General features: G+C 69.0%; 98 protein-coding genes and 1 tRNA gene (2 of these 99 running past the window's edge). 37 read left to right on the forward strand and 62 right to left on the reverse strand.

The features are described from left to right. The 3 genes in view from recC to recD are tightly spaced (each overlapping or abutting the next) and all read left to right on the forward strand, a layout consistent with a single transcriptional unit that may run on beyond the window. Positions 1–2,096, forward strand: partial view of an exodeoxyribonuclease V subunit gamma gene (gene recC / locus GOY17_RS00270; protein WP_157028824.1) — the 3' portion only. Its footprint begins 1,222 nt before the window's first position; 2,096 of the gene's 3,318 nt are visible here — the last part of the coding sequence; the start codon falls outside the window, past its left edge; its stop codon occupies positions 2,094–2,096. Then, positions 2,093–5,701, forward strand: a complete 3,609-nt coding sequence (recB, locus tag GOY17_RS00275) for an exodeoxyribonuclease V subunit beta (protein WP_157028825.1) — start codon at positions 2,093–2,095, stop codon at positions 5,699–5,701. Before recC ends, recB begins: the two co-directional genes overlap by 4 nt. Further along, positions 5,698–7,515 carry an exodeoxyribonuclease V subunit alpha gene (recD, locus tag GOY17_RS00280; protein WP_157028826.1) on the forward strand — a complete coding sequence of 606 codons (1,818 nt, stop codon included), beginning with the start codon at positions 5,698–5,700 and terminating at the stop codon, positions 7,513–7,515. The genes recB and recD overlap by 4 nt, the downstream gene beginning before the upstream one ends. A gap of 19 nt (positions 7,516–7,534) precedes the next feature. Here the strand turns inward: recD and GOY17_RS00285 are convergent, their stop codons facing one another. Beyond that, on the reverse strand, positions 7,535–8,305 hold the full coding sequence (locus GOY17_RS00285) for a phytochelatin synthase family protein (protein ID WP_157028827.1): 771 nt from the start codon (positions 8,303–8,305) through the stop codon (positions 7,535–7,537). Between the two features lie 201 nt (positions 8,306–8,506). Further along, positions 8,507–9,592, reverse strand: a complete 1,086-nt coding sequence (locus GOY17_RS00290) for a LysR family transcriptional regulator (protein ID WP_115843086.1) — start codon at positions 9,590–9,592, stop codon at positions 8,507–8,509. A 162-nt stretch (positions 9,593–9,754) separates the two neighbouring features. Between GOY17_RS00290 and GOY17_RS18675 the strand changes: the two genes are divergently transcribed. The 8 genes from GOY17_RS18675 (at position 9,755) to GOY17_RS00325 (ending at position 19,414) form a co-directional block, all read left to right on the forward strand. Next, the gene (locus tag GOY17_RS18675) at positions 9,755–10,036 is read left to right on the forward strand and encodes a DUF2798 domain-containing protein (protein ID WP_198173754.1); all 282 of its coding nucleotides are present in this window, start codon (positions 9,755–9,757) and stop codon (positions 10,034–10,036) included. Further along, the gene (locus GOY17_RS00295; RefSeq protein ID WP_198173755.1) at positions 10,033–11,082 is read left to right on the forward strand and encodes an SDR family NAD(P)-dependent oxidoreductase; all 1,050 of its coding nucleotides are present in this window, start codon (positions 10,033–10,035) and stop codon (positions 11,080–11,082) included. The genes GOY17_RS18675 and GOY17_RS00295 overlap by 4 nt, the downstream gene beginning before the upstream one ends. Then, positions 11,079–12,272: an efflux RND transporter periplasmic adaptor subunit gene (locus tag GOY17_RS00300; RefSeq protein WP_157028829.1), complete on the forward strand. Its 1,194-nt coding sequence runs from the start codon at positions 11,079–11,081 to the stop codon at positions 12,270–12,272. The genes GOY17_RS00295 and GOY17_RS00300 overlap by 4 nt, the downstream gene beginning before the upstream one ends. A 211-nt stretch (positions 12,273–12,483) precedes the next feature. Further along, complete coding sequence (locus GOY17_RS00305) at positions 12,484–15,663, forward strand: efflux RND transporter permease subunit (RefSeq protein WP_115843077.1); 3,180 nt, start codon at positions 12,484–12,486, stop codon at positions 15,661–15,663. A gap of 88 nt (positions 15,664–15,751) precedes the next feature. Beyond that, the gene (locus GOY17_RS00310) at positions 15,752–16,501 is read left to right on the forward strand and encodes an SDR family oxidoreductase (RefSeq protein WP_115843075.1); all 750 of its coding nucleotides are present in this window, start codon (positions 15,752–15,754) and stop codon (positions 16,499–16,501) included. Beyond that, on the forward strand, positions 16,495–17,982 hold the full coding sequence (locus GOY17_RS00315) for an efflux transporter outer membrane subunit (RefSeq protein WP_157028830.1): 1,488 nt from the start codon (positions 16,495–16,497) through the stop codon (positions 17,980–17,982). The genes GOY17_RS00310 and GOY17_RS00315 overlap by 7 nt, the downstream gene beginning before the upstream one ends. Positions 17,983–18,183: 201 nt before the next feature. Next, positions 18,184–18,774 (forward strand): GTP cyclohydrolase I FolE, encoded by a 591-nt coding sequence (folE, locus tag GOY17_RS00320; protein ID WP_115843071.1) that lies wholly within the window; start codon positions 18,184–18,186, stop codon positions 18,772–18,774. A 16-nt stretch (positions 18,775–18,790) separates the two neighbouring features. After that, positions 18,791–19,414, forward strand: a complete 624-nt coding sequence (locus GOY17_RS00325) for a DUF938 domain-containing protein (protein WP_157028831.1) — start codon at positions 18,791–18,793, stop codon at positions 19,412–19,414. 3 nt (positions 19,415–19,417) lie between these two features. Here the strand turns inward: GOY17_RS00325 and GOY17_RS00330 are convergent, their stop codons facing one another. Then, positions 19,418–20,011, reverse strand: coding sequence for an HAD family hydrolase (locus tag GOY17_RS00330; RefSeq protein ID WP_157028832.1), 594 nt, complete (start codon positions 20,009–20,011; stop codon positions 19,418–19,420). Between the two features lie 379 nt (positions 20,012–20,390). On the opposite strand from GOY17_RS00330, the gene GOY17_RS00335 reads away from it, so the two are divergent. Beyond that, positions 20,391–21,737, forward strand: a complete 1,347-nt coding sequence (locus tag GOY17_RS00335) for an APC family permease (protein WP_157028833.1) — start codon at positions 20,391–20,393, stop codon at positions 21,735–21,737. Here GOY17_RS00335 and zapE read toward each other — a convergent pair whose 3' ends face one another. The 5 genes from zapE to GOY17_RS00360 all read right to left on the reverse strand — a co-directional run bounded on the left by zapE (position 21,738) and on the right by GOY17_RS00360 (position 26,429). Further along, a complete protein-coding gene (zapE, locus tag GOY17_RS00340; protein ID WP_157028834.1) occupies positions 21,738–22,955 on the reverse strand; it encodes a cell division protein ZapE in 1,218 nt (405 codons plus the stop codon). Beyond that, the gene (locus GOY17_RS00345; protein WP_157028835.1) at positions 22,952–23,644 is read right to left on the reverse strand and encodes an alpha/beta hydrolase; all 693 of its coding nucleotides are present in this window, start codon (positions 23,642–23,644) and stop codon (positions 22,952–22,954) included. The genes zapE and GOY17_RS00345 overlap by 4 nt, the downstream gene beginning before the upstream one ends. Before the next feature lie 48 nt (positions 23,645–23,692). Beyond that, entirely contained in the window at positions 23,693–25,381 is a 1,689-nt protein-coding gene (locus GOY17_RS00350) for an ExeM/NucH family extracellular endonuclease (protein WP_157028836.1), read from the reverse strand. 155 nt (positions 25,382–25,536) lie between these two features. Further along, complete coding sequence (locus GOY17_RS00355; protein ID WP_115843056.1) at positions 25,537–26,052, reverse strand: c-type cytochrome; 516 nt, start codon at positions 26,050–26,052, stop codon at positions 25,537–25,539. Between the two features lie 300 nt (positions 26,053–26,352). After that, a tRNA-Arg gene (locus GOY17_RS00360) sits at positions 26,353–26,429 on the reverse strand. A 156-nt stretch (positions 26,430–26,585) separates the two neighbouring features. Between GOY17_RS00360 and ubiA the strand changes: the two genes are divergently transcribed. Continuing rightward, entirely contained in the window at positions 26,586–27,494 is a 909-nt protein-coding gene (ubiA, locus tag GOY17_RS00365; RefSeq protein WP_157028837.1) for a 4-hydroxybenzoate octaprenyltransferase, read from the forward strand. A gap of 12 nt (positions 27,495–27,506) precedes the next feature. Here the strand turns inward: ubiA and GOY17_RS00370 are convergent, their stop codons facing one another. Then, the gene (locus GOY17_RS00370; RefSeq protein WP_157028838.1) at positions 27,507–28,058 is read right to left on the reverse strand and encodes an HdeD family acid-resistance protein; all 552 of its coding nucleotides are present in this window, start codon (positions 28,056–28,058) and stop codon (positions 27,507–27,509) included. A gap of 233 nt (positions 28,059–28,291) precedes the next feature. Here GOY17_RS00370 and GOY17_RS00375 point away from each other — a divergent pair, with 233 nt between their 5' ends. Then, the gene (locus tag GOY17_RS00375; protein ID WP_157028839.1) at positions 28,292–28,792 is read left to right on the forward strand and encodes a Rid family hydrolase; all 501 of its coding nucleotides are present in this window, start codon (positions 28,292–28,294) and stop codon (positions 28,790–28,792) included. 49 nt (positions 28,793–28,841) lie between these two features. Here GOY17_RS00375 and GOY17_RS00380 read toward each other — a convergent pair whose 3' ends face one another. Continuing rightward, entirely contained in the window at positions 28,842–29,570 is a 729-nt protein-coding gene (locus tag GOY17_RS00380) for a ComF family protein (RefSeq protein WP_157031532.1), read from the reverse strand. Between the two features lie 49 nt (positions 29,571–29,619). Here GOY17_RS00380 and bioB point away from each other — a divergent pair, with 49 nt between their 5' ends. The 7 genes from bioB to GOY17_RS00415 all read left to right on the forward strand — a co-directional run bounded on the left by bioB (position 29,620) and on the right by GOY17_RS00415 (position 35,886). Next, the gene (bioB, locus tag GOY17_RS00385; RefSeq protein ID WP_157028840.1) at positions 29,620–30,672 is read left to right on the forward strand and encodes a biotin synthase BioB; all 1,053 of its coding nucleotides are present in this window, start codon (positions 29,620–29,622) and stop codon (positions 30,670–30,672) included. 18 nt (positions 30,673–30,690) lie between these two features. Beyond that, positions 30,691–31,914 carry an 8-amino-7-oxononanoate synthase gene (gene bioF / locus GOY17_RS00390; RefSeq protein WP_115843044.1) on the forward strand — a complete coding sequence of 408 codons (1,224 nt, stop codon included), beginning with the start codon at positions 30,691–30,693 and terminating at the stop codon, positions 31,912–31,914. Then, entirely contained in the window at positions 31,911–32,315 is a 405-nt protein-coding gene (locus tag GOY17_RS00395; protein WP_157028841.1) for an ACT domain-containing protein, read from the forward strand. Before bioF ends, GOY17_RS00395 begins: the two co-directional genes overlap by 4 nt. 58 nt (positions 32,316–32,373) lie before the next feature. Then, entirely contained in the window at positions 32,374–33,147 is a 774-nt protein-coding gene (gene bioH / locus GOY17_RS00400) for a pimeloyl-ACP methyl ester esterase BioH (protein WP_157028842.1), read from the forward strand. 162 nt (positions 33,148–33,309) lie between these two features. Beyond that, positions 33,310–34,230, forward strand: coding sequence for a malonyl-ACP O-methyltransferase BioC (bioC, locus tag GOY17_RS00405; RefSeq protein WP_157028843.1), 921 nt, complete (start codon positions 33,310–33,312; stop codon positions 34,228–34,230). Further along, positions 34,227–35,219: a multidrug resistance efflux transporter family protein gene (locus GOY17_RS00410; protein WP_157028844.1), complete on the forward strand. Its 993-nt coding sequence runs from the start codon at positions 34,227–34,229 to the stop codon at positions 35,217–35,219. The genes bioC and GOY17_RS00410 overlap by 4 nt, the downstream gene beginning before the upstream one ends. A 70-nt stretch (positions 35,220–35,289) precedes the next feature. Then, complete coding sequence (locus tag GOY17_RS00415; protein WP_157028845.1) at positions 35,290–35,886, forward strand: hypothetical protein; 597 nt, start codon at positions 35,290–35,292, stop codon at positions 35,884–35,886. 9 nt (positions 35,887–35,895) lie between these two features. Here the strand turns inward: GOY17_RS00415 and GOY17_RS00420 are convergent, their stop codons facing one another. From GOY17_RS00420 to GOY17_RS00440, 5 genes are all read right to left on the reverse strand, one after another. Further along, positions 35,896–37,380 carry an ArnT family glycosyltransferase gene (locus GOY17_RS00420; RefSeq protein ID WP_157028846.1) on the reverse strand — a complete coding sequence of 495 codons (1,485 nt, stop codon included), beginning with the start codon at positions 37,378–37,380 and terminating at the stop codon, positions 35,896–35,898. A gap of 83 nt (positions 37,381–37,463) precedes the next feature. Next, positions 37,464–37,889, reverse strand: coding sequence for a ketosteroid isomerase-related protein (locus GOY17_RS00425; protein ID WP_115843310.1), 426 nt, complete (start codon positions 37,887–37,889; stop codon positions 37,464–37,466). 144 nt (positions 37,890–38,033) lie between these two features. Next, a complete protein-coding gene (locus GOY17_RS00430; protein ID WP_198173756.1) occupies positions 38,034–38,765 on the reverse strand; it encodes a V4R domain-containing protein in 732 nt (243 codons plus the stop codon). Positions 38,766–38,952: 187 nt separating this feature from the next. Continuing rightward, positions 38,953–39,927 carry a threonine ammonia-lyase gene (locus GOY17_RS00435; RefSeq protein WP_157028848.1) on the reverse strand — a complete coding sequence of 325 codons (975 nt, stop codon included), beginning with the start codon at positions 39,925–39,927 and terminating at the stop codon, positions 38,953–38,955. Between the two features lie 16 nt (positions 39,928–39,943). Continuing rightward, positions 39,944–40,888, reverse strand: a complete 945-nt coding sequence (locus GOY17_RS00440; RefSeq protein WP_198173757.1) for a DMT family transporter — start codon at positions 40,886–40,888, stop codon at positions 39,944–39,946. A 186-nt stretch (positions 40,889–41,074) separates the two neighbouring features. Between GOY17_RS00440 and GOY17_RS00445 the strand changes: the two genes are divergently transcribed. The 4 genes from GOY17_RS00445 (at position 41,075) to GOY17_RS00460 (ending at position 45,941) form a co-directional block, all read left to right on the forward strand. After that, positions 41,075–41,638, forward strand: coding sequence for a hypothetical protein (locus GOY17_RS00445; protein WP_157028849.1), 564 nt, complete (start codon positions 41,075–41,077; stop codon positions 41,636–41,638). Positions 41,639–42,163: 525 nt separating this feature from the next. Further along, positions 42,164–44,053, forward strand: coding sequence for a tRNA uridine-5-carboxymethylaminomethyl(34) synthesis enzyme MnmG (gene mnmG / locus GOY17_RS00450; protein ID WP_157028850.1), 1,890 nt, complete (start codon positions 42,164–42,166; stop codon positions 44,051–44,053). 257 nt (positions 44,054–44,310) lie between these two features. Next, complete coding sequence (locus GOY17_RS00455; protein ID WP_157028851.1) at positions 44,311–45,516, forward strand: sialidase family protein; 1,206 nt, start codon at positions 44,311–44,313, stop codon at positions 45,514–45,516. Continuing rightward, positions 45,513–45,941: a GFA family protein gene (locus tag GOY17_RS00460; protein ID WP_232338491.1), complete on the forward strand. Its 429-nt coding sequence runs from the start codon at positions 45,513–45,515 to the stop codon at positions 45,939–45,941. Before GOY17_RS00455 ends, GOY17_RS00460 begins: the two co-directional genes overlap by 4 nt. Positions 45,942–46,137: 196 nt before the next feature. On the opposite strand, the gene GOY17_RS00465 is transcribed toward GOY17_RS00460, so the two are convergent. From GOY17_RS00465 to glyQ, 5 genes are all read right to left on the reverse strand, one after another. Then, on the reverse strand, positions 46,138–46,647 hold the full coding sequence (locus tag GOY17_RS00465; RefSeq protein WP_157028852.1) for a GNAT family N-acetyltransferase: 510 nt from the start codon (positions 46,645–46,647) through the stop codon (positions 46,138–46,140). An 85-nt stretch (positions 46,648–46,732) separates the two neighbouring features. Next, positions 46,733–50,677 (reverse strand): translocation/assembly module TamB domain-containing protein, encoded by a 3,945-nt coding sequence (locus GOY17_RS00470; protein WP_157028853.1) that lies wholly within the window; start codon positions 50,675–50,677, stop codon positions 46,733–46,735. A gap of 7 nt (positions 50,678–50,684) precedes the next feature. Then, positions 50,685–52,568, reverse strand: a complete 1,884-nt coding sequence (locus GOY17_RS00475; RefSeq protein ID WP_115844765.1) for an autotransporter assembly complex protein TamA — start codon at positions 52,566–52,568, stop codon at positions 50,685–50,687. 104 nt (positions 52,569–52,672) lie between these two features. Continuing rightward, the gene (gene glyS, locus GOY17_RS00480) at positions 52,673–54,775 is read right to left on the reverse strand and encodes a glycine--tRNA ligase subunit beta (RefSeq protein ID WP_157028854.1); all 2,103 of its coding nucleotides are present in this window, start codon (positions 54,773–54,775) and stop codon (positions 52,673–52,675) included. A gap of 195 nt (positions 54,776–54,970) precedes the next feature. Further along, positions 54,971–55,894 (reverse strand): glycine--tRNA ligase subunit alpha, encoded by a 924-nt coding sequence (glyQ, locus tag GOY17_RS00485; RefSeq protein WP_157028855.1) that lies wholly within the window; start codon positions 55,892–55,894, stop codon positions 54,971–54,973. 130 nt (positions 55,895–56,024) lie between these two features. Here glyQ and GOY17_RS00490 point away from each other — a divergent pair, with 130 nt between their 5' ends. Beyond that, complete coding sequence (locus tag GOY17_RS00490) at positions 56,025–56,762, forward strand: glutamine amidotransferase (RefSeq protein ID WP_269750035.1); 738 nt, start codon at positions 56,025–56,027, stop codon at positions 56,760–56,762. 76 nt (positions 56,763–56,838) lie between these two features. Next, positions 56,839–57,771, forward strand: coding sequence for a hypothetical protein (locus tag GOY17_RS00495; RefSeq protein WP_157028857.1), 933 nt, complete (start codon positions 56,839–56,841; stop codon positions 57,769–57,771). A gap of 60 nt (positions 57,772–57,831) precedes the next feature. Here the strand turns inward: GOY17_RS00495 and GOY17_RS00500 are convergent, their stop codons facing one another. The 5 genes from GOY17_RS00500 to GOY17_RS00520 all read right to left on the reverse strand — a co-directional run bounded on the left by GOY17_RS00500 (position 57,832) and on the right by GOY17_RS00520 (position 61,195). Continuing rightward, a complete protein-coding gene (locus GOY17_RS00500) occupies positions 57,832–58,509 on the reverse strand; it encodes an RDD family protein (protein ID WP_198173758.1) in 678 nt (225 codons plus the stop codon). After that, complete coding sequence (gene tatC, locus GOY17_RS00505) at positions 58,506–59,300, reverse strand: twin-arginine translocase subunit TatC (protein ID WP_115844753.1); 795 nt, start codon at positions 59,298–59,300, stop codon at positions 58,506–58,508. The genes GOY17_RS00500 and tatC overlap by 4 nt, the downstream gene beginning before the upstream one ends. Continuing rightward, positions 59,297–59,899 (reverse strand): Sec-independent protein translocase protein TatB, encoded by a 603-nt coding sequence (tatB, locus tag GOY17_RS00510; protein ID WP_157028859.1) that lies wholly within the window; start codon positions 59,897–59,899, stop codon positions 59,297–59,299. The genes tatC and tatB overlap by 4 nt, the downstream gene beginning before the upstream one ends. A gap of 30 nt (positions 59,900–59,929) precedes the next feature. Further along, positions 59,930–60,169, reverse strand: a complete 240-nt coding sequence (tatA, locus tag GOY17_RS00515; RefSeq protein WP_115844751.1) for a Sec-independent protein translocase subunit TatA — start codon at positions 60,167–60,169, stop codon at positions 59,930–59,932. 108 nt (positions 60,170–60,277) lie between these two features. Next, positions 60,278–61,195, reverse strand: coding sequence for a lipid-binding SYLF domain-containing protein (locus GOY17_RS00520; RefSeq protein WP_157028860.1), 918 nt, complete (start codon positions 61,193–61,195; stop codon positions 60,278–60,280). Between the two features lie 253 nt (positions 61,196–61,448). On the opposite strand from GOY17_RS00520, the gene hemH reads away from it, so the two are divergent. Together hemH and GOY17_RS00530 are read left to right on the forward strand one after the other, a co-directional pair. Continuing rightward, complete coding sequence (hemH, locus tag GOY17_RS00525) at positions 61,449–62,471, forward strand: ferrochelatase (RefSeq protein WP_157028861.1); 1,023 nt, start codon at positions 61,449–61,451, stop codon at positions 62,469–62,471. A 14-nt stretch (positions 62,472–62,485) separates the two neighbouring features. Further along, entirely contained in the window at positions 62,486–63,358 is an 873-nt protein-coding gene (locus GOY17_RS00530; protein WP_157028862.1) for an alpha/beta fold hydrolase, read from the forward strand. 7 nt (positions 63,359–63,365) lie between these two features. Here GOY17_RS00530 and GOY17_RS00535 read toward each other — a convergent pair whose 3' ends face one another. From GOY17_RS00535 to ttcA, 3 genes are all read right to left on the reverse strand, one after another. After that, entirely contained in the window at positions 63,366–64,169 is an 804-nt protein-coding gene (locus tag GOY17_RS00535; RefSeq protein WP_157028863.1) for a M48 family metallopeptidase, read from the reverse strand. Between the two features lie 109 nt (positions 64,170–64,278). Beyond that, the gene (locus GOY17_RS00540; protein ID WP_115844743.1) at positions 64,279–65,184 is read right to left on the reverse strand and encodes a recombination-associated protein RdgC; all 906 of its coding nucleotides are present in this window, start codon (positions 65,182–65,184) and stop codon (positions 64,279–64,281) included. A gap of 125 nt (positions 65,185–65,309) precedes the next feature. Continuing rightward, positions 65,310–66,209 carry a tRNA 2-thiocytidine(32) synthetase TtcA gene (gene ttcA, locus GOY17_RS00545; RefSeq protein ID WP_157028864.1) on the reverse strand — a complete coding sequence of 300 codons (900 nt, stop codon included), beginning with the start codon at positions 66,207–66,209 and terminating at the stop codon, positions 65,310–65,312. Positions 66,210–66,274: 65 nt separating this feature from the next. On the opposite strand from ttcA, the gene GOY17_RS00550 reads away from it, so the two are divergent. Next, positions 66,275–66,484: a YdcH family protein gene (locus tag GOY17_RS00550; protein ID WP_115844739.1), complete on the forward strand. Its 210-nt coding sequence runs from the start codon at positions 66,275–66,277 to the stop codon at positions 66,482–66,484. Positions 66,485–66,508: 24 nt separating this feature from the next. Here the strand turns inward: GOY17_RS00550 and GOY17_RS00555 are convergent, their stop codons facing one another. The 3 genes from GOY17_RS00555 to GOY17_RS18680 form a co-directional block, all read right to left on the reverse strand. Beyond that, a complete protein-coding gene (locus GOY17_RS00555; protein WP_157031535.1) occupies positions 66,509–67,993 on the reverse strand; it encodes a glutamate synthase small subunit GltD family protein in 1,485 nt (494 codons plus the stop codon). Positions 67,994–67,998: 5 nt separating this feature from the next. Beyond that, complete coding sequence (gene gltB, locus GOY17_RS00560; RefSeq protein WP_157028865.1) at positions 67,999–72,465, reverse strand: glutamate synthase large subunit; 4,467 nt, start codon at positions 72,463–72,465, stop codon at positions 67,999–68,001. A gap of 142 nt (positions 72,466–72,607) precedes the next feature. Next, positions 72,608–72,967 carry a hypothetical protein gene (locus tag GOY17_RS18680; RefSeq protein WP_198173759.1) on the reverse strand — a complete coding sequence of 120 codons (360 nt, stop codon included), beginning with the start codon at positions 72,965–72,967 and terminating at the stop codon, positions 72,608–72,610. A gap of 145 nt (positions 72,968–73,112) precedes the next feature. On the opposite strand from GOY17_RS18680, the gene GOY17_RS00565 reads away from it, so the two are divergent. Beyond that, positions 73,113–74,381, forward strand: a complete 1,269-nt coding sequence (locus GOY17_RS00565; RefSeq protein WP_157028866.1) for a TCR/Tet family MFS transporter — start codon at positions 73,113–73,115, stop codon at positions 74,379–74,381. A 351-nt stretch (positions 74,382–74,732) separates the two neighbouring features. After that, a complete protein-coding gene (locus tag GOY17_RS00570; RefSeq protein WP_115844733.1) occupies positions 74,733–74,966 on the forward strand; it encodes a metallothionein in 234 nt (77 codons plus the stop codon). A 21-nt stretch (positions 74,967–74,987) separates the two neighbouring features. Here GOY17_RS00570 and GOY17_RS00575 read toward each other — a convergent pair whose 3' ends face one another. The 7 genes from GOY17_RS00575 to GOY17_RS00605 all read right to left on the reverse strand — a co-directional run bounded on the left by GOY17_RS00575 (position 74,988) and on the right by GOY17_RS00605 (position 80,198). Beyond that, complete coding sequence (locus tag GOY17_RS00575; RefSeq protein ID WP_198173760.1) at positions 74,988–75,425, reverse strand: barstar family protein; 438 nt, start codon at positions 75,423–75,425, stop codon at positions 74,988–74,990. Continuing rightward, positions 75,422–75,850 (reverse strand): guanyl-specific ribonuclease, encoded by a 429-nt coding sequence (locus tag GOY17_RS00580; protein WP_157028868.1) that lies wholly within the window; start codon positions 75,848–75,850, stop codon positions 75,422–75,424. The genes GOY17_RS00575 and GOY17_RS00580 overlap by 4 nt, the downstream gene beginning before the upstream one ends. A 22-nt stretch (positions 75,851–75,872) precedes the next feature. Continuing rightward, the gene (locus GOY17_RS00585) at positions 75,873–76,175 is read right to left on the reverse strand and encodes an I78 family peptidase inhibitor (protein ID WP_115844727.1); all 303 of its coding nucleotides are present in this window, start codon (positions 76,173–76,175) and stop codon (positions 75,873–75,875) included. Positions 76,176–76,446: 271 nt separating this feature from the next. Continuing rightward, complete coding sequence (locus GOY17_RS00590; protein WP_157028869.1) at positions 76,447–76,938, reverse strand: GNAT family N-acetyltransferase; 492 nt, start codon at positions 76,936–76,938, stop codon at positions 76,447–76,449. Between the two features lie 36 nt (positions 76,939–76,974). Then, complete coding sequence (locus GOY17_RS00595) at positions 76,975–77,568, reverse strand: superoxide dismutase family protein (RefSeq protein WP_157028870.1); 594 nt, start codon at positions 77,566–77,568, stop codon at positions 76,975–76,977. A 144-nt stretch (positions 77,569–77,712) separates the two neighbouring features. Then, positions 77,713–79,146 carry a nitrogen regulation protein NR(I) gene (gene ntrC / locus GOY17_RS00600; protein ID WP_157028871.1) on the reverse strand — a complete coding sequence of 478 codons (1,434 nt, stop codon included), beginning with the start codon at positions 79,144–79,146 and terminating at the stop codon, positions 77,713–77,715. Continuing rightward, the gene (locus tag GOY17_RS00605; protein ID WP_157028872.1) at positions 79,146–80,198 is read right to left on the reverse strand and encodes a two-component system sensor histidine kinase NtrB; all 1,053 of its coding nucleotides are present in this window, start codon (positions 80,196–80,198) and stop codon (positions 79,146–79,148) included. The genes ntrC and GOY17_RS00605 overlap by 1 nt, the downstream gene beginning before the upstream one ends. 134 nt (positions 80,199–80,332) lie before the next feature. Between GOY17_RS00605 and GOY17_RS00610 the strand changes: the two genes are divergently transcribed. After that, positions 80,333–82,513 (forward strand): glycoside hydrolase family 3 N-terminal domain-containing protein, encoded by a 2,181-nt coding sequence (locus GOY17_RS00610; protein WP_157028873.1) that lies wholly within the window; start codon positions 80,333–80,335, stop codon positions 82,511–82,513. Positions 82,514–82,531: 18 nt separating this feature from the next. Here the strand turns inward: GOY17_RS00610 and GOY17_RS00615 are convergent, their stop codons facing one another. Together GOY17_RS00615 and GOY17_RS00620 are read right to left on the reverse strand one after the other, a co-directional pair. Next, a complete protein-coding gene (locus GOY17_RS00615; RefSeq protein ID WP_157028874.1) occupies positions 82,532–82,969 on the reverse strand; it encodes a nuclear transport factor 2 family protein in 438 nt (145 codons plus the stop codon). A gap of 94 nt (positions 82,970–83,063) precedes the next feature. Beyond that, positions 83,064–83,519 carry a hypothetical protein gene (locus tag GOY17_RS00620; RefSeq protein WP_157028875.1) on the reverse strand — a complete coding sequence of 152 codons (456 nt, stop codon included), beginning with the start codon at positions 83,517–83,519 and terminating at the stop codon, positions 83,064–83,066. A 176-nt stretch (positions 83,520–83,695) separates the two neighbouring features. Here GOY17_RS00620 and GOY17_RS00625 point away from each other — a divergent pair, with 176 nt between their 5' ends. Further along, positions 83,696–85,045 carry an alpha/beta hydrolase family protein gene (locus tag GOY17_RS00625; RefSeq protein WP_157028876.1) on the forward strand — a complete coding sequence of 450 codons (1,350 nt, stop codon included), beginning with the start codon at positions 83,696–83,698 and terminating at the stop codon, positions 85,043–85,045. A gap of 229 nt (positions 85,046–85,274) precedes the next feature. On the opposite strand, the gene GOY17_RS00630 is transcribed toward GOY17_RS00625, so the two are convergent. From GOY17_RS00630 to GOY17_RS00665, 8 genes are all read right to left on the reverse strand, one after another. Next, on the reverse strand, positions 85,275–85,973 hold the full coding sequence (locus GOY17_RS00630) for a sensor histidine kinase (RefSeq protein ID WP_115844661.1): 699 nt from the start codon (positions 85,971–85,973) through the stop codon (positions 85,275–85,277). Continuing rightward, on the reverse strand, positions 85,970–87,697 hold the full coding sequence (locus GOY17_RS00635) for a response regulator (RefSeq protein ID WP_157028877.1): 1,728 nt from the start codon (positions 87,695–87,697) through the stop codon (positions 85,970–85,972). The genes GOY17_RS00630 and GOY17_RS00635 overlap by 4 nt, the downstream gene beginning before the upstream one ends. Continuing rightward, positions 87,682–93,231 (reverse strand): HAMP domain-containing protein, encoded by a 5,550-nt coding sequence (locus GOY17_RS00640; protein ID WP_198173761.1) that lies wholly within the window; start codon positions 93,229–93,231, stop codon positions 87,682–87,684. The genes GOY17_RS00635 and GOY17_RS00640 overlap by 16 nt, the downstream gene beginning before the upstream one ends. Before the next feature lie 88 nt (positions 93,232–93,319). Next, positions 93,320–94,282, reverse strand: coding sequence for a lysylphosphatidylglycerol synthase domain-containing protein (locus GOY17_RS00645; protein WP_232338493.1), 963 nt, complete (start codon positions 94,280–94,282; stop codon positions 93,320–93,322). After that, positions 94,279–95,496, reverse strand: coding sequence for a cardiolipin synthase ClsB (clsB, locus tag GOY17_RS00650; RefSeq protein ID WP_157028879.1), 1,218 nt, complete (start codon positions 95,494–95,496; stop codon positions 94,279–94,281). The genes GOY17_RS00645 and clsB overlap by 4 nt, the downstream gene beginning before the upstream one ends. Further along, positions 95,493–96,251, reverse strand: a complete 759-nt coding sequence (locus tag GOY17_RS00655) for an endonuclease/exonuclease/phosphatase family protein (RefSeq protein ID WP_157028880.1) — start codon at positions 96,249–96,251, stop codon at positions 95,493–95,495. The genes clsB and GOY17_RS00655 overlap by 4 nt, the downstream gene beginning before the upstream one ends. Before the next feature lie 119 nt (positions 96,252–96,370). Next, positions 96,371–97,411 carry an NAD(P)H-dependent flavin oxidoreductase gene (locus GOY17_RS00660; protein ID WP_157028881.1) on the reverse strand — a complete coding sequence of 347 codons (1,041 nt, stop codon included), beginning with the start codon at positions 97,409–97,411 and terminating at the stop codon, positions 96,371–96,373. Between the two features lie 248 nt (positions 97,412–97,659). Further along, positions 97,660–97,899 carry a hypothetical protein gene (locus GOY17_RS00665; RefSeq protein WP_157028882.1) on the reverse strand — a complete coding sequence of 80 codons (240 nt, stop codon included), beginning with the start codon at positions 97,897–97,899 and terminating at the stop codon, positions 97,660–97,662. A 132-nt stretch (positions 97,900–98,031) separates the two neighbouring features. On the opposite strand from GOY17_RS00665, the gene GOY17_RS00670 reads away from it, so the two are divergent. Further along, positions 98,032–99,414: an amino acid permease gene (locus GOY17_RS00670; protein ID WP_157028883.1), complete on the forward strand. Its 1,383-nt coding sequence runs from the start codon at positions 98,032–98,034 to the stop codon at positions 99,412–99,414. 83 nt (positions 99,415–99,497) lie between these two features. On the opposite strand, the gene GOY17_RS00675 is transcribed toward GOY17_RS00670, so the two are convergent. The 5 genes from GOY17_RS00675 to glnA form a co-directional block, all read right to left on the reverse strand. Beyond that, positions 99,498–100,859, reverse strand: coding sequence for an ammonium transporter (locus tag GOY17_RS00675; protein WP_198173891.1), 1,362 nt, complete (start codon positions 100,857–100,859; stop codon positions 99,498–99,500). 276 nt (positions 100,860–101,135) lie between these two features. Next, on the reverse strand, positions 101,136–101,474 hold the full coding sequence (locus GOY17_RS00680) for a P-II family nitrogen regulator (RefSeq protein WP_115842812.1): 339 nt from the start codon (positions 101,472–101,474) through the stop codon (positions 101,136–101,138). Positions 101,475–101,513: 39 nt separating this feature from the next. Beyond that, complete coding sequence (locus GOY17_RS00685; RefSeq protein WP_157028885.1) at positions 101,514–102,281, reverse strand: TorF family putative porin; 768 nt, start codon at positions 102,279–102,281, stop codon at positions 101,514–101,516. A 170-nt stretch (positions 102,282–102,451) separates the two neighbouring features. Then, the gene (locus GOY17_RS00690) at positions 102,452–102,916 is read right to left on the reverse strand and encodes a GNAT family N-acetyltransferase (protein WP_157028886.1); all 465 of its coding nucleotides are present in this window, start codon (positions 102,914–102,916) and stop codon (positions 102,452–102,454) included. Positions 102,917–103,008: 92 nt separating this feature from the next. Then, entirely contained in the window at positions 103,009–104,418 is a 1,410-nt protein-coding gene (glnA, locus tag GOY17_RS00695; RefSeq protein WP_115842809.1) for a type I glutamate--ammonia ligase, read from the reverse strand. Between the two features lie 306 nt (positions 104,419–104,724). Here glnA and GOY17_RS00700 point away from each other — a divergent pair, with 306 nt between their 5' ends. Next, a complete protein-coding gene (locus tag GOY17_RS00700; protein WP_115842808.1) occupies positions 104,725–105,579 on the forward strand; it encodes an undecaprenyl-diphosphate phosphatase in 855 nt (284 codons plus the stop codon). Between the two features lie 99 nt (positions 105,580–105,678). Next, on the forward strand, positions 105,679–106,506 hold the full coding sequence (locus tag GOY17_RS00705) for an META and DUF4377 domain-containing protein (RefSeq protein WP_157028887.1): 828 nt from the start codon (positions 105,679–105,681) through the stop codon (positions 106,504–106,506). A gap of 63 nt (positions 106,507–106,569) precedes the next feature. Here the strand turns inward: GOY17_RS00705 and GOY17_RS00710 are convergent, their stop codons facing one another. The 9 genes from GOY17_RS00710 to GOY17_RS00750 form a co-directional block, all read right to left on the reverse strand. Beyond that, complete coding sequence (locus GOY17_RS00710; protein WP_157028888.1) at positions 106,570–107,196, reverse strand: YbhB/YbcL family Raf kinase inhibitor-like protein; 627 nt, start codon at positions 107,194–107,196, stop codon at positions 106,570–106,572. 15 nt (positions 107,197–107,211) lie between these two features. Then, on the reverse strand, positions 107,212–109,284 hold the full coding sequence (locus GOY17_RS00715) for a tetratricopeptide repeat protein (RefSeq protein WP_157028889.1): 2,073 nt from the start codon (positions 109,282–109,284) through the stop codon (positions 107,212–107,214). 99 nt (positions 109,285–109,383) lie between these two features. Beyond that, the gene (locus GOY17_RS00720) at positions 109,384–109,866 is read right to left on the reverse strand and encodes a hypothetical protein (protein WP_157028890.1); all 483 of its coding nucleotides are present in this window, start codon (positions 109,864–109,866) and stop codon (positions 109,384–109,386) included. A gap of 142 nt (positions 109,867–110,008) precedes the next feature. After that, entirely contained in the window at positions 110,009–111,004 is a 996-nt protein-coding gene (locus GOY17_RS00725) for a YheT family hydrolase (RefSeq protein WP_198173892.1), read from the reverse strand. Between the two features lie 67 nt (positions 111,005–111,071). Beyond that, a complete protein-coding gene (locus tag GOY17_RS00730) occupies positions 111,072–111,878 on the reverse strand; it encodes a lysophospholipid acyltransferase family protein (RefSeq protein ID WP_115842803.1) in 807 nt (268 codons plus the stop codon). A 127-nt stretch (positions 111,879–112,005) separates the two neighbouring features. Further along, positions 112,006–112,440, reverse strand: a complete 435-nt coding sequence (locus tag GOY17_RS00735) for a hotdog fold thioesterase (RefSeq protein ID WP_157028891.1) — start codon at positions 112,438–112,440, stop codon at positions 112,006–112,008. 225 nt (positions 112,441–112,665) lie between these two features. Beyond that, positions 112,666–112,848 (reverse strand): hypothetical protein, encoded by a 183-nt coding sequence (locus GOY17_RS00740; RefSeq protein ID WP_115842801.1) that lies wholly within the window; start codon positions 112,846–112,848, stop codon positions 112,666–112,668. Between the two features lie 48 nt (positions 112,849–112,896). Next, complete coding sequence (locus GOY17_RS00745; protein ID WP_115842800.1) at positions 112,897–113,085, reverse strand: hypothetical protein; 189 nt, start codon at positions 113,083–113,085, stop codon at positions 112,897–112,899. A gap of 374 nt (positions 113,086–113,459) precedes the next feature. Then, positions 113,460–115,343: the 3' portion of a phospholipase D family protein gene (locus GOY17_RS00750; RefSeq protein ID WP_157028892.1), read on the reverse strand. 162 nt of this gene lie beyond the right edge of the window; only the last 1,884 of its 2,046 coding nucleotides appear in the window; its start codon lies beyond the right edge, outside the window — the gene reads right to left on this strand; it ends in the stop codon at positions 113,460–113,462.

Raw genomic sequence — 115,343 nt, forward strand, 5'->3', positions numbered from 1 at the left:
CCGACCTGAGTCCGCTCGCCGGCGAGCCCCTGGCCGACGTCTTCCTCCGTCTGCTTGCGTTGCCGGACGCGCGTTTCGGCGTGAGCGAAGTGCTGGACCTCATCGCCACGCCGGCGCTGATGGAAGCGGCGCACCTGGACGCGCCCGGGCTCGAACGCCTGCGCCGCTGGCTGCACGAGGCCGGCGCGCGCTGGGGTCTGGATCCCGACCATCGCGCGCGCCACGACGCGCCCGCCGACGATGCGTACACGTGGCGATTCGCGCTCGACCGCCTGCTGCTCGGGCACGCGACGGACGACGACGCGGACCTTGCCGGCGTCGCGCCGTGGACCGAACTGGAAGGCAGCGCGCTCGACGCGCTCGATGCGCTTATCCGCGTGCTGCGCGTCCTCGCGCGCAACGAGCGCGTGCTCGGCCGGTCGATGACGCCGTCGCAGTGGCGCGACGCGCTGTTCGCGCTGCTCGACGCGTTGCTGCCCGAACAACCGCGCGCGGTCGCCGACCAGCGCGCGATCGAACGCCTGCGCCGCCATGTCGACGCGTTCGCGGGCAGCGCGCGCGATGCCGGCTTCGACGAGGCCGTGCCGCCCGACGTCGCCCGCGCATACTTCCGCACTGCATTGTCGGAATCGGATACGCGCGCGCCGCTGCTCACCGGCGGCGTCAGCTTCGCGCGCATGGTGCCGATGCGCCTGATCCCGTTCCGTGCGATCTGCCTGCTCGGCATGAACGACGGCGATTACCCGCGCCGCGATCCCGCCGGCGGCCTCAACAAGATGGCTCAGGAACTGACCACGCCCGCGCGTCGCTTCGGCGACCGTTCGCTGCGCGAGGACGACCGTTTCCTCTTCCTGCAGCTGTTCGCGTCGGCAGGCGAGGTCTTCTACGTCAGCTGGCTTGGTGCAGACCCGCGCGATGGCAGCGCGCGCGAACCTTCGGTGCTGGTGTCGGAACTGCTGGACGCCGCCGCGCATTACCACGTCGACGAACACGCGCGCGATGCGCTCGTGCTGCACCATCCGCTGCAGCCGTTCTCGCCGCGCGCGTTCGGCGAACGCGACGAGCCGCGCCACTACAGCTACCTCGCGCCGTGGCATCCGGCCGCCGATGCCGTGCGCGGTCCACGTGTCGAAGCCGCGCCGTGGTTCATCGACGCGCTGCCTGCCATCGACGCTCCGGCGGAGCTGCCGCTCACCGCGCTGCGGCGCTTCCTCGCCGATCCCGCGGGGCAGTTCCTGCGCCAGCGCATGGGTCTGCGCCTGCCGGACGAAATCGATGCGTTCGACGATCTCGATCCACTGACCGCGCCCACGCGCGGGCTCGATCGCTGGAAGCTGCAGAACGTCGTGTTCGACGCCTGCGTCGCGGACGAGACGGAGGATCTGGCGGCGCGACTGCGCGCACGAGCGCTGCTGCCGTCCGGGCCGCTCGGCGAGCGCCAGCTCGGCGCGCTGAAGGCCCAGGTGCAGCCGTTCGCCACCGCGCTGCGCGAATGGCGCGAAGGCGAGCCGGAAACGCGTGCGTTCGAACTCGAGATCGACGGCACGCGCCTCTACGGCCATCTCGATCGCCTGTACCCGCACGGCGCGCTGCGCACGCGCCTGGACACGCTGCACGGACCGGCGCAGATCGCGCACGGACTCGACTGGCTCGTGCTGTCGGCGCTCGGCGACACGCGTCCGCTGGCGCAGCTCGCCCAGTTCGACGACGGCCCGGGTGTGCGCGAACGTCCGGCGCTCTCCATCGTGCAGGCGCGCGCCGCGTTGCGCGAACTGCTTGCGCTGTATCGCGAAGGCCTGCGCGAACCGCTGCCGATCCAGGCGCGTTCGGCGTGGCGCTGGTATGCGGCGCCGCGCGCGGACGACGTTGCCGAACTGGCCGCGTGGAAACTCGCGCGCGAACAATGGGCCGGCAGCGAACGCACCTGGGGCGATGCGAACAACGCCGCGGTGCAGCTCGCCTTGCGCGGTCGCGATCCGTTCGCGGGCGAGTTCGACGACCCCGATGGCGTGCGTTTCCGCGAACTCGCGACGCGCCTGTTCGACGCGCTTGTCCACGGCCGCAATGTCGATGCGCGTGCCGGAGCGGCCGCATGAGCGCCGTGCACGACGCCTTCCTCGACCTGCCGCTCGACGGCGTGCGCCTGATCGAAGCGAGCGCCGGCACCGGCAAGACCTTCACGCTGGCGACGCTGGTCACGCGACTGGTGATCGAGCGCGGCCTGCGCGTCGGCCAGATCCTTGCCGTCACCTACACCGAAGCGGCGACGCAGGAACTGCGTGAACGCCTTCGTCTGCGCCTGGAACTGGCCGCGCGCCTCGCGAACGAAGTCGCGCTGATGCCGACCACGCTCGACGACGACAGCGAAGCGGCGGTCACGCGCGCGCTGATCGAACGCCAGGCGCGTCGCGAGGACCCGCTCGCGCTCGCGCGACGACTGCGCCAGGCGGCGCGCGAAATGGACCTCGCGGCGGTCTTCACCATCCACGGCTTCTGCGCGCGAGCGCTTGCCGAGCACGCCGTGGAAGCGGGCCAGCCGCTGCTCGCGCCGGAACTCACCGGCAGCGAGCGCGAGCTGATCGACGCCGTCGCCACCGACCTGTGGCGTTCGCTCGGCAGCGACGCGACCGATGCCGAACTGCTGCAGCAGCAATGGCGCACACCCGATGGCCTCGCCGGCGATCTCTACAAGCTGCTTTACGTGCCGCGCCTGCAGCCTGCGCCGTCACCTTCATCGCCCGATCCGCTGCCGGAACTGATCACCGCCGCCGGCGAGTTGCGTGACGCGTTCGCGACACACGGCGACGACGCATGCGCATCGCTGCATGCCGCGATCGAGAACAAGGTCCTCAACGGCACCAGCTACAAGCCGGCGCTGATCGTCGATTTGCGCAACGCGCTCTCGCAATGGTGCGGGCACGGTGACGCGTCCGCGCCGGTGCACGAGAAGCTGGATCGGCTCACGCCGCGCATGCTGGCCGACAAGACCAACAAGCCGAAGAAGGGCGCGCCGCTGCGGGCGCCATCGTCGCCGCTGTTCGACGCCGTCGCGCATTACATCGATGCGGCGAGCTCGCGCGAGCGCTGGCTCGCCTCGCGCCGCATCGCGCTCGTGCATCGCGTGCGCGAAGCGGCGGCGCAGCGGCTTGCGGCGATCAAGCGCCTGCGCCGCGAGCAGACGTTCGACGACCTGATCGCCAATCTCGCCGATGCGCTCGATGGTCCGCACGGCGAGCGCCTCGTCGAACGCCTGCGTGCGCAGTACGCCTTCGCGTTGGTGGACGAATTCCAGGACACCGACCCGCGCCAGTGGGCGATCTTCGAGCGCATCTTCGGCAGCGGCGACGCGCCGGCGCTGTTCCTCATCGGCGATCCGAAGCAGGCGATCTACCGTTTCCGCGGCGGCGACGTGCACACCTATCTGGCCGCGGCCGAGCGCGCGCAACGCGCGCCCGCGCTCGACCGGAACTTCCGCTCGCGCCCGTCGGTGCTGCACGCCATCGCCGCGCTCTACGAACGCGCGGGCGAGGGCGCGTTCGTGGACGAACGCATTCGTTTCCGTAATGTGGAGCCCGGTGGCGCCGTGGCCGACGACGACTTCCGTCGCGGCGGCGTAGCGGCGCCCGCGCTGGATATCTGCATCCTGCCGCCGCCCGATGATGGCCGCCGCACGCCGAAGTGGTACGTCGGCGAAGCGCGGCAGGTCTGCGCGCTGGCATGCGTGACCGCGATCCACGCGCTGCTGTCGGATGCACGCGAGGGTCGCGCCGTGCTGCGCGAGCGTGGCGCAGAACGCGCCCCGCAGTCGGGCGACATCGCCGTGCTCGTGCGCAACCACTTCGAAGCGACCCTGATGCGCGAAGCGCTCTCGCGCGCCGGTATCGCGGCCGTTGCGGCGGGGCGTCGCAGCCTGTTCTCGACCGAGGAAGCGCGCGATGTCCTCGCGCTGCTGGAGGCGCTGTTGCGTCCCGACGACGACGCGCGCCTGCGTGGCGCGCTCGCGACGATGCTGGTGGGCCTTGATGCCGACACGCTTGCGCGCTTCGACGACGACGCGCAGCTGCATCGCCACTGGCAGCTGCGCGCGCTGGCATGGCGCGATCGCTGGCAGCGTCACGGGCCGCTCGCGATGCTCGGCGACGTCGCGGCCGAACACGCGCCGCGGCTGCTCGCGCAATCCGATGGCGAACGCCGCCTCACGAACACGCTGCAGCTGGCCGAAGTGCTGCAGGAAGCCGACATCCAGGCCATTGGCGAACACGGCCTCGTCGACTGGCTGCGCACGCGCATCGCCGAGGCCGACGACAGTGACGAAACGCAGCAGTTGCGGCTCGAATCTGACGCGCGCTGCGTGCAGATCCTGACGCTGCACAAGAGCAAGGGCCTGGAATATCCGTTCGTGTTCCTGCCGTTTGCTGCCATCGGCCGTGATGCGCGCAACGGCAACCTGTGCGAATTCCACGACGGCAGCGGTCGCGTGCTGCAACTTCGCAGCGACGCGACGCCGGAAGACGCGTCCGCATGGAACGACGCACGCACGCGACAGGAAAGCGAGGAGCGTGGCGAGGACGCGCGCTTGCTGTACGTCGGCCTCACCCGCGCGAAGCACGCGTTGTGGCTGGCGACGGGCCCGTTCGCAAATGCCGAGCTGAGTCCGCTGGAGCCGATGCTGCGTGACGTCGACGCGCTCGCCGTGACGCTCGGCGATGCCGTCGCCGTGCATCGCCCGGCTCTGCCGCTGCGCCTGCCCGATGCGCTTTCGCCCGAACGCCGCGATCCCGTTCCGGCCGCGCGGGAGGCGCGCCGCACCGTATCGCGCGACTGGTGGGTGTACAGCTTCACGCAGCTCGCGAACGAGTCGCCGGGCACGATCGAGGCCGCGCCGCGCGCGGTGGCGGAAGAGGGCGGCGCGCAGGACGAGCCGGCCATCGTCGTCTTCGACGGCGATCCGCGCTTCGGCGGCAGCCGGTTCGGCAACGTGCTGCATTCGGTGCTGGAGCGCGTCGATTTCGGCGCGTGGGCGCACTGGCTCGACGACGGAATGCCGGGCGCCGAACGCCGCCATCTGGTCGACGCGCTGCATGGCGAAGGCTATGCGGATGAAGACATCGACGATGGTGTCGGCGTGCTCGCGCCGCTCGTGGGCCACACGTTGACGGTGGCATTGCCTGAAGGCACGCGCCTGTGCGATGTGCCGCCCGACGCGCGGTTGTCGGAAATGGAATTCCATTTCGCGCTCGAATCCACGCCGGTCGCGCGCCTGCTCGCATTGCTGCATGAGCACGACGTGCTGCGCGAACGCCACGCGTTCGGTAACCGCCAGCGGCTGGAAGGCCTGATGACCGGCAAGATCGACCTCGTGTACGCGCACGGCGATCGCTACTTCGTGCTCGACTACAAATCGAACCGGCTGCCGGCGTACGACCGCGCGTCGTTGTCGGCGGCGATGGACGACAGCGAGTACACGCTGCAGGCGTTGCTGTATTCGCTGGCGCTGCACCGCTGGCTGCGTTTCCGCCTCGGTGAGGCGTACGACTACGACGCGCACTTCGGCGGCATCCGGTATCTGTTCTGCCGCGGCCTCGACGCGGCGCGCGAGGATTCGCCGGGCGTGCATGCATGGCGGCCCTCGCGTGCGCTGATCGACGGGCTCGACGCGTTGTTCCGGCACGCGACGCACCGTGAGGAGGCGATGGCATGAGCCTGCTCGATGCACTGCTGCGCCAAGGCGCGCTGCGACCGGTCGATCATGCGCTGGCGCAGAGCCTGCGACGTCTTGGCCGCGAGGTTGACGACGCCGACGATCGCGTGCTCGTTGCTGCGGCGCTCGCGTCGTCGGCGATCGCACACGGACACGCGGGGCTGGATCTGTCGCGACCGCAGCTGGTCTGCGACGCGGAGGTCGAATGGCCCGACGCGGCGCAATGGCGCGACGCGCTGGAGGCCTCTCGCTGGGTCGCATCGCCTTCGCGCGAGGATGCGAGCCCGCAGGCGCCGCTGGTGCTCGAAGGCGACCTGCTGTACCTGCGCCGCTATCGCGAGTACGAACGTCGCCTTGCATTGCACCTGCGACGCATCGCGGCATCGTCGCCGGATGCTGGCGATCTGTCCGCGTTGGCGCCGTTGTTCGCCGCGTTGTTCCCCAATGCCGGCGCGTCGGACCGCCAGGCGCGTGCCGCCGCGCTCGCACTTCTGCGCTCGTTGCTGCTGGTGACCGGCGGTCCCGGCACCGGCAAAACGACGACGATCACGCGCGTGTTGCTGCTTCTCGTCGCGCAGGCGGCGCTCGATGGCCGGCCGGCACCGCGCATCGCGCTCGCCGCGCCGACCGGTCGCGCCGCCGAGCGCATGGCCGAAAGCCTGCGCGCGGCGATCGCCTCGTTGCGCGACGTGGCGGGCATTGACGCGGCATGGTGCGACGCGCTGCCGTCGTCGGCGAGCACGCTGCATCGCCTGCTCGGCACGATTCCCGACAGCCCGCGATTCCGCCACGATGCCGATCATCCGCTGCCTTACGACGCGATCGTGGTCGACGAAGCATCGATGGTCGATCTTCCGTTGATGTGCAAGCTGGTCGAAGCCGTGCCCGATGGCGCGCGGCTGATCCTGCTCGGCGATCGTGACCAGCTGCCGTCGGTGGAAGCCGGCGACGTGCTCGCCGCGATCACCGACGCGGCGGGCGAAGGCGACGCGTTGCCCCCCGATCTCGCGCGCGCGCTGAAGCCGCTGCTCGGCGCATTGCCCGAGCGCGATGATGTCAGCGTGCTCGCCGGCCATCGCGTGCAACTGCAGCGTGGTTATCGGCAGGCGCAATCGCTGGAGCTCGCGCCGCTGGCCGATGCGCTGCGCACGGGCGACGCCGATCGCGCGACGACACTGCTGCGCGATGGCCTCGCGGGTGTGCATTTCCATGAGGACGTGTCGGATCCGCTGTCCGGTGCATCACGCGAACCACTGCTCGCGTCGTGGCGCGCGTCGATGTCGCTGCAGGATCCGGCCGACGCCTTGCGACAGGCGCAGACGGTGCGCCTGCTCACCGCGCTGCGCGAAGGCGCGCAGGGCGCGGCGGCGCTGAACCAGCGCATCGAGGATGCGCTTGCCGGCGTGCAGCGCGATCCATACTTCCATGGTCGATTGTTGCTGATCACCGAGAACAGCTATCGACACGGCCTGTTCAACGGCGACATCGGCGTGGTGCAGCGCGATGCTGCGGGCGTTCCGGTGGCGTGGTTCGCCGGCTCCGATGGCGTGCGCGGCTTTCATCCGGCCTCGCTGCCAGCGCATACCGGTGCGTTCGCGATGACCGTGCACAAGGCGCAGGGATCGGAGTTCGATACCGTCTGGTTGCTGCTGCCGAAGCAGGACGCCCGCACGCTGTCGCGCGAGCTGCTCTATACGGGCGTCACGCGCGCGCGTCGCGAATTGCATGTCTGCGCGAGCGAAGCGGTGCTGCATGCCGCGCTGGCGCGTCATGCGCAGCGCGTGTCGGGGCTGGCGAGTCGCTTGCGGGATTGAGGGCTACAGGCGCGGGCGATCAATCCGCGCTGGCCAGCGTCGCGCCGGCGCTCAGCGCATCGGGGCCGACGCCGTCGCCGTGCATGACCAGATAGCCGCGCGTGGTTTTCGTCTGCGGGTTGAGCGGCGCGCGCATCGCGTTCCACATGGTTTCGGTTTCGATCCACGTCGGCGGATACTTGTGCGCGGCGACGTCGAGCACCAGCACGCGGTCGCTTTGCTCGTCGTACGCGGCGATCGGCGAAATGTGCCCCATCGGCGCCTGGCCGACTTCGCTGCGCTGGTAGTTCACCAGCAGGAAGTCGCCCTCGTTGGCGAGGTTCGCGCGCACGGCGTCGCGGAACTCGTCGATGCTGGACGCCGACGCGTAGACAGCGGTCACCCGTGCGCCGTGTGCGCGCAGGAGTGCGGCGAAATCGCCGAGCGACATCCCGATCACGCTCACCTTCAACGGATGCATGCGCACCGCCGCGTGTTCGAACAGGCGCGACTGATCCAGCGGTGTCGGCGTGGTGCGCGCGGCGTTGAGCGTGGTCAACGCGCTGGCGACGCCGCAGAACGCGCGACGCGTCTGCGGGACGAAGTGCGTCATCAGCGCATCGAAATCCGCCGTCGCTTCGGCACGCGCGAGCAGCTTCTGGCCCGCGGCCGAATCCAGCGCGATGAGGTGCGCGGGCATCGGCTGGAGTTCCACCGAGGGCGTGCGCAGGTATTTGTTCCAGGCGGCGCCACCGCCGATCGCCAGGGCGAGTGCGGCAGTAGCAGCCACTGCAGCAAGGATGCGATTCATGGCGACCCGTTCGTTGGCTTGCGCGGGTTCCCCGCGTGCGATTGCGCGCCAACTCCCTGGCCTGTGAAGCAGAGCGCTGCGGCTATGAAATCGCGGTGAAATCACTGAACGGATCGCATCGCATGTGTCGCAAAAAAGTGAAGCGGCGCGCTTGCGCACGCCGCTTCGTTCCTTCCCATCGTTCCCGATAAACAGGCGAAGTCAGATCGCCGGTTCCTCGCCTTCGTGCGCGGCCGCTGCCACGGGTTCTTCCACCTTCGCCTTGCGCTTGGCCTTGGCTTCCGGCTGCTTGGCGACCTTCGCCAGCTCGGCGCTGATCGCATCGGCGGCGGCCTGCTCGGCGGCCTTGTAGCGCGCGCGCACGTTCGGGCAGAGCACCTGCATGTAGTCGGCGTCGAAGTTCAGGCGTTCGACGAGGAAGTCGACGAATGCGCGCACCTTCGGCGACTGCACGCGGCCACGCGGGAACACCGCGTTGAACTCGTAATCCAGGCCCGTCCAGCCGGCGAGCACGCGCTGCACGTAACCCTGTTCGGCGTACGCCTTCACGGTGACGTCGGCGGCGAGCATCAGCCCTTCGCCGCACAGCAGCGCGCCGCACAGCGGGCCGGGATCGTTTGCGACGAGCACCGGATCGACGCGGAAGTCGACCGTGCGCGTGCCATCGTTGAGCGACCACGAGTACTGCCCGTTGCGGCGATGCTTCGGCATCGCGACGGTGCGGTGATGCACCAGGTCGTCCGGATGCAGCGGTTCGCCGTGGCGCGCGATGTAGCCGGGGCTCGCGTAGACCTGCGTGCGGAAGGTGGCGAGCTTGCGCGCGATGAGGTTGGAATCGGGCAGGCTGCCCACGCGCAGTGCGACGTCGATTTCCTGGTCGATGATGTCCAGCGGTTCGTTGGTCAGCACCATTTCCACGCGCACTTCGGGATGGCGCGCGTGGAACTCGCCCAACAGCGGCGCGATCCACGTGATGCCCACCGAGTACGGCGCGGTGAAGCGCAGCCAGCCGCGCGGGCCGCCCTGCAACTGGCCGACGGCGCTTTCGGCTTCGTCCAGTTCGCGCGAGATGCGCTGGCAATGTTCGAAGTAGATGTTGCCGGCCTCGGTGAGGCCGAGCTTGCGCGTCGTGCGATGCAGCAGCTGCGCGCCGAGGCGGGTTTCGAGTTCCTGCACCTTGCGGCTGACCGTGGTCTTGGGCAGCTGCAGTGCGCGGGCGGCGGAGATGAAACTTCCGTGCTCGACCACCTTGACGAAGATCAGGGTGTCGTTGAGATCGCGGGCCATGTGGGGGGGTTCCTTGGACGCGGCGGGGAAGGGCGGACAGGCCGGGCAGGGCGCCCGACCGCATTTGGACCGATGACGGGACAATTATTCCCTCCAAATCGGACTAATCAAGTGCCGATTGCAGGCCTAACCTTTGCGGCAACTTCCCCCGGTCCCGCCGCCATGTTGACCCCCCGCCAAGCCCGTTACGCCTTCCTGCCGGTGATGCTGGTCGCCATGACGGCGCTGGTCGGCGTCGCGCTGGTCGTGCTCCAGCAAGGTCTGGCAGCGGGTCCGGACGAGTTCTGGATGCTCGCCTGGGTGCTGGCCTTCGTGCTGGCCCTGCCGGGCGCGATGCTGCTCCTCCCGGTGGTCGGTGCGGTCCTGCGTGCGGCCACCCGGCCCGAGACCATCCCGCTGGCGGGAGTAAACATCCCGAATCCGGGACAGTGGGGCCGTCGGTGAACGCCACTGCTCCCAAGGCATCGGCCCAGAACGCCGGCCAGAACCGCCGCATCGCCCGCGCCGCCGTCGTCGTGCTGGGCGCGACCGGCGGCGTCGGCCGGGGCGTGGTGAAGGCCGCGCTGGCCAGCGGCCGGCCGGTGATCGCGGTCGCCCGCGACAAGTCCGGCCTCCAGTGCCTGCGCGGCTCGTTCCCCGATGCCGACCTGACCATCGTCCCCGGTTCGGTCAGCAACGACGGCGACGGCGAACGCCTCGCGCGCACCCTGAGCAAGCTCGGCCGGCCGATCGACGGCGTGGTCGCCGCGGTCTGTGGCAGCGCCGCGCGCGGTCGCCTGCTCGATCATCCCGCCGCGTTCCTGCGCCAGACGCTCGACGAGGACCTGCTTCCGCACCTGGCCGCCGCCCGCCACCTGCTGCCGTTGCTCGCGCAGGGCGGACGTACCGGTACGTATGTATTGATCGGCGGTCCCGGTGCCGACCGCCCGTGGGCCGGTTATGGCCACCGATCGATCGCGACCGCGGCGCTGCGCATGCTCGCGCGCGTGCTGCACGAGGAAGCGCGCACGATCGGCGTCCGCGTGCAGCTGCTCGCGATCGACAGCCCCGTGTGCACGGAGCTCAACCGCGCGAACGCGTGCGAGCAGTGGCCGAGCGCGCTGTCCGTCGGCCAGCGCGCGCTGGCGCTAATCAACGCGCTGACCGAAGCCGGCGACGGCCTGCAGCCGGCCGAAGCCGTCGTCCCGTATTCCAAAGTGGGCTTCTGGCCCTCTTCGGCCGACGACACCGCCGATGACGACTTCGGTGTCACGACGGATGTCGATTCGCCGTCCCCTGCTTCGACGAATCAACAGGAACCCGGAAACGGCGACGCGATCGCGTCGTCGCCCGCGTGCGGCGCCGCGAAGTCGCAGGCCATGCACGACGCGCCCGCTGTCGGACTACTGCCATCACGGTGTCTACAGGACGCGCGCACGCTGCTCCGGAACCTGATCGCCCCGAATCACAACGCAACGCATAACAACAACAACCAGGAAGACTCGCCATGACCCCACGCAAAGCACTCGCCCGGTCCGGAACCGGGATACCCACCGTCGCTCTGGTCACCAGCCTGCTCGTCGCCGCGATCGCGACGGCGTGCAGCAGCCAGGCCGAACCGGGCGCGGGCATGCCGCCGCCGCCGGAAGTCAGCGTCGCGCAGGTGCTCAACAAGGACGTCAGCCGCTGGGATGAATTCACCGGCCGCGTCACCGCCATCGAAACCGTCGAACTGCGCCCGCGCGTGTCCGGCTACGTGCAGCAGGTCGCCTACGAGGAAGGCCAGGAAGTGAAGAAGGGCGACCTGCTCTTCGTCGTCGACCCGCGCCCGTACAAGGCGCGCCTGGCGCAGGCCGAAGCCGACCTGGAACGTGCCCGCGCCGAAGCCCGCCTCGCGCAGATGCAGGACAAGCGCGCGCAGACGCTGGTGGAAGCCAAGGCGATCTCGCGCGAGGAGTTCGAGACGCGCCGCGCCGCCAGCACGCAGGGCGATGCCGCCGTGCGCGCCGCCGAAGCCGCGGTCGAGAACGCCCGCCTGGACCTGCAGTTCACCTCCGTGCGCTCGCCGATCAACGGCCGCGCCGGTCGCGCGATGGTCACCGAGGGCAACCTCGCCAACGCCGACACCACGCTGCTGACCACCGTCGTCTCGCAGGATCCGGTGTTCGTGTACTTCGAATCCGACGAGCAGAGCTTCCTGCGTTACCAGGAACTGGCTCGCAAGGGCGAGCGCGCCGAGACGAAGAACCCGGTGCGCGTTGGCCTGGCGAGCGAGCAGGGTTATCCGCACGAAGGCACGGTGGATTTCGTCGACAACCAGGTCGATCCGAGCACCGGCACCATCCGCGCGCGCGCCGTGCTGAAGAACCCGGACCGCATCTTCACCCCGGGCCTGTACGCACGCGTGCAGTTGCAGGGCAGCGGCCAGTTCAAGGCGATGCTCATCGACGACAAGGCCGTGCTCACCGACCAGGACCGCAAGTACGTCTACGTGCTGGGCGAGAAGAACGCCGCCACGCGCAAGGACGTGAAGCTCGGCCCGGTGATCGACGGGCTGCGCGTGGTGACCTCGGGCCTGGCGCCGTCGGACAAGGTGATCGTGCACGGCGTGCAGAAGGTGTTCTTCCCGGGAATGCCGGTGCAGCCGAAGGTCATCGCGATGGGCGCCCCGGCGCCGCAGCCGCAGGTGGCGATGAAGTAAGGCATGACCGACCCCTCCCCCTGCTTGCAGGGGGAGGTTGGGAGGGGGTCGAGGCGCGCCAGCGCCGAGCTCGCCGCGATGCGGCTTCGCGACCCCTCCCCAACCCTCCCCTGCACGCAGGGGAGGGGGACAAAAACAACGAAACAGGCGATGCGCGAAAACCGCATCGCCCAGGACCGTTGCGGCTCCATGCCGCACAAGGAACCTTTCCATGGACTTTTCAAAGTTCTTCATCGACAGGCCGATCTTCGCCGCCGTGCTGTCGATCGTGATCTTCGCCGCCGGCCTGATCTCGATCCCGCTGCTGCCGATCGGCGAATACCCCGAGGTCGTGCCGCCTTCGGTGGTGGTGCGCACCGTGTACCCGGGCGCCAACCCGAAGGTCATCGCCGAAACCGTCGCCACGCCGCTGGAGGAATCCATCCGCGGCGTCGAAGGCCTGATGTACGTCAAGTCGGTCGCCAGTTCCGACGGCGTGCTGCAGATCACCGTGACCTTCCGTCCCGAAGTGAACGCCGACGAGGCCACCGTGCGCGTGCAGAACCGCGTCAGCCAGGCGCTGGCGCGACTGCCCGAGGACGTGCGGCGCCAGGGCGTGACCACGCAGAAGCAGTCGCCGGTCTTCCTGATGGTCGTGCACCTGACCTCGCCGAATGGCAAGTACGACACGCTGTACCTGCGCAACTATCTCCGCCTGCACATCAAGGACCAGCTCGCGAGCATTCCCGGCGTGGGCGAAGCGCAGCCCTTCGGCGGCGGCGACTACGCGATGCGCCTGTGGCTGGATCCGGACAAGGTCGCCTCGCGCGGCATGACCGCCAGCGACGTCCTGCGCGCCGTGCGCGAGCAGAACATCCAGGTCTCCGCCGGCCAGCTGGGCGCCGAACCGATGCCCAACGGCTCGCAGTTCCTGACGCCGATCAACGCGCGCGGTCGCCTCGAGACGCCGGAAGAGTTCGGCAACATCGTGCTCAAGGGCGGTGACGGCGGCGAAGTGGTTCGCCTGTCCGACGTCGCGCGCATCGAGCTCGCCGCCGGCGACTACACCATGCGTGCACGCCTTGACGGCCAGAACGCCGCGGCGATCGGCATCTTCCAGGCGCCGGGCGCCAACGCGCTGCAGATCCGCGACGAAGTGATCCGCCGCATGGACGAGGCGGCCAAGCGCTTCCCGCCGGGCGTGGAATACAAGTCGATCTACGACACCACGATCTTCGTGCGCGACTCGATCAAGTCGGTCGTCACCACGCTGCTGGAAGCCACGCTGCTCGTGGTGCTGGTGGTGATCCTGTTCCTGCAGACCTGGCGCGCGTCGATCATCCCGCTGATCGCGGTGCCGGTGTCGGTGGTGGGCACGTTCGCCGCGCTCTACCTGCTCGGGTTCTCGATCAACACGCTGACATTGTTCGGGCTGGTGCTCGCCATCGGCATCGTGGTCGACGACGCCATCGTCGTGGTGGAGAACGTCGAACGCCACATCGAGGACGGCCACACGCCGCTGGAAGCGGCGCACATGGCGATGCGCGAAGTGTCCGGGCCGATCATCGCGATCGCACTGGTGCTGTGCGCGGTGTTCGTGCCGATGGCGTTCCTGTCGGGCGTGACGGGCCAGTTCTACAAGCAGTTCGCGGTGACCATCGCCATCTCGACGGTGATCTCGGCGATCAACTCGCTGACGCTGTCGCCGGCGCTGGCCGCGCGCCTGCTCAAGCCGCACGGCGCGCCGAAGGACCTGCTGAGCCGTGGCATCGAACGCGGCTTCGGCTGGATCTTCCGTCCGTTCAACCGCTTCTTCGGCACCGCCGCCGAGCGTTACCAGAACGGCGTGGCGAAGGTGCTCGGCCGTCGCGGCGCGGTGTTCGTCGTGTACGCCGGCCTGCTGCTCGCCACCGGCCTGATGTTCCAGCTGGTGCCGCGCGGCTTCGTGCCGGTGCAGGACAAGAGCTACCTCATCGCCGGCATCAAGATGCCGGAAGGTTCCTCGATCGAGCGCACGGACGCGGCGCTGAAGAAGATCGGCGAGATCGCGATGAGCATCGACGGCGTGCAGAACGACGTCGCGTTCCCGGGCCTGAACCCGCTGCAGTTCAGCAATACGCCGAACTACGGCGTGACCTTCATCAACCTCAAGCCCTTCGGCCAGCGCACGCGCAGCGCCGAGGAGATCAACGCCGAGCTGAGCCAGAAGATCTCCGCGATCCAGGAAGGTTTCGCCTTCTCGCTGCAGCCGCCGCCGATCCAGGGCCTGGGCAACGGTTCGGGTTACTCGCTCTACATCGAGGACCGCGGCAACCTGGGCTACGGCGCGCTGCAGAGCGCGGTGCAGGCCTTCCAGGGCGCCGGTTCGCAGACGCCGGGTCTGGGCTTCCCGAACTCGAGCTACCAGGCCAACGTGCCGCAGCTCGACGCCGAGGTCGACCGCGTGAAGGCCAAGGCGCAGGGCGTGCCGCTGACGGAGCTGTTCGACACGCTGCAGACCTACCTGGGTTCGGCGTACGTCAACGACTTCAACATGTTCGGCCGCACCTGGCAGGTCGTGGCGCAGGCCGACGGCCCGTTCCGCGACAGCGTCGAGGACATCGCCAACCTGCGCACGCGCAACGATCGCGGCGAGATGGTGCCGATCGGCTCGATGGTGAAGGTCACCGAAACCTTCGGCCCCGATCCGGTGATCCGCTACAACGGCTATCCGGCGGCGGACATCCTCGGCGAGGCCGACGTGAACCAGCTCTCGTCCGCGCAGGCGATGGCGAAGCTGGAGGAGCTCGCGCAGAAGGTGCTGCCCAACGGCATGGACATCGAGTGGACGGACCTGAGCTACCAGCAGGCCACGCAGGGCAAGGCCGCGCTGATCGTCTTCCCGCTCGCCGTGCTGCTCGCCTTCCTCGTGCTGGCCGCGCTGTACGAAAGCTGGACGCTGCCGCTGGCGGTGATCCTGATCGTGCCGATGTGCATGCTCTCGGCGCTGCTGGGCGTGTACCTGACCGGCGACAACAACGTCTTCGTGCAGGTGGGCCTGGTGGTGCTGATGGGCCTGGCGTGCAAGAACGCGATCCTGATCGTCGAGTTCGCCCGCGAGCTGGAAATGCAGGGCAAGGGCATCGTCGAAGCCGCGCTGGAAGCCTGCCGCCTGCGTCTGCGTCCGATCGTGATGACGTCCATCGCGTTCATCGCCGGCACGGTGCCGCTGGTGCTCTCGCACGGCGCCGGCGCCGAAGTCCGCCAGGCCACGGGCATCACCGTGTTCTCCGGAATGATCGGCGTGACGCTGTTCGGCCTGTTCCTGACGCCGGTGTTCTACGTCGCGCTGCGCAAGCTGGCGAACAAGCCGCTGGTGAGCCACGGCACGTCGACGGTCGCCACGCACGCTCCGGTGCAGACGCACGCCTGATCCAGACCCGCGCCGGCACGGCACGCACCGTGCCGGCGCACGAATCCGAAAACTCCGCGCATCCCGCGCGACCCCCACAGGAGTTCCCATGTCCACTTCTTCCAACGGTTCCAAGGTCGCCCTCGTCACCGGCGCCACGCGCGGCATCGGCTTCGAGACCGTCCGCCAGCTCGCGCAGGCCGGCGTGCACACGCTGCTGGCCGGGCGCGACCGCGGCCGCGCCGTCGACGCCGCGCTGAAGCTGCAGGGCGAAGGCCTGCCGGTCGAGGCGATCGTGCTTGACGTCACCGACACCGCGAGCATCGCTGCCGCCGTGCAGGAGGTCGACCGCAAGTTCGGCCGACTCGACATCCTGGTGAACAACGCCGGCATCATCGTCGAGGACAAGACGCTGCCGAAGCCCTCGCAGCAGTCCGTGGCCGCGTGGCGCGAAACGTTCGAGACCAACGTCTTCGCCGTGGTGGAAACCACGCAGGCGTTCCTGCCGCTGCTGCACAAGGCGCCGGCCGCGCGCATCGTCAACGTGTCGAGCCTCCTCGGTTCGCTGACGCTGCACACGCAGCCGGGTTCGCCGATCTACGACTTCAAGTCGATCCCCGCCTACAACGCGTCCAAGAGCGCCATCAACTCGTACTCCGTACACCTGGCGTACGAACTGCGCGACACGCCGATCAAGGTCAACGCCGTGCACCCCGGTTACGTGAAGACCGACATGAACGCCGGCGAAGGCGAGATCGACGTGCCGACCGGCGCGAAGACCAGCGTCCAGATGGCGCTCATCGGCGCCGACGGCCCGACCGGCGGCTACGTCTACCTCGGAGAAACGCTGCCATGGTGATCCGCTCCCTCACGCTCGGCGTCGCGGCGGCGTTGCTCGCCGCGTGCGCCGTCGGGCCGAACTACGTTCGACCCAACATCGAGACGCCGTCGAAGTTCGCGCGCGACGAAGCCGCCAGCGATGCGCGCGCGGCCGACATCGCCACCGGCGTCGAACAGAACGCGGCGCCGACACCGTCGCCGCAGGCCGATGCCGAGTTCTGGCGCAGCTTCAACGATCCGCTGCTGACGCGGCTGGTGGAGGATGCGCTCGCCGCGAACCACGATCTGCGCATCGCGCTGGCCAGCTACGACCGCGCCAACGCGCTGCTCCGCAATGCGAAGCTCGACCGTTTCCCGACGGTGACCGCCAGCGCCACCGGCAGCGATTCGCGCGCCAGCGCCGACCAGGCGCCGGGCGTGTCGCGTGCCGATCGCGACGGCGAAAGCTACAGCGTGCAGGCGGACGTCAGCTGGGAACTCGATCTCTACGGTCGCGTGCGTCGCGGCGTGGAATCCTCGCGCGCCGAAGCTTGGGCGGCGGCGTCCGACCTCGACGCGATGCAGGTCGCCATCGTCGGCGAGGTCGCGCGCAGCTACGTCGAACTGCGCGGCTTGCAGGAGCGCCTGCGCGTCGCGCAGGAGAACGCCGAGAACCAGCGCGAAACGCTGCGCCTGGTAAACGCGCGCTTCGATGCCGGTCGCGGCACCGAGTTCGATACCTCGCGTGCGCGTGCACAGCTGGAAGCCACGCTGTCGCGCGTGCCCGCGCTGGAAGCGCAGGTCGCGGTGACGATGCATCGCCTCGCCGTGCTGACCGGCCAGACGCCCGACGCGCTGATCGCCGAACTCACTCCCGTCAAGCCGCTGCCGGCGCTGCCGGCGCGACTGGATCCGGGTTCGCCCGGCGAACTGCTGCGCCATCGTCCCGACGTCATCGCCGCCGAACACCGTCTGCATGCGGCGACGGCGCGCATTGGCGTCGCGACGGCCGACCTGTTCCCGCGCTTCACGCTCGGCGGGCTGATCGGAAGCCAGGCCATCGACACCAGCTCGCTGTTCGAACGCGACAGCGAAACGCGGCTGGCATTCCTCGGCATCGACTGGTCGTTCCTCGACATCGGCCGCGTGCGTGCGCGCATCGCCGCCGCCGATGCGGACGCGGCGGGCGAACTCGCGCGTTACCAGCAATCGGTGCTGCTCGCGCTTGAAGACACCGAGAACGCGCTGGTCCGCTATGCGCGCACCCGTGTGGAAGACCAGCATCTCGAACAGGCTGCCGCCGACAGTGCCACCGCGGCGCGACTGGCTCGCGTGCGGTACGACGCGGGCGCGGCCGACCTGTTCGAAGTGCTCGATGCCGAACGCACGCGCCTGACCGCCGAGGAAGCCTTCGCCGATGCGCGCACGCGCAGCGCCAGTTCCGCCGTCGCGCTGTACAAGGCGCTCGCCGGCGGCTGGCCGACGCGCGTGCCGGTGCGCGAGGACGTCGCTTCGCGCTGATTGTTGTACCGCTCCCCTGGCCGACGGCCGGCGGCGCCACGAGTTCCCCTCCCTCACGTGGCGTCGTCGGTCGATCGGTTTTCCGATCCATGGCGTTACCCCTTCGCGTCGCCGGGTCTCATCCCGTCCGGCGGCGCCTTTTTTCTCCGCTCGCGCCGGGTGGAGTAGCATTCCCGTCCCCCGACACACCGAGTCCGTGCCATGGCGCAAGACGACAAGCCCACCCGCGACCAGGCCGAGGCCGCCGTGCGCACGCTGTTGCGCTGGGCCGGCGACGATCCGGCGCGCGAAGGCCTGCTCGATACGCCCAAGCGCGTGGCCAAGGCGTACCAGGACTGGTTCAGCGGTTACGCCGAGGATCCGGCCGACTACCTGATGCGCACCTTCAAGGAAGTCGAGGGCTACGACGAGATGATCGTGCTGCGCGACATCGAGTTCGAAAGCCATTGCGAACACCACATGGCGCCGATCATCGGCAAGGCGCACGTGGGCTACCTGCCCGACGGCAAGGTGGTGGGCATCAGCAAGCTCGCGCGCGTGGTCGACGCTTATGCACGCCGCCTGCAGGTGCAGGAGAAGATGACGGCGCAGATCGCGCAGGTCATCCAGGACGTGCTGCAGCCGCGCGGTGTCGGCGTGGTGATCGAAGGCGCGCACGAATGCATGACCACGCGCGGCGTGCACAAGCGCGGCGTGAGCATGATCACCTCGAAGATGCTCGGCAGCTTCCGCGAGGACGCGCGCACGCGCGCGGAGTTCCTGCAGTTCATCGACGTCGGCCCTGGACGCTGACGCGCGCCGTCGGCTCGTGAACGCGCTTCCGAACGCGCCATCCTGCGAACGCAACCGCGAGCCGATCCTCGCGGTCCTGCAACGCCATTTCGCCGACCGGCACGCCGTGCTGGAAATCGGCAGCGGCACCGGCCAGCACGCGGTGCATTTCGCCGCGGCGATGCCTTGGCTGCGCTGGCAGTGCAGCGATCGCGCGGAGCATCTTCCCGGCATCGCGTCGTGGCTTGAACACGCATCGCTTCCGAATACGCCGCCGGCGGTGGAACTCGATGTGTCCACCGGCCCGTGGCCGCGATCGAGCGCATCCGACGGCCGCTTCGACGCGATCTTCAGCGCGAACACGCTGCACATCATGGGCTGGTCGCAGGTCGAGGCGTTCTTCGCCGGGCTCGACGACGTGGTGGCCGATGACGCGACGCTCGTCGTCTATGGGCCGTTCAACTACAACGGCGACTACACGAGCGACAGCAACCGCGATTTCGACGGCTGGCTGAAAGCGCGCGACCCGCAATCGGCGATCCGCGATTTCGAAGCCGTGGACGCGCTGGCGCAACGCATCGGGCTGCGGCTGAACGAAGACGTCGCGATGCCCGCGAACAACCGCTGCCTTGTCTGGGGGCGGGGCGCGGCTTCGGCCTGACGCTTACTCCACCTCGCGGCCGCGATACCAGCGGCGATGCGCGAGCGCGAGCAGGTCGCGGTCTTCGTGCGTGTCGCCGTACGCGTAGACGACTGGAAAGCGCGACAGGTCGTAGTGCTCGCGCACGCGCCGCGACTTCTCCGCGCCCACGCACTGCGCGCCCTCGAAGCGCCCGGTCATCACGCCGTTGCGAACTTCCAGCGAGGAGCACAGCAGCTCCAGTCCGTGCTGCGCGCACCAGTGCGACAGATACAGATCGAACGAGCCGGACACGACGACGATCGTGTCGCCCTGATCGCGATGCCATTGCAGGCGCTCCATCGCTTCCGGACGCACGGTCGGCGGAATGACATCGCGCGCGAAATGCTCGCCCGCGGCTTGCAGGTCGCTTTGCGGCAGGCCGCGGAAGGCGAAGTCGGCGATGCGGTCGCGGATCGCATTGCCACTCACCACGCCCGCCTTGTAACCGACGAAGACCGGCGCGAGCACGACGCGCCCGACCATCAACCGCCGCTTCGTCGTCGCCATGCGCACGAACTCGGGCATCAACTCGCGCGTGGTGATGGTGCCGTCGAAGTCGAACAAGGCGAGGTTCATCGTTGCGATACGAACGGTTGGGAGCGGCGAGTGTAAGGGCCGGCGTGTTGCGCGGCATGGTCCGTCGTCTCATCACCCCAATACCGTCATCCCGGCGAAGGCCGGGATCCAGGCCGACACCCGTTCCGGTCCATCTCGTCGTTCGAGCGAAAACCGGATTCATTCGGTCTTCGATCAGCGCGACCATCCGGATCAACATGGATTCCAGCTTTCGCTGGAATGACGGTGCGGTCGGTAACCGGCGATGGAGCGCCATACGTTGCAGGCCTGGGTCCCGGCTTTCGCCGGTATGACGGTGCTGTAGGTGCAACGCCGTGGGCGGGATGACGGGAGGTTGCCGCTATGCCACGCTCGCCCCACCTTCCGACCCGGACTGCCCATGACCGACGCGGCCACGCCTTCCCGGACACCGTTGCAGGGCGATGCCGCACTGGTGCGCGCGCTGGGGCCGTTCCAGCTCGGGGCGTCGATCGTCAACATCATCGTCGGCGCGGGCATCTTCATGCTGCCTACGCTGCTGCTCGCGCGCATGGGGCCGGCGGCGCCGCTGGCATTCATCGCCGGTGCGTTCGCGATCGTTCCCATCGCGCTGTGCTTCGCCGCCGTCGGCAGCCGCGCGTCGGCGACGGGCGGGCCGTATACGTACGTGGGTGCGGGCTTCGGCCCGTTCGCGGGGTTTCTCACCGGCGCACTGATGTGGATCTGCAACGTGACATCGAGCGCCGGCGTCGCCGCGGCGCTCGCGGGACAGGTCGCGCATGCGCTCCCGATGTTCGCCGAACCCGCGGCGCGCGCGACGCTCATCGTCGGCGCGTACGCGCTGCTGTTCGCGCTCAACGCGTTCGGCGTGAAGCTCGGCGCGCGCATGATCGTCGCGCTCGCCACGCTCAAGCTCACGCCGCTGTTCGTTCTCGCGTTGATCGGCCTCGCGTTCGTCGACTGGACGCAGGTGAGCTTCGGCGTTGGTGCGATGCCGACGTGGAGCGCGCTCGGCTCCTCGCTCGTGCTGGTCGTGTTCGCGTACGCGGGCATGGAAACCGCGCTGGTGCCGTCGGGCGAAGTGCGCGATCCCGCGCGCCACGTGCCGCGCGCGACGCTGGGTGCGATCGTCGTCGTCGTGCTGCTCTACATCGGCATCCAGGTCGTATGCCAGGGAACGCTCGGTGCGTCGCTCGTCGGCAGCGCGGCGCCCGTCGCCGATGCGGCGGGCACGATCTGGCCGCCTGCGCGCACGGTGCTGCTGGCGACCGCCTGCGTGTCGATGCTCGGCTTCCTGATGGGCAACCTGTTCTCGTCCTCGCGCCTGCTGTTCGCGCTCGGCCGCGACGGCTTCCTGCCGCGCGGGTTCGGCGTGGTCGATGCGCGCCATCGCGTGCCGGTGCTCGGGCTCACCGCGCATGCCGGCCTTGCCGCGGTGCTTGCGGTCGCCGGCAGTTTCGAAACGATGGCACTGATTTCCGGCGGGGCGATCTGCCTGGTGTTCGCCGCCGTCGCCGCGGCGTCGTGGCGCACGCAGCGCATCGGCCTGCGCGGCGCCGGCGAACCGCTGGTGCTGCCCGGCGGCGCGCTGATCCCGGTCATCGCGATCGCGACGATGGCGGCGATCCTCGCCACGCTCAGCGCGCAGGAATGGCTGGCGATCGCGGTGTCGCTGACGGCGCTGGTGATCGTCTACGCCGTGCTCGCCGCGTTGCGCGGGCGCAGCGGGCGACGCTCGGCGGCGTGATCAGCCGCGGTGCTCCAGCGAAAGGAATTCCGCCGACTGCATTTCGATCAGGCGCGACGTCGTGCGTTCGAACGCGTGCGCGAGCTTCTTGCCCGAATACAGCGCCGGCGGCGCGGCCGCGGCGGTGCATACGAGGTTGACGTGGCGGTCGTACAGCTCGTCGATGAGGTGCACGAAGCGGCGCGCCGGATCGTCGTTGCGGCCGTCGAACAGCGGAATGCCGCCGACCAGCACGGTGTGGTATTCGGTCGCGATCTCGATGTAGTCGCTCGCCGCACGCGGGCCCTCGCATAGCGCGGCGAAGTCGAACCACGCGTGGCCTTCGGCGAGCGCACGCACCGGTATCTCGCGGCCTTCGATCACCAGCGGTCCGGCTTCGTGCGGACAGGTCGCGGTGAGTTCGCGCCAGCGTTCGGCGAGCCACGTGTCCGATGCTTCATCCAGCGGTGCGCGGTACACCGGTGAACGCGTCAGCGCTCGCAGTCGGTAATCCTGCGCGCTGTCGAGGTAGAGCACCTTGCAGTGCTTCTCGATCTGCGCGATCGCCGGCAGGAAACTCGCGCGCTGCAGTCCGTCCTTGTAGAGGTTCTTCGGTTCGGTATTGGACGTGGTGACCAGCGCCACGCCTTCGGCGAACAGCCGCTCCATCAGGCGGCCGAGCAGCATCGCGTCGCCGATGTCATTGACGAAGAACTCGTCGAGCACCAGCACGCGCAGGTCGCGGCCCCATTCGCGCGCGATCGTCGCCAGCGGATCGCTCGTGCCAGCGTGCATGCGCAACTGCGCATGCACTTCGCGCATGAAGCGGTGGAAGTGCGTGCGGCGTTTGCTACCCGCTCCCTCACCCCACCGTTCGCCCTGCGAACGGTCCCCCCCTCTCCCGCCTTGCGGGAGAGGGACGTCGGCGCCGCCTTCGGCCGCCACGTCCCTCAAGGGGAGACTGTCGTAGAACAGGTCGATCAGGAACGTCTTGCCGCGCCCGACGCCGCCCCACAGGTACAGGCCGAGCGGCACTTCGGTCTTCCTGCCGAACAGCCCTCCGAACAGGCCGCGCTTCGGCGGATCCAGCAGCGCGGCGTGGATGCGGTCGAGTTCGCGCAGTGCCGGGCGTTGCGCGGGATCCTCGTTCCAGTCGCCGCGCGAAACGCCGGCCGCATAGAGCGACGACGGCGAAGACACGGAAGCCGCCGCGCCGGCGGCCTGGATCGCTGCGTTCATGCGGACGCCACGCCTTCCGTCTCGGGCGGAAGGTGCGGCCTGATGCCGTTCTTGATCGCGCCGCGCAGGTCCATCAGGCGTCGATGGAAGAAGTGGCTGGTCTCGGGCATTTTCACCAGCTCCGGCGGCGGATCGAGCTTGAGGCTGTCGATCCACGCGTACACGGCCTGCGGATCGACGATCTCGTCTTCCTCGCCCTGGATCACCAGCCACGGGCACTGCGGCGGCGTGAGCGTGCTGAAGTCCCAGTTGCGGCCCGCGGCCGGTGGCGCGATCGAGATCACCATGCCCGGATGCAGTTCGTTCGCGCACTTGAGCGTGACGTACGAACCGAAGCTGAAACCCGCAAGCCACAGTCGTGCGCCGGGACGCTGCTCGCGCACCCACGCCGCGACGGCGCGAAGGTCGTCGGCTTCGCCGCGACCCTGGTCGAAACTGCCTTCCGACGCGCCCGTGCCGCGAAAGTTGAAGCGCACCGTCGCGATGCCCGACTCGCGCAGCGCGCGCGCGGCCATCGTCACGACTTTGTTGTGCATCGTCCCGCCGTCGGTCGGCAGCGGATGGCAGACGATGGCGACCGCGTCGCGCTCCGGCGCTTCGGCGGCCTCGACGATCATCTCCAGTGCGCCGGCCGGGCCCTGCAGCGTCAGCGTGGCGGTGGCGTCGGTCGGGAAGGCAGGCGGGTTCATGCGTTCAATGATACGGGCTGGTGTATTCAGGCTCCGTCGGCGCGCCGCTTACGGATCGAAACCCAGCACCAGCGGGTCGTGGTCGGAGCTGCGCCACGGGCCCGCGCCGCCGGCGCGATAACCGGCCGATTCGGGTTCGTCCGCGTTGACGTGCCATTCGGCGGCGCCGCGAAGGCGCTTGGCGAACTCCGGGCTCAGCAGCGCGTGGTCGAGCCGGCCGAGCTGGCCGTCGTAGACGTAGCTGTACGGCGCCTCGTTCCCCGCGACGACGAAGGCGTCCTGCCAGCCCGCCTCGCGCAGCGTGCGCACGGGCTCTTCCTGCGCGTAGGCGTTGAGGTCGCCGACGATGAGCGTGCGCGCGCCGTGGCCGGTGGGATCCGTGGCGAGCCAGGCGTGCAGGCGCCGCGCCGATTCGGTACGCATCGCGTTGTAGCAGGAGGCGCCGTCGCGCTGGTCGCGGTCCAGGCCGTCGGCGTCCTTGCAGCCCTTCGACTTGAAGTGGTTCGCGACGACGACGAACGCCTGCCTGTTCGCATCGCCCTTGAGCGGCGCGAACGCCTGCGCCATCGGCACCCGACTGTGCTCGCCGAACGGGCCGCCCTGCAGCGTCGCAGGTTTGCCGAGCGTGCGAATGCGGTCGGCGCGATAGATCAGGCCGACGCGGATCGGGTTGTCGCCCGGGCCCTGCTTCGCGTCGACGAAGCGCCAGCGGCCGCCATCGGCGTTGAGCGCATCCACCAGCGTGGCGATGCTCGATTCCTTGCCGTAGCCGTCGTTCTCCAGCTCCATCAGCGCGACGACGTCGGCGTTCAGGCCCTCGATGATCGCCACGTGCTTGGCGAGCTGCGCGGTGAGTTCCTGCGGCGTGCGCGCGCCGCGCAGGGTGGGGAATCCGCCGCCATGGCCGTCCCCGTTGAACAGGTTTTCGAGGTTGAGCGCGGCTACGCGCAGCGTGCCGGGAACGCGGGGCGCCTGCGGACGCGGGGCTGCGTCGAGCGTGGGCGCGGCATCGAGATGGAGCGCGATGCCGGCTTTCGTTTCGTCGATCACGCCCGTCGCGCCGTCGATGCGGCTGCCGGCGCGCGCCTGCGCCAGGCCGGCCGGCCATGCGGCATTCGCGGTATCGAGCCAGACCGTGCGGCGCGCATTGCCTTCGACTTCCGCGCGATAGCCATCGCTGCCGGGAACGTGGCGTTCAGTCGGCTGCCACGGGCGTTCGCCGAGGCTGACCTGCACGCGGCCGTGCCTGGCCAGATCGCCGCTGTCGGCGAGGTAGACCGGTCCGTCGAGGCGAATGCGCATGCCTTCCAGGCGTTCCCAGTCGGCCGGCGCAGCGGGGAGCGCCAGCGCGGCGACGTCACCGCGGCCGGTACGTTCGACCTGCGCATCCACCAGCGACGTGCGCGTGCCGCGGCCCGCGTCGAGTTCGGCCACGGTGCCGCGCGCTCGTACCGCGTCGCCCGCTTGTACGGTCGGTGCGGCCTGCTGGACGAAGATCGCGTCGGACGTGGCGTCGTCGCCGTCGCCCCCGTCCTGCAGGAACCATCCGCCCTCGGCGATCGCGCTGACGGTGCCGCGCACGGTGACGGTCTGGCCGACGAGCGCGCTGCGTTCGGCGTGGCCCTGCACCGCGCCGATGGCGGTGGCATCGCCCGCGCCCGGGACGGACGCGCAGCCGATCAGCAGGCAGGGCGACAGGAGCAGGGCCGGTCGAAGCAGGGAAATGGAACGGGTCATGGCGCGCTCGCCGCGGAAGAGGCGCGCATTATCGCGAGCGCGCGTGCCGGGCGGATGTCGGCGGGTTGGCGCGCCGAGGCGGATTGGCGGATCCAGTACCCGGAAACGACAACGCCGCCCGGAGGCGGCGTCGTGCGGCGCGGCGAAGGTCCCGATTACTTCAGGTTCGCCAGCATCCAGTCGACCGCGGCGATGACCTGTTCGTCGGTCAGGGCCGGGTTGCCGCCCTTCGGCGGCATCACGCCGGCGGTGCCGGTGAAGCCTTCGATGGCGTGCTTGTGCAGCGTGTCCTTGCCCTTCGGCAGGCGGGCGGCCCAGTGGGCCTGGTCCAGCGTCGGCGCGCCGCCGGCACCGGAGGTGTGGCAGCCGGTGCAGAGGTTGTTGAAGATCACCGAACCGTCGGTGGTGCCGCCGTAGGCGACCTGCGAGGCGGCCTTCGCGGCGGCGGCGGCCGAGGCGGCCTGCTGCGCGGCGGCGCCCGTGCTGCCGGCATACACCGCGCCGACCGGCTGGATGCGCTGCTCGGTGCGCTTGGCGACGTCCGGGTTGATCTCCGCCGGAATCTGGCTGTGCACGAACATGGCCGCGACGATCAGGCCCAGCGTGACCAGCATCAGGAAGCCGATCACCATCGAGAATTTCTTCAGGAATTCGAGGTCGTAATTGCGCACAAACCCACCTATGGCGCGCCCTTGCGGGTCACGCGAAGCCATCGACGATCGACCGCCCCAAGCGGCCGCGCGCCAGTATACGGCCCGCTAGGCTGCTCCACTAGGTTCAGGTTTGGGCGGTCCGGGCGCGCGATCACATCGGCCTGTGCCGCGTGTGGCGCGCATAACCGCCTGCGCTCGACCGCCCAAAACAAAAACGGCAACCGCGAGGCTGCCGTTCTAAATCGAGTGCTGCTGGCCGCGATGTCGCCAAGTCGACTGCCGCGTCGCGACCGGGCCACGACGGCACGGTGCGTAAGATGGCGCGCCCGGAGGGATTCGAACCCCCGACCAATGGCTTCGGAAGCCACTACTCTATCCGGCTGAGCTACGGGCGCCTGGATGTCCCGCGATACGGCCTGATCGCGAGATCACGTCGCAGCAAGCGGGGCTGGCATTCTAGCGGCAAAGCGCGCCGGCGTGCGGTGGCGGAGGCCCGGCTCCCGCGGCGACGTCGCCGAACGCGCTTCCCCATTCCGCGAAATTCCCCCGTCATGAGCTACGAACGCTTCCAAACCCCCGCGGATTCCCCGTGGAAAACGCGACTGGCGCTGTACTGGCAGCTCGTGCGCGGCGACCGTCCCATCGGCTGGCTGCTGTTGCTGTGGCCGACGTGGTGGGGCCTGTGGATCGCCGCGCGCGGCGTGCCGCCGCTGTGGACGCTGTTCGTGTTCAGCGCCGGCGTGTGGCTGACGCGCTCGGCCGGGTGCGTGATCAACGACTACGCCGACCGCTGGCTCGACCCGCACGTCGAGCGGACGAAGAACCGCCCGCTCGCGACCGGCGCGGTGCGCGGCCGCGAAGCGCTGGCGTTGTTCGCGGTGCTGATGCTGGTGGCGTTCGGGCTCGTGCTCACGTTGAACCGGCTGACGGTGCTGATGAGCTTCGTCGGCGTGGCGCTTGCCGCGAGCTATCCGTACCTCAAGCGGTATACGCACCTGCCGCAGGTGTACCTCGGCCTCTCGTTCGGCTGGGGCATCCCGATGGCGTTCGCCGCCGTGCAGGGCGAAGTGCCGCCCGTGGCGTGGCTGCTCTACGCGGCCAACATCGTGTGGTCCACCGCGTACGACACCTGGTACGCGATGGTCGATCGCGAGGACGACCTGCGCATGGGCAGCAAGTCCACGGCGATCCTGTTCGGCGAGATGGACCTGATCGCACAGGGCGTTCTGTACGCGCTGTTCTTCGTGGCGCTGGTCTTCGTCGGCCAGCGCGCGTCGATGGGCGCGTACTACTGGATCGGCCTCGCCATCGCCGCCGCGCTGGTGGTGTACGAATTCGTCATCGCCCGGACGCGCGACCGCGCGGCGTGCTTCCGCGCGTTCCTGCACAACCATTGGGTCGGATTGGCGATCTTCGCCGGCATCGCCGCCGACTTCGCGTTGCGCGGGCCGGCGGCGTAAGTCGTCCGGTCGTCAGAGCGCCTCGGCGAGCTTGCGCATCCGCAGCCCGGCCACGATCTGCAGCACCCCGTAGATCAGCGCGGCCACGCCGATCCACAGCGCCACCGTTACCAGCCCCGCGGCCGGCCGCATCACGAACAGCACCGCCAGCACGATGGCGAGCACGCCGCTGAGCGCGATCATCCATTCGCCGGTGATCGCCTTGCGGATGCGGATCGCCAGCACGATGCGGTAGATGCCGGCGACGAGCAGCCACGCGGCGAGGAACAGCAGCAGCACGCCGGCGGTGGCGACGGGGTTGGACACCGCCAGCACGCCGAAGACGAGCGAGGCGAGCGCATACAGCACCAGCCATCCCTTCGATACCGACACGTTGCGGTCGAACAGCGCGAGCAGGCTGAGCACGCCTTCCGCGATGGCCATCACGCCGAAGGCCCATGCGATCGCGACGGCCGTCTTCGCCGGCCAGAGGAGCGCGGCGATGCCGAACAGCACGCCGATCACGCCGTACAGCACCAGCACCCACCAACTGCGACCCACCATCCTCAACAGACCTGCGTTCATGACGCGCTCCTCGACCCTGAGGTCACCGTGGTCCGGGTTCCGGCGGAGCGTGACCGCGCAAGGGTCGCCGCCGGGTGAAGATCGGGTGACGGGATGGACCCTGCCGTGTGTCGCGACGAGCGGCGTAACGGGGGCGTCGACATTGGGCGCGCTCGAACGTTCCGCCGAACGGCACTGCCGGCGGCCGTTCCCGGGTGCTGCAATCGCGGCGTCCAACCCGCCTGGAGTTCGCCATGCGTCGTACGTGCCTGCCGTTGTTCCTCTGCCTTGTCGCGACGAATGCTGCTGCGCAGACAGCGCCCGCGCGCGAGCACTTCGCGCCGCCGGGCTGGGAGGGCTCGTACCACGGGCTGCACTACACGCCCGTGCTCCGCGTCGGCGATCGCGTGATCGTGTCGGGCATTCCAGCGTCGGAAGGCGAGACCGACGAGGCGAAGATCCGCTGGGCGTTCCAGCAGTTGAAGGCGCATCTGGAAAAGGCGGGCGCGACGATGGAGGACGTCGTCGAGCTGCAGAGCTTCCATGTCTCGCGCGATCACGACGATTTCCGCAAGCGCGTCGAGCCCGTGCTGAAAGTGCACCGCGAGTTCTTCAAGGATCACTACCCCGCATGGACGGCCGTGGGCACGACGGCGCTGTTCTCGAAGGACGCGCCGATGGAGATCCGGGCCGAGGCGATCATTGGATCCGGCGCGAAGGCGAAGGCTTCGATCCCGGTGCCGGCGGCGAAGTAGCGCCAGCACCGGCATCTCGATGCCAGCGCGATCCGGCGATCCGCAGCGATCACGGCACACGCGCACACACCCACACGTCGACGCGCTGCACGCCGGCACGGCGCAGCGCGAGCGCCGCCGACCGCGCCGTCGCGCCGGTCGTCATCACGTCATCGACCAACGCGACGTGCGCCGGCAGCGATGCGCTCGCCCGGACCTCGAACGCCCCGCGCAGGTTGCGGCGACGCGCGCCCGCGGCGAGGCGTGACTGCGCTGCCGTCGCCCGCACGCGCCGAAGCAGGTCGTCGCGGAGCGGCACGCCGAGCCGTCGCGCGAGCGGTCGCGCCAGTTCCAGCGCCTGGTCGTAGCCGCGCCGTCGCAGGCGGTCTAGGTGCAGCGGGATGGGCGCCAGCGCCTCCGGCCGTTCCGCGTCTCGGAGGCTGTCGCGCATCAGCGTCGAAAGCAGCCGCAACCCCGCGAGGTCGCCATGGAACTTGGCGCGCGGCAGGAGGCGATCCAGCGGCGTGCGATACACGAAGGCCGCCCGCGTGACGGTTTGCGGGGGCGGCCGGCACAGGCAGTCGCCGCAGAGCTCGGCGTCGATCCCGAGCGGCAGGGCGCATCGGGCGCAGGACGTCGTCAGCCACGGCAGGCCTTCGCAGCACGTAGGACACAGATCGCGACCGATCGATCCGCGTTCGCTGCAGACCAGACACCGCGACGGCAGCAGACGATCGAACACCCGCGACGTCCAGCCGTAAACTCCGTGCGCAGCAGTTTGGTTGACAGGGTCGGGCATGGTTTCCAGACTGCCGGGCCTGTCTCGCCGAAAACATCGGAATTCCGCCATGCCTGCTGTCAGCCAGATTCCTGTCGTCGAGTCCTCCCCCGCCGGCGACCTCCGCCACGACTGGTCCCGCGCCGAAGTCCGCGCGCTGTTCGACCTGCCATTCCCGGAGCTGCTGCACCGTGCGGCCTCCGTGCACCGCGCCAACTTCGATCCGGCCGAGGTGCAGGTCAGCACGCTGCTGTCGATCAAGACCGGCGGCTGCCCGGAGGACTGCGGCTACTGCCCGCAGGCTGCGCGCTACCACACGGGCGTGGAGGCGACCAAGCTGATGAGCACCGAGGCGGTGTTGGAGAAGGCCCGCCAGGCCAAGGCCGCCGGCGCCAGCCGCTTCTGCATGGGCGCGGCGTGGCGCTCGCCCAAGGATCGGGATATTCCGAAGGTCGCCGCGATGATTTCCGAGGTGAAATCGCTAGGCCTGGAGACCTGCGCCACGCTCGGCATGCTCTCGGCCGACCAGGCGCGTGCGCTCAAGGACGCCGGGCTCGACTACTACAACCACAACCTGGACACCGCGCCCGAGTACTACAACGCCATCATCCACACGCGCGAGATGCAGGACCGCCTGGACACGCTCTCGCACGTGCGCGACGCCGGCATGAAGACCTGCTGCGGCGGCATCGTCGGCATGGGCGAGCGCCGCGACCAGCGCGCCGGCCTGCTGCAGACGCTGGCGAACCTGCCGGCGCACCCGGATTCGGTGCCGATCAACCGCCTGGTGCAGGTGGAAGGCACGCCGCTGGCCGGCACCGAGCTGCTGGACCCCTTCGAATTTGTGCGCACCGTCGCAGTTGCGCGGATCCTGATGCCGCGCTCGATGGTGCGCCTGTCGGCCGGGCGCGAATCGATGAGCGACGAGCTGCAGGCGCTGTGCTTCCTCGCCGGCGCGAATTCCATCTTCTACGGCGAGAAATTGCTGACGACCGGTAATCCCGACACCGAGCGCGATATGGCATTGTTCGACCGACTGGGCTTGCGTCCGATGCCCGTGGTCGAACAAGGGGAGACCGTCCATGCCGACATCGTCGAAGCGGCGCACCACTGCGCCGCGTGATGGCCTGCCGGTGCAGCCATGAGCCGCCCGGGCTGGCGTGACCGCATCGAGGCCGCCCGCGCGCAGCGCGAAGCGAGCTCGAGGGTGCGCGTGCGTCGCACCGTCACCCTGCGCGACGGCGCGCGCTGCCTCGTCGACGGCCGCTCCCTGCTGAATTTCTGCGGCAACGATTACCTCGGCCTGTCGCAGCATTTCGCCGTGGTCGGCGCGCTGCAGGATGCGGCCTCGCGCGAGGGCGCCGGCGGCGTCGGCTCGCACCTGGTCTGCGGCCATCACCAGCTTCACGACGCGCTGGAGCGCGAAGTCGCCGACTGGCTTGGCACGCCGCGCGCGCTGCTGTTCGGCAGCGGGTACCTGGCGAACCTCGCCGTCGTGCAGGCGCTGCTCGGCGACGAGGACGTCTGCGTGCAGGACCGCCTCAACCACGCCAGCCTGATCGACGCCGCGCGCCTGGCCGGTTGCCGCCTGCGCCGCTATCCGCACGCCGACGCCGAAGGCGCGATCCGCCAGCTGCGCAGCATGCCGGAGGGTGCGGCGATGCTCGCCACCGACGGCGTGTTCAGCATGGACGGCGACATCGCCCCGCTGCGCGAACTCGCGCTCGTGGCGCGCGTGCAGAAGGCGCTGCTGTACGTCGACGACGCCCACGGCATCGGCGTGGTCGGCCCGGACGGGCGCGGCAGCGTCGCGGCAAGCAAGCTCGGCGCGAACGACGTCCCGCTGCAGCTGGCGACGCTGGGCAAGGCGCTGGGCGGCTACGGCGCGGTCGTCGCCGGCGATGCCGACCTCATCCAACATCTTTCCGAAACCGCGCGTTCCTACATCTACACCACCGCGCTGCCGCCGGCGCAGGCCGCTGCATCGCTCGCGGCGGTGAAGCTGGCGCGCGCCGAACATTGGCGCCGCACCAAGCTCGACGAGCTGATCGGCCGCTTCCGCGAGCGCGCGCAGCGCGCCGGCCTGGAGCTGATGGATTCGCAGACGGCGATCCAGCCGGTGATCTGCGGCGACGACGACACGGCGCTGGCGATGGCCGCCGGGCTGGAACAGGCGGGCTACTGGGTCGCCGCGATCCGTCCGCCGACGGTGCCTGAAGGTCGCGCGCGCCTGCGCGTGACGCTCTCGGCGCTGCACGGCGTGGCCGACGTCGACGGTCTCGTCGAAGCGATGGCGAAATCGCGCGAACGCATCCGCCTGGGCCTGGTCGAGACCGCCCGGCGCGAGGCCGTGCTGGCGCGATGAGCGGCGAGCGCGACCTTGCGCGCCTGCTCGCCACGCTGAACGTCACGGCGCGGGCGGGCCAGTTCGCCTTCGTCGCGCGCCCCGCACCCGATCCGACCCTGGCCTCGCTCGCGCTCGCCATGGTCACCGAGGACGAGGGCGTCACCTACGTCCTGCCCTGCGAGGTCGCCGACGCGCGCGGCCTGCCTTACGATTTCCGGGCCGCCTGGCTGACGCTGGGCGTGCATTCGGCGCTGGACGCGGTTGGACTGACCGCCGCCTTCGCCTCCGCGCTGGCGCGGCGCGGCATCGCCTGCAACGTGCTCGCCGGCTTCCATCACGACCACCTGCTGGTCCCGGCCGATCGCCGCGACGACGCACTGGCGGTGCTGGCCGACCTCGCCCGGGACGGCGCCGAATAGCACTGCAGGCAACACGCTCCACTCCATCCCCATCGGCCATCCCCCAACGGCTTGCTCCATGTACATCGAAACGCGCGGGCAGGGTCCCGCGCTGGCACTGATCCACGGCTGGGCCATGCACGGCGGGTTGTTCGCGCCGCTGGTTGAACGCCTCCAGGATCGCTACACGCTCCACCTGATCGACCTGCCCGGCCACGGCCGCGCGCGCGACGATGCCACGCCGCTGTCGCCCGAAGCGCTCGCGCCGCAGCTCATCGCGCGCGTCCCGGACGCCGTATGGCTCGGCTGGTCGCTGGGCGGGCAGTTCGCGTTGCGCGCCGCGCTGGATTTCCCGGAAGACGTGCGCGGGCTGGTGATGATCGCCTCCTCGCCGCGCTTCGTGATCGACGAAGGCTGGCCGCATGGCGTCAAGCAGAGCCTGTTCCGCGATTTCGGCGAGGCGCTGGGCCGCGATTTCCGCGGCACGCTGGAAGGCTTCCTCGCGCTGGAGGCGCTGGGTTCGAGCTACGCGCAGGAGGAACTCCGCAGCCTGAAGGCGCAGGCCTTCGAGCGCGGCGAACCGGCTCCGCGCGCGCTGCAGGAAGGCCTGGTGTTGCTCGATCGCCTCGACCTTCGCGACGAATTGCCGCAGTTGCGCGTGCCGAGTCTGTGGATCTCCGGCCGCCGCGACCGCCTGATTCCCGCCGGCGCGATGCCCGCCGCCGCGACGATGACGCCGGGCGCACGCAGCATCGTCATCGGAAATGCGGGACACGCGCCGTTCCTGGGCGCCGCCGATGAGGTCGCCGCGCAGATCGATGCGTTCATGCGCGCGGTGACCGCGCCGGCGTGACAGCAGGAGCCCTCCCCTTCAAGGGGAGGGTTGGGTGGGGATGGTCCCCGCCCGTGACGTGTCGCCTGGAAAGCGACACCATCCCCACCCCGGCCCTCCCCTTGAAGGGGAGGGAGGAAAAGCAGACGACCCGCCGCGTACCACACGGGTCAAATCAGAAAAATGACCGACACCTTCGACCACCGCCAGGTCCGCCGCGCCTTCTCGCGCGCCGCGCACCACTACGACGACGCGTCCGCGCTGCAGCGCGAAGTGGCCTCGCGCCTGATGGAACAGCTCGACTACCTCGACGATCCGGCGCTGAACCGTGCGCCGCCGCAGCTGGTCGTCGACGTGGGCTGCGGGCCCGGCCACGCGGCCGCCGCGATGCAGAAGCGCTGGCAGAAGGCGCACGTCGTCGGCATCGACCTCGCCCAGCCCATGCTGCGCGAAGCGCGCGGCCACGCGGGCGGCTGGCTGCCATCGTTCCTGCCCGGCGTCGCGCGCCGTCCCGACTGGCTGTGCGCCGACGCGCGCGCGTTGCCGCTGCGCGACGCGAGCGTCGACATCCTGTTCTCCAACCTGTGCCTGCAATGGGTCGAGGACCTGCCGGCGGTCTTCGCCGGTTTCCGTCGCGTGCTCAAGCCCGACGGCCTGCTGCTGGTGTCGACCTTCGGCCCGGACACGCTGCACGAACTGCGCGATGCGTTCGCGCAGGCCGACAACGCGCCGCACGTGAGCCCGTTCGCGTCGATCGCGCAGTTCGGCGATGCGCTGATCGCGGCGGGCTTCAAGAATCCCGTGCTCGATCGCGACGAGTTCGTGCTCGGCCACGACGATCTCGCCGGCCTGATGCGCGAACTACGCACGCTGGGCGCGACGAACGCCATGCACGACCGTCGCCGCAGCCTCACCGGCCGCTCGCGTTTCGCGCGCGCCGCGCAGGCCTACGAACCGTGGCGCCGCGATGGCCGGCTGCCGGCGACGTGGGAAGTGATCTACGCGCACGCGTGGGGCCCGCAGCCGGGCACGCCGATCCGCGTCGGCGGCGTCGACGAAGTGCGCGTGCCGGCGCACGGCATCCCGGTGCGGAAGCGTTCGTGAAGGCGCGCAGCACGGCGCTGGCGGCGGTCGCCATCGCGCTCGCGTCTGCGTTCTTCTTCACCTGCACGTACGTGCTCAACCGCGCCGCCGCGACCGAGGGAGGCTACTGGGCATGGACGGCGTGCCTGCGCTACCTCATCACCTTGCCGCTGCTGCTGCCCGTGATGCCGTGGCAAGGTGGGGTTGCGCCGGTGTGGCGGGCGATCCGCGCGCATCCCGGGCCGTGGCTGCTGTGGAGCGGCATCGGCTTCGTGCTGTTCTACCTGTGCCTGAGCTACGCCGCGTCGAGCGGGCCGTCCTGGCTGATCGCCGGCACGTTCCAGCTCACCGTCATCGCGGGAATGCTGTGCGCGCCGTTCCTCTATCGCGACAAACGCGCGCGCGTGCCGATGCCCGCACTCGCGACGGGACTGCTCGTCGTCGCCGGCGTGCTGCTGCTGCAGTTCGGTCACGGCGGCGGTTCGCTCGATCGCGACGGCTGGATCGCGCTGGTGCTGGTTGCGATCTCGGCCTTTGCCTATCCGCTCGGCAATCGCGGCCTGCTGCTCCACCTGGAGCGCAGCGGCGTCGAGCTCAACGCCACGCAGCGCGTGTTCGGCATGACGCTGGCGAGCCAGCCGATGTGGTGGGCGGTCGCGGCGATCACGCTGGCGAAGGTCGGCCCGCCGCCGCTGGGGCAGGTGTCGTTCGCCGCGGGCGTCGCGCTCGGCGCGGGCGTGATCGCGACGGTGCTGTTCTTCCAGGCGACCGGCATGGTGCGAAGCAACCCGACCGCGCTCGCCGCCGCCGAAGCGATGCAGGCGGCGGAAATCCTGTTCGCCACGCTGATCGGCGTGCTGTGGCTCGGCGAGGCCTGGCCGCAGGGCCGCGCGTTGGCGGGTGCGGTGCTCGTCGTGATCGGCATCGTGGTGTTCAGCATCGTCGCCGCCCGCTCGAGCGCCGGCGATGCGCGCGCCGTGGACGAGGCGTCGGGCGATCGCGGGGCATAGTCCGCGACGGCAACGTCGTTCAGCCGCCACGTCCTACGATCGGCCCATCCTCCGACGGCATCGCGACGACATGGCCAGACCCCCGCTCACCCTTGCCGCAGGCTTGCTGCTGGCGGTCGCGACCGTTCCCGCGTTGGCGCAGGACTTCAGCAGCTGGGGCTTCGATCCCGGCGCGTTGATGGCCGACAGCCGCGAACTGCTGATGCGCGCGCCCGATTCGAGCGTCGACGGGCTCTTCCAGGCCGTGCACGCCAGTGCGCAGACGCCGCAGGATGCGCGCACGCTGTGTGCGCTGTTCGATCCCGATGCGCAGCGCAGTCTCGACGGTTACAACCAGATCGCCTCGCAGCTGAGCGAGCAGAGCCGCAGACGCTTCGCCGATGCGGCGACGAATTTCTTCCTCACCGCCGCGCAGAGCCCGCGCCAGCCGTACGACGCGAATGTCGCGACGCAGGCGCTGAAGGCCGCCGGCGTACGCGCGGCGCTGCTCAACGACGGATTCCTTGCCGGGCTCAACGGCGGCGACCATGACGCACGTTGTCGTTCGGTCGGCTTGCTGATCGATGCGATGGCCTCGCGCCCGGTCGGCGAACGCGCATCGGTGATGCGCCTGCTGTTGAGCCAGGGCATCGACTACCTGTCGCTCGGCGCCGGCGCGCAGCGCTGAGGCGATGTTTCAGCGCTGCGGTTCGACGCGGAACATCACGCGCCGCTCGAACGGCGTGCCCAGCAGGATCGCGCGATAACCGTAGCCTTCGATGCGTTCGCGCACGACGGGCCAGTCGCTCTGCTTGGTCACCCACACCACGCCGTGCTCGTGTTCGCCCAGTTCGACGGCGAGGGGCTCGTCGTACTGCGGGTTGAATCGCGGCTCGTGCAGCGTGTCGAGCGAGATCTTCTCGATCTCCGTGCCGCGACCGAGTTCCAGGTGCAGCCCGTAACGCGCCATGTCCTCGACGAAAACGATCTCGTGGATCGGACCGGGCGCGCGTTCGACGATCGCATGCGCCCAAGCCTCGGCATTCTTGTGCGTGGGCCAGTACGAGGCGGCGACCTTCGCTGCCAGCAGCACGGCGGCCCACGCGATCAGCTTCGGCCATGAGGGCAGGGCGCGTCCTTCGCTTGTCCGTTGCAACGCGATGATGACCGCGATCGGCACAAACAGCGGCAGCAGGTACAGCGGCATGCGCGAACGCGCGAACACGCACACCGCCAGCGGCAGCAGCAGCCACAGCGCGAGCAGCAACCAGTGCGCGTCGCGCTGGCGTCGCTGCGGATCGCGCCACCACGGACGCACCATCGCCGGCAGTCGGCGCGTCCAGCGCCACAGCGTTGGCGTCCACGGCAGCGTGCCGACGATGAGCGTAGGGACGTAGATCTCGATCCAGCCGTACCACTCGCCGTGGCGCCCGAACTCGTTCGTCGTCACGCGATTGACGAGTTCGTCGCCGACGAAATACTCGAACAGCCCCGGATTGCCATGGAATACCGCGACGTACCACGGCAGCGCGAGCACCGCGAACAGCACCAATCCGGACCATTGCAGGACGCGGTGATCGCGTCGCCCGGGCATGAGGAAATCGAACAGCAGCACGACCGGCAGTGGTAGCAGCCCCGCCGGGCCCTTCGTCACGAATGCCAGCGCGAGCGCGATCCACATCAGCGCGATCCAGCGCCTCGGATGCGGTGTGGCCGAGAAGCGCGCTTCGACGAACGCCCACATCGCCAGCGCGATGCAGGCGCTGAGCAGGTAGTCGGTGGTGATCATCTGCGATGCGCCGAACGGCAGCAGCATCGTCGCGTAGACGATGGCGGCCGACTGCTGCGAACCCGGCGCGAGCCGCGCCGCGATGCGCCACGCGAGCCACGTGCACAGCAGGTACGACAACGCTGCCGGCAGCCGCGCCGCCCAGGTGTTGGTGCCGAAGACCATGATGCTGGACGCGATGGCCCAGTACGTGAGCGGCGGCTTGGTCCAGTGGCCGATCTCGTCGTTGCGGCGCGGATTGAGCCAGTCGCCGCTGTCGAGCATGTTGAGCGCGACGTTGGTGTAGCGGCCCTCGTCGGGATCCCAGATGCCGCGCGAGCCCAGGAACATCAGCGCCAGCACCGTCGCCAGTGCGGCGGTCCACAGCGCAGGCGATCGCAGGATCCGGTGCATGGGCCCGCCCGAAGGTAAACCGGATTCAGGCTAGCGGCGGTTTTGTCGGCGGCGCGTCGGAAAGCGGTGCCACCGACGGCGCGTCAGCGCACCTGCGCGATCCAGTCTTCGAGGTTGTAGTAATTGCTGATGCGGTGGATGCGGCCGTCGCGCAGTTCGAAGAACGCGCCGCCCGGCAGCACGTACTTCTGTCCGCGCGCCGGCGGCAGGCCGCTGTCGTCGGCGAGGTATTCGCCGTGCACGATGTACTCGGCCGCGGCGCGCGCGCCATCGGGCGAGACCATCACCACGATGTCGTGGAGCTGCTCGCGATAGCTGCGGTGCATGCGCTGCAGGAACGCCGAGAACGCCTCGCGGCCGGTTTCGCGCGGGCCCTGGTTGAGATCGTGCACCACGTTTTCGCCCAGCAGCGCGACCATGCCGTCCCAGTCGGCGCGATTGAACGCGGCGTAGTAGGCCAGGATCAGTTCCGTGGCGCGGTCGTTGGTGCGGGTGCCGTCGATCTTCATCGCGAGTCCTTGCGGGACCACAGGCGCCGGCGAGCGCGGCGGGAGCGCCATGATAGCCGGCGCCCACGCGGGCCCGACCGTGACGTTCGCCATAAAGCGCGCGTGCGGCGACGTCTTCACGCCGCCTGCACGCCGCGCCTCGAGTCACGCAGTGCGGAACGCGAACGCGCAGATGTCGGCGCCGTCATTGCGGCAACGCGTCTCGACCACAAGCATCGGCTGCGCGCTGCCGGCGAGCAGCCCGCCGAGCATGCCGCGCAGGAAATGGCAGCACGGGCCGTGTTCGCCGCGCCGGCAGAAGGGGCTGTCGCTCACGTGCAGCGCCTCGCCCTGCAGTTGTGCCTGCACGATCTGGCGCATCGCCGGCAACGCGATGCGGCGGATGGCATCGCAGGTGGAGGTCGTCTCCACGCCCGCGAAATCGCGCGCCTGCACCCACGCGCCGATGCGGTGGCCGAGTTCGCTCAGCGCGAGTTCGCGATGCGCCTCGGGAAGTTCGCGTTCCAGTTCGAGCAGCGCGACGAAGATGTTCGGGTAGTCGTGCGTGAGCTGCGGCACGAGCGCCTCGATGCGACGCGAATCGGCCGCGCAGGGCGGCGTCGCCGCACAGCGGTGGTGGGTGATCGATGGCGGCCTTTCGACGGGAGCCGCGTCGGGTCGCGTGGCTTCGAAGGACGTGACCAGCGGATGCGTGGCCACGCATTCCTCGAGCGTGGCGAGGTTCTGCTGCGGGCCGCGCACCAGCATCGTCAGCACGACACCGTCCTCACCGCCGGCCATGCGCTGGCGCAGCAGCGTGAAGCCATGGGCGATTACCGCCTGGCCGAGCGTCAACAGCAGGCCCTCCCGGCGGTCGGAGACCACGCGGAATTCCACGTCCACCATCCGCCACCCCCATGGCCCGATGTCTGCGTTCGTGCGCCCGCGGGTCATGGGTGCCGGATCCCCATCCGGCACCGCGCTCGGCGACACGGTCGTCGCCGGCTTACGCCAGAAACGGCAAAGTGATTCTGGTCAATCCATCACAAAAAGCAAGGCGCCGGGGCGGCGCCCAGTGCCCGCATCAGGCGCGTCCGAACAGCGCCGGCAGGGCATCCGGATCGACGTTGCCGCCCGACAGCACGACGCCGACGCGCTGGCCGGCGAACAGCGGGGCGTGCTTCAGGATGGCGGCCAGGGTCACGGCGGACGACGGCTCTACGATCTGCTTGGTCCGCTGCCAGAACAGGCGCATCGCCGCGACGGTGTCGGCGTCTTCGACCGTCAGCACCTGCGCGCCGTGGTCGCGGAGCATGCGGAAATTGATCTCGCCCAGCGTGCCGCGCAGGCCGTCGCAGACGGTCTCGGGGGTGAAGTGGGTGACGCGCTGGCCCTTCGCCAGCGACGCGAAGGTTTCTGCCGCGCCGGCCGGTTCGGCCAGGTAGAGCCGCGTGCCGGGCGAACGCGCTGCGACGCTCAGCGCGGTGCCCGAAGCGAGGCCGCCGCCGCCCACCGGCACGACGATCGCGTCGAAGCGCTCCGGCGTGCACAGCAGTTCCAGTGCGGCCGTGCCCTGGCCGGCGATCACGCGCGGATCGGTGTACGGGTGCACGAGTTCGGCGCCGAGCTGCGCCTGCAGTTCGGTGGTGCGGGCTTCGCGGGCGGCGATGGTCGCCGCGCACCGGTGCAGCGTCGCGCCGTAGGCCTCGATGGCGGCGAGCTTCGCCGCGACCGCGCCTTCCGGCACGGCGACGTGGCAGGCGACGCCGCGCGTGCGTGCCGCCAGCGCCAGCGCCGCGCCGTGGTTGCCCGACGAATGCGTGACCACGCCGCGCGTGGCGGTGGCCTCGTCGAGCGACCAGATCGCATTGCACGCGCCGCGGAACTTGAAGGCGCCCGCGCGCTGGAGGTGTTCGGCCTTGAGGTGCAGCTCGCAGCCGGCCAGCGCGTCGAGCGTGCGCGAACGCAGCACGGGCGTCGCGTGCGCGTGCGGCGCGATGCGCGCGGCGGCGGCGAGGACGTCTTCGAAGGTGGGCGTCACGTGGGCGATGTCGTTCATGGGGCGATGGTAGGACTTATGGGGTTTTCGCAGGCGAAGGCGCGCGTGCGTTGAGCAGGCTCACCGCGGCCGAGCCGGCGACGACCAGCCCCGCGCCGAGCCAGCCCAGCGGCGTGATGCGTTCGGGCGCCAGCCACTGCGGCCACAGTGCGTGTACGGCCGTCGCCGCGGCGATGCACAGCAGCGGCGTGGTCGCGAGGATCGCCGACACGCGCGAGGCTTCCCAGTGCGCGAGCGCTTCGGCGAAGGCGCCGTACGCACCGATCGTGTTGAAGGCGCAGTAGGCGAGCAGCGCCCAGTGCAGCCCGTCGAGCCGCAGCAGCTGCGCCGGATGCGCGAACGGCAGCAGCGCCAGGCTCGCGAAGACGTAGATGAACCACAGGATCTGCATCGACCCCAGCCGCACCAGCAGCTGCTTCTGCAGCAGCGCGTAGATCGCCCACACGACGGCGCCGACGATCACCAGCGCCGAACCGAGCACGTAACCGGGCGCCTTCGCGCTCGCGGCGAGCTGGTCGGCGAAGAACAGCGCCATGCCCGCAACCAGCAGCGCCAGGCCCAGCCATTGCGCGGCGCGGAACCGCTCGCCGAACACCCAGATCCCGCCCAGCGCCATCAGCAGCGGCGCGAGCTGGATCAGCAGCTGCGCGTTCGCCGGCGTGGTGTGCTGCACGCCCAGCAGGTAGAAGACGTAGTTGCCCACCAGCATCAGCGCGGCGACGAACAACATCGTCCAGCCTCGGCCATGCAGCGCGCGATAGCCGCCCAGTCGGCCACGCATCCCGAGCCACGCGCCGGTGACCAGCGCCGCGACTAGGAAGCGGAACCAGGTCAGCGTGATCGGATCGAGCACCTGCAGCACCAGCTTCAACGCGATCGGCAGCGTGGCCCAGCATGCGGCGGTGATCAGGGTGAGCGTCAGCCCCAGCCGCCACTGGCCGGAGGCGCGATGCAGGTTCATTGGCGCGTCCGTCGCGAAGGGCGTGACATGCTGTCATCGCGCGAAACGCCCGGCAATGCACGCCTTGCGCGATCGCGCGCCACTACGCTGAACGCCGTCGTCGCCTTCATCCCGGCGCCGGAAAAATTAAGGCCGAGTTCAAAGCCCCGGCCGGAAGCTGGCGGCACACCCCGGGGGGTTCCGAACATGATCCGCAAACTCATCCTGCCTGCGCTGGCCGCCACGATGCTGGCCGGCTGCGTCACCGGCTACACCTACCGCGGCGCGGCCGGCGGTGGCGACTACTACCACGGCCAGCCTTCGGTCGAATACCGCTACTACGGCGGTTACGGCGGCTATTACGGCTATCCCTACGGTTACGGCGGCTACGGCTATTACGGCTATCCGTACCGTTACGGGTACTACGGTTATCCGTACGCGTACCCGCGCTATCCGGTGTACCGCTACCCGTATCGCTACGACCGCCACCCGGGCCAGCACTGGAATGGCAACCGTCCTCCGGGCCAGCACTGGAACGGCAATCGGCCGCCGGGCCAGGGCTGGTCGGGCAACGGTCCGCGCCCGGGCGTGGGCGGTCCGCGGCCGGATGGCCAGGGTCCGGGCAACAGCGGTCCGCGCCCGGGTCGCCCGGGCAACGTCGGCCCGCGTCCGACGCAGCCCCGTGCCGATGCCGAGCCCCGGCGCTACTCGCCGCCTCCTCGCCAGCGGCCCACGAACGCCAACCGCGGGGTCCAGCAGCACGAGCCGTGACCGCGTTGCCAAGGTCTCGCGCGCAGTCACATTTTTTCGCTTGCGCTCGGGGCCGACTGACGGCAATCTGCGGTCATTGACCGATTACGTCACTCTTGGACGTAATGAGTGAAAGTCGGCCCCAGGCCGAATGCTCCATGTCGGCGCTCGATGAGGAACCACGGATCCCCCCTGTTCCGTCCCCATCGAGCGTCGGCGCCCATCCCGGCGGGCGTCACGGCCCGCCAGAAACGCAAAAGGCGCCCTCGCGGCGCCTTTTGTGTGTCCGGGGTCTCCCGGCGAGCAAATAAAAAGGGGGCCGAACGTCCCCCGACATTCGGCCCCCGTGCTTCCCCTGCGAGCGCTTGACCAGCCCCTGTTCCAATTCCGGCCGGCGCCTAGCGCCTGCCCCGCTGGGTGCAGAGACTATGTCGCAGGAACCGTGCCAAGTTTCACCTGCCGTTCATTCTCGACGGCGGACGAGGCCGGGCTGACCTAGAATTCGCACCCCGGGCGCTCGTCCGGATCCCGATCGACCCAAGCCCGATGAGCCAGAACTTCTACCAATACGACGTGATCGTGGTCGGCGGCGGCCATGCCGGCACCGAAGCCGCGCTCGCCTCGGCGCGTGCCGGCGCACGCACGCTGCTGCTCACGCATTCGGTGGAAACCGTGGGCGCGATGAGCTGCAACCCGGCCATCGGCGGCATCGGCAAGGGGCATCTGGTCAAGGAAATCGACGCCCTCGGCGGCGTGATGGCGAAGGCCGCCGATGCCGCGGGCATCCAGTGGCGCCGACTCAACGCGAGCAAGGGCCCCGCCGTGCGCGCGACGCGCTGCCAGGCCGACCGCGCGCTGTACCGCGCCTTCATCCGCCGCGCCGTGGAAGCCCAGCCGAACCTGACGATGTTCCAGGCAGCGGTGGACGACATCGCCTTCGAGCAGGGCAAGGTCACCGGCGTCGTCACCCAGACCGGCCTGCGTTTCGACGCGCCCGCCGTGGTGCTGACCGCCGGAACGTTCCTCGCCGGCAAGGTGCACGTCGGCCAGACGACCTACGCCGCCGGCCGCGCCGGCGATCCCCCTGCCGTCGCGCTGGCGCACAAGCTGCGCGAAGGCCCGTTCGTGGTCGACCGCCTGAAGACCGGCACGCCGCCGCGTATCGACGGCCGCACGCTCGACTACTCGGTGATGGAGGAACAGCCCGGCGACGATCCGCGACCGGTGATGTCCTTCATGGGCACCACGGCCGACCACCCGCGCCAGGTGTCGTGCTGGATCACGCACACCAGCGAGCGCACGCACGAGATCATCCGCGGCGCGCTCGACCGTTCGCCGCTGTACACCGGGCAGATTGAAGGCATCGGCCCGCGCTACTGCCCGTCGATCGAGGACAAGGTCGTGCGCTTCGCCGAGAAGGCGAGTCACCAGATCTTCGTCGAGCCCGAAGGCCTCCAGGTCATCGAGATCTACCCCAACGGGATTTCGACCTCGCTGCCGTTCGACGTGCAGCTGGATCTGGTGCGCTCGATCCGCGGTTTCGAGAACGCGCACATCACGCGCCCGGGCTACGCGATCGAATACGACTTCTTCGATCCGCGCGGTCTGAAGACCACGCTGGAAACCAAGTCCGTCGGTGGCCTGTTCTTCGCCGGCCAGATCAACGGCACCACCGGCTACGAAGAGGCCGCCGCGCAGGGCCTGCTCGCCGGCGTCAATGCGGCGCGTTTCGTGCGCGGGCTGGACGGCTGGAGTCCGCGTCGCGACGAGGCCTACCTCGGCGTGCTGGTCGACGACCTGACCACGCACGGCACCAGCGAGCCGTACCGCATGTTCACCTCGCGCGCCGAGTACCGCCTGCAGCTGCGCGAGGACAACGCCGACCTGCGCCTGACGCCGGTGGGACGCGAACTCGGGCTGGTCGACGACGCGCGCTGGTCGCGCTTCGACGCCAAGCGCGAGGCGATCGCACGCGAGAACGCGCGCCTTTCCGCCATCTGGACCGCGCCGAACAATGCGCTCGGTCGCGAGGCGATGGACGTGCTGGGCATCGAGATCAGCCGCGAAACAAGCGCGCTCGACCTGCTGAAGCGACCGGAACTCGACTACGCGAAGCTGATGGCCGTGCCGTCGCTGGGCCCGTCAGTCGACGACGGCGCAGTCGCCGAACAGGTCGAGATCGGCGTGAAGTACGCCGGCTACCTCGATCGCCAGCGCGAGGAGATTGCGCGCCAGCAGCGGCATGAGGCCACGGCCATCCCCGACGGTTTCGATTACGCCGCAGTGCGCGGGTTGTCGGCCGAAGTGCAGCAGAAGCTCGAACGCGTCCGCCCGCAGACCGTCGGCCAGGCGCAGCGCATCCCCGGCATGACGCCGGCGGCGATCTCGCTGCTGCTGGTGCATCTCACGCGCTCGCGCCGGAGCCGGGTGGCGTAGGCGCTGCTTCCGGCGCGGCAGCGCTGACCACGGCCTACGCTGTGCGCCCGACCCACCTCCGTCATCCCGGCTTTCGCTGGGATGACGGGGTAGATCGGCGCGCATCGGCGTACCCTTCGCGCATGAGCCCCTCTCCACTGATTTCACTCGTGGCGCTGTCATTGGCGCTTTCCGTCACCGCATGCGATCGCGGTGCATCTGAATCATCGGCGCCATCGACAAGCGCCGCCCAGGCCGCAACAACCGCATCGGTCGCGGTGAAGCCTGTACGACAGGAAGCCTGGCCGCTGCCTCGCATCGAAGCCCCCGCCGCCCAGCCCGACCTGGTCCGTGGACCCGATGGCAGCCTGCTGCTGTCGTGGATCGAACACGGCGATGCGGCGCGTGGCGAAGTCGCACACACGCTGAAGTTCGCGCGGTTCTCGAACGGCGCATGGAGCGAGCCGCGCGAAATCGCGCGCGGTGGTGACTGGTTCGTCAACTGGGCCGACACGCCGCACATCGCGGCCACGCCGGACGGCGCGCTCTGGGCGCACTGGCTGCGCAAGTCGGCCAACGCAAAGTACGCCTACGACGTCGTGCTGGCGCGATCGGGCGACGGCGGCGCGACGTGGTCCAGGCCTGCGCCCGTGAACACCGACGGCACGCCGACCGAACACGGCTTCGTATCGCTGTGGCCGGTCGGCGAGAACCGCATCGGCGTGGCGTGGCTGGATGGACGCAACACCGGCGGCGGCGATCATTCGGCGCACGGCGGCCATGCATCCGCCGGCGCGAAGCACGAACCCGGCGCGATGACGCTGCGCACGGCGGTGTTCGACGCATCGCTCGCGCGCGCCGACGAACGGGAACTCGACGCGATGACCTGCGATTGCTGCCAGACCGATGCCGCGCTCACCGCGCGCGGTCCGCTGCTGGTGTATCGCGGCCGCACGCCGACGGAAGTGCGCGACATCCACGCGGTGCGAAGCGATGGTGCGCAGTGGCAGGCGACCGCGCGCGTGCACGCCGACGACTGGACGATGCCGGCATGCCCGGTCAATGGTCCCGCCGTCGCGACGCACGACGCGAACGCCACCATCGCCTGGTACACCGCGGCCGGCGACACGCCAACGGTGAAACTCGCGCGCAGCGTCGATGCGGGCGCGTCGTTTGCCGCGCCCGTCGTGCTCGAACGCGGGATGGCGGTGCAGGGACGCGTCGACACGGCGCTCGATCAACACGCCGCGTGGGCGCTGTGGATGGACGAGGATGCGAACGGCCAGACGCTGCGGTTCGCCCGCTTCGCGCCGGACCTGTCGCGCGAACTGCAGCGCGGCGATGTCGCGAAGTTGCAGGGCAAAGGCCGCGGCACCGGCATGCCGAAGATCGCGCTGGCCGAAGGCACGGCGTTAGTCGTCTGGACCGATGTCGTCGACGGCAAGCCGTCGCTGCACGGCGCGCGTTACGCGGCGGCGCCGTGAACGCGCCGCTGCACGGCGGTTGTCATTGCGGGCGCATCGCGTTCGACATGACGCTGTCGAAACCGGCGTCGGACTACGCGCCGCGCGCCTGCGATTGCAGTTTCTGCCGCAAGCACGGCGCGGCGTGGTTGTCGGACGCGCACGGCGCGCTGCGCGTGCGACTGCGCGGCGAGCCGACGGTCTATCGGCAGGGCTCGGCGCAGGCGGAGTTCATCGCGTGCGCGCACTGCGCGGTGCTGGTGTTCGTGCGTCACGAGCACGAAGGTTGCGTGCATGCGGCGGTGAACGTGCGCGCGCTGGATGCCGCGGCGTCGTTCGCCGGTGAGCAGTCGGCCTCGCCACAGAAGCTGGCGCCGGAAGAGAAACGCGAGCGGTGGACGACGCTGTGGTTCTCGGATGTGCGGATTGTCGATGCGGATGACTGACCAACCGTCATTGCCGAACCGTTGTCGTTCAAGAGAAGACAGGACGCGAGTCTGTCGCGGCATCAAACCGGTGCCGTCATCCCGGCGAAGGCCGGGATCCAGGCAGTCACCCTGTGACCCCCAGCCTCGTCATTCCAGCGAAAGCTGGAACCCACCTTGCTCCACGCGGTTTCGGTAGATCCGAAAGCGACGAAACCTACCCAGCCGCCTCCACCGCAAACAACTGCAGATCCTGCGAACCCATCCGGACCGTATCGCGAAAGGTGAGGCCGATGCGTTCAAGCACCTTCACCGACGCTGCATTCCCCGGCGAGACGATCGCCAGCAAACGCGGCAGCGCCAGCGTGCGCATCGCGTGGTCGCGCACGGCGGTGCACGCTTCCACGGCATAGCCCTTCGACCAATGGCGCGGCAGGAACGCGTAACCGATGTCCGCGTCGGGCAGCGTGTCGCGGCGGACGATGCCGGCCATGCCGAGCGGCTCGCCGGTTTCCTTCGACACCACCAGCCACAGGCCGTAGCCGTTGCGGGCGTAGCTCGCACGCGGGTTGGTCTCGATGTAGTTCACGGCGGACGGCAGGTCGTGCACGCCGCGATCGCCGATGTTGGCGAGGAACGACGGATCGGTGTGCAGTTCCAGGATGAACGGCGCGTCCGCCGCTTCGATCTCGCGCAGTACGAGGCGTTGCGTTTCCAGCACCTGCATCGGTGTTTCCCTTCGGGACGTTTCGTCGAACGGTGACGATCCCGCATCCGCGCTCCCAAGTCGAGAGCACGGCGCGCCGCCGCGCTTACTTTTCCTTGCGCCAGTTGAGCGAGGCGCGGCTTTCGATCGTGCTCGATTCCACCTGCACGTCGAAGCCCTTGCGCAGCAGGTACTTCAGCATCAGCACCTGGCCGGTGCCGAGCAGCGAAACGCCGTACCCGACGTACAAACGCGGCGAGATGTGCTTGCCGAAACCGAGCACGCTGCCGCCGAGGGTGCGGCTGTCGCTGACGCCCGCGTCGTCGAGGCCGAGCTTCGCACCCAGCTGCGACGCGATGAGGCTGCCGCCGGCCGACAGCGCGGCGCTGGCGGCGTTCACCTGGCGGCTTTCGTCGCTGCTGGCGCTGGCGAGCGGGCGGCCGAGCGTGAGGTAGGCCAGCGCTTCGGACTGCGACGTCGCGGGATCTGTCCACGCCGTCGCGGTCGGCGCACTCGCGCGGCCGCGGATGTCGACGCCGGCAGTGATGTCGCCGATCACGCGTTCGGCGCGGACGTTGAGGATCGGATCGGACACCGGGCCGCCCGACCACGACAGCTCGCCGCGCGTGATGTCCAGCTTCTGCCCGTACGCCTTGTAGCGGCCGCGCACCTGCAGCTGGCCGCTGGCGGTCATCTCGCGTCCCGGGTGCGAGCGCACGCGCATGCGCCCGCCCAGGCCGCCTTCGAGGCCGAAGCCGTTGAGCTGCACGTCGTCGCCGAGCACCAGCGTCAGGTCGAGGTCCAGCGGCGAGGCGGCGCTGGCTTCCGGATTCACCGGATCGAGCACCACGACGTCCGGCGATGCGGACACGCCCTGGTCCAGGCGTTCCAGGTCGATGCTCGCCGACGGGATGGTGACGGTGCCGGTCACGGTGATCGGCTGGCCGGCGGCGTAGCGCACCTGCACGTCGGGACTCGCGACGGCGTGCAGGTCGCGCGTGTCGGAGACGAGCACGTTCTGCCCCGTCGCCGTTAGCAGCAGCGGCGCGCTCGTGTTCTGCCAGTTGAGCGTGCCGTCCACGCGCAGGGTGCCTTCGCCGGAACGGATCTGACCGGCGATGCGCGCCGTGCCGTCGGGCAGGGCATCCAGGCGCACGTCGCCGTCTTCCAGCACGATGGCCAATGACGGGATTTCGGTACTGAACTTCGTCAGCCGAGCCTGTCCGCCGAGCTGCGGGCGCGCGCGCGTGCCGCCGAGCGTAATCCGCGCATCGAGCGTGCCCTTCGGATCCATGATGTCGGGCGAGAACAGCTCCAGCCAGACGAGCTCGGACGTGTTGGCCGATATCTGGCCCGAAAGCGGCGCGTAATCGTCCCAGCCCGTCGCGATGCGCGCGTCGATGCGGCCGCCGCTGTTGAAGGCGGTGCCGAGTTCGGCGCTGATGCGACGCGGATCGAACGTCGCCTTGAGCACGAGGTTCTCGTAGCTGAGCACTTCGCGGCGCGAGCGCTCGCTGTTCTTCATGCCGCCGCCGCTCGAACGCACGTTGAGCTGGCCGCTCCACGCGTTGCCGACCGGGCGCAGTGTGCCGTCGAGTGCGATCTCGCCGCGCAGCAGCCACGGACGGCCGTCCTCGCGCTCGGGCAGGTACGGCACGGCGAGGCTGAGCGGCAATCCGTCGCCTTTCACCGCAAGTCCGCGACGCGGCCAGTCGGCGTTCGCGCACAGCGAGCCACCGCCGCTGGAAACGAAACAGCTGTTGCTCAGCGACCCGTTGCGACCGTCCCAGCTGAAGCGCGCCGCTTCGTTCAAGCGCCACGACGCGCCGCGCACGGGCACGAACTGGAAGGCCGACAGCGCGCCCTGCCATGCGTTGCCGCGCTTGGCGACGTTGCCGGCCAGCGTCAGCGCGCCGATGTCGCCCTTCGCGTCGCCCTGCACCTGCAATGCTTCCACGGCGCCGCGCGCGTTCAACGAGACCGACGAGAGCGGCAGACCAACGTCGAGCCCCGTCGCGCGCACGGCAATGTCGCCGCTGCCGCGCTGCCACGGCAGGCGACCCCTCGCGGTGAGCGTCTGCGCCTGGTAGTCGCCGTACTTCAATCCGCTGCCGGTGAGGTCGACCGTGATGTCCGGCGCCGTGCGCGGCCCGCGGATCTGCGCCGTGCCGCGCAGCGTGCCTGCGCCGCCGGGCAACAGATCCGACAGCACCAGCGGCGTCAGCTTCGCGTCGATGTCGAGGGCGTTGCCGACGGTGCCCTTCGCATCGATGCGACTGCCGCCGAGCGTGAGCGCGACATCGCCCTGGTACGTCGTTTCGCCGCCGGCCGTCCCCGCGCCGCGCATCGCGAAGTTCGCGTTGCCACCGAGCGGGCGGTTGCGCAGGCGGCCGCCGAGGTTGCTCGCGGTCGCGCTGATATCGAGCCCGCCGTCAGCGCGCGTGCTGCCCTGCGTGACGAGCTTGCCGTTGATCGAGCCCTTGAAGTCCGGCGCGAAATAACCCGGGTCGAAACCCGCGAGCGTCGCGTCGATGTTCCAGCCCAGCGACGGCGCCCATGCGACTTCGCCGTGGCCGTCGAGCGTGCCGGTCGGCATGCGCGCCTGCAGCGTCTTGAGCGTCATGCGCTCGTCGTTGCCGCGGCCGTCGAAGGTGACCGTTGCTTCGGTCCCATCGCGACGCAGCGTCGCGTTGCCGATCGCCGCCCATGCCTTCATCGTGCCCGCGAAGCCGAGGTCCGCATCGACGCCGATGGCGACCGCTTCGGTCTGCGCGGCCGGCGCGGGCGCGGTGACCTTCTGCAGCTTGCGCGCGCTGACGCTGGCGGGTGGATTCGTCGAGGCGGGAGCCGATGCCGGCGTGGTCGTCGTTTCGCCGCCGAAGGTGAGGCCGCGCACGTTCGCGGCGAAACGGAACTTCGCGTTCTCCGCGTCGGTGAAGTCGGCCGTGCCGCGCAGCGTGGCGTTGCCATCGAAGATGCGCAGCGCGAGCGGCTGCACGTCGAGCACCTGGTTCTCCAGGCGCACCTTCGAGGGCAGCACCGTGGCGACGAGGTCGCCCTGGCGGAACTCGCCGCGCAGGTCGGCCGCGCCGCCCATGCCGTCGGCGCTGAAGCTGAAGACCAGCGGGCGATCGTCCTCGCTCGCTTCCGCGCCGGTGAGCAGGCCGATGTCGAGGCCTTCGGCATCCGCGTCGAGGCGCCACTTCGGTTCGTCGCGACCGTGCAGCGTCAGGCTCGCGCGCAGCGGTTGCGGCACGTGGCCGGCGATCGCGACGTTCATGCGCGACAGATCGCCGCGCGCGACCAGCCCGACGCGCGCCGGCGTGCGGCCGTCGGCGGCGGGCAGCACGGCGCTCGCGGTGAGGTCGGTGCGGTAGTCGTCATGCGGCACGTAGTCGCCGTGCACGTTGAAGCGGCCGCGATCGCTGTCGACGAACAGGTGTTCGACGTGCAGCTCGCCCTGGCGCGCATCCAGACCGCCGCGCAGTGTGCGCACGTCGATCAGCTTCTCGCCCGCCTGCGTGAGCAGGAATCCGTCGACGCGCACGTCGTCGGCCTGCAGTTCCAGCGGCGGCGCGATCTCCGGCAACACCTCGGGCCAGCGCGGCAGTTCGAACGGTTCGTCGGACTTGGGGATCTCGAGCTTCGCGTTCGCGATCTGCAACGCATCCAGCCGCAGCCGCTTGCGGAACAGCGGGCGCAGCGCCGGGTCCAGGTGCACGCGATCGGCGGTGAACACCATGCGGTCGTAGGTGAAGCGCACGCCGTTCATCGTCAGCGGGCCCGACAGCGGGCCTTCGACGCTGCGCCAGGAGAGCGTCGCGTTTTCCGGCAGGCGCGAGACGATCTGCGCCAGCAGCAGGTCGCGGCCGCCGATGCTGGTGAGCAGCCAGTACAGGAAGACGCCGGCGACCAGCGCGATCGCGACCGACAGGATGCCCGCGCGTATCGCCAGCCAGCGCATGCGGGCGAAGCGGCGCGCGCGAAGTTCGGCGATGCGCGTCTCGCGCGGATCCTTCGGGGTTTCGCTGACGGGAGTGGGCTGGCTCATGGGCGCCTCACCAGGTCGCACCGATGTTCAGGTAGATCTCGTAATCCGAGTCCGGATCGTTCAGGCCGCGCGCGATGTCCACGCGCACCGGGCCCACGGGCGAACGCCAGCGTGCACCGATGCCGACGCCGGTGTGCAGGTCGAAATTCTGGTCGCGATCGTTCGGGTCGGACACTTCGCCGCCGAACTTGTTGAACGCATCGCCCGCATCGACGAAGACCGCCGCGCCCCACGGGCCATCGTTGAAGTAGTGCTCGAATTCGGCAGAACCCGTGATGACGTACTTGCCGCCGATCGCGTACTTCTTGCCGTCCATGCCGATGGTGTTCGGGCCGACTTCGCGGAAGCCGTAGCCGCGGATGCTGTTGTCGCCGCCGGCGAAGAAGCGCAGCGAGGGCGGCATGTTGACCAGCGCGTTGGTGAACGTGCCGCCGGCTTCGGCGCGCAGGATCAGGCGATTGCCCGCGCCGATGCCCTGGTACCAGCGGGCCTGGCCCCAGGCCTGCGCGAAGTTCGCATCGGAGCCGACGTTCTCCAGGCCGCCTCGCACTTCCAGCGTCACGCCGATGCCGTGTCGCGGGAAGATGCGGTCGTCGGTATCGATGTACTCGGCGCGCAGCGACGGATACAGGAACGTCGCGTAGTTGTAGGCAGTGGTGACGAGTTCGTCGTCCTCGTTCGCGTTGTTGGCTTCGTCGGTGCCGGGATCCGGACCGTCCGCGCCGCCTTCGAAGGCCGCATACGCCCAGCGTTCGCGCAACGCGTGCAGCGCGGCGATCAGCGTCAGGCGACGGCTGACCTGACCGCTGCGGCTGGCGACGAGTTCGACCTTGCGCGTGTCCATGTAGTCGGTCTGTTCGTCGTAATACTGCGCGCTGAAGGTGTACCAGCCATCCAGCCACGCGAACGCGGGAATGCGGTATTGCGCGGTCGCGGTCTTGCGCTTGGACGCCCAGTCGATCTGGCCCAACGCCTTGTGGCCGCGATCGTTGACGTAGCGGCGCTCCATGCCCAGGCGCACGCCGGGGCCGCTGTCGGTGCCGTAGCTCAGACCGGCGGTGTAGATCGTGCGCTTGGCCGGCGTCAGCGTGACGGTCACCGGCACCTGGTTGTCGACGGCGTCGTCCGGGCGCGGTTCGATCTCGATGCTGGAGAAATAATCCAGCCGCGCGAGCGATTCGCGGAAGCGGTCGAGCTTGCCCTGGTGGTAGTAGCTGCCCTGTTCCCAGTAGATGAGCTTGTCGAGCAGGCTGTCGCGGATGATCGCGTTGGGCGTCTGCTCGATCTCGATCGGGCCCATGTCGTAGCGCCCGCCGCTGCTCCACACCAGGTCGATGTCGGCGGCGCGCTCGGCGCGCGTGATCTCGACGCGACGCGAGCTGAAATCCGCATCGAAGTAACCGCGTTCGGCGAGGCGGCGCGTGATGCGCGTCTTGCTCGCCTCGTACAGCTGGTGATCGAAGACGTCGCCGGTCTGCGGGCGGAACGCGGCCAGATCCTGCGACAGGTAACGATCGTCGCTGCCGTCGCCGATGATCGCGATGTCGGCGCGACGCACGCGCACGGGTTCGTCGAGCGTCACGTTGACGGTGACGGTCACGCCGGTATCGCTGTTGCCTTCGCGCGTGATCTCGATCTTCGGCGAGTAGAAACCGAACGGTTCGAGCGCCTCGCGCGTTTCGTCCTCGGCTTCGCGTACCAGGTACGCCAGACGTCGGCCGGGCAGCTCCTCGCCGATCGCGTCGACCACCGACAGCGCGCCGCGCACGTTCGCCGTCTTGGTTTCGTCCAGGCCGCGGATGTCCACGGCCTTCACCTTGGCTGCATGCGCCGCGCCGGCGGTGGCAAGCAGCAGCGCGGCGATGGCCAGGACGCGGGGGAAGGTCGGCATGCGGGGAGGATAACCGGGGCGTACGGCGAGGCTGGTTAACGGTCGGTGTAGGCGCGCACGAACGCGCGCCGCGATGCCGGGCCGCGCGGGCCCGGCGCGCGACGTCAGATCGACAGGTGTTCGATCGCCGCGACGCTGCCCAGGCGGTCGGACAGGCGCGCAAGCAAGGCCAAGCGGTTGTTACGCACGGCCGCATCCTCAACATTCACCATCACGCTGTCGAAGAACGCATCGACCTGGGGACGGAGGCGTGCGAGGCGTCCCAGTACGGCAACGTAGTCGCGTGACTTCAAAAGCGGGTCGGTGTCGGCAATGGCGCTATTCACGGCGTCGGCGAGTTCGCGCTCCGCATTCTCGGTGAAGAGGTTGCCGTCAATACTCAAAGGAACGTCGCCCTCGACCTTCCGCAGAATATTCCGGATACGCTTGTTAGCGGCCGCCAATGCCTCGGCTTCCGGCAGCTTGGCAAACTCCGTGATAGCAATAAGACGGCGATCGAAGTTGGCTAGCGACTCGTCCTGACGTGAATGAGAACTTTGTCGGACAGACAAGAACTGCTGAGCGGGAATGCCACGGTCGGCGTAATAGCCCTCTAGGCGGTCCAGCACGAACTCGCAGAGTTCATACATGCCAAGGTCATGAGCTTGGCCACTCTTAGGGCCAACCGGCTGCAGCGCAAGCGCCGTCGAAACAGTGTGAGCAAAGGGAAGGTCCAGCTCACTCTCGATCTGCGTGCGCGCCAGGCCGAGCGCATTGCGACGCAGCGCGAACGGATCCTTGTTGCCGGTGGGCTTCAGGCCCGCGGCGAAACCGCCGGCGAGCGTGTCCAGGCGTTCGGCGATGGCGAGCACCTGGCCGAGCTTCGACGGCGCGATCGCGTCGCCGGCGAAACGCGGCATGTAGGCCTCGTCGATCGCATGCGCGATGTCGAGCGGTTCGTTCTCCACCGCGGCGTAGTAGCGGCCGGCGATGCCCTGCAGTTCCGGGAACTCGCCGACCAGTCGCGACTGCAGATCGGCCTTCGACAGTTCCGCCGCGCGGCGCGCGGTCGCCGGATCCACGCCGACCTGCGCGGCCACGGCTTCGGCCAGCGCGGCCACGCGCGCGACCTTGTCGGCGATGGAGCCGAGCTTGTCCTGGTACTTCACCGTCGCGAGGCCGTCGTTCATCGACGCCAGCCCCTGCTTCATGTCCTCGACGAAGAAGAACTTCGCGTCGGCGAAGCGCGGGCGGATCACGCGCTCATAGCCCTTGCGGACCTCGGCTTCGTCCTTCGACTCGATGTTGGCGATGCCGATGAAGTGCTCGCTCAACTTGCCTTCGGCGTCGAGCACCGGGAAGAACTTCTGGTTCGCCTCCATCGTGGCGATCAGCGCTTCCTGCGGCACGGCGAGGAACTCGCGCTCGAAGCTGCACGCGACGGCCTTCGGCCATTCGGTCAGGCCGTTGACCTCTTCGAGGATGCCGTCGTCGATGCGCGCGACACCGCCGGCGGCGCGCGCGGTGTCGGTCACTTCCAGCACGATGCGCTCGCGGCGCTCGTCCGGATCGACCAGCACCTTCGCGCCGCGCAGGGATTCCACATAATCGTCCGGCGTGGAGAACCACACCGGCTTGTCGTGCATGAAGCGATGGCCGCGGCTCATGCGGTCGGCGCGCGTACCGAACAGTTCGGCGTCCACCACGTCCTTGCCGAGCAGCATCACCAGCCAGTGCACCGGGCGCGCAAAGCCGTAGTCGTGGTCGCCCCAGCGCATCGGCTTGGGAATCGGCATCGCGGCGATGGCGTCGCGCAGGATGTCCGGCAGCAGCGCGGCGGTGCTCGCGCCCGGCTTCACCGAACGGTGCACGAAGCGCTCGCCCTTGTTGTCGGTGGTCTTTTCCAGCGTCGTCCAGTCGATGCCGGCCTTCGCGGCGAAACCCTGCAGCGCCTTGGTCGGGTGGCCGTCGGCGTCGAGCGCGATGTTGAGGTACGGCCCGAGCACTTCGGACTTCTGCTCCGGCTGTTCCAGCGCGACGGCCGGCAGGCGCACGGCGAGGCGGCGCGGCGTGTACAGCGGCTTGGCGCCTTCGCGGTCGAAGGCGACGCCGCGCTTGGCCAGGCCATCGAGGATGCCGTCGAAAAACGCCTGCGCCAGCGCGGGCAGCGCCTTGACGGGAAGCTCTTCGGTGCCGAGTTCGATCAGGAGGGGGGGCGTGGTGCTCATGCGGTTGCCTTGTTTATTTCTCTTCCCTTCTCCCCGGGAGAAGGTGCCCGAAGGGCGGATGAGGGGCGGCGAAGTGTCGGCGGTGGAAAGAGGATCGCAAAACAGCGCTCGGCGTTTCATTGAAGCGTCGCCACCACCGACAACACTTCGCCGACCCTCACCCCAACCCCACTCCCGGCGGGAGAGGGGCTTACGTCAAGCCGCCTTCGCGGCCTTCTTCAACACCGGGAAACCCAGCTTCTCGCGCTGCGCGTAATACGCCTCGGCGACGCCCTGGGCGATGCGGCGCACGCGCAGGATGTAGCGCTGGCGTTCGGTCACGCTGATCGCGCGGCGCGCGTCGAGCAGGTTGAAGCTGTGGCTGGCCTTGCAGACCTGGTCGTACGCCGGCAGCGGCAGGCCGAGTTCGATCAGCTTCAGCGCTTCGGCCTCGCACGCGTCGAAACGGTGGAAGAGTTCGGCGACGTCGGCGTGCTCGAAGTTGTACGCGCTCTGTTCGACTTCGTTCTGGTGATAGACGTCGCCGTAAGTCACCGGCGTGCCATCCGGGCCGTACGTCCAGATCAGGTCGTACACGTTGTCGACGTTCTGCAGGTACATGCACAGGCGTTCGAGACCGTAGGTGATCTCGCCCAGCACCGGGCGGCACTCCAGGCCGCCGGCCTGCTGGAAGTAGGTGAACTGCGTGACTTCCATGCCGTTGAGCCAGACTTCCCAGCCCAGGCCCCAGGCGCCGAGCGTCGGCGATTCCCAGTTGTCCTCCACCAGGCGCAGGTCGTGCACCAGCGGATCCACGCCGAGCGCCTTGAGCGAATCGAAGTACAGCTCGACGATGTTGTCCGGGCTGGGCTTCATCGCCACCTGGTACTGGTAGTAGCGCTGCAGGCGGTTGGGGTTCTCGCCGTAACGGCCGTCTGTGGGGCGGCGGCAGGGTTGGACGTAGGCGGCATTCCACGGCTCCGGACCGAGCGCCCGCAGGAACGTGGCCGGATGGAAGGTGCCGGCACCGACCTCCAGGTCGAGCGGCTGGATCAGCGTGCAGCCCTGGTCGGCCCAGTAGGCGTTCAGGCGCTGGATCAGTTCCTGGAAAGTCGGTCCCTGGAAGGTAGGTGCGGCCATGGTCTCGGTAGGGGTTCCGCAAAGCGGGTTAGTATAGCCGCGGGCCTTGATGCCGCTGGTTTTTTCGCACTTCCGCGGGGTCGGTGGCGCGGCCCGCACCATCTTCCGAAACGCCAGTGTCCGTATCGCCGTGAACACCCGACATACCCGGCCCTTCCTCATCCTCGAGACCGGACAACCGGTCGCTTCGATGCGTCGCCATCGAGGTTTTCCGCACTGGATCCGCGTGGCCGCCGGGCTCGATGCCGATGAGGCGGTGGTTGTGAACGTCGAAGCCGGAGAAGCACTTCCCGCACGCGAAGGTTTCGCCGGCACGATCATCACCGGCAGCGCCGCGATGGTCACCGAGCGACGCGAGTGGAGCGAACGCAGCGCGCACTGGCTGCGCGACGCCGCGCAAGAAGGCATGCCGCTGTTCGGCATCTGCTACGGCCACCAGCTGCTGGCGCACGCGCTCGGTGGCGAGGTCGGCGTCAATCCGACCGGCCGCGAGATGGGCACCATCGATTTGCAGCTGCATCCGCACGCCGACGAAGACCCGCTGTTCAAGGGCCTGCCCGCGCAGTTCGCGGCACAGGCCACGCACCTGCAGACCGTGCTGCGCGCGCCACACGGCGCGACGGTGCTGGCGAAGTCGAGTCAGGACGACTGCCACGCGTTCCGCTGGGGTGAACGCGCCTGGGGCGTGCAGTTCCATCCCGAATTCAGCGCCACGCACATGCGCGGCTACGTCCACGCGCGACGCGATGCGCTGCACGGCGAAGGCCGCTGCGCAAAGTCGCTGGCGCGCGCGGTCAGCGCCACGCCGCACGCGCGGCGCGTGTTGCGGCGCTTCGTGCGCCACGCACGCGGCCTGCACGGGCACTGAGGTTTCCGGCATCTCGTTCATGCGCGCGACGCGATCGCGCGCATTCCCCCACGCGTCCCCATCGAAACCCCTCCCCATGACGACTCACGCAACCGGCCCGCTGTCCGGGCTGACCTGGCTCAAGCGCGGCATCAACCTCGGTCGCCACAACGCGCGCGCGGTGTTCGGCGCGGCGGCGATCCTGATGTTCCTCTGGCTCGTGCCGAGTGTCGTGCAGCTGATGCTGATGGCTGCGTTGCGTCCCGGCCCGATGGGTGCATCGATCATCGGCGTCCTGACGACGCTGCTGGCCATCGGCCTCCTGCCCCCGCTCGTGGGCGGATACCTGCGCCTAATCGACGCATCGGAGAGCGGGCAGCCGGCGACGGCAAGCGACATCTTCGCCCCCTTCCGCCACGGTGGAGACGCGCGTCGCCTCATCAGCTTCGGCGCGATCATGCTCGTCAGCTCGCTGGTCCTGTTCGCGGTGCTGCTGGAGTTCTTCGGCGAAGGCATCGCCGAGTGGGTCACCCAGATCATGACCCTGTCCCAGCAGAGCAACGGGCAACTGGATCCGTCGCAGGTTCCTGCAGCCCCCGAGGGGCTTGGACGCCTGATCGGGCTGGGCTCGATCGCCTTCCTCCTGTTCGGCAGCGTGTGGGCGATCGGCTTCGGGCAGGTCGCGCTCGGCGGGCAACGCGTGCGCACGGCGATCGCGGATGGAGTCATGGGCACGCTCAAGAACCTGCTGCCGCTTCTGTTCGTCGCGATCGTGGTCGCGCTCGCGTTCCTGCCCCTCGGCCTCATCCTGGGGCTGGTGTTCAAGGTGCTGGAAGTGGGCGGCTCGCTGATTCATCCGGTACTGGGTTCGGCATTGCTGCTCGTCGCCAATCTCGCGTTCATGGTGGCGATGTACGTGGTGATGTTTGGCGTCATGTACTACTTGTGGCGCGACGTCTGCGCTCCGGCGGACACGCAGGGCAACGGCCCGCCGCCGTCGTCGTCGATCAATCACCAGATCGAGCTGTAAGCGACGCGCTTCCGCAGCCCGGGGGCGCGAAACGCACCCGGGTTCGCGATTAACCGCGCATCAACCCAGCGCCCGCTCCACCGCCGCCTGCGCCAGCGACGCCAGGTGGCCGGTCATCGCGATCGTCAGCGCCGCCGCGACGCTGGCCTGCAGCAGGATCCATCCACGCACCCACGCCGGAAGCGGCGCGTCCTCGCGGACAACGCGCGTGCCGCTGACGCGGTCGTGCAGCGCCAGGTACGTCGGCGGAACCGCGGCCATGACGTGGCCGATGTTGAGCGTCAGCCACGACAGCAGCCCCGCTAACTCACGCCCGATCGAGCGGAGCAGGCCCGGCGCCGCACCGTCGCGGTCCACCACGCGCAGCCGCAGCGCACGTTTGCCCGGGCTGCCCTGCCAGCGCGACTGCTCGCCGGCCACCTGCCACACGAGCATCGCGAGCGCGAAGGCGATGGTCGGCACACACAGCGCGCGCAGCAGCGCCATTTCCAGCGCGGCGATGGCGGGTCGGATCGACGTATCCGATGCCAGCGCGAACACGTCCGGCACGCCGCCGGCGTCGAGCTGCCTCGCGACCGCGCCGTAGAAGGTGTCGAGCACCGCGACGAAGGATTGTTCGAGCGCGTGGAGGTCGCGCGCCACGCGGTCCCACAGGAACGGCGCGAGCAATGCGGCGATCAGCGCCGCATCGAGCGACCACGCCGCGTAGCGCGGCAACAGGCGCGCCGGCGCACTCACGCGGTGGGCGTCTGCCCGGAGGTATCCGCGTCCTCGCGCGGCTTGAGCCAGCGCGATGCCACGATGCCCAGCTCGTAGAGGATGCACATCGGGATCGCGAGCATCAGCTGCGAGACGACGTCCGGCGGCGTGATCACCGCGGCGACGACGAACACGCCGACGATGGCGTACCCGCGCGATTCCCTCAGCTGCTGCGGCGTCACCCAGCCCAGCAGCACCAGGATCACCAGCGCGACCGGCAGTTCGAAGCTCGCGCCGAACGCGAGGAAGATCACCAGCACGAAGTCGAGGTACTTGCCGATGTCGGGCGTCATCGCGACCACTTCCGGCGTGAACCGCGCCAGGAAGCCGAACACCGACGGCAGTACCAGGAAGAAGGCGAACGCGCAGCCGGTGTAGAACAGCGCCACCGCCGAAACCAGCAGCGGCATCGCCAGGCGCTTTTCGCGGTGGTAGAGGCCCGGCGCCACGAAGGCCCACGCCTGGTAGAGCAGCCACGGCATCGTCACCAGCAAGGCGGCGAAGAACGCGAGCTTCACCGGCACGAAGAAGCCGCCGGCCGGATCGACCGCCACCAGCCGGCCGCTCTCGGGCAGCGAGCTCAGCAGCGGCTGTGCGAGGATCGCGTAGATGTCGGCCGCGAAGGGCAAAAGCACGACGAAGATGAGCATCAACCCGGCGACCGCCCGCAGCAGGCGCGCGCGCAGCTCGATCAGGTGGTCGATCAGGCGCGGCTCGGCGCCGTCGACGCCGGCCTCGTCACCGGAGTAGGTGTCGTGGTCGCGGCTCATCGACGCGGCGCCCCGTCATCGGAAGTGGACGGGACGGGGCGCGCGAGCGGCACGGGTTCGGCTTCCGAATCGGTTTCCACCGGAAGGCCGTGGGCGTAGACATCGTCGCCGCTTACGCCCGGTTCGATGGACTCGTCCGGGGGCAATACGTCCGGATCGGTCGCCGAGGCGAGCGAGCGTTCCTCGATTCCCGTGGACTCCGGCGTTTCGCGGGTCGAGAGTTCGCCCGCGGGGTCCGGCGTCGCATCGGTCAACGTTTCCGACTGCGCCGCTGCACCGCGCACGTCGCGGTCGAGCGCGTCGAGCTCACGCTGCAGGGATTCCTGCTCGCGCTTGATGCGGTTGCGCGCCTCGTCGAGGCCTTCATTGAAGCCCTGCTGGGCTTCGCGGAGCGATTCCTGCGTCTCGCGCAGGCTGCGCTTGAGTTCCTCGGCGGCCAGCTCGTTCTCGAGCTCGGACTTCACCGAATGCCACTGCGCGCGGGCGCGCCGGACCCACAGGCCGGCGAAACGCGCCGCCTTCGGCAGGCGTTCGGGCCCCAACACCAGCAGGGCCACGATCGCGATGACGAAGATCTCGGAGAACCCGATGTCGAACATGGCCGCCGACCGCCAGGACGCCGCGCCGCGTCAGCGCGGGGTGCGGTCGTCGTGCTTGGTGCTTTCGCCGGACTTGGTCTCGTCGCGACGCTCGTCGCGCAGCTGCGCCGAGGGCTTGTCCGCATCCTCATCGCCGTCGCGCATGCCCTTCTTGAAGCCCTTCACCGCTTCGCCGAGGTCCTTGCCGACGTTGCCCAGGCGCTTGGTGCCGAACACCAGCACCACGATCACCAGCACGATCAGCCAGTGCCAAAGACTCAAACCGCCCATGAGGAATGTCCGCGGGAAAAAGTGGAGGGTCAGGATACCGCAGCACCATGACGGCCGCTGTCGTCTCCGCGCGTGCGGAGGGTTAAGAACGTGACGACTGCACGGCGGTCAGGGCAGCGGTTCGGCCTGAACCGGGCTTTCCACCGTCTCGAAGGCCGAAGGCTGCTGCGCCTGCTGCGGGGCGTGCAGGGGCGCGGTCGTGGCCGAGCCCGTCGCCGGGGCGGCCGAAACCGCGCCGCTCGAATGCACCGCCGCCGAGCCCGCCGCCGGCCGCGGCGCGGAGGCGCGGGCGTTCGCATCGGCGCTCGCGTTCGAACGGGCGGTGCGCGCGATGTTGCTGGCTTCCTCCAGGCGGTCGCGGAAATCCACCACCGCGGTCGACGGCTGTCCGTTCGCGCGGCCTTCGAAGATCATCCGCGGCGTGGTGTCGCGGCCGTAGACCGATTCGTTGGCCTCGTCGTCGATGGACAGCACCGCGCCGTCGAGGGCGATGCCGGCGAACAGGCCGCGCGCGCGCGACCACGACCAGATCTCGGCCTTGAGCTGGCCGTCCGTCGCGGTGCCCGCGTTGCGGCCGACCGGGCCCGCCGCGACGCCGGCATCGGCGCCCAGGGTGACCTTGCCGTTGACGATGTTGTCCAGGCCGCGGTCGCTGCGGAACACCAGGACGATGTCGGCCGACTGCACGCCGGCCTGGAAGCCGATGCTGCCGCCGGTGAGCTTCACGAAGCTGGGGTTCGACCACGTGCCGTCGGGGTTCTTCACCGACAGCAGGCCGTGGCCGCGACGGCCACCGACGACCAGGCCCACCTTGAGCGCGTCGGGCACGACCACGATCCCGCGCGCTTCGTCGAGCAGCTTGTCGGGAATGCCGGATTCGGGGATCTGCTGGATGTCGGTGAGCACGCGCACGGCCTGGCGCGCGCGATCGTCCTCCTGCTGGCCGGCGACCGCCGAGGTGGCGATGCCAAGGGCGAGGGAAAGGACGGCGATACGCAGCAGGGCAGGGCGCGGCAGACGGGACATGGCGGACTCCAGTGAAAACTCGACGATGCGCAGCTGGGGGAAATTCGAGCGTTCGACCGCCGGCGCGGCAGTCGGTTCAGGCTAGTGATTCGGCAATGAATCCTTACCGAATCGGCGCGCACGTCAAGCGCCGAAAGTGCGACGGCCTCGCCTATCCTGAGCAATCCGGCGTGCGGATCGTGTCGCTGCCGGATCGCCGGCGCGCATTAGCGATGTGATTCGCGCCGGCCGGCGCAGCTGTCATCCTATGCGCATGCCCGCCTCCGCCAGCACCGACGCCGCGCTCGACGGCGCCCCGACTTCACCTTCTTCGGCCCCGCCGGACACCGCCCTTGTCCTGGTGAACCTCGGCACGCCGGACGCGCCGACGCCCGCCGGCGTGCGTCGTTACCTCGCCGAATTCCTGGGCGATCGCCGCGTCGTCGGCCTGCCGCGCTGGTTCTGGCTGCCGCTGCTGCATCTGGTCGTGCTGCCGCTGCGATCGAAGCCCGTCGCGAAGAAGTACGCGAGCATCTGGATGGGCGGCGAGGACGGCGGTTCCCCGCTGGCGGTGTACACGCGCCGGCTCGCGTGGGCGGTGCAGAACGAGTTGCCGCAGCTGCGGGTGATCGACGCGATGCGCTACGGCTCGCCGTCGCTGGCGGCTCGCCTTCGCCAGCTGCGCGAAGCCGGCGTGCGCCGCGCGCTGGTGCTGCCGCTGTATCCGCAGTATTCGACGACGACCACCGCGTCGGTCGACGACGTGCTCGCGCGCGAACACGCGCTGCCCACGCGGCTGGTGGAGAACTACCACCTCGACGACGGCTGGCTCGATGCGGTGGCCGATTCGATCCGCGCGCATCGCGCGCAGCACGCCGCCGGCGAACACCTGCTGTTCTCCTTCCACGGCTTGCCGCAGCGGCTGATCGACGAAGGCGATCCGTACCAGCGTCATTGCGAAGCGGGTGCACGCGCCATCGCGAAGCGGCTGGAGCTCGCCGATGACCAGTGGAGCCTGAGCTACCAGTCGCGCTTCGGTCGCGACAAATGGCTGGAGCCGAGCACGCAGCAGACGCTGCACGCGCTCGCCGCGCGCGGCGTGCGCAACGTCGACGTGGTTGCGCCGGGGTTCGCGGTGGACTGCATCGAGACGCTGGAAGAAGTGGCGATGATGCTCGCCGAGGATTTCGCCGAGCACGGCGGCACGTTGCGCTACATCCCGTGCCTCAACGATTCGCTTCCGCACGCACGCGCCCTGGCCGGCATCGCCCGCCAGGAACTGCACAACTGGATCTGAGGCACCTGCACCCGATGCCCGCACGCGGCCTGCACAACTTCACGCTCGATACCCCGACCGGCCGCATCGCCGGGCTGCGTAGCGAGCCCGGCGGTGCGCGCGTCATCGCGCTGCACGGCTGGCTCGACAACGCCGCCAGCTTCGTGCCGCTGGCCGAACACCTCCACGGCATCGAACTCGTCGCGCCCGATCTGCCGGGACACGGCGCCAGCGCGCATCTCGCGCCGGGCGCGGATTACTCGTTCGCCGCCGCGGTGAATGCGGTGCTCGACGTCGCCGACGCGCTGGGCTGGGAGCGGTTCTCGCTGCTCGGCCATTCGATGGGCGCGGGGATTTCCAGCCTCGTCGCTGCCGCGTGCCCGCAGCGCGTGGAGCGCCTGGTCGCGATCGAGGCGCTCGGCGCGCTCGCCGAAGTGCCCGAGCGGACCGTGTCGCGCCTGCGCGAAGCCATCGCGGCCTATCGCGCGCTGCGCGGCAAATCGCTGCGCGTGTTTCCCGACATCGCCATCGCGATCCGCGCACGCATGGCTGCCGGCGCGAACGTCGGCAGTCGTCTGGAAGAACGCGCGGCGCGGTTGCTCGTCGAGCGCGGCGTCGTGCCGGTCGAAGGCGGGTTTACCTGGTCGAGCGATCCGCGCCTGACGCTGCCGACGATGCAGCGCATGACCGAACCGCAGATCCGCGATCTCGTCGCCGGCATCGAATGCCCGACGCGCGTGATCTTCGCCGATCCCGCGCAACCCTATCTGCCCGATGCGTTGCGTCGCGAACGCGCGGCGTTGCTGCCTGCAGGCGAGCTCATCGTCATCGACGGCGGCCATCACCTGCACATGGAACAGCCCGGGCGCATCGCCGAGGTGATCGGCGATTTCTTCGTGCGCGGATGACGCGCCGCTAGACCTTCCCGCACAACGCGCGCAGCGTCGCCTTCAGGCGCCGTCCTTCGGCGTGGAAGTAATCGCGCTCCTCGCGCCACTGCGGGCAGCGCGCTTCCACTTCGCGCCAGAAGCTGCGCGAGTGGTCGGCGTGGATGAGATGGCAGAGTTCGTGCACGAGCACGTATTCGAACGCGCCCGGTCGCGCGAGCACGAGCGAGAGGTCCAGCGCCATCGAGCCATCGGGCGCGAGCGAACCCCACTGCGACGACATGATCTTGAACGTCACCCGGCGCGGCGCGCGCGGCAGCGCCGGCAGGTAGCGCGGCATCCAGCGGCCGACGTCGGCGCGCCCCTGCGCTTCGAGGAAATCGCGAACCGCGCGCCGCACGGCCGTGTCGCCGGCGCGCGCGGGATGCGTGAACACCAGGTCGCCAGTGCCATCGTTCGCATGATCCAGCCGCGTGAATCGGCCGGCCTGCCAGCGCACGTCATGCAGTGCGCCGCGCAACGGCAACTGCACGTCGACGCCCGGCTCCAGCGAGGGCACGCCGTCGACGGCGAAGCGTTCGAGCTGCGCGGCAAGCCAGTCGCGATGCTGCGTGACGAAGCGGTCGGCCGTAGCCAGGCTCGCGCGCATCGGGATCGTGAGGCGCGCGCCGCGTTCGTCGACCGACAGCTTCATCCGCCGCGCGCGCGGATCACGCACGCGTTGCAGCGGGACGGTGCGGCCGTCGGACAGTTCGATGTCGAGCGTTTCGCGCTCGACCGTGCGCGGCGTGGGCGCGAACAGGCGGGCGAGGGGGCGCGGCGGAGACGGCATGGCAGCATCTTAGCGATGCTGCGTGACGATGTGCGCCGTCACGGCGCACACATTGCGCGACCCGCGAAATCCGCAACCCTTCACGCGACGGCGAAGGGCGCGGCGTGATTCAGGCTTCGGCCTTCGACAGCTTCAGCGCGCCTTCCAGCACCGTGAACAGGCGGCGGAACTCGCCGGCCATCAACACGAAGCGGGCGTCGAGTTCGGCGCGAAGGTCGTCGCGTTCGGTCGATTCCAGCTCGTCCACCGCGCCGTCGAGCAGCTTGAACTTGCGCACGACGAGGTCTTCGCCGAGGACGAACGAAACGTGATCGTCCAGCGTCAGCGCCAGGCGCGTGACCTGCTTGCCCGATTCCAGGTGCTTGGTGATCTCGTCGCTCTGCAGCTCCATGCGCTGCACCTTCACCACCGCGCCCTGGTCGATCGGATCGCGCAGTTCGCACTCATCGCCCAGCGAGAGCCCTTCGGGCAGCGGCTCGCCGGCGACCCAGCCGGTCAGCACCGAGCGCGGCGCCACTTCGGCGTTCAGCGGGAGCGCCGGGAAACTGCCGAGCGCGCGGCGGATCTCGCTCACGACGTTCTCGCCGGACTTGCGGCTGGAGGTGTCCACGGCGACCACGCCGAGGCCAGTGTCGATGAGGGCGTCGGTGCGGCTGGGCTTCACGAACGCGCGCGGCAGCAGGTCGGTGATGAGTTCGTCCTTGATGCGCTTGCGCGTCTTGCCGCCGGGCTTGCGGCCTTCCTTCGCCTCGATCTCCGACAGCTTCTTGTTGAGCATGTCGTTGACGACCGAGCCCGGCAGGATCTTGTCCTCGCCGCCGACGGCGAGCCACGTCGCGTCGCTGCGCTTGTGCGACATCTCGTCGGAGTCGCGCCCGAACGGCGAGATGAAGCCGCGGCTGGACAGTTCCAGCGGGCCGACCGCGCGAAGCTGGCATTCGGTCAGGCCGCTGTCGAGGTCGTCGAACTTGGTGGTGGTGGGGAAGCGGAACAGCGTCAGGTTGCGGAAGAACATTTAGGGTCCCGTGAAGTTTCAGCTCCGTCATTCCCGCGAAAGCGGGAATCCAGTGCCTTGATCGCGTACGGCGTGAAGTCGCTGGATCCCCGCTTTCGCGGGGATGACGACATCAATCGGATGGGTTATGGAGCGTCCTGCGCGTGCGGCTCGCCCGCCAGCCACGCATGCGCGTCCGGCATCGGCGCATCGCCACTGCGACCGAGCGCGAGGAAATCGAACAGCTTCGGATCGCCGAGCTGCGATGGACGGATGTCGCCGAGCGCGCGCGCGATGGTCTCGATGCGGCCGGGCGTGTCGCGCTCCCACGCGTCCATCATCTTCTTGACCTGCTTGCGCTGCAGGTTTTCCTGCGAGCCGCACAGGTTGCACGGGATGATGGGAAAACCCTTCGCATCGGCATAGGCGGCGATGTCGTCCTCGCGCACGTACGCGAGCGGGCGGATCACCACGTGCTTGCCGTCGTCGCTGAGCAGCTTGGGCGGCATGCCGGCGAGCTTGGCGTGGAAGAACAGGTTCAGGAAGAACGTCGCGACCAGATCATCGCGATGGTGGCCGAGCGCGATCTTCGTGAAGCCGTTCTCTTCGGCGTAGGTGTACAGCGCGCCGCGGCGCAGCCGCGAACACAGCGAGCACATCGTCTTGCCTTCCGGCACCACGCGCGTGACGACCGAATAGGTGTCCTGCTCGATGATGTGGTACGGCACGCCGATCGACTTGAGGTATTCCGGCAGCACGTGCTCGGGGAAGTCCGGCTGCTTCTGGTCGAGGTTCACCGCCACCAGCTCGAACTTCACCGGCGCCTTCTGCTGCAGCTGCAGGAGGATGTCGAGCATCGTGTAGCTGTCCTTGCCGCCGGACAGGCACACCATCACCTTGTCGCCGTCCTCGATCATGCCGAAGTCGGCGATCGCGCGGCCCACCTGGTGGCGCAGGCGCTTGGCGAGCTTGTTGTTCTCGTGCGCGCGACGTTGCGCGCGGTGGGCGAGCGGCTGGGGTTCCAGCAAGGGCAGGACGGTACTCATGGACCGTCCATTCTACCGGCGCGGCCGCGGTGACGCTGGTCGCGCGGGCGCGTTAAGCTTCGGGGATGACCGAAAGCGACGATCCCGCCGTGCTCGCGCACCAGCTGGCCGAACTCCGGCTCGAACACCGCGACCTCGACGCGGCGATCGAACGCCTTTCGCGGCTGCCCGACGCGGACGAGCTGACGGTCAAGCGCCTGAAGAAGCGCAAGCTGTGGCTGAAGGACTGCATCGCGCGGCTGGAAAGCGCGCTGATCCCCGACGAGCCGGCCTGAGCGCGGCTCGTCGACCGCGCCGGTCTATCCGAGCAGCATCCGCACGATCCCCGCCGCCGCCTCGCGGCCTTCGTACGCCGCCGTCACCACCAGGTCCGCACCGCGCACGCCGTCGCCGCCGGCGAAAACGCGCGTGTTCGTCGTCTGGAACGGCAGCGCCGCCGTCGCCGCGCGACGCGATCCGCAACCCGACGGCGGCTGCGTCACGCGGATGCGGCCGTTGCTTTCCAGTTCGATGCCGTGCGCCGATAGCCACTGCGGCGGATCGGGCTGGAAGCCGAACGCGATGATCACCACGTCGGCCGCGAGCACCGATTCGCTTCCCGGCACGAGTTCCGCGTTGCGTCGGCCCAGCGCGTCGGGTTCGCCCAGGCGCGTTTCGGCGACGCGCACGCCGGTGACCTCGCCGTCGTCGCCCAGCAGCGCAAGCGGCTGGCGGTTGAAGAGGAACTGCACGCCTTCCTCGCGCGCGTTGGCGACTTCGCGTGCGGAACCGGGCATGTTCGCCTCGTCGCGACGGTACGCGCAGGTCACGCGCGCCGCGCCCAGTCGCACCGCGCTGCGCACGCAGTCCATGCCGGTGTCGCCGCCGCCGAGCACCACCACGCGCTTGCCGTGCAGGTCCGGCAGGGCGACGCGATCTTCCCAGCCGGCGATCGGCTTGCCCTGCGCTTCGTCGTCGCCATGCACCAGCCGTCCGTTGTGCACCAGGAACGGCAGCGCCGGCAGCACGCCCTTCAGGTCCTGTCCCGGCAGGCCGCCGTCGGTGTAGCGATAGCTGCCCAGCCCGAGGAACACGGCGTCGAACTCCGCGAGGAGGTCGTCGAGCCCCACGTCGCGGCCGATCTCCACGCCGAGGCGGAACTGCACGCCCATGCCTTCGAGCACGTCGCGACGCGTCTGCAGCACCGACTTCTCCAGCTTGAAGCTCGGAATGCCGAAGTGGAGCAGGCCGCCGATCTGTTCATAGCGGTCGAACACGACCGCTTCGATGCCCGCACGCGCGAGGCGGTCCGCGCACGACAGGCCGGCCGGGCCGGCGCCGATCACCGCCACGCGCTTGCCGGTGGCGGCGACCTTCGACAGGTCCGGTCGCCAGCCGTCGGCGAGCGCGCGATCGCTGATGTACTTCTCGACCGCGCCGATGGTGACCGCGCCGAAGCCGTCGTTGAGCGTGCAGCTGCCTTCGCACAGGCGATCCTGCGGGCACACGCGGCCGCAGATTTCCGGCAGCGGATTGGTTTCGTGCGCGAGCGCGGCGGCTTCGAAGATGCGGCCTTCGCGCGCGAGTTCCAGCCAGTTTGGAATGTAGTTGTGCAGCGGGCATTTCCAGCTGCAGTACGGGTTGCCGCAATCCAGGCAGCGGCTGGCCTGATGCTTCGCCTCGGCCTCGCCGAAGCGGCCGTAGAGTTCGCTCCAGTCGCCGCTGCGGCGCAACTCCAGCGGAATGCGCGACGGCATCTGCCGGGGCGTCTCGCGGAAGGCGAACACGGGCTTCTTGCTGTCCATCTTGCTCACGCCGCTCTCCGCAGGTTTTCGGCCAGCGATTCCAGGCTCGCCGCCTTCGGCTTGACCAGCCAGAACTTGCCGAGGAAGTCGCGCATCTCGTCGAGGATCTTCCGCGCCCACACGCTGCCGGTGAGCTGCACGTGCGCCTCCAGCAGTTCGCGCAGGTGCGAGCGGTGGTTCTCGAAACCGTCGGACGCGATGCGCAGGATGTCGATGAGTTCGTGGTTGTAGCGATCGACGAAATCGCGCTCGGTATCGAGCACGTACGCCATGCCGCCGGTGAAGCCCGCGCCGAAGTTCAGACCCGTGCGGCCGAGCACCGCGACCACGCCGCCGGTCATGTATTCGCAGCAGTGATCGCCCGCGCCTTCCACCACCGCCGTCGCGCCGGAATTGCGCACGCCGAAGCGCTCGCCCGCGCGGCCGGCCGCGTAGAGTTCGCCGCCTGTGGCGCCGTACAGGCAGGTGTTGCCGATGATCGGCGTCTCGTGTGCGGTGTAGCGTGCGCCCATCGGCGGACGGATCACGATGCGTCCGCCCGCCATGCCCTTGCCGACGTAATCGTTCGCTTCGCCATGCAGTTCGAACTGCAGGCCACCGGCGTTGAACGCGCCGAAGCTCTGGCCGGCGGTGCCGTCGAAGCGAAGCGAAATCGGCGCATCGACCATGCCGCGATCGCCATGCAGCCGCGCGATGCGGCCCGAGAGGCGCGCGCCGATGCTGCGATCGGTGTTGCGGATCGTGTACGCGTACGCGCCGCCGCGCTTGCTCGCGATGGGCTCGGCCAGGTCGATGTCGAGCTGCGCCGCCAGGCCCGTCGCATCGGCCGATGGCTGCGGCACGCCGCAATGGCCGCCGTGCGCGAGGCCGCTGCCGGCAAGCAGCGGCGCGAGGTCGAGCTTGTGCTGCCGCTCGCCGTCGCCTTCGAGCTGCTTCAGAAGATCCGTGCGGCCGACCAGTTCGCCGAGCGTGCGCACGCCCAGCTGCGTGAGCCAGAAGCGCACTTCCTCGGCGAGCAGGCGGAAGAAGTTCTCCACGCGGTCGGGCAGGCCGGTGAAATGCTCGCGACGCAGCGCGTCGTCCTGCGTCGCCACGCCCGTCGCGCAGTTGTTGAGATGGCAGATGCGCAGGTACTTGCAGCCCAGCGCGATCATCGGCGCGGTGCCGAAGCCGAAACTTTCCGCGCCCAGCAACGCGGCCTTCACCACGTCCAGGCCGCTCTTCAGGCCGCCGTCGGTCTGCAGGATCACGCGATCGCGCAGGTCGTTCGACACCAGCGCCTGGCGTGCTTCGGACAAACCGAGTTCCCACGGCGTGCCGGCGTAGCGGATGGACGAGATCGGACTCGCGCCCGTACCGCCGTCGTGGCCGGAGATGGTGATCAGGTCCGCGCCGGCCTTCGCGACGCCGGTGGCAATCGTGCCCACGCCCGCATGCGACACGAGCTTCACCGACACCAGCGCCTGCGGATTGACCTGCTTGAGGTCGAAGATCAGCTGCGCGAGATCCTCGATGGAATAGATGTCGTGATGCGGCGGCGGCGAGATCAGGCCGATGCCCGGCATCGCGTAACGCAGGCGCGCGATCAGCTCGTTGACCTTGTGGCCCGGCAGCTGGCCGCCTTCGCCGGGCTTGGCGCCCTGCGCGACCTTGATCTGCAGCACTTCGGCGTTGACCAGGTATTCCGGCGTCACGCCGAAACGGCCCGACGCGATCTGCTTGATCTTCGACACCTTGTCGGTGCCGTAACGCGCCGGATCCTCGCCGCCTTCGCCGGAATTGCTGCGCCCGCCCAGGCGGTTCATCGCGATCGCCAGCGCCTCGTGCGCTTCGGGCGACAACGCGCCCAGGCTCATCGCGGCCGAATCGAAGCGGCGCACGATGGCGGAAACGGGTTCGACGTCTTCCAGCGGAATAGCGATGGCGTCAGACGTATCGACGTCGAGCAGGTCGCGCAGCGCGGCGGTGGGGCGTTCATTGACCGCGGCGGCGTAACGCTGCCAGTCGTTCCAGTCGCCGGTGGATACGGCGCGCTGCAGGTTCATCACCACGTCGGGATTGAACAGGTGGTATTCGCCGCCGGGCGTGTACTTGAGCAGGCCGCCGATGTTCGGCAGCGCGTTCGCGTTCCATGCGTGTTCGGCGAGCGTGGCCGCGTCCTCGTGCAGTTCGGCGAAGCCGGCGCCGCCAATGCGCGAGGGCGTGCCGGCGAAGCACAGGTCCACGACTTCGCGATCCAGGCCGACGATCTCGAACAGCCGGGCGCCGCGATAGCTGCCGATGGTGCTGATGCCCATCTTCGAGATGATCTTCAGCAGGCCCTTCTTGATGCCGCGCCGGTAGCTGCGGCCGATTTCGGCGACCTGCCCGTGCTTGGTCTTGAGGATGCCGCGCACGCCGAGGTCGTGCAGCGTCTGGTACGCGAGGTACGGATACACCGCGGTCGCACCGACGCCGATCAGGCAGGCGAAATGATGCGGATCGCGCGCGGTGCCGGTTTCTACGATGAGGTTGGATTCGCAACGAAGCCCCGCGCGCACCAGGTGCTGGTGCACCGCGCCGGTGGCGAGCAGCGCGTGCGCCATGAGCCGGCCCTCGACCGGATAGCGGTCGCTCAGCACCAGCAGCACCTTGCCGTCGCGCGTTGCGGTTTCGGCCTCGGCGCAGATGCGTTCGAGCGCGGCCTTCAGGCCTTCCTCCGGTGCGTAATGCAGGTGGATCAGCGCGTGCGCGTTCTCGTACTGCTCCATCGCAAGCATCTGCCGCAGCTTGCGCTGCGAGAGCACGGGCGAATTGAGATGGATGTGGTCGACGTTGCCGGGGCCGTCGACGAACACGTTGCCCTCGCGACCGAGCTGCGTCGCCAGCGACATCACGCAGTCCTCGCGCAGCGGGTCGATCGGCGGGTTGGTCACCTGCGCGAACGCCTGGCGGAACTGGTCGTACAGCGGGCGCACCTGCTGGCTCAGCACGGCCATCGGCACGTCGTCGCCCATCGAGCCGACCGCTTCCTGCTCGGTTTCAGCCAGCGGACGCAGCACCTGCTCGCGCTCCTCGCGCGTGAGCTGGAACAGCTTCTGGAAGCGCGTCAGCGTCTCGCTGTCGAAGGGTTCGGCCGCGAGCGCGGGATCGATCAGCTCGGTCTGCAGGTAAGTGACGCCCTGCTTGAGCCAGCGCTTGTACGGGGCGCGCGCGCGGTTGATGCGGTCGATCGCCTCGCTGTCGAGCACTTCGCCCAGGTAAAGATCCACCGCGATCATCTCGCCCGGGCCGAGCTTGCCCTTGGCCTCGATCTCCTCCGCCGGGCGCTCCCACACGCCGGCTTCGGACGCGATGAGGAAATGGCGATCGCGCGTGCGCATCCAGCGCGCCGGGCGCAGGCCGTTGCGATCGAGCGTGCACGCGGCGTAGCGGCCATCGACGGTGACGATACCGGCCGGGCCGTCCCACGGCTCGGTGTTGAGCGCGTAGTACTCGTAGAACGCGGCGAGGTCGGCGTCCTTGTATTCCAGCGATTGCGTCGCCGGCGGGATCAGGATGCGCATCGCCTTCAGCAGGTCCATGCCGCCGGCCTGCAGCAGCTCGAGCATGTTGTCGAGCGATTGCGAATCCGAGCCGTCCATCGTGATGACCGGATCGAACTCGGTCAGCTCGAGGTTCGGCGTGCGCCACACGTGTGCACGCGCCTGCGCCCACGCGCGGTTGCCGGAAATGGTGTTGATCTCGCCGTTGTGCGCGAGCAGGCGGAACGGCTGCGCGAGCGGCCAGCGCGGCGTGGTGTTGGTCGAAAAGCGTTGGTGGAACACGACGACGCTGGCGGCCAGGTCACTGCGCTGCAGGTCCGGATACAGCTGCGAAAGCCGGTTCGGCAGCACCATGCCCTTGTAGCCGATGCTCGCGGTGGACAGGCTGACGACGTAGAAGTCGGGAAGCTCGCGCAGGCGCTGTTCGGCGCGACGGCGCGCGAGGAACAGCGAGCGCTGGAAGCTCGCCGCATCGAAGGCGCCGGCGGGTTTCACGAAGATCTGCTCGATGCGCGGCATCGTGCGCTTGGCCAGTTCGCCGCACGCGGCCAGATCGACCGGCACGACGCGCCAGCCGGCGACGTCGACGCGTTCGCGCTGCAGCTGCGCGGCGAACTCGTCCTTCGCGCGCGCCGCTTCGGTTTCATCGTGCGGAAGGAACACGAGGCCGGAGGCGTAATGCGCGCCGAGCGCGATGCCCGACTCGCGCGCGAGCGCGCGCAGGAAGGCGTCCGGTTGGCGGATCAGCAGGCCGCAGCCGTCGCCGCTGAGTCCGTCGGCCGCGATGCCGCCGCGATGCGTCATGCGCACCAGTGCCTCGATCGCGCGATCGACGATGGCGCGGCTGGGCGCGTCGTCGAGCTGCGCGATCAGGCCGAAGCCGCACGCATCGCGCTCATCGCGCGGGTCGTAGAGACCGACAGGGCCGGGACGGTACTGCTGCTGCATCGTCGCTCCATCGCGGATTCACCGCTGGGTTGCTGTGCGAAACACGACAACGAACCTGGCAAACGCACACTCGAAACCGGGGAATTGCGGCGACGACGAAGGCGGTCCGCTCGCGCGGTCCGGCCTGCCTCACCACCCTGGTTCAACCGAATAAATCACACTTTGTGCGATGCGGCAAATGTCCGGCGGCGCGCACGCGGCACGACGCATTCGGCGTTTCAAGTCGTTGATCGCGCGAGGGAAACTGCGCGACATGCGCCGGCGTTTGGTAACGATTGAAACCATTGGCGCGGCGGGTGCGCGCGGGCGCCGCGCGGTAGTGCTTTGTGTCGACTGCCGAGCTCGCCTTTGCTGACATTCCCGCGAAGGCGGGAATCCACGTGCCCGGGATGTCACGGCTTCCGAAGCGGTCATGGCTTCCAAAAGCTGTCATTCCCGCGCAGGCGGGAATCCATCTGTCCGACGTGCCATGTCTGACGAAGGTCTTGATGTCCCGAGGCATGGATCCCGCCTTCGCGGGAATGACAGCAAGGAGCGCGACCCGGTACTCACCCGCGTGAGCGGGCACCACTCCCCGCGGCTGCTTTTGGGGCGCAAAGAAGCGAAGCGCTAAACTTCCGGCTTCTTTCGACCCATCCCCGGCCAACGTGACCGACACCGCTCCCGCGACGGGCGCGCGCCGCCGCGCCGCGCTCGTCTTCATCTTCATCACGATCCTGATCGACGTGCTGTCGTTCGGCCTGATCATCCCGGTGCTGCCGCACCTGATCGAGCAGTTCGCCGGCGGCGACACCGCGCATGCGGCGTACTGGGTGGCGGCGTTCGGCTTCCTGTTCGCGGGCATCCAGTTCGTGACCTCGCCGGTCCAGGGCGCGTTGTCGGACCGGTTCGGCCGCAGGCCGGTGATCCTGCTCTCGTGCCTGGGCCTCGGGCTCGATTTCGTGTTCATGGCGCTGGCGCCGTCGCTGGCGTGGCTGCTGGTCGGACGCATCATTTCCGGCATCACGTCGGCCAGCTTCACCACGGCCAACGCCTACGTCGCCGACGTAACGCCGCCGGAAAAGCGCGCGAAGAGCTACGGCCTGCTCGGCGCCGCGTTCGGCGTGGGCTTCATCGTCGGCCCACTGATCGGCGGTGCGCTGGGCGAAGTCGACCTGCGCCTGCCGTTCTGGTTCGCCGCGGGACTGGCGCTGCTCAACTTCTGCTACGGCCTGTTCGTGCTGCCCGAATCGCTGCCGCCGGAGCGCCGCAGCCCGCGTTTCGACTGGTCGCATGCGAACCCGATCGGCTCGCTCGGACTGCTCAAGCGCTACCCGCAGGTGTTCGGATTGGCCGCAGTGGTGTTCATCGCGAACCTCGCGCACTACGTGTACCCGAGCGTGTTCGTGCTGTTCGCCGACTACCAGTACCAGTGGGGCCCGCGCGAGGTGAGCTACGTGCTCGCGATCGTCGGCGTGCTCAACGTGATCGTGCAGGCGGGGCTGGTCGGCAAGGCGGTGCACGCGCTGGGCGAACGACGCGCGCTGATGCTTGGCCTCGCATGCGGCGCGATCGGCTTCGGCATCTACGGCTTCGCGCACATGGGCTGGATGTTCCTCGTCGGCCTGCCGATCTCGGCGATCTGGGGACTGGCCGCGCCGTCGACGCAGGCATTGATCACGCGACAGGTCGGACCGGAAGTGCAGGGTCGCATCCAGGGCGCGCTGATGAGCCTGGTGAGCCTGGCCGGCATCATCGGCCCGGTCGTGTTCGCCGGCAGCTTCGGTTACTTCATCGACGACCGTGCGCCGGTGCATCTGCCGGGCGCGCCGTTCCTGATCGCCGGCATCCTGCTGGCGGTGGCGGTGGGCATCGCGTGGCGGTACGCGCGCGTGCCGGCTGCCGCACCGGCAGCGAGTGTGGTGGAGCCGGGTTGATGTGTTGAGGGTTTGAAGCTTTTGAGCTTTGAAGCTTGAAGCTTTGAAGCCCCTCTCCCCACGGGAGAGGGGTTGGGGTGAGGGGTAACGAAGGCTCACAGGTGAACAGCAGGTGCCTTGATGGGCTGCGGTTTGCTTCAGTCGCACCGTGCCCCAACGAACGCGGCTTCATGCGATGTGGTCGCCCATCACTCCGCCGACCCTCACCCCAACCCCTCTCCCGGAGGGAGAGGGGCTCGAGTCCGATGTCGGGACGCGAGACGCCTTAACAGCCCATTGCCGCGAACTTCACTGCCTCGCGTGCGCCGCAACGCCACACTCGGGATCCACGCGACGACCAGGATTCCCGCCATGCCCAAGTGCGATACCTGCGGCAACGATTACGACAAGGCGTTCACCGTCACCATGCCGCACGGCAGTGGGACGTTCGATTCGTTCGAATGCGCCATCCACAAGCTCGCGCCCACGTGCGAACACTGCGGCTGCCGCATCATCGGGCATGGCGTCGAACACGATGGCAAGTTCTGGTGCTGCGCGAGTTGCGCCAAGCATTCGGGCATCACGGGCATCGACGACCGCATCTGATGCGCGCGATCGGCGCGCCGGTCAGTCTTCCAGCGCGGTGAGCTGGTCGCCGGGGAAGGGCAGCAACGCCCAGAACGCGACGTCCTCATGCGCCCACTCGAAGGCCGCTTCGTTGAGGATTTCCAGGAACGTGTCGAAGTCTTCCGGATACGTCTCGCGCCATGCGCCGGCGTGTTCGATCAGCCAGACATAACCGGGCGCGGTGCGCCACGACATGTCGCGCAACACGTCCGACAGCGCATCCCAGTTCGCGCCGAACCCTGCGGGAAAACCGCCGGCCTTCGCCAGGCGCGCCATCAGGTCGGCCTTGTCGACGCAGTCGGACAGGTCGACGCGCATCACCGCGAAATCGAGCCCGGCCGCCGTCTGCGCCATCGCCTCGCCGTCGCGGTCGTCGATGAAGTACGCGCCACCGTGTTCGGGGTCGGCGAGGATCGTGCGCAGGTCGACGGCGCTCATCGCGTCTCCTTCGATGCCCATTCGAAGCGGCGGAAGCTCTGGTAGTGATCGGCCGTGTACCAGTATTCGGCCGGCGGATCGCCGCCGGCGATGATCCGTCGCGCGCCGCGCGTGTCGGCACCGGGCGTGGGCACGGTGTATTCGCGGTAATAGCCGCGCGGCTGCTGCGGCAGGCGGCCTTCGCGATTCTGGAACACGCTGCCGTCCTGCCGGTACGGATGCGCCGCGCCGCTGGCAATGCGCTCGAGCACCGCATGTGCTTCCACCGGCAGGAACGCCGGATAGCCGACCTGCGCCGCACGCTGCGCGGTGATCGGCGGCGCGTCGACCGGGCGCAGTTCGCCGTCGCCGGCGCGCCTGGTCCACGCCCACAGGGCGACCAGCGCGATGAGCGCGACGAGCCAGATCGAATGCGAACGGCGCACGTGCGATCAGCCGGGTGACGCGTCAGCCGCAGCGGATGCCGGTGATCGCGCCGCGGTCGTTGACGTCGACGTTCACTCGATCCTCGCGGAAATCCATCGTCGCCATCTGGCCCGGACGCAGCACGCGCGCGTCGCGGCTGCCGGTGCCCTGCAGGATGCGGTTGACGACGTCGTCGTTGACGGCCGAGCCGATCGCCCAGCGCGCGCCTTCGGCATTGCACTTGCCGGTCGGCGCGGTCGGCCCGCCGGCGACCGGCGTCGTGGATGCACAGCCGGCCAGCGATGCGGCAGCCAGGACGGTCAGGCACAGGATGATGCGGGTCATGGGGTTCTCCTTGTCGTGGTCGGGCGCACCGTGCGCCCGGACGCGTGTTCAGGGTGTAAAGGATAGCGGCGCTTCTGCTTCCTCCCCTGCGAATGCAGGGGAGGGTTGGGGAGGGGTTAAGTGCCGAGTGGGCGCTCACGCAACGAGTGCGGCGCCCGTGATCTGCAATTGCATCGTTGCATCGCATGCCCCGACCCTCACCCCAACCCCTCTCAGCTCTGCACTCCCTTCGGTCGCCGGTGGGAGAGGGGCTCGACGCACTGAGAGGGGCTTATTGACGCGGGAACTCCGCCTCGAGAATCGAATACCCCGCATCGCGCATGCCCAGCGCTTCGTAGGTTTTCTGCGCGTTCGTGTTCTCGCGTTCGACGTACAGGCGCAGGCCGACCACGCCGGGCGTGTCGCGCGCGAGTTGTTCGACGTGGCGGTACAGCGCGGTGAACACGCCCATGCGGCGGAACTGCGGCGGCACGTAGACGCTCTGGATCCACCACCAGTCGCCGTTGCGCCAGTCGCTCCATTCGCGCGTGAGCATCAGCGTGCCGGCCGGCGCGGCGATGGTTTCGCGACCGGCGACGGCCGATTCGTGCATCGCGACGAAGTAGCGCGCCTTCGCCGGATCGGCGATGCCCGCTTCGACGCCTGCGCGCACGGTCTTTTCGTCGAGCTGCTTGTGCTCGGTTTCCAGCGCCATGGCGACGGCCCATTGCGCGAGCAGGTCGCGGTCGTGGACGTGCGCGGCGCGGATGCGGAGTTGGGACATGGCGTCGGGGTGATGAAGGCAAGAAAACGACGGCTGTCAGCGCGTCACGGTAATGACGCCGCACGCGACGCGACCGCCCGCATTGCCGGTCGGCTGCGTGCGGTAGTCGTCGGCCGCGGCATGCACGATCACCGCCTTCCCGGCGACGTCGTTCGCGGCGCCGCCGCCGAGCGTCACGCCTTCGGCATGGGCATTCACCTGCGCGACGCCCTCGGCGTTGGCGACGAGGTTGTCCATGTCGCCGCCGTGGTGCGCCCCGCTGCCGACCTTGCCGTGCGGCTGCGCGGCCGGGTTGAAGTGGCCGCCGGCGCTGCTCGCGTCCGCCGCGCTGCAGTCGCCCTTCTCGTGGATGTGGATCGCGTGCGTGCTGCCCGGCGACAGGCCGCCGACTTCGCCCGTCAGGTGCACGCCGTTGCCCATCGGCACGACGGTCAGCTTGCCGCTCACCAGGCTGCCCGACGCCGAAGCGAGGTTCACCGTGGCGGACTTCGCGGTCGATTGCGCGGCGGGCGCGGCCGGCGTCGGCGCGCTTGCGGCGGGCGCGGTCGACTTGGTCGGCGCGGACGAGCTGCAGGCCGACAGCGCGAGCACGGACGCGGCGAGCAGGACGGGGGTGAGGGCGGTCTTCATCGGCTTCTCCTTGCGAAACGGACAACGGTGTCTGGTTCTTGCCCCTCCCGCGTGCGGAAGGAGCGCCCCGATGGGGCGAAGCGGGCGACGGTGCGGCAGGCTACCGTCGCGACGGTAGGCCGCCGGTGAACGGCGCGGCGGCCTTCACGACGGACGACGCCGTCCGGGCCCGAGCTTGCGCGTGAGCGTATTGCGCCCGAGCCCGAGCCGCGCCGCCGCTTCGGTGCGACGCCCGCCGGTGTGTTCCAGCGCCGCATCGAACAACGCACGTTCGAACCGTTCGCGCGCCTGCGCGTGGATGTCGTCGCGCCCCAGTTCAAGCTGCGCCCGCGCCCACGCGGCAAGTCGGCGATCCCAGTCATCATCGCCCGCGGCCTGCGCGTCGTCCTTGCCCGGCGTGGCCGCAAGCGCTTCATCGAGGTCCTCGCGCGTGATGGTGTCGCCCGGTGCGAGCGCGGCCAGTCGCCAGCAGAGGTTCTCCAGCTGGCGCACGTTGCCGGGCCAGTCGTAGGCGACCAGCCGTTCGACCGCGGCGGGTGCCAGGCGCTTGGCCGGCGCGTCGAAACGCGTCGCGGCCGCCCGCAGGAACCGTTCGGCAAGACGCGGCACGTCCTCGCGGCGTTCGCGCAGCGCGGGCAGCCGCAGGCGCACGACGTCGAGCCGGTGCAGCAGGTCGGCGCGGAAACGGCCCGCCTCGACCAGCGCTTCCAGATCCTGGTGCGTCGCGGCGATCACGCGCACGTCCACGCGGATCAGCTCGCGCCCGCCGACGCGGAAGAACTCGCCTTCGGCCAGCACGCGCAGCAAACGCGTCTGCAGCGGCAGCGGCATGTCGCCGATCTCGTCGAGGAACAGCGTGCCGCCGTGCGCCTGTTCGAAGCGGCCGACGTGGCGCCGCTGCGCACCGGTGAACGCGCCCGCCTCGTGGCCGAACAGCTCGCTTTCCAGCAGCTCGGCCGGAATCGCCGCGGTGTTGAGCGCGACGAACGGCGCCTGCGCACGCGGCGATTCGCGATGCAGCGCGCGCGCGACCAGCTCCTTGCCGGTGCCGGTTTCGCCGGTGATCAGCACCGACAAAGGCGCCTGCGCGAGGCGGCCGATCGCGCGGAACAGCGTGCGCATCGCCGGCGCCTCGCCGATCAGTGCGTCGTCCTGCGTCGCGGCCGTATCGCGCTGCGGCGGCTCGGCGGCTTCGCGCGTGGCGAGCGTGCGCGCGGCCAGCTCGACGGCTTCGTCCAGATCGAACGGCTTCGACAGGAACTCGTGCGCGCCGCCGCGGAAGGCGCCGGCGGTGCTGGCGACGTCGGTGTAGGCGCTCATCACGATGACCGGCAACTTCGGCGCCTGCGCCTTCAGCTTGTCGAGCAGGACCAGGCCGTCGTCGCCCGGCATGCGCACGTCGGTGAACAGCAGGTCGGGCGCGCCACGTTCGGCGAGCGCATCGAGCGCGTCGCGCGCGTTCTCGAAACCGTCGACGCGATAGCCGGCCTCGCGCAGCGCGGTGGCGAGCACGAACCGCACGCTGCGGTCGTCGTCGACCACCCAGACGCGGGCATCGCTCGTGTCATGTGGCTTCATCAGGGTGCGTCCTCGACGTGCATCGGCAGCAGCAGGGTGAACACGGTGTGGCCCGGGCGCGAGCGGTAGGCGAGCGAGCCGCGGTGTTCGCGCGCGACCTGCTGCGCGAGCGCGAGCCCGAGGCCGCTGCCTTCTGCGCGTCCCGACACGAGCGGCAGGAACAGGCGTTCGGTGAGTTCGTCCGGCACGCCGCGGCCGTCGTCGACGATCTCCAGCCGAAGCGCGATCGGATGCACCGCATCGGCGATGCGCACGGCGTGTTCAGCGCGCGTGCGCAGCGTGACGTTCGCCGCGCCGGCCTCGATCGCGTTGCGCACCAGGTTCCACACCGCCTGCATCAGGCGGTCGGAATCGCCGGCGAACTCGGGCAGGCTCGGATCGTAGTCGCGCACCAGCCGCACGGCCCAGCCGGCGTCGCTTTCGGCCAGGCGCAGCACGCGTTCGAGCACGGCATGGATGTTGAGCGGCGCGTGGGGCCGCGGCGGCGCCGGCGTGAGTAGGCGATCGACCAGCGCGGTGAGGCGTTCGACCTCGGAGCCGATCATCGCCACCAGTTCGCGCGAATCGCCCTGCGTCTCGGCATCGAGGCGGCGCGACAGCAACTGCGCGGCGCCCTTCAGGCCGGCGAGCGGATTACGCAATTCGTGCGCGAGTCCCTTGAGCGACGCCGACAACGCGGACGGCAGCAGCAGCGCCGGATCGTCGCCGGGGAATTCGTCGACCGGATGCGCCTCCAGCAGCCAGCCGCCGTCGTCGCGCCGGCTCAGCCAGACGTCGGCGAAGCATTCCTCGCCATCGGCGTAGCGCAGGCGGCTGCGGCGCACGCGCAGCGGCGCGTCGGCGGCGTCGAGGCGGCCCATCGCATCGGCGAGCCGTCCCTCTCCGCCCTCGAGCCCGGCGAGCGGCCAGCCGATCAGCCGGCGCGCGCCAACCCCGAGCCAGCGCGAGAACGCCGCGTTGCAGCCGACGATTGCCCCTTCCTCGTCGCTCCACGCGACGGGTGTGGTCAGCGTGTCGAGCTCGGGGCGGAGGGTGTCGGGCGGGGTGGGCATTGCACCATCCTAGTGCAAGGGCAGCCGCGCGGTCGCCGTCGCCGTGCTTGCCGCGGCTGTCCTGCCTTGCGACAAAATGACTTCAGCCACCGGCTGCCCTAGACTCCTGTAAACGTTTTCACGGACCCTGCTGCATGTCATCTGCCCGCGTCGAAGCCCTGTTGGCCGCCATGACCCTGGAGGAAAAGGTCGGCCAGCTGGGCGTGTTCGCCGACATGGTCCGGCCCTTCAATCCCGACGTGAACCCTGAGACCAACGTCCGCAACGCCGACCAGGTGCTGGACGAGATCCGGGCCGGCGCCGTCGGGTCGCTGTTCAACGGCTACGGCGTCGAAGCGGGCCGACGTCTGCAGAAAGTCGCTGTCGAGGAAAGCCGCCTGGGCATCCCGGTGATCCTCGCCGCGGACGTGATCCACGGCATGAAGACCGTCTTCCCGATTCCGCTCGGCGAAGCGGCCAGCTTCGAGCCCGACCTCGCGCAGCGCACCGCGCGTGCCACCGCGATCGAAGCCACGGCCAGCGGCGTGCACTGGACCTACGCGCCGTCGGTCGACATCGCGCGCGACCAGCGCTGGGGCCGCGGCGCGGAGAGCGCGGGCGAAGACACCTTCCTCTCCTGCGCGTTCGCCGCCGCGCGCGTGCGCGGCTTCCAGGGCGACGACCTGCGTTCGCCCGACGCGCTGCTCGCCACGCCCAAGCACTTCGCCGCGTACGGCGCGGTCGCCGCCGGCATGGAATACGCGACGGTCGACATCTCGCCGCAGACGCTGCGCGACGTGCACCTGCCGCCGTTCAAGGCGGCCATCGACGCCGGCGCGTTGGCGATCATGTCCTCGTTCAACGACATCAACGGCGTGCCGGCGTCCGCCAATGCGTGGTTGCTGACGGACCTGCTGCGCGGCGAATGGAAATTCCGTGGCGTTGTCGTGTCGGACTACACCTCCGACATGGAACTGATCGCGCACGGCTACGCCGAGGACGAACGCGATGCCACGCGCCGCTCGATCCTCGCCGGGCTCGACCTGAGCATGCAGAGCGGCTTCTTCGCGAACCACCTTCCCGCGCTGGTCGAAAGCGGCGAGGTGCCGATCGAGCGCGTCGACGAAGCGGTGCGCCGCATGCTGACGCTGAAGGAAACCATCGGCCTGCTCGACGATCCGTATCGTTCGCTCGATCCGGCGCGTGAAGCGGATCGTTCGTGGATCGATGCGCACGACGCACTCGCCCGCGAGGCCGCGCGCCGTTCCATCGTGCTGGCGAAGAACGATGGCGACGTGCTGCCGCTGCGCAGCGCCGGCCAGCGCATCGCGCTGATCGGCCCGTTCGCGAGCGATCGCGACAACATCGAAGGCTGCTGGACGCTGTTTGGTGACAAGTCGCGTTACGTCAGCTGGGAAGACGGCTTCCGTGCCGCGATGGACGACGCGGCGTTGCTAGACGTCGTCGCCGGCTGCGCGCCGGAAGGCCCGCTCGACGGCGGCATCGAAGCGGCCGTCGAAGCCGCCGCGCGCGCCGACGTCGTCGTGCTCGCGCTGGGCGAACCGCAGAACTACAGCGGCGAAGCGCAATCGCGCGTGCAGATCACGATTCCGCCCGCACAGCAGGCGTTGGCCGACGCGGTCACCGCCGTCGGCAAGCCCGTCGTCGTGCTCCTGCGCAACGGCCGCGCGCTGGCGCTGGAAGGCGCGGTGCGCGACGCCGACGCGGTGCTCGTCACGTGGTTCCTCGGCACGCAGTCGGGCCATGCGGTCGCCGACGTGGTGTTCGGGCATTACGGTCCGTCGGCGCGTTTGCCGGTGAGCTTTCCGCTCGCGTCGGGCCAGCAGCCGTACTTCTACAACCACACGCGCACCGGCCGGCCCGAAACGCCGGACATGTCGGAGTTCAAGGCGCGCTGGCGCGAGATCCCGAACGAGCCGTTGTATCCGTTCGGTCACGGCCTGACCTACAGCCGTTTCGAATACGGCGATGTCGAGCTGTCGACGAGCGAACTTGCATGGGGCGACACGCTCGAGGTGCGCGCGACGTTGACGAACACCGGCACGCGCGCGGCGGAGGAAGTCGCGCAGCTGTACATCCACGATCGCGTCGCCAGCCGCGTGCGTCCGGTGCGCGAGCTGCGCGGTTTCGCGAAGGTGCGGCTCGAACCGGGCGAACGCACGACAGTGCGCTTCACGCTCGATCTCGAGGCGCTGGCGTTCTCCGGTGCGGACGGCGTGCGACGCGCGGAGCCCGGCACGTTCGACGTGTGGATCGCGCCGAACTGCAAGGCAGGCAAGCCGGCGTCGTTCAGGCTGGGAACGGCGCGCGGGTAAGGTCCGCGCGAAGCGGCGTCAGCGCGGTTTCGAATACCACAGCGCGTTGACGATCACCCAGCGGTCGCCGAACTTGCCCATGTGGAAGAAGTCGACGAACCACGGCGTTTCCGCGCGCACCGCCGCGGCATTGCCGGCGACGTCGAGCACGGTGCACGAGCGGTTCCATTGATCCTTCGGCGTCTTCAGCGCGCCCTGCTTCGTCAGTTCCACCAGTTCTTCCTTGCTCATGCGGCGCAGGCCCAGACGTTCATCGGGCGTATCGCCGAGCACGCGCCGCTTCGCGAGGTCCGGATGCAGCGAGCGCGCGACGCGCTCGGGATCGCCTTCGAGCTGGCCGTCGACGTAATCGAAACAGGTCGCTTCGAGCGCCGCGCGCGCGGCGGGATCGATGGCGGCTTGCGGCGCGGCGCCGGTGGCCGAGGCGGCGATGAACAACAGACCCATCATGGACATGGCGCGGCTCCTGTATTGCAAGAAGGTCGGGGTGGGATTGTTGTCGAGTGGATGTCCGCTACCGGCTACGAGCGGACATCCGAAACGTGAAGGCTTACCACCAGAACCAGAGTGCAAGCCCACCGTTGCGATTACCGATCGAGTGATCTCCGCTGCCAGACTGCGTGCCTGCCACGCCGGCCCTCAGTGCAGCAAGCCAGTTCGTACCGAGCGTCAGCACGGCAGGTTGCGTGTCTGGAGGAAAATTCCAGGCAGCGGGATCGGGTGCGAGCGAGACGTTCCATTTCTCCGGAGAGAGCCAAGCGGCAGCGCCGCCTCGATTGTTGGGCACTCGAAGCTGCTCGGACGTGGGTGGACTCACGGTGATCGTACGGCCGCCAGCCCCAGTGACCGTCAATGCGTCGAGCAACTCCAGCAGCGATCTGCAACCGGCCGCATCGGCGTTGAGGTTCCAGCCAGGATAGTTGCGCTCATTCTCGGTGTATCGCCACAGAGAAACGCGTCCTGACTGCCTCCAGGTATTCACCGGCGATAGTCCTTGCAAGGCCATCAATCTATTCCTACGCCCATGTCCGCCATGTGTCGAACGCGGACATTAGCACCCCACGCTCGCGGCCCGTTGCGACGTCCGGCCGAGCCATCCAAACCCCAACGCCCCCACGCGCATCCGAAGGCATGTGGCATCGCCCGATGCCGTAAAGTCGGCCCGGCCGAAGGAGGACGCTCATGCGCAAGGTGTTGGTGACGGTGCTGGTGCTGATCGCGGTGGGAGCCGCGGCGGTGTTCTGGTGGACGCGGCCGGAGCGCGACAAGCCCATCGATCCGCGCATGGCGTGCCATGTCGGGCTGTATCGCCTCGATGACGGTCGTCTCGTCGATATCGCGCCGATGTCCGAACCCGGCCTGCGCTGGCGCGCGATGGACGGACGCACGGGCAAGCTGGTGCAGGACGAGGCCGGCACGTGGAGCGGCACCGTTGGCTGGAGCGACCACGCCGACACCACGCCGGTATCGCTGGGCACCTGCGAGAAGCCGGCGATGACATTCGAAGGCCATCGCGGCACGAAGCTGCAGTTCGAAGCGGTGGAGACGCGCTTCGAAGGCAACGGCGAAACGCTGGCCGGCCGCCTCGTGATGCCGCCGGGCGACGGCCCGGTGCCGATCGCGGTGATGGTGCACGGCTCGGAAGGCTATTCGGCGCGCACGTTCAATGCATTCCAGCGCATCTTCCCCGCCAACGGCATCGGCGTGTTCGTGTACGACAAGCGCGGCACGGGCGACAGCACCGGCCGTTACAGTCAGGATTTCCACCTGCTCGCCGACGACGCTGCGGCCGCGCTGAAGGAAGCGCGTCGCCTGGCGGGCAAGCGCGCCGGCCGCGTCGGTTACAGCGGCGGCAGCCAGGCCGGCTGGATCGAACCGCTTGCCGCGCAGCGCAGCGATCCGGATTTCGTCGCGGTGAGTTTCGGCCTGGCCGACAGCCCGCTCGCCGAAGATCGCGACCAGGTGCAGCTGGACCTGATCCGCGCCGGCTTCAAGGGCGACGCGTTGGTGAAGGCGCGCGAAGTGACCGACGCGACGGGCGAGGTGATGGCGTCGGGCTTCAAGGATGGCTACGACCGCCTCGAAGCGCTGAAGGCGAAGTACGGCAAGGAGCCGTGGTGGAATGCCATGCAGGGCGAGTTCACCGGCGACATCGTCAAGCATTCGCCGACGATGTTGCGGCTGGTTGGGCCGTTCCATGACGAAGGCACGACGTGGCGCCACGACCCGATGCCGCCGCTGCGCGCAGTGAAGGTGCCGTTGCTGTGGATCATCGCCGGCGCCGACAAGGAAGCGCCGCCGGAGGAAACGCGTCGTCGCCTGCTGTCGGTGGCGAAGACGAATCCGAACGTGGAAGTCGTCGAATTCCCCGGCACCGACCACGGCATCATCGAATTCGAGACCGGCGCCGATGGCGAGCGCACGGCGCTGCGCTACGCGGACGGCTATTACGCGATGCTCGTGGACTGGATCCGCGACGGCGCGTTGAAGCCGGCGGCGTATGGGAATTCGGAGCGGTTGGCGCCGCGGTAACGCGTGTCGCTCCGCCGCCGGTGCTGGCCGATTTCAGGAATCTGCTGTCATCCCCGCGAAGGCGGGGATCCAACGTTCCGATGCGTCACGCCCTTCGTAGGACGTCATACGCATGACGCATGGGTTCCCGCCTTCGCGGGAACGACAGCGCGGACCAGCCTCTGAAGCGTCGCCACAGAAGCCCCGGGTGCGCGTCGCTTCCCCGGGCGACAAAAGCCGATGCGCGGGATCAGCCCGCGCTGACCGGCAACTGCAACACCACCTCCACTGCGTCATCGCCGCTGGAGCGCGTGCCGAGTTCGCCGCCATGGCCTTTCGCGATGGCGCTGGCGATCAGCATCCGCAAACCAAGGCCGTCGCCTGCGGCGCCGACCTGCGGTTGGGTGAACAGGGTCTCGACGTCGCTGCCTGCGCGGATCGCCGGACTCAGCGGACCGGTGAGGCGCACGCGCCCGTCCTGCACGGCGATGTCCACCACCGCGCGCGCGCCGTTGCCGTGGCCGTTGTCGCGCGGCGTGGAAACCAGCCAGAAGAAGGTCGACAGCAGGTTCGCCAGGCGCGATGCATCGCCTTCCAGGCACGCGGTCTCCGCATCGCCTTCGTAACGCACCTCGACCGCTTCACTGCCAAGACCGCGGCTGGCTTCGACGATCAGCCCCAGGTCGATCGGCCCGCTGCGCGTGAGCAGCCGGCCCTGGTCGGCCCGGACCCAGTCGCCGATCTCGTCGATCATGCCGGTGAGGCGGCGGATCTGGCGCTCGATGAGTTCGAACAGCTCGTCGCGTTCGTTCGCATCGCTGCCGCTGTGGCGCAGCAGGAACAGCGCCGACTGGATCGGCGCGAGCGGGCCTCGCAGGTCGTGCGCCCACTTGCTCATCCAGGCGGGGCTGGAGCCGGTGTGATGGCCGGAACGGGAATCGACGGTCATTGCGGCGTGCCCTCCGCGAGCGGGCGCAATCCCTTGCTGCAGATGTCGGTGATGGCCTGGATGTCCGGCGGCTTCACCAGGTGGTGGTCGAAGCCCGCCTGCAGCGTGCGCTGGCGGTCTTCGGGCTGGCCCCAGCCGGTGACGGCGACGATCACCAGCGCGCTGCCGTGCATGTCGCGCAGGGCGCGTGCGACGTCGTAGCCGCTGCGGCCGGGCATGCCGACGTCGAGGAACACGATTTCCGGGCCGAACGCCGACACCTCGCCCTCGACCGTCTGCGGGTCGTACACGGCGCGCGTCTCGTGACCGAGCAGACGCACCATCATCGCCAGCGTGTCGGCGGCGTCGTGGTTGTCGTCGACGATCAGGACGCGGCGCTGCGCGCTGGCGGAATCGCGAGTCGGCGCGGGCGTCGGCGGAGATGCTTCGGTCGTCGCCGATCGCGGCAGGCGCACGCGGAAGGTCGAACCGCGATTCGGGCCTTCGCTATGCACCTCGACGCGGCCACCGTGCATTTCGGTCAGTCGCTGCACCAGCGTGAGGCCGATGCCGAGGCCGCCGCGCGAACGCTCCACGGTGGTGTCGACCTGATGGAACATCTCGAACACCGTCTCCATCTGCTCGGCGGTGAGGCCGATGCCGGAGTCGCGGATCCACACCTGCACTTCCTCGCCTTCCAGCGCCGCGCCCAGTTCGATGCGGCCCTTCGCGTCGGAATACTTCGCCGCGTTGTTGAGCAGGTTCGCGAACACCTGCGCCAGGCGCGCGTGATCGGCGTCCAGCGGCACGGGCGATTCGGGCAGCTGCAACTCCAGCGTGTGGCCGCCTTCCTCGATCAGCGGTCGCGCGGTATCGACCGCGGCGGCGATGACGTCCTGCAGGATCGTGGAGGCGCGGCGCAGCGTGAGCTTGCCGCGCGTGATGCGCGCGATGTCGAGCAGGTCCTCGATCATGCGCACCAGCAACGACAGCTGGCGCTCCATCATCGACAGCAGCGGATCGTGGTCGTCAGGCGCGCGCAGGCGTCGCACGGCGAGCGCGTTCTGCAGCGGCGCGAGCGGATTGCGCAGCTCGTGCGCGAGCGTGGCGAGGAATTCGTCCTTGCGCTGGTCGGCTTCGCGCAGGCGACGTTCGGCGCGCGTGCGCTCCTTGTTCTCGGCCAGCAGCTCGCGGTTGCGCAGTTCGAGTTCGGCGTTCGCCGCGCGCAGGGAGGCGTTGAGGCGTTCGAGTTCCTGCGCCTTCTCCGCCTGCAGCTCGCGATGCGCCGTCGCCAGGCTCTCGTTGAGCACCTGCAGTTCGCGACGCTTGCGATACAGCTCGGCGAGCACCGACACCTTCGTGCGCATGATCTCCGGGATCACCGGCACCATCACGTAATCGACCGCACCGAGCTTGTAGCCGCGCAGGCGGTCCAGGTCGGAGAGGTTCACCGCGGTGACGAAGATGATCGGCGTGTTCTCGAAGCGCGGATGCTGGTGGATCAGCGTCGCGGTCTCGAAGCCGTCCATCACCGGCATGTTCACGTCGAGCAGGATGACGGCGTACTCGTCCTCCATCAGCAGCTTGAGCGCTTCCATGCCCGAGCGCGCATCGACCAGTTCCTCGCCCAGCGGCTCCAGGATGGTGCGATACGTCAAAAGACGCCCGGGCTGGTCGTCGACCAGCAGGATCTTGACCGGCGCGGTCGTGGTCACCGCGCCGGTTTCGTTCAGCGTTGCAGCCATTGGCGCAGGACTCCGAGCAGCTGGTCGGTGACGACCGGCTTGGCCAGGTAGTCGGAGGCTCCAGCCTCCAGGCACTTCTCGCGATCGCCCTTCATCGCCTTCGCGGTGAGCGCGACGATCGGAAGCGTGCGGCGGTCGCCCAGTGCGCGGATCTCGCGCATCGTGTCGTAGCCGTCCATGCCGGGCATCATGATGTCCATCAGCACCAGGTCGAGCTCGGGCATATCGCTGACCTTGGTGACGGCGTCGCGCCCGTTGCCGGCGGTGTGCACATGCATGCCGTGGCGTTCGAGCACGCTCGACAGCGCGAAGATGTTGCGTACGTCGTCGTCCACCACCAGCACGTTCTTGCCGCGCAGGCCGTCGTCGGACTCGTGCAGGCTGCGCACCATGCGCTGCTTGGCCGGCGGCAGGTTGCCGATGACGCGATGCAGGAACAGCGCGGTCTCATCGAGCAGGCGCTCGGGCGATTCCACGCCCTTGAGCACCACGCTGCGCGCGACGCGCCGCAAACGTTCGCTTTCCTCGGCACTGAGTTCCTTGCCGGTGAACACCACGATCGGCACGTTCTTCAGCGACTCGTCGGCGTGGATGCGCTCGATCAGGTCGAAGCCGGTCATGTCCGGCAGGCGCAGGTCGAGCACGGCGCAGTCGAACTTGCCTTCGCGCAGCGCGGTGAGCGCCTCGGCGCCGGAGCCGACGGTGTCGATGGCGATGTCGTCGTGCCGCAGCAGTTCGACGATGCTCATCTGCTCGTTCGCGTCGTCTTCCACCACCAGCAGGCGCTTCACGCGCGGGGTCGCGTATTCCTTGATGCGCTCCAGCGCCTCGCCGATCGTTTCCGACGTGGACGGTTTGGCCAGGTACGAGAAGGCGCCGCGCTCGATGCTGTGGTGGCGGCTTTCCTCCACGGTGACGATCTGCACCGGGATGTGGCGCGTGGACGCGTCCTGCTTCAGGCGCGCGAGCACCGTCCAGCCGAGCATGTCGGGCAGGAAGATGTCGAGCGTGATCGCCGTCGGCTTGTACTCGCGCACCAGGCGCAGCGCTTCGTCGCCGCGATTGGCGTGCAGCACCTGGAAGCCACGCGAACGCGCGAGGTCGCGCAGCACCGACGCGTAGTGCGCGTCGTCCTCGACGATGAGCAGCGTCGGCACGTCGGAGACGAGCGCGTGGCGGTCGTCCTCGATCTTCTCCGCGATGCCGGCATCGGCGCCGCTGACGTGCTCGGCGGGCATCGGCACTTCCACGCGCACGCGGTTCGCGCTGGTGCCCGGCTCGGGCAGGTTGCGGTCCTGGTTGCTGCCCTGGTAGTTCAGCGGCAGGTACAGCGTGAACGTGCTGCCTTCGCCTTCCACGCTGTGCAGCTTCAGCTCGCCGCCGAGCAGGCCGGCGATTTCGCGGCTGATCGCAAGGCCCAGGCCGGTGCCGCCGTACTTGCGCGAGGTGCCCGCGTCCGCCTGCTGGAACGCCTCGAACACGATGCGCTGCTTGTCGGGCGAGATGCCGATGCCGGTGTCGGTGACTTCGATGGCGACCACGACCGGCGCACGCGCGAGCACCGGATGGTCGTCGCTCCAGCCACGCGTGGCCGGACGCGCGGCGAGCCGCACGCTGCCCTGGTCGGTGAACTTGAACGCGTTCGACAGCAGGTTCTTGAGGATCTGCTGCAGGCGCTTGGGATCCGAGCGCAGCGTCGGGCCGAGATCGCGCGAGAAATCCACGGCGAAATCGAGCTTGCGGCGTTCGGCCTCGTGGCGGAAACCGCGTTCCAGGTTCTCGCGCAGGTGCGCGAAGCTGATCGTCTCGATGTCGATGGTGACCGTGCCGGACTCGATCTTCGACAGGTCCAGGATGTCGCTGATCAGGTGCAGCAGGTCGGTGCCGGCGGCGTGGATCGTGCGGCCGAATTCGACCTGGCGCTCGCTCAGGTTGTCTTCCGGATTCTCCGCCAGCTGCTGGCTGAGGATCAGGATGCTGTTGAGCGGGGTGCGCAGCTCGTGCGACATGTTGGCCAGGAACTCGGACTTGTAGCGCGAGGTCTGCGCCAGCTCGGCCGCCTTTTCCTCGAGCGCGCGTCGTGCGTGTTCGATCTGCAGGTTCTTCTGCTCCACCTCGGCCTTCTGCGCTGCAAGCAGCGAGGCCTTGAGCGCGATTTCCTCGTTGGTCTGCTGCAGTTCGTCCTGCTGCGTCTGCAGCTCGCCGGCCAGCTGCTGCGACTGCGACAGCAGCCGCTCGGTGCGCATCGTCGCCTCGATCGTGTTGAGCACGATGCCGATGCTGCCCGACAGCTGTTCCAGGAACGCGCGCTGCGACGGCGTGAACTCGTGCAGCGTCGCCAGTTCGATCACCGCCTTGACCTGGTCCTCGAACAGCACCGGCAGCACGATCACGCTGCTCGGCGCGGCTTCGATCAGGCCCGACTGGATGCGCACGCCGGCGTTGGCCTTGCCGGTGCGGCCGATGTTCTCCAGCAGGATCAGGCGCGCTTCGGCGGCGCACTGGCCCACCAGGCCTTCGCCGAAGTCGAGCGTGCGGCTCGCCGAGGGCGCGCTGTCGGCGTAGCCGGCCAGCTGGCGCAGGCGCGGCGGCTCGCCGTCGTCGCCTTCCTCGACGATGTACATCACGGCCTGCTGCGCATCCACCAGCGGCGCCAGTTCCGACAGCAGCATCTGGCCGAGCGTGAGCAGGTCGCGCTGGCCCTGCATCATCGAGGAGAACTTGGCGAGGTTGGTCTTCAGCCAGTCCTGCTCGCGGTTCGACTCGGTCGTCGCGCGCAGGTTGGCGATCATCGCGTTGATGTTGTCCTTCAGGTCGGACACTTCGCCGCGCACGTCCACCTGGATCGAACGCGTGAGGTCGCCCTGCGTCACCGCGGTGGCCACTTCGGCGATCGCGCGCACCTGGTTGGTCAGGTTCGCCGCGAGCTGGTTCACGTTGGCGGTGAGGTCCTTCCAGATGCCGGCCGTACCCGGCACCTTCGCCTGGCCGCCCAGGCGTCCTTCCACGCCCACTTCGCGCGCCACGGTCGTCACCTGGTCGGCGAAGATCGCGAGCGTGTTGGTCATGTTGTTGATGGTGTCGGCCAGCTCGGCGACTTCGCCCTTGGCTTCCACGGTGAGCTTGCGGTGCAGGTCGCCGTTGGCCACCGCCGTCACCACCGCCGCGATGCCGCGCACCTGGGTGGTGAGGTTGGACGCCATCGAGTTGACGTTGTCGGTGAGGTCCTTCCACGTACCGGCCACGCCGGGCACGCGCGCCTGGCCGCCGAGCTTGCCCTCGGTGCCGACTTCGCGCGCCACGCGCGTCACTTCCGCGGCGAAGCCGTTGAGCTGGTCCACCATCGTGTTGATGGTTTCCTTCAGCTGGAGGATTTCGCCTTCCGCGCCCACCGCGATCTTGCGCGAGAGGTCGCCCTTCGCCACCGACGTCGCCACTTCGGCGATGTTTCGCACCTGCGTGGTGAGGTTGGACGCCATCGAGTTGACGTTGTCGGTGAGGTCCTTCCAGGCGCCGGTCACGCCGGGCACCTGCGCCTGGCCGCCGAGCTTGCCTTCGGTACCCACTTCGCGCGCCACGCGCGTCACTTCCGCGGCGAAGCCGTTGAGCTGGTCCACCATCGTGTTGATGGTTTCCTTCAGCTGGAGGATTTCGCCCTTCACGTCCACGGCGATCTTGCGCGACAGGTCGCCCTTGGCCACCGCGGTGGTGACTTCGGCGATGTTTCGCACCTGCGCGGTGAGGTTGGACGCCATCGAGTTGACGTTGTCGGTGAGGTCCTTCCACGTACCCGCGACGCCGGGCACCTGCGCCTGGCCGCCGAGCTTGCCTTCGGTACCGACCTCGCGCGCCACGCGCGTCACTTCCGCGGCGAAACCGTTGAGCTGGTCCACCATCGTGTTGATGGTTTCCTTCAGCTGCAGGATTTCGCCCTTCACGTCCACGGTGATCTTGCGCGAGAGGTCGCCCTTCGCCACCGCGGTGGTCACCTCGGCGATGTTTCGCACCTGCGAGGTGAGGTTGGACGCCATCGCGTTGACCGAGTCGGTGAGGTCCTTCCACGTACCGGCGACGCCCGGCACGACGGCCTGGCCGCCCAGGCGCCCTTCGGTACCCACTTCGCGCGCCACGCGCGTCACTTCGGAGGAGAAGCCGTTGAGCTGGTCCACCATCGTGTTGATGGTGTCCTTCAGCTCCAGGATTTCGCCGCGCACGTCCACGGTGATCTTGCGCGAGAGGTCGCCCTTGGCCACCGCGGTGGTCACCTCGGCGATGTTGCGCACCTGCAGCGTCAGGTTGGACGCCATCGAGTTCACGTGGTCGGTGAGGTCCTTCCACGTGCCGGCGACGTCGGGCACCTGCGCCTGGCCGCCGAGCTTGCCTTCGGTACCCACTTCGCGCGCCACGCGCGTCACTTCGGAGGAGAAGCCGTTGAGCTGGTCCACCATCGTGTTGATGGTGTTCTTCAGTTCGAGGATCTCGCCGCGCACGTCCACGGTGATCTTGCGCGAGAGGTCGCCCTTCGCCACCGCCGTGGTCACTTCGGCGATGTTTCGCACCTGCGACGTCAGGTTCGACGCCATCGCGTTGACCGAGTCGGTCAGGTCCTTCCACGTGCCGGCGACGCCGGGCACGACGGCCTGGCCGCCCAGGCGGCCTTCGGTACCGACCTCGCGCGCCACGCGCGTCACCTCCGAGGCGAAACCGCGCAGCTGGTCCACCATCGTGTTGATGGCTTCCTTCAGCTGGAGGATCTCGCCGCGCACGTCCACGGTGATCTTTCGCGAGAGGTCGCCGTTGGCCACGGCGATGGTCACGTCGGCGATGTTTCGCACCTGCGCGGTGAGGTTGGACGCCATCTGGTTGACCGAGTCGGTCAGGTCCTTCCACACGCCCGAGACGCCCTTGACCTTCGCCTGGCCGCCCAGGCGGCCGGCGGTGCCGACCTCCAGCGCCACGCGCGTCACTTCCGAGCTGAACTCGCCCATCTGCTCGATCATGCGGTTGACGATGTTCGCCGAACGCAGGAACTCGCCCTTGAGCGGGCGGCCATCGGCTTCCAGCGGCACCGTGCGGGTCAGGTCGCCCTTCGCCACGCCGGCCATCGCCTCGCTCATCGCCTCGACGGGACGCACGAGGTCGTCGATCAGCGCGTTGACCGAATCCTCCATGCCCAGCCACTGGCCTTCGCGGTTGGCGGGCACCACGCGCTGGCGGGTCTGGCCTTCGCGGCCGACGGCTTCGCCCACGCGCGACAGTTCGGCGGCGAGGCGGCGGTTATGGCTGACGATCTCGTTGAGGATCTGCGCGAGCTGGCCTTCCTGGCCGTGCCAGTTCAGCGGCAGGCGCACGGAGAAATCGCCGCCGCGAACGGCGTCCATCGCTTCGATGATCACTTCCATCGGGTCGCGCGGCGCCTGGCGCACCGGCTCGGCCTGCGCGCGTTTCTTCGGCGCCGTCGCGACGGCTTTCGCTGGCGATGGCGTCGCCTTGCGCGCCGCGTTCGACCGGCGCGTCTTGGTTTCCGTGGTCACCCTACATCCCCCATGCACTGCGGCTTACGGAAAATCAGGCGAGCTTATCCCAGCGGCGATGACGGAATGTTCACGCCGCTTGGCGCGTTCAGTCAGGGCGAACCGGACTCGACCGTGGGGTGCGGGCGTTGCGGCGCCGGGTTTCGAACAGCGCGTAGCCGGCGACGGCCACCATCAGCGGTCCCAGGTAATAGCAGGCGCGATACGCCAGCAGCGCGGCGAGCATCTGCGGTTGCGGAACCTGATGGCCGAGCAGCGCGATGAACACGGCTTCCTGGACGCCGATGCCGGCCGGGATATGCGCGATGGCCGACGCGACCGCCGCCACGAGCAGCGCCCCGAGCACGTCGGCATACGCGACGCCGTCCGGCATCAGCATGAACACCAGCGCGGCCATCAGCGCCCAGTTGGTCGCAGCCAGCGCGAGCTGCAGCAGCGCCAGCGGCAGCGACGGCAGGCGGAAGTGGTGGCCGCGCACGTGATAGACGCGCCCGTGCGTGACGTGCGAGGCCACCAGGTACACGACCACCGCGACGAGCATCGCCGCGCCCAGCCACGGCAGGCGCTCGCCGGTGACCGGCCAGCCCGGCGGCGGACGCACGCGGCCGGAGGCGAACAGCGCGCCGGCCAGCAGCAGGTAGCCCATCCAGTTCGTGCCGATGGCGAAGGCGACGATGCGGCTGATCGTCCCGAGGCCCAGTCCGGCCTGCGAATAGATGCGGTAGCGGAAGCCCGCGCCGCCGAACAGCGCGCCGACGTTCAGGCTGAACGCGTACGCGAGCATCGCGATGCCCATCACCTTCGGCGTCGGCAGATCGTGCCGCGCGTAGCGTCGCCCGGCGAGGTCGTACGCCGAATAGAGCAGGTAGCTGGCGACTGTCAGGCCGATCGCGATCGCCAGCGTGCCCGGCCCGTAGCCGGCGAGCGTCGCACCCACCTGCGCCCAGTCGACCGACCGCGCGTACCGAACCAGCAGCACCGCAACCAGCGCGAGGAAGACGTAGAAGGCGACGCGCCGGATCTTCCGCCAGCGCTGGCGCGAAACGGTCACGACGGGGCGTCCGCGTCGTCCGGCGGCCGCACCAGCGTGGTGGCCGGCTTGTGCGCGGGCAGCCAGCCGGCCCATTGCGGGAAGTTGCGCAGCACGTGGAACAGCACCGGCCGCGTCAGCGGTTGCCAGAAGCGTCCGCGCGGCACGCTGTCGGGTTCGATCGCCTTGCAGTGGTCGTCGATGAGCTTCCCCAGCCGGCCGCGCAGGTCGCGCGCGAAGTCCGCGTCGCGGATGAAGACGTTCGCTTCGAGGTTGAGCGACAGGCTCAGCGGGTCGAGGTTGCTCGAACCCACGGTGCTCCATTCCCCGTCGATCACCGCGACCTTGCCGTGGAAGGGCCGCTCGCAGTACTCGAAGATGTGCACGCCGGCATCGACCAGGTACCGGTACAGCCAGCGGGCGGCGATGAGCGCCATCGGCGTGTCCGGTTCGCCCTGGAAGATCAGCTGCACCTTCACCCCGCGCCGCGCCGCCGCGCGCAGGTCGCGCAGGAAACCGTAGCCGGGGAAGAAGTACGCGTTGGCGATCACGATCTCGCGCTTCGCGTCGCGGAACGCCTGCCGGTACGCATGCTCGATGGCGCGCGAACGCCGGCCGTTGTCGCGCGGCAGGAAGCACACGTCGGCCGGGCCTTCGGCCTTGCGCGAGGCCGCTTCGTTGCCGGGCTCCCAGCGCTCGCCGGTGCCGCGCGTCACCATCGCCCGTCGCAGGAACGACACGATGTCGGCCACTACCGGCCCTTGCACTTCCACCGCGTAGTCCTGCTTCGCGGTTGGGCCGAAATCGGCGAGATGGTCCGCCGAATAGTTGATGCCGCCGACGAAGGCGAGCGTCTCGTCGATCGCCACCAGCTTGCGGTGCATGCGACGGAATACGTTCAGGCGGATGCCCATCAGCGTCGGCTGGCGGTCGTACATGCGCAGCTGCACGCCGGCGGTGGTCAGTTCCTGGAGGAAGTCGTCGGACAGGTCGGGCGATCCGAAGGCGTCCACGAGGAAATGCACGCGCACGCCGCGCTGCGCGGCCGCGACGAGGCGCTCCTTCAGCGCGAGGCCGACCTTGTCCTCGAACCAGATGAAGGTTTCCAGCAGCACCTCGCGCTGCGCGGCGTCGATGGCCTCGAACACGCGCGCGAAGTAGTCCTCGCCGTTCTCCAGCAGCCGCACGCGGTGGCCATGCCGCCAGCAGGTGTCGATGGCGCGCGTGAGCCTCACAGTGAGATCCTCGCCAGCAGCGGGACGTGGTCGGACAGGTGCGACCACGGGCGCGAGGACAGCACGCGTGCTTCGTTCACGCGTGCATGCCGCAGGTAGATGCGGTCCACCGGCAGCGTCGGCCAGCGCGACGGGAACGTGCGCGCGACGCGGCCGTGCGCGTGCTCGAAGGCTTCGACCAGCCCGCAGCGGCGTAGCAGGCGATGGCCACGCGCGCGCCAGTCGTTGAAATCGCCGGCGACGATGAGCGGCGCCTCGTGCGGGATCTGCGTGGAAATCACGTCGCACAGCAAGCCGATCTGTTTCTGGCGGTGCGATTCGCGCAGGCCGAGGTGCACGCAGATCGTGTGCACGTCGACCTCGTGCCCGTCGCCGCGCGTGTCCGGCACGCGCACGACGGCGTGCAGCAGGCCGCGCTGCTCGTGGCCGCGCACGGACACATCGCGGTTCTCGTGCGAGGCGATCGGAAACTTCGACAGCAGGGCATTGCCGTGATGGCCATGCGGATACACGGCGTTGCGGCCGTAGGCGAACTGTGTCCAGAGCGAATCGGCGAGGAACTCGTACTGCGGACCGGCCGGCCAGTCCGCGTGGCGCCGCGCGTGCTGTGCGTGTTCGCCGAGCACTTCCTGCAGGAACACCATGTCGGCCGACACGCCGCGGATCGCTTCACGCAATTCGGGCAGCACGAACCTGCGATTGAGCAGGCTGAAGCCCATGTGCATGTTGACGGTCAGGACGTTGATCGAGGTCATGCAGCGACGTGTCGTCGGAGTGGCCTGCATTCTGCCGACGGCTCGTGCGATGGGGCGTGAGGGTGGCGCGTGGCGGGTGTGGACGGAATGTGTGCGCGCACCGTCGCGAACGTCGCGCGTCACCAGCCGCGTGCGAGATCGCGCGTGATCTCCGCCGCCGGCACCGCACGGCAGCCGGTGGTGTTCTGTCCGGCCCACAAGGGCGAGAAGTCGCCGCGTCCCATCGCCTCGGCCTTGCCGCGCAACGGAGCCAGCGCGCCGGCCGCAAGCGGGAAGGCGGGGACGTCATCGCGCATCGCGCCCAGCTCGCGCATCAACCGGTTGTGGATGCCGCGCGCGGGGCGACCGGTGAAGAGGTTGGTCAGTGCCGTGTCGCCGCCCGCGTCAGCGGTGAGTGCCTGGCGGTGCACCGCGCTGGTGGTCGCCTCCGGGCACAGCAGGTACGCCGTGCCGACCTGCACGCCCGCCGCGCCGAGCGCGCGTGCCGCCGCGACGCCGGCCGCGTCCGCGATGCCGCCCGCGGCGATGACCGGCACGCGCACCGCGCGCACGATCTGCGGCAGCAACGCGAACGTGCCCGCCTGCGCGTCGAGGTCGTCGGACAGGAAATGCCCGCGATGCCCGCCGGCCTCGAGTCCCTGCGCGATGATCGCGTCCACGCCCTGCGCATCGAGCCAGCGCGCTTCGTCCAGCGTCGTCGCCGACGACAACACCTTCGCGCCGGTCGCGCGCACGCGTTCGAGCAGGTCGGGCGCCGGCAGGCCGAAGTGGAAGCTGACGATCGCCGGCGGCAGTTCGGCGAGCACGTCGGCGAGTTCGTGGTTGAACGGCGTCCGCGCCGGGCCGGCGACCACCGCGGCCGGATCGAGGCCGAACTCCGCGTAGTACGGCGCGAGCAACGCGCGCCATGCGGCTTCGCGTTCGGCGTCGGGTTCGGGCGGCGCGTGGCAGAAGAAGTTGACGTTGATCGGGCCGGCGCTGCGTTCGCGGATCGCGGCGAGGTCGCGCCGCAAGGCGTCGGGCGTAAGCGTGGCGGCCGGCAGCGAGCCGAGTCCTCCGGCCTGCGCCACCGCCAGCGCGAGCGATGCGCCCTGCACGCCGGCCATCGGCGCCTGCACGACGGGGAGGGAAAGGCCGAACAGGTCGGTGATCGAGGTCATGGCATCACTCTAGAAGGGAGCCGTGGCTGGCGATATCGGCCGCTGGCGACGAGTGGGCTCCGCCCGCCGCCCATGTCGGGTTTCCTCCGACTTGCGCTTCCGGTTTCCCTGACTGCGGCTCAGGGCGGGTCGCGGCAAACTGAACAGGCCCCGGCGCCGAGGCCGATCCTCTTCCCCTCGGATCTTCCCCTCCGAACTTTTCGGTCGGCTGCCCAAACCGGCGCCGGGGTCAAACCGCTCCACGGCGGTCATGTCGACAGCAGCGGGGGCGGGTTCTCGTCCTGTTCGCGGTAGCTCTCGCCGGTCAGCGCCATCGCCGCGGCCAGCTGTTTCACCGCCTCGCATTGCGCCGCGCCGTCCTCGACCTGCCAGAGCGCTTCGAGCCCGTCGACGTGGGTCAGGCGAAGCACGCAGGCGCGGCTTCCCGGGAATGGACCGGTGGCTTCGATCCGCCAGCCCGGCGGCAGGGTCTGGGTTCGTGTATCCATGCGGCGGACGCTACCGCTCCGGACGATAGGCGCGCGTGAGGCGGGCCGGCGCGGCATACAGGACCGCTCCGGCACGGGGAGGCGGCGACGCGACGCGGTATGGTGGCGGCCCTCGAAGCTGCCCACGCCCCGATGTCCACCACCGACGTTTCCCCGGCCGCCGCGCCGCAACTGGGCCATGCCCTCAAGCCGCGCCAGCTGATCATGATGGGCCTGGGCAGCGCGATCGGCGCCGGCCTGTTCCTCGGTTCGGGTGTCGGCGTGCAGGCGGCGGGACCGGCGGTGCTGATCTCGTACCTGGTCGCCGGCGCGCTGGTGATCATCGTGATGAACGCGCTCGGCGAAATGGCGGCCGCGAAACCCGCGAGCGGCGCGTTCTCGGTGTACGCCGCCGACGCGATGGGCGCGACCGCCGGCGCCACCGTCGGCTGGTTGTGGTGGGCGCAGCTGGTGATCGTCATCGCCGCCGAGTCCGTCGGCGCCGCCGGGCTGCTCGCAACGGTCTGGCCGCAGATCCCGGTGCCGCTGTCGTCGCTGACCTTCATGCTCGTGTTCACCGCCATCAACCTGATGGGCGTGCGCAACTTCGGCGAGTTCGAGTTCTGGTTCGCCATCCTGAAGGTCGTCGCGATCCTGCTCTTCATCGTCATCGGCGCGGCGTTGCTGCTCGGCCTGCTGCCGGGCGTGGCCTCGCCCGGCTTGTCGAACGTCACCGGCCACGGCGGGTTCGCGCCGAAGGGCTGGGCGGGCATCGGGGCGGCGTTGCTGGTGGTGGTGTTCGCGTTCGGCGGCACGGAGATCGTCGCCGTCGCCGCGGCGGAAACCTCGGACCCGTCGCGCAGCCTCGCGCGTGCGATCCGTACCGTCGCGTGGCGCATCCTGGTGTTCTACATCGGTTCGATCAGCGTGATCATCGCGGTCGTGCCGTGGACCAGCGAATCGCTACGCTCGCCGTTCGCGGCGGTGCTGGAAGTCGCGCGCATTCCGTATGCGTCCACGACGATCACGCTCATCGCCGTGATCGCGCTGCTCTCGGCGCTCAACGCGAACCTCTACGGCGCCTCGCGCATGATCTTCTCGCTCGCGCAGCGCGAAGAGGCGCCGCGCTGGCTGGCGCGCGTCAACCGCCGCCAGGTGCCGGTGATCGCGGTGCTGTCGTGCGTGGTGTTCGGTTTCGTCGCGACGGTGTTCGAGCTGTGGTATCCGAACCGCGTGCTGCCGGTCCTGCTCAACATCGTCGGTTCGACCTGCCTGCTGGTGTGGACGATCTCGCTGGTGTCGCAGCTGATCCTGCGCCGGCGCGCCGACCGCGCGGGGACGCCGCTGCCGTTCCGCATGCGCGGCTTCCCGTGGCTGACGGTGTCGGCGTTGGCCATCCTCGCGTTGATCTTCGCGCTGCTGGTGTCGTCAGCCGAAACGCGCGGTCAGTTCCTGTCGATGGCGGCGCTCACCGTCGGCATTGCGCTGGCGAGCGAACTGGCGCGCCGCTATCGCAACAGCAAGCGGGCGCAATAAAAAAGCGCGCGACGGGGTGAACCGTCGCGCGCTGCCGCGGCGTGCACGGGAGGGGTTGTACACGCCTTTGCCCGACTACTCCGTCAGTTCTCGTACGCCGATTCGCCGTGCGAGGTGATGTCCAGGCCCTCGCGTTCGGACTCCTCGCTCACGCGCAGGCCCACCGTGTACTTCACGATGAGGAAGGAGATCAGCGCGACCACGCCCGATACCACCACCGTCACCAGCACGCCCTGCAGCTGGATCCACACCTGAGAGGCGATGCTGTATTCCGGTAGCGCGGTCTCGGTGACGTAATCCCAGATGCCCGCGCCGCCGAGCGACGGCGAGGCGAACACGCCGGTAAGCAGCGCGCCGAGGATGCCGCCGACGCCGTGCACGCCGAACACGTCGAGCGCGTCGTCCGCGCCGAGCAGGCGCTTGAGACCGTTGACGCCCCACAGGCAGACCGCGCCGGCGAGCGCGCCGATGATGATCGCGCCGCACAGGCCCACGAAGCCGGCCGCCGGCGTGATCGCCACCAGTCCGGCGACCGCGCCCGACGCCGCACCGAGCATCGACGGCTTGCCCTTGCTGAGCCATTCGACCGCCGTCCATCCCAGCACCGCCGCCGCCGTGGCGAGGAAGGTGTTGACGAAGGCCTGCGCGGCCACGGCATTGGCTTCCAGCGCGGAGCCGGCGTTGAAGCCGAACCAGCCGACCCACAGGATCGACGCGCCGACCATCGTCTGCGTCAGGTTGTGCGGCTTGATCGCTTCACGACCGTAGCCCACGCGCTTGCCGATCACGTACGAGCCGACCAGGCCGGCGATCGCGGCGTTGATGTGCACTACCGTGCCGCCGGCGAAATCCAGCGCGCCGCGTGCGAACAGAAAGCCCGACTGCGTGAGCACACCCGGCACCGCATCGTTGCTGGTGAACGCATCCGGGCCGGGGAAGAACCACACCATGTGCGCCATCGGCGTGTAGGCGAAGGTGAACCACAGCACGGTGAACACCAGCACGCCGGCGAACTTCACGCGTTCGGCGAACGCACCGATGATCAGCGCGCAGGTGATGCATGCGAACGCGCCCTGGAACACGAAGAACACCAGTTCGGGAATGTAGACGCCCTTGGTGAACGTCGCGCCCATCGCGGTGGCGTCAAGTCCCTTCGCGAAAACGCGATCGAAGCCGCCGATGAACGCGTTGCCCGGCGTGAACGCGAGCGAATAGCCGTACAGCGCCCACAGGATCGCGACGAGCGAGAACACGATCAGCGTCTGGATCAGCACCGACAGCACGTTCTTGCTTCGCACCAGGCCGCCGTAGAACAGCGCGAGGCCGGGCAGCGTCATGAAAATCACCAGCGCGGCGCAGACCAGCAGCCATGCGATGTCGCCCTTGTTCGCGACGGGCGCGGCCGCGGCGGCGTCCTGTGCGAAGGCGAGGGCGGGCGTGCACATCGCGAGCAATGCGGTCAGGCCGACGAGTCGCGGTTTGCGGAACGTTTCGACGGCATCGCGACGTGCCGACGTCGCTACAGCACTGCTTGCGCCGCGCTCTTTGCCGTCATCCCCGCGAAGGCGGGGATCCATCTGTGAATGCATCACGGTCGGGTTTCCTTCTTTCGTCGAGGTTGCGGCGATCGGGTCGATGGATTCCCGCCTTCGCGGGAACGACGGCTGCGAAGCGGATGCGGTTCGCGTGGCGGGATCGAGGACGGTCGTCATGGCGTCACCTCACAACGCATCGTCGTCGAGCTCGCCGGTGCGGATGCGCACCGTGCGCTCGAGCGATTGCACGAAGATCTTTCCGTCGCCGACCTTGCCGGTGCGCGCGGCGTTGGCGAGCGCTTCCAGTGCGGCCTCCAGCGAGCTTTCCGCGACGGCGCATTCCACCTTGAGCTTGGGCAGGAAATCGACGACGTATTCGGCGCCGCGGTACAGCTCGGTGTGGCCCTTCTGCCGCCCGAAGCCCTTGACTTCGGTGACGGTGATGCCGGACACGCCGACTTCGGTGAGCGCTTCGCGCACCTCGTCGAGCTTGAACGGCCGGATGATCGCGGTGATCAGTTTCATCTCGCAGCTCCGTGGTGGATAGGCTTCAGTTGCGTCGAATCAGAACGTCTTGGTCAGCGTGAGCACCACCGTGTCCTCGCCCAGGAAGTTGCCGTGGACGTTGGTGTAGAGCGCTTCTTCCGCGTCGGTGTCGGTGTAGGCGAGCGCGATGGCGAAGCCGCCATCGAAGGACTTGGTGACGCCGAGCTTCCAGTCGACGTACTCGAAGTCCTCGTTGTTCTCGATCCACTGCTTGCCGGCGTGCGCGTTGAGCGTCCACGTCGGCACGAATTCCCAGTTCACGGCGGCATCGAGATAGCCGGAACCATCCGAATCGGCATAGCCGAACAGATCGGTGAGGGCGTAGGAGTATTTGGCCGCGAACACGCCGGCGCTGATGCCGAAATAGAGTTCGGCCGTGTCCGGGCTGTTGAAGCCGGAGGGATAGTCGCCGGGATACCAGTAGTACAGCGCGCCGACGTCGAAACCGACGGTGTCGTTGAACTTGCCGCGATAGCCGCCGTAGAAGTCGAGTTCGACGCTGTTGGAGATGTCGTTGTCGGGCACGGGCGTGTCCGACAGCCAGCTCACGTTGCTGCCCCAGCTGCCGACATAGAAGCCGCTGTCGTCGGCGTATTCGACGCCGGCCTGCAATGCGGGTTCCTGGTTGTTCTGCGAAATGCCGCGGAAGATGTAGTCGCTGGTCAGCGCGACCGAACCGGACACGCCGGCGATCGCGTCAGCGGGCAGGGCGAGCGTAAGCGCGCCGGCCAGCACGACGGTGGCGAACGTTGAAGCGTTCTTGCTTGCATGGATGCGAGACGACATGACGCAGGCTCCTCATAAGCGGTGGCCCCTCCCCGGTCATTGCGATTCGTGCTCTGCAACGTCGGGCGATTCGTCGGTGCCCGGGTTGTCGTTGGAACGCACTCGCCTTGCGGCGGGCACGTGCCCGTCGTTTTTTCACCTCGTCGGTTGTGGTGCGTGGTGGAGCGGAGTTACGGCCGTTGAACGGCCCGCGTCATGAAGACGCTGTTCGGATCACTCGTGTAGTCCGCGAACGGACCGCAGGATTCGAATCCGTAGCGCGCATACAGCGCGCGCGCCGGTTCGAAGCCCTGCATCGAGCCCGTTTCCAGGCTCAGCTGCGTGTACGCGCGACGCTGCGCTTCGTCGAGGATGTGCTCCAGCATCGCGGCCGCGACCCCCTTGCGGCGGTGCCGCGATGCGGTGCGCATCGACTTGATCTCGCCATGCGCGGCATCGAGCTGTTTCAGCGCGCCGCAGCCCATCAGTTCATCGTCCTGCCACGCCGACCAGAACGTGATCTGCGGCTTGCGCAGCGCATCGAGGTCGAGCGCGTGGATGCTTTCCGGCGGAGACAGCTGCGCCATCGACTGCAGGTGTTCCTGCAGCAGCGAGGCGACAGCGGGATGGTCGAGACCGCCGGTGCGGATCTCCATCGCGAACCTCCGTGGGAGAGGGACTTCGAACTGCGTGCTGCGAACTGCGGAACGAACACGGCCCGGAGCGTGAGCCCCGGGCCGTTGGAACATCAGATCGTGTAGTACATCTGGTATTCGAGCGGATGGGTCGCCGCGCGGAAGCGCGTGACTTCCTGCATCTTCAGCGCGATGTAGCTGTCGATGAAGTCGTCGGTGAACACGCCGCCGGCCTTGAGGAAGTCGCGATCCTTGTCGAGCGCTTCCAGCGCCTGGTCCAGGCTGTGGCAGACGGTCGGGATGTTCTTCTCTTCTTCCGGCGGCAGGTCGTACAGGTCCTTATCAGACGGCGCGCCCGGATCGATCTGGTTCTTGATGCCGTCGAGGCCGGCCATCATCAGCGCTGCGAAGGTCAGGTAGCCGGAGTTCATCGGATCCGGGAAGCGGATCTCGATGCGGCGCGCCTTCGGGTTGGCGACGTACGGAATGCGGCACGAGGCCGAACGGTTGCGCGCCGAGTAGGCGAGCATCACCGGGGCTTCGAAGCCCGGCACCAGGCGCTTGTAGCTGTTGGTGGTCGAGTTGGCGAACGCGTTGATCGCGCGGGCGTGCTTGAAGATGCCGCCGATGTACCACAGCGCGGTCTGCGACAGGCCGCCGTAGCCGTCGCCGGAGAACAGGTTCACGCCGCCCTTGGCCAGCGACTGGTGCACGTGCATGCCGCTGCCGTTGTCGCCGACGATCGGCTTGGGCATGAAGGTGACGGTCTTGCCGTTGCGGTGCGCGACGTTCTTGATGACGTACTTCATCGTCATCAGCTCGTCGGCCTTCTTCACCAGCGAGTTGAACTTGGTGCCGATCTCGCACTGGCCGGCGTTGGCGACTTCGTGGTGGTGCACTTCCACTTCCTGGCCGACCAGTTCCAGCGTCTTGCACATCTCGGCGCGCAGGTCGTGCAGCGAATCCAGCGGCGCGACGGGGAAGTAGCCGCCCTTCACCATCGGACGGTAGCCGGTGTTGCCGCCGTCGTATTCACGGCCCGAGTTCCAGTGGGCTTCTTCCGAATCCACGTGGAAGAAGGTGTGGCCCATGTCGTTGGCGAAGCGGACCGAGTCGAAGATGAAGAATTCCGGCTCCGGACCGAAGAAGGCCTGGTCGGCGATGCCGCTGGCCTTGAGGAAGGCTTCGGCGCGCTTGGCTACGCCGCGCGGGTCGCGCGTGTAGGCCTGCATGGTCGCCGGATCGAGGATGTCGCAGGTCAGCACCAGCGTCGGGTCGGCGGTGAACGGGTCCAGGAACGCCGTGCTCGCGTCGGGCAGCAGCACCATGTCGGACTCGTTGATGCCCTTCCAGCCGGAGATCGACGAGCCGTCGAACATCTTGCCGTCCTCGAACAGGCTCGGCTCGATGATCGACTTGGGGAAGGTGACGTGGTGCTGCACGCCGCGCATGTCGACGAAGCGCAGGTCGATGAACTCGACCTTGTGGTCCTTGATGAGCTTTTCGATGTGGTCGATCGACATGGGTGGTGCTCCGGGATTCGTGATTCAGGATTCGGGATTGGAAAAAGCCGGCCGCAGGGCGGTGACGGAATACTCAAAGCACAGGCCGTGCCAACTTTTTCACGCGCGTAACGCTTTGATTGGATTGAAGCTGGCGGAGGGGCAATTCGTGAATTGCACCAGAACGGTGCGGTCCGCGTGACGATTGCGTCAACGTGGTGCGTCCACCCCCGTCCGGTATGCTGCCCCGCTTCGAGCCGACATGCCATGACGCCCGTGGCGGTTGCGCATCACGAATCCCGACTCACGAATCCGGCTTTCCAAGACATGACCGAACTGCTCGCCGCCCTGCTCCTCGGCATCATCGAAGGCATTACCGAGTTCCTCCCGATCTCCAGCACCGGCCACCTGCTCATCGCCGAACGCTGGCTCGGCCACCGCAGCGATCTGTTCAACATTTCCATCCAGGCCGGCGCGATCCTCGCGGTGGTGCTGATCTACCGCCAGCGCCTGTGGGACCTGGCGATGGGCTTCCTGGGCAAGCGCGCGATGGCCGAGCACAGCCCGGCCGGCATGCCGATGGATGCGGCCGAAGCGCGCGATTACGCCTTCAAGCTCGCCGCGGCCTTCGGCATCACGGCGGTGCTGGGCGTGATCGTGAAGAAGCTCGGCTTCGAACTGCCGGATGAAGTCACGCCGATCGCGTGGGCGCTGGTCATCGGCGGCGTGTGGATGATCGCGGCGGAGCATTTCGCGGCCAAGCGTGCGGCGGTCCTCGGCGAGCGCGCGAAGATCACCTGGACGGTGGCGATCCTGGTCGGCATCGCGCAGGTGGTGGCGGGCGTGTTCCCGGGCACGTCGCGTTCGGGTGCGACGATCTTCGTGGCGCTGCTGGCCGGCACCACCTCGCGTGCGGCGGCGACGGAATTCGCGTTCCTCGTCGGCATCCCGACGATGTTTGCGGCCACCGGCTACGAACTGATCGACGTGATCCACAGCGGCGAGGCGGCGAACGAGGATTGGGCGGCGCTGGCCGTGGCGTTCGTGGCTTCGGCGATCACCGCCTTCATCTCGGTCAAGTGGCTGCTGCGCTACATCCAGAGCCATCGTTTCACCGCGTTCGCGATCTATCGCTTCATCCTCGGCGCGGCGCTGCTGTTCCTCGTTCCGACGGGCAGCTGACGGTTTTCCCTGAACGGGGCATGTTTTCGTCGCGAGACGATTTCACCCCGTTGTAAGCGCCGGTCCGTTTCCATGGGTCGCCTTTTCAGGAGCGGCCCCATGAAACGACTCACCCTGTTGACCCTGACCGTCGCGCTGGCGGCCTGCGCGCGCGCGCCGCAGGAACCGCCGGCCTCGCCCGCCGCCACGCCCACGGCCTCCACGCCCGCCGCACCCGCGGCGCCGGCCGCGGCGATCGACACCGCCGTCCTCGGCGGCCATCACTGGCGGCTCGACAACGCGGTCGACGCGAAAGGCCAGCGCGTCGATGCGCTCTTCGTACGCGCCGACAAGCCGGTGACGGTGGATTTCGCCGACGGCCGCATCGCCGTATCGAACACCTGCAACCGCATGATGGGCAGCTACACGCTCGATGGCGCGAAGCTCACCATCGGCGACATGGCCTCCACGATGATGGCCTGCGTCGACGACAAGCTGATGGCGCTGGATCGCGCGGTCGGCGAGCGCCTGCGCGGTGCGCAGACGGCGTCGATCCAGAGCGGCGCAACGCCGATGCTGTCGCTCACCGGCGCGGGCGGCGAGGTGCTCACCTTCCGCGGCGAGCCGACGGCGCAGACGCGTTTCGGCGGGCCGGGCGAGACGGTGTTCCTGGAAGTCGCGGCGCAGCCGAAGCCGTGCAATCACCCGCTCATTCCCGACAAGCAGTGCCTGCAGGTGCGCGAAGTGCACTTCGACGAAAAGGGCCTGCGCACCGGCACGCCGGGCGAATGGCAGCCGCTGTACCAGGACATCGAAGGTTTCGAGCATGTCGCCGGCACGCGCAACGTCGTGCGCGTGAAGCGCTATGCGATCCAGAATCCGCCGGCCGATGCGCCATCGACGGCGTACGTGCTGGACATGGTGGTCGAGAGCGACACGAGGCCCTGAGGCCGGGCGCTCAGCCCGGGTCCGCTGCGCTCACCCGGGCTGCAACAGCATCGTCTCCGGCGTTCAGCCCGTGACCGACGGGTTGAGCGAATACGTCCCGTAGATCGCGACCTCATCGAGCACGTGCCCGTGCACCGCGCGCAGGACGTCCTTCGCGGTGAAGCGCTCGGGCAGTTGCAGGTGTTCGACGTCGAGCGCGTACAGGCGGAAGAAATAACGGTGCAGGCGCAGGTCGTTCGGCGGCGGGAACGGGCCGTCGTAGCCGTGCCAGTCGCCGGACATCGACGCATCGCCCGCGAACCACCCGGTGTAGTCGTTCAGTCCCTGGCGCGAGCCGGCCGGACCGGCCGGCTCCTGCTTGCCGTGGGCGACGACACCATCGCTGCAGCTCCCGGCCGCGATTTCGCGCACGCTGGCGGGGATGTCGACGACGACCCAATGCGCGAAGTCGGCGCGCGGCTGATCGGCAGGAATCTGCACCCCTTCCTTGCCGACCATCTCGGCCACGGTCGGCACATCCGGGTCGATGCACAGCAGCGCGAACGACTTCGTGCCGGCGGGCACGTCGTCCCACGCCAGGTGCGGATTGCGGTTCGGCGCGAAGCCGAAGCCGTCGGCCGTTGCCTGCCCGGCGGCGAACTCGGCCGGGAGGCGCTCGCGATGCTGGAAGCTGTTGCTGCGGATCTGCATGGGCGTTCCTCTGCGTTACTCGGCTGGATAACCCAGGCGCTGCGCGATCGGCGTGAGCAGGTCGAATTCATCGCCCAGGGCTTCGCGGAAATGGCGCCAGTGTCCGGGCTTGAACCGTACCGGTCCCAGCGATTCCGGCGGCGCTACCGCCACGCGGATCTGCAGCGCGTCGGCGATGGCCTGCGCCAGGCCGGTGACGTCGTCGGCGATGTCGTCGAGCTTGATCAGGCGATGCGGGAACAGGTCCTGCTCATGCAGGTCGGCCACCTGCGACAGCGTCTGCGCAAGCCAGCGCGCGCCGGCTTCGGGCGAGGTCAGGGCATACGGCACCGGCGATCCGAAGGCCAGCCAATCCAGCAGCATGTCGCGCGGATCGCGCACGGCGATCATCACGATCGCCTCCGGCAGGTGCGGGCGCAGGCCGAGCAGCAGCGCGTTGTCCCACCACAGCAGCCAATCGAAGACATTGCCGTCGGGGATGCCGCGCGAAGGGAGCGCGGCGCGCCACAGTTCGACCATGTAAGCCGGGTCGAGCGAGCCGTCGAGCAGGCCCGGCACGGTCGTGTAGCGCTGCATCGGATCGGTCGGCGGCTGCGCGCCGAAGCGGTCGGGGCGCAGCGGCGCGCCGGCCTCGTCCAGGGTGATCGCAAGCCGTTCCACGAGCGAACCCGGCGCGCCCCACAGCAACAGGACCGCAGCCGCCGGATCGGGCAACGGTGCCAGTTCCGGCAGCCGCGGCGTGGCCTGGCTGATCTCGGGCAGCGGCAGGCGCTGGTCGACGACTTCGGCGTGCAGTTCGGCCCAGGTCGCGGCAGCCGCATCGGGCTGGCCCGCGACGTCGAGGCAGCGGCCGAGCAGCTGGCGCAGCGTCCGCTTCACGTTCGGGTCCGGCGCCTGCGCGATGAGGTTCGCCACGCGATCGACGGCGGCGTCGGGGTCGCGCTTGAGCAGGCCGTCGATCAGCCGCAGTTCGGCCTGCGAGTGGCCCGGCTGCAGTTCGGTGATGCGACGGGCGATGTCCATGGCCGCGTCCGACTCGCCGGCCTGGTCGTGCAGCGTGCCCTGCGCTTCCAGTGCGGGAACGAAATCCGGCATCGCCGTGCGCCAGCGTTCGATGACGCCGCGCGCGCCGTCGCTGGCGAATTCCTCGAACAGCAGGCGTGCGCGCCACAGGTCCGCGTTCTCGACGTGGTCTTCCAACGCGGCGTCGAGCGTCGTGCGGGCTTCGTCGAGCAGGCCCTGGCGACGCCAGGCTTCCAGCAGCGGCAACAGGTTGCGGCGATCCAGCGGCTGCGCGGCGAAGGCCTGGCGCAGCCGGGGCAGGGCGCGCTCGTTGCGGCCGGCTTCCAGCTCCAGCTCGCCGACGAGGCGATGCATCGGCGCCGTCGCGTTCTCGCCGTCCAGCAGCGGCGCCAGTTCGTCGGCCGCCTCGCCCGGACGACCCTGGCGGCGCAGCAGGTCGGCGACCAGCAGGCGCAGCGGACGCGAGGACGGATCCTGCTCCAGCTGCGTGCGGAAGGCCTGTTCGGCGAAGGCGAAATGGCCCTTGGCGAGGTAGGCGAAGCCCAGCGCGTGACGCAGCTGCGGATCGTTCGGCGCGCGTTCGGCGGCGGCGCTGATCAGCGACAGCGCGCGGTCGACCTCGCCACGACGCATGGCCACGCCGCCTTCCAGCGCCGCCACGTGCGGGTGGTCGGGTGCGATGCGCGATGCGGTGCGCGACAGGCGGGCAGCCTCGTCCAGGTCGCCGCGCGACAGCGCGAGGTGGCCCTGGATGATGTAGGCGGGAAACTGGTTCGGATCCAGTCCGGTCGCGCGCGCCAGCGCGGCCTGGGCCTCGTCGAGCTGGCGCTCGTGAAGCAGCAGGCCGGCGCGCTCGAGGTGCAGATCGGAATCTTCCGGCGCCAGCGCGATGGCCTGGTCGATCGCGGAGAGGGCGGCCTCGCGGTCGCCGCCCAGGCGCAGCGCGGCGGCGAGCAGCCGGTGCGAGGTGGCGTCCTGCGGCTGCGCGGCGACGGCCTCGCGCGCGGCGGCCAGCGCTTCGGGGGCGGCGCCGCGGCGCAGGGCATCGATGATGGGTTCGTGCATGACTACTCGGACGCTCGGGCGAAAACGTCGATTGTAGCCGCATGCCCCGGCCCTTCCGGGCGCTCGGGATTTCCGGCGAAAGCCCGCCGGACTGCCGCCTCAGCGGACGAACGGACCCCGCGCGCGCATCGGCGCCGGCATCGGCGACGGACCGTAGTAACCGGGGCCATAGACGGCGCCGGGGCCGAACACCGGGCCATCGCTGCGACCGACGTTGATGTCGATGTTGACGTGGTTCGTGTCGCCGTCGTCGGTGGTGTAGGTCTTGTCCAGGTTGAGGTTCACCGCCTGCCAGTTGCTGGTGCCGGTGTTCTTCGAATAACCGATGCCCGCTTCGACCGCGCCGTGCACCTGCCAGTCGTTCTTCGTGGACGCTTCCGCCTCGGCCGGCGTGATCGGCCGCCACGCGCCCGGCGGATCGTTGCCGTAGTTCACGCCCGGATCGGTGCTGGCGAAATGGATTCGTTCGGCCGGCACGCTCAGGTCCAGCGCCGGCGACTCGGCTTCGTCCTGCGCCATTGCGGCGGCGCTGGCGAACATCGCGAAGAGGACGACGGCGGCGCGGAAGACATCGCGTTTCATGTCACAACCCCTGTGGAAGCGGCAAACGATCGTCGGCCGACAGCGCGACGCTAGCAACGCCGGCTTGAACGCGGGCTGTCGGCGACCGGGCATTTTCTTGTCACGAACGACACGCAGTGACGCATGCGACAAATCGCGCCGTTCACTGCGGGCGTGGCAGCCGCTCGCTGATGCGCCCGGCGATCCATCGCTCGGCGAAGCCGTCCAGCTTCGCGCTCTGCAGGAAGCCGCAATGGCCGCCCCACGGCGAGATTTCCAGCTCCGTGTCGGGCGGCAGCTGCAGCTTGTGGAAGCCGTCGACGGGAATGACCGGGTCGTCCGCCGCCATCAGGATGCTCGCCGGCACCTGCAGCCCGGCCAGGCGATCGCCGGCGATGGAGTACCCGTCGAAATAGCGCTCGAGCGTGCCGAATTCGGTGTGGCGTTCGACCATCCACTGCGTGAGCGGGCGCATGCGAAGGCCCAGCACGTGGTCGTCGAACGCGTGCGTCTGCGGGAACAGCGCGCGCTTGCGCGCGAGCGAGCCGCGCCACTTGCGCTCGAAATACCACAGGTACACCGGCAGGCCCTGTTCCATCGAATCCATCGTGCGCGCCGGGTCGAGCACCGGGCACACCGCCGCGACGTGCACCAGCGGCACGCCCGCGGTGGGCGCTCGCAACGCCAGGCGCAGCGCGAAGTTGCCGCCGAGCGAATAACCGGCGACGGCGAGCGGGCGATCGGGATACAGCCGCGCGACTTCCGCCGCCGCGCGCACGACCTCGTCGATGCGGTTGGAGTGGAACAGGCCTTCGTTGAGGTGGTGCGTGTTGCCGTGGTCGCGGAAGTTGAGGCGGAACACCTCGAAGCCTTCGCGCAGCAGTTCGGCCGCGGTCAGGCGCATGTAGCTGGAATCGACGCTGCCTTCCCAGCCGTGCAGCAGCATCACCAGACCGCGCGAGGGCGTGCCGGGCAGCGCGGTGTGCACGCCCTGCAGGCGCGCGTCCTCGCCTGCCTCGATGGTGTGGACCGTGCTGACCGCATTCAGCTGCGCGAGGCTGCGTTCGCCATGGCGGCGACGCAGCGGACTGGAGCCGAGCACCGATTGCACGTGCGCATTGCGCAGCCAGCGAGGCGGGCGGTAGTCGGACGCATTCAGCATGCCGGGGACCATGGCGCGGTGTTCGGTTGCTCGCACGGAAGCCTTACTCCTGCAAACGTGAAGTTCAGCTCTTCATGGCCTCGATGATCCGCGTGCGCGCGGTTTCGGCGATACGGCGGCGGCCTTCGGTCTGCGCGGGCAGGATCGGTTCGAGGAAATGCACTTCCGCCAGCCGCGGCGGCTCGCCCAGCAAGCGCAGGAAATTCGCGAGGAAACTCTCGCCGGGCTGGAACGCCACCACGTGCTGCGCGTCGCCGTGTTCGCCGTAGCGCAGCGCGACCGGCTGCACCGGCACGCCGGCTTCCACCGCGGCCAGGAAGATGCGGGCGTGGAACGGGCCGATCTCGCGGCCGCCGCGCGTGCCGCCTTCGGGGAACACGCCGATCGAGCGGCCCTCGCGCAGGCGACCGAGCATCTCGTGCAGCACGCCGCCGAGCGATTCGGTGCTGCCGCGCGCGTGGAAGATGGTTTCGCCGCGGGAGGCGAGCCAGCCGACGACCGGCCAGCTGGCGATCTCGCGCTTGGCGACGAAGCCCATCATGCGCTGGCTGTGCAGCGTCTCGATGTCGATCCAGCTCACATGGTTGGCGACGAACATCGCCGCGCCCGGCAGCGGCTGGCCGATGCGGCGCAGGCGGAAGCCGAAGATCCACATCAGCCCCGCGGACCATGCGCGGATGGCCCGATGTTCCAGCGACTCGTCGCCGATGCGCACGTTCTCCAGGAACGGCACGGCGGTGAGCAGCGTCAGCGGCAGGTCGACGAACACGTGCCACAGCAGCAGCGGCACGCGGACGAGATAACGGAGCGCGCGCGCGGCGGGCGCCGTGGTCGGCGCCGTCGCGCCGGCGTGGGGGGACGGCGCATTCATTGAACGCACGATACCGAAGCCGCGGTGTCGCCACCAGCGTCATGGGCGGAATGCGGCGCTGGTTCCAGACAGGTTCCGCAATGCGCGGGCGCCGGGCCCGCCGGCACACGCGACTGCGCGCGCGGACTCAGGGGCGCGCGATCACCGCGAGCGTGATGCGCGAGACGCACACCAGGCGATGGCGTTCATCCTCGATGCGGATCTCCCACACCTGCGTGCGGCCACCCACGTGCAGCGGACGCGCGGTTCCGGTGACGGTGCCCTCGCGCACGCCGCGCAGGTGGTTGGCGTTGATCTCGATGCCGACGCAGGCTTCGTCCTCGCCGACGCAGAGCATGCCGGCGCTGCTGCCGAGCGTCTCGGCCAGCAGCACCGACGCACCACCGTGCAGCAGACCGTACGGCTGCCGGGTGCGTTCGTCGACGGGCATGGTGGCGCGGATGAAATCGTGTCCGACCTCGGTGAACACGATGCCCAGCGGCTCCATCGCGGTGTTGCGCGAGAGCGCGTTGAGGGTGCCCAGGTCGGGCGGGGTGCGGAAGGGGGAGCGTTGCGTGTCCATCGCGACACCTTAGCCGAGCGGCGGGCAAAACGGCTTGCCGGGGAAGTCCAGACAAAAAGGGGCCCGGAGTCAGTGCGTCGTCACGGAGAGAGTCCGACGCACCGGCTGCGGGCCAGGGGGAACGAGGATGTAGGTCTGGTCTGCGCGCTGGGCGGGTCCTGCATGGGTACGGTCACGGGGGGAGCGGGGCGGCTCAGGGGTGGAGCTTTGGGACACCGCGATCGCTCATGCGCAGCGGAAGCGCGGCTGCATCCAGTCCTGGGCGTAGCGGCGGGTGGTGGCGTAGCCGCTGCTGTTGCCGTAGCCCACACCGAAGTCACGTTCGCGATGGATGTGGCGCACCGGCAGCGGGACGACATTCGCGCTCGGGGCGTTGGGGCGGGTCGGGATGGCAAAGAAGGCGTTCATGGCGGTGTCCTGGCGTTCGGTACTGCGTGGTGCTGCGGGGTGCCTGGATCAGGCAAAGCGGAAGCGCGGCGGCGCCCACTCGGTCGTGTAGCGGCGGTTGCTGGCGTAGCCACTGCTGGAGCCGTAGCCGACGCCGAAATCGCGTTCGCGGTGGTTGCGCGACGGGGCGTTCATCAGGGCCAGCGGGGAAACCGGGGCAGACTTGGCGGACGGGGCGAAAGTGTTGAGGGCGTTCATGGCGGGGTCCTTCGTGGGGTGGGTTAGTGCGTCGGTGTGTTGGTAAAGTACAACACCATATCCATTCCGCCATGGGCCAGAAGTCACCCCACCGAAGACCTACCTGGCTGGGCACCGCCGTAGCGGGAACTCGCTGATATAGATGGACATTTCGGCGCTTCCGTTGCCATGACTGATGGCAGGGGTGGCATGGCGGCACGCGCGAATGCGTCTCCGGCTCTCGAACCGGGACGAGAGGGAGGGTGAAGACCGTCACATTCAGGAAGCTGTCTGGAGGCCGCCGGGTGGGGGTCGAGGCGGCCACTGCGCGAAAACCGACCTGATCCGCCCGGCGCCGGGAGGCCGCGGTGGAGGCGCGAGGCGGCCAGACCGCCTCAGAGAATCGGCGCGAGCCCCGCCCCGAATGCGGTGAAGATCCGCGTGGTGATCGACTTCATGCCCGCCGCCACTTCCGGGAAATCACCCACTGGCTGATAGCAGGCGCGGAAATCCGGATCGCTGGGCAGCAGCGGCTGCGGGCACTGCTCGCTGGCGACGAACTCGTAGCTGGTCGCGTAGCGCATCGGCCACAGGTCCAGGATCGGCATCGCCTCGAACATCTTCCCGATGGAATAGTTGAGGCCCGAAAACACGGGCGGCTTGTCGCGCCGCGCGATCACCCACGAGTTGGCCGGCGCGATGTCGCGCCAGATGCTGGCGCGCAATGCCTGGGCGAACTCGCGATCCTCGATCACCACCGCGCTTTCGGTGTTGTAGTGATCGCCGCGCGGATCGAAGTTGTGCGTCCCGACGACGCCGATGCGCCCGTCGATCACCATCGACTTCGCATGCAGTCCGATGCGTACGCCGGCGCGCTTGAGCGGCACGGGCTGGTTGGCGCGGCGGGTGCTGTAGCGCAGTGCGCTGTACTCGCGCGACAGCGCGCGCTGGTATTGCGCACGCTCGACGGTGCTGCGGCGGTCGTAGCGGTCGCGCAGTTCGCGGTGCGCCTGGCCCAGATCGACCGGCGCGGCCTGCGCATCGTCGCGCTCCGTCGATGCCGCATTGCCGCCGCTCTCGCCGGTGAGCGCGCGGCTGGGGGAGATCGAGCCCGTGCCAGCGTCGGCATCGGTGTTCGCCTCGTCCGGCAGCAGGTCGGGCAGCGTCGCGCCGGTCGCGGCGATGTCGATCGGCGCATCCAGCGGGAAGGGCTTGTACTCGAAGATGTTGAAGCCCAGCTCGCGCAGGTAGCGGCGCTTGTACTTGTACGAAAGCGCGTAGGCGATGAACGCGTCGGTCGCGGCCAGGCTGTTGGTGGAGATGATGATCTTCGGGCGCTCGTCGTACGGGCGCGCGTGCAGCTGGCGGAACATGTCCTGCGCGGCGTCGGACAGCACGAGGTACGGCGTCTGCAGCACCACTTCCTGCTGGGCCGATTCGATCAGCCCGCGCAGCGAACCGGACGCCACGGCCTGTTGTTCGGCGTTGATGGCGCGGTGCTTTTCCGGCGTGTCGGAGATGTAGCGCACCTCGCCCACGCGCATCGCGCGCGAGACGAGGCGCTCTTCGATCAGTGCACTGTCGGCGGCGTCGCGTCGCATGGCCTCCGCACGCTCGGGACGCTCGAAATGCGACGGGGGCAGCGCGGGCACGCCATCGGCGAGCAGACGGCCGCCGACATCGTTCAGCCGCTCCACCGGCACGCTGCGGCGATCGTTCCAGAACAGCGCGAAGTCATCGCGCATCACGTGCGCGACCGGCCCGGCGACGAGCAGGTCGCGGTCGCGGAAGTTGTACTCGTCGTCCCAGTCGTAATAGTCGTCCTGGTAATTGCGCCCACCGGTGATGCCGACCGCGCCATCCACCAGCAGCAGCTTGGTGTGCATGCGCTGATTGAGCGTGCGCCAGCAGCACGCGGCGGCGAGCGCGTATTGCGGATAGGTGATCTGCGCGCGACCGAGCACGGGGCTATACAGCTTGAGCTCGAAATTGACGTGCGCGCCGGCCAGCGCGGCGAGCGTGTCGACATGCTTGAGCGCGGACAGCTGGTCGATCAGCACGCGCACGCGCACGCCGCGGCGCGCGGCGGCGAGCAGTTCGTCGAGCACAAGCCGGCCGGCGTCGTCCTCGTCGAAGATGTAGGTCTGCAGGTCGATGGCGGTGGTCGCGCTGCGGATCAGGTTCACGCGCGCGAGCAACGCGTCGGGGCCTCGGTCGAGGATCAGTGCGTAATGTGCCGGCGCGTCGGGCGTGGACTGCGCGAACGCGCGTCCGGCGAG

The organism is Lysobacter soli (assembly GCF_009755585.1).
GTDB lineage: Bacteria > Pseudomonadota > Gammaproteobacteria > Xanthomonadales > Xanthomonadaceae > Lysobacter_J > Lysobacter_J soli.

Coding starts and splice junctions, on each gene's coding strand:
- GOY17_RS00290 (WP_115843086.1), bottom strand. CDS start 9,592: ATGGCCCGCGATCTCAACGACACCCTGATCTTCGTCAAGGTGGTCGAG.
- GOY17_RS00625 (WP_157028876.1), top strand. CDS start 83,696: ATGCGCAAGGTGTTGGTGACGGTGCTGGTGCTGATCGCGGTGGGAGCC.
- GOY17_RS00575 (WP_198173760.1), bottom strand. CDS start 75,425: ATGAGCGCCGTCGACCTGCGCACGATCCTCGCCGACCCCGAACACGGT.
- GOY17_RS00470 (WP_157028853.1), bottom strand. CDS start 50,677: ATGAGCCAGCCCACTCCCGTCAGCGAAACCCCGAAGGATCCGCGCGAG.
- GOY17_RS00570 (WP_115844733.1), top strand. CDS start 74,733: ATGCCCAAGTGCGATACCTGCGGCAACGATTACGACAAGGCGTTCACC.
- GOY17_RS00680 (WP_115842812.1), bottom strand. CDS start 101,474: ATGAAACTGATCACCGCGATCATCCGGCCGTTCAAGCTCGACGAGGTG.
- GOY17_RS00655 (WP_157028880.1), bottom strand. CDS start 96,251: ATGACCTCGATCAACGTCCTGACCGTCAACATGCACATGGGCTTCAGC.
- GOY17_RS00605 (WP_157028872.1), bottom strand. CDS start 80,198: ATGCCCACCCCGCCCGACACCCTCCGCCCCGAGCTCGACACGCTGACC.
- GOY17_RS00685 (WP_157028885.1), bottom strand. CDS start 102,281: ATGTCGTCTCGCATCCATGCAAGCAAGAACGCTTCAACGTTCGCCACC.
- GOY17_RS00435 (WP_157028848.1), bottom strand. CDS start 39,927: ATGAACGACATCGCCCACGTGACGCCCACCTTCGAAGACGTCCTCGCC.
- GOY17_RS00715 (WP_157028889.1), bottom strand. CDS start 109,284: ATGCACGAACCCATCATCGATGCCCTGCGCCGCGGCGCCGCCCCCGAA.
- mnmG (WP_157028850.1), top strand. CDS start 42,164: ATGAGCCAGAACTTCTACCAATACGACGTGATCGTGGTCGGCGGCGGC.
- GOY17_RS00675 (WP_198173891.1), bottom strand. CDS start 100,859: ATGTGCACGCCCGCCCTCGCCTTCGCACAGGACGCCGCCGCGGCCGCG.
- GOY17_RS18675 (WP_198173754.1), top strand. CDS start 9,755: ATGTTGACCCCCCGCCAAGCCCGTTACGCCTTCCTGCCGGTGATGCTG.
- GOY17_RS00710 (WP_157028888.1), bottom strand. CDS start 107,196: ATGCAGATCCGCAGCAACAGCTTCCAGCATCGCGAGCGCCTCCCGGCC.
- GOY17_RS00670 (WP_157028883.1), top strand. CDS start 98,032: ATGTCCACCACCGACGTTTCCCCGGCCGCCGCGCCGCAACTGGGCCAT.
- GOY17_RS00615 (WP_157028874.1), bottom strand. CDS start 82,969: ATGTCCATGATGGGTCTGTTGTTCATCGCCGCCTCGGCCACCGGCGCC.
- GOY17_RS00585 (WP_115844727.1), bottom strand. CDS start 76,175: ATGACCCGCATCATCCTGTGCCTGACCGTCCTGGCTGCCGCATCGCTG.
- GOY17_RS00305 (WP_115843077.1), top strand. CDS start 12,484: ATGGACTTTTCAAAGTTCTTCATCGACAGGCCGATCTTCGCCGCCGTG.
- GOY17_RS00550 (WP_115844739.1), top strand. CDS start 66,275: ATGACCGAAAGCGACGATCCCGCCGTGCTCGCGCACCAGCTGGCCGAA.
- GOY17_RS00395 (WP_157028841.1), top strand. CDS start 31,911: ATGAGCGGCGAGCGCGACCTTGCGCGCCTGCTCGCCACGCTGAACGTC.
- GOY17_RS00425 (WP_115843310.1), bottom strand. CDS start 37,889: ATGAAGATCGACGGCACCCGCACCAACGACCGCGCCACGGAACTGATC.
- GOY17_RS00375 (WP_157028839.1), top strand. CDS start 28,292: ATGCGTCGTACGTGCCTGCCGTTGTTCCTCTGCCTTGTCGCGACGAAT.
- GOY17_RS00520 (WP_157028860.1), bottom strand. CDS start 61,195: ATGTCCCGTCTGCCGCGCCCTGCCCTGCTGCGTATCGCCGTCCTTTCC.
- glyQ (WP_157028855.1), bottom strand. CDS start 55,894: ATGGCCGCACCTACCTTCCAGGGACCGACTTTCCAGGAACTGATCCAG.
- zapE (WP_157028834.1), bottom strand. CDS start 22,955: ATGAACGCAGCGATCCAGGCCGCCGGCGCGGCGGCTTCCGTGTCTTCG.
- GOY17_RS00415 (WP_157028845.1), top strand. CDS start 35,290: ATGGCCAGACCCCCGCTCACCCTTGCCGCAGGCTTGCTGCTGGCGGTC.
- GOY17_RS00495 (WP_157028857.1), top strand. CDS start 56,839: ATGACGACTCACGCAACCGGCCCGCTGTCCGGGCTGACCTGGCTCAAG.
- recB (WP_157028825.1), top strand. CDS start 2,093: ATGAGCGCCGTGCACGACGCCTTCCTCGACCTGCCGCTCGACGGCGTG.
- GOY17_RS00540 (WP_115844743.1), bottom strand. CDS start 65,184: ATGTTCTTCCGCAACCTGACGCTGTTCCGCTTCCCCACCACCACCAAG.
- glyS (WP_157028854.1), bottom strand. CDS start 54,775: ATGAGCACCACGCCCCCCCTCCTGATCGAACTCGGCACCGAAGAGCTT.
- GOY17_RS00555 (WP_157031535.1), bottom strand. CDS start 67,993: ATGGACAGCAAGAAGCCCGTGTTCGCCTTCCGCGAGACGCCCCGGCAG.
- GOY17_RS00345 (WP_157028835.1), bottom strand. CDS start 23,644: ATGAACCCGCCTGCCTTCCCGACCGACGCCACCGCCACGCTGACGCTG.
- bioB (WP_157028840.1), top strand. CDS start 29,620: ATGCCTGCTGTCAGCCAGATTCCTGTCGTCGAGTCCTCCCCCGCCGGC.
- ntrC (WP_157028871.1), bottom strand. CDS start 79,146: ATGAAGCCACATGACACGAGCGATGCCCGCGTCTGGGTGGTCGACGAC.
- GOY17_RS00735 (WP_157028891.1), bottom strand. CDS start 112,440: ATGGACACGCAACGCTCCCCCTTCCGCACCCCGCCCGACCTGGGCACC.
- GOY17_RS00690 (WP_157028886.1), bottom strand. CDS start 102,916: ATGGAGATCCGCACCGGCGGTCTCGACCATCCCGCTGTCGCCTCGCTG.
- GOY17_RS00330 (WP_157028832.1), bottom strand. CDS start 20,011: ATGAACCTCGCCTTGTTCGACTTCGACGGCACCATCACCACGCGCGAG.
- GOY17_RS00370 (WP_157028838.1), bottom strand. CDS start 28,058: ATGAACGCAGGTCTGTTGAGGATGGTGGGTCGCAGTTGGTGGGTGCTG.
- GOY17_RS00530 (WP_157028862.1), top strand. CDS start 62,486: ATGCCCGCACGCGGCCTGCACAACTTCACGCTCGATACCCCGACCGGC.
- GOY17_RS00465 (WP_157028852.1), bottom strand. CDS start 46,647: ATGCAGGTGCTGGAAACGCAACGCCTCGTACTGCGCGAGATCGAAGCG.
- recD (WP_157028826.1), top strand. CDS start 5,698: ATGAGCCTGCTCGATGCACTGCTGCGCCAAGGCGCGCTGCGACCGGTC.
- glnA (WP_115842809.1), bottom strand. CDS start 104,418: ATGTCGATCGACCACATCGAAAAGCTCATCAAGGACCACAAGGTCGAG.
- tatB (WP_157028859.1), bottom strand. CDS start 59,899: ATGTTCGACATCGGGTTCTCCGAGATCTTCGTCATCGCGATCGTGGCC.
- bioH (WP_157028842.1), top strand. CDS start 32,374: ATGTACATCGAAACGCGCGGGCAGGGTCCCGCGCTGGCACTGATCCAC.
- GOY17_RS00595 (WP_157028870.1), bottom strand. CDS start 77,568: ATGAAGACCGCCCTCACCCCCGTCCTGCTCGCCGCGTCCGTGCTCGCG.
- GOY17_RS00590 (WP_157028869.1), bottom strand. CDS start 76,938: ATGTCCCAACTCCGCATCCGCGCCGCGCACGTCCACGACCGCGACCTG.
- GOY17_RS00420 (WP_157028846.1), bottom strand. CDS start 37,380: ATGCACCGGATCCTGCGATCGCCTGCGCTGTGGACCGCCGCACTGGCG.
- GOY17_RS00705 (WP_157028887.1), top strand. CDS start 105,679: ATGAAACGACTCACCCTGTTGACCCTGACCGTCGCGCTGGCGGCCTGC.
- GOY17_RS00630 (WP_115844661.1), bottom strand. CDS start 85,973: ATGACCGTCGATTCCCGTTCCGGCCATCACACCGGCTCCAGCCCCGCC.
- GOY17_RS00285 (WP_157028827.1), bottom strand. CDS start 8,305: ATGAATCGCATCCTTGCTGCAGTGGCTGCTACTGCCGCACTCGCCCTG.
- GOY17_RS00620 (WP_157028875.1), bottom strand. CDS start 83,519: ATGGCCTTGCAAGGACTATCGCCGGTGAATACCTGGAGGCAGTCAGGA.
- GOY17_RS00445 (WP_157028849.1), top strand. CDS start 41,075: ATGATCCGCAAACTCATCCTGCCTGCGCTGGCCGCCACGATGCTGGCC.
- gltB (WP_157028865.1), bottom strand. CDS start 72,465: ATGCAGCAGCAGTACCGTCCCGGCCCTGTCGGTCTCTACGACCCGCGC.
- GOY17_RS00335 (WP_157028833.1), top strand. CDS start 20,391: ATGACCGACGCGGCCACGCCTTCCCGGACACCGTTGCAGGGCGATGCC.
- tatA (WP_115844751.1), bottom strand. CDS start 60,169: ATGGGCGGTTTGAGTCTTTGGCACTGGCTGATCGTGCTGGTGATCGTG.
- GOY17_RS00635 (WP_157028877.1), bottom strand. CDS start 87,697: ATGGCTGCAACGCTGAACGAAACCGGCGCGGTGACCACGACCGCGCCG.
- GOY17_RS00535 (WP_157028863.1), bottom strand. CDS start 64,169: ATGCCGTCTCCGCCGCGCCCCCTCGCCCGCCTGTTCGCGCCCACGCCG.
- GOY17_RS00380 (WP_157031532.1), bottom strand. CDS start 29,570: ATGCCCGACCCTGTCAACCAAACTGCTGCGCACGGAGTTTACGGCTGG.
- GOY17_RS00700 (WP_115842808.1), top strand. CDS start 104,725: ATGACCGAACTGCTCGCCGCCCTGCTCCTCGGCATCATCGAAGGCATT.
- GOY17_RS18680 (WP_198173759.1), bottom strand. CDS start 72,967: ATGCCTCGGGACATCAAGACCTTCGTCAGACATGGCACGTCGGACAGA.
- GOY17_RS00665 (WP_157028882.1), bottom strand. CDS start 97,899: ATGGATACACGAACCCAGACCCTGCCGCCGGGCTGGCGGATCGAAGCC.
- bioF (WP_115843044.1), top strand. CDS start 30,691: ATGAGCCGCCCGGGCTGGCGTGACCGCATCGAGGCCGCCCGCGCGCAG.
- folE (WP_115843071.1), top strand. CDS start 18,184: ATGGCGCAAGACGACAAGCCCACCCGCGACCAGGCCGAGGCCGCCGTG.
- GOY17_RS00310 (WP_115843075.1), top strand. CDS start 15,752: ATGTCCACTTCTTCCAACGGTTCCAAGGTCGCCCTCGTCACCGGCGCC.
- bioC (WP_157028843.1), top strand. CDS start 33,310: ATGACCGACACCTTCGACCACCGCCAGGTCCGCCGCGCCTTCTCGCGC.
- GOY17_RS00350 (WP_157028836.1), bottom strand. CDS start 25,381: ATGACCCGTTCCATTTCCCTGCTTCGACCGGCCCTGCTCCTGTCGCCC.
- GOY17_RS00610 (WP_157028873.1), top strand. CDS start 80,333: ATGTCATCTGCCCGCGTCGAAGCCCTGTTGGCCGCCATGACCCTGGAG.
- GOY17_RS00315 (WP_157028830.1), top strand. CDS start 16,495: ATGGTGATCCGCTCCCTCACGCTCGGCGTCGCGGCGGCGTTGCTCGCC.
- GOY17_RS00440 (WP_198173757.1), bottom strand. CDS start 40,888: ATGAACCTGCATCGCGCCTCCGGCCAGTGGCGGCTGGGGCTGACGCTC.
- GOY17_RS00475 (WP_115844765.1), bottom strand. CDS start 52,568: ATGCCGACCTTCCCCCGCGTCCTGGCCATCGCCGCGCTGCTGCTTGCC.
- GOY17_RS00745 (WP_115842800.1), bottom strand. CDS start 113,085: ATGAACGCCCTCAACACTTTCGCCCCGTCCGCCAAGTCTGCCCCGGTT.
- GOY17_RS00300 (WP_157028829.1), top strand. CDS start 11,079: ATGACCCCACGCAAAGCACTCGCCCGGTCCGGAACCGGGATACCCACC.
- ubiA (WP_157028837.1), top strand. CDS start 26,586: ATGAGCTACGAACGCTTCCAAACCCCCGCGGATTCCCCGTGGAAAACG.
- GOY17_RS00740 (WP_115842801.1), bottom strand. CDS start 112,848: ATGAACGCCTTCTTTGCCATCCCGACCCGCCCCAACGCCCCGAGCGCG.
- hemH (WP_157028861.1), top strand. CDS start 61,449: ATGCCCGCCTCCGCCAGCACCGACGCCGCGCTCGACGGCGCCCCGACT.
- ttcA (WP_157028864.1), bottom strand. CDS start 66,209: ATGAGTACCGTCCTGCCCTTGCTGGAACCCCAGCCGCTCGCCCACCGC.
- GOY17_RS00720 (WP_157028890.1), bottom strand. CDS start 109,866: ATGAAACGCGATGTCTTCCGCGCCGCCGTCGTCCTCTTCGCGATGTTC.
- GOY17_RS00730 (WP_115842803.1), bottom strand. CDS start 111,878: ATGAATGCGCCGTCCCCCCACGCCGGCGCGACGGCGCCGACCACGGCG.
- tatC (WP_115844753.1), bottom strand. CDS start 59,300: ATGAGCCGCGACCACGACACCTACTCCGGTGACGAGGCCGGCGTCGAC.
- GOY17_RS00660 (WP_157028881.1), bottom strand. CDS start 97,411: ATGACCTCGATCACCGACCTGTTCGGCCTTTCCCTCCCCGTCGTGCAG.